The following is a 115,343-nucleotide window of genomic DNA, read 5'->3' on the forward strand; positions in this document are numbered from 1 at the left end:
GGCCAAGTGGAGGAAGGATGATGTCGCGAAAAGTGGTGTGAAGTTTCGGTAAAGTGGGATGCCTCAATCCAGGCATCCCTTTTGTTGAGCGTTGGTGTGGGGGGTCTGGGCTGTACTTTAATCTGGAGTTTAATTCTTTAGCGTGAGGAACAGCTTGTCATGGGGAAACGAGGTGAAGAAAGATGAAAAAGGTCGTGGCGGGATTGGGCGTTGCTTTCCTGATCTTCCTCTTGGGTGGTGTTACCCTCGCCCAGACCGTTTTCCGCGACATCTCCCCCCGGGCTTGGTACGCCGAGGCCGTGGCGCAGATGCAGCAGATGGGGGTCATAAGCGGCTACCCGGACGGTACGTTTCGTCCCGACAGGCCGGTGACGCGTGCGGAAGTGGCGGCCATGCTGGCCAATTTTCACGCCGCCTTGCAACAGGAACGGGTGCGCATGGAGAGCGAAGAGGAGCGGGTCATCAACGTCGTGGCCAACGCGCTCCCTTCCGTCGTGGCGGTGTTGAGCGGGGATCAGCTGGGAACAGGCTTTTTCGTGGACAACACGCACATCCTGACCGCATCCCATGTGGTGGGAAACCGGCGCGCCGTAACCGTTCAAACCCTCACCGGCCGCCAATACACCGGACGAGTTGTCAAGACATCGTCGTTGCTCGACTTGGCACTGGTAGAAGTTAAGCCCCTCGAGGACGTCAAGCCTGTGCGCCTGGCTTCATCGTATCGCCTGGGGCAAACGGTCATCGCGGTTGGCCATCCGAAAGGCCTGATGTATACCGTTACGCGGGGCATCATCAGCCATACGGCACGCCAAATCCCCGGGTTTTCGCAGCGCTACCTTCAATTTGACACACCGGTGAACCCGGGCAACTCCGGGGGGCCGCTTCTCAACCTGCAGGGACAGGTGGTCGGCCTCGTTGTGTTCAAGGGCAGCGAGGTGGGCATTGAAGGACTCGGCTTTGCCGTGCGGGTGGAGGAGATTCAACGGTTTTTGAATCGATAAACGATTCCGCGCCGGATTCCGTGCAACAACAGGAAAATGAAGGAAAAACGGCAGCCCCCGTGATGCACCACGGGGGCTACGCGTTTGGAAGGGATGGGGAACCGCGAAATCGGTTGGCTGGTTATTGCCCGTTGTGAAGCGACTGAAGAATGCGGTACAGGATGGTTGCCGCTTCGGCCCGCGTGGCCTTGTCGTTCGGGGCGAAACGGTTGCCGTCTCGTCCGCCGACCAGCCCGTGGGCGGTGGCTGCTTTCACCGCCGGAACGGCCCAGCGCGGGATGTGATCGCGGTCGGCGTAGGGGAGCGGGTGGTTTTCTGCCGGCGGAAGCTCCAGCGCCCGCACCAAAATGGCCACCAGTTCGGCGCGGGTGATGGGCTGATTGGGGCGCAACGTGCCGTCGTTGTATCCCCGGATCAGCCCGGCGTGCACGGCGGCTTGCAGCGCCTCGCGCGCCCAAGCGGGGATTTGTGTGGCGTCTTTAAACGCCGAGAGGTTTTCTTCTGCGGGTTCAAGGCCCAGGGCATTGACGGTGATGGCCGCAAATTCCGCCCGGGTGATGGGTTGGCTGGGAAGGAAACGGTTGTTCTCATACCCGTTGACGACGCCCAGGGTGCGCAGGGCGGTCACGGGCCAGTAGGCCCAATGGGAGTCGGGCACATCTTCGAAAGGCAAGAACGCCGATTCTGCCAGCGCGCGCATGGGGCCGCCCGCGCCAAAGCTGTCGAATTCGTCGGGGTTGAACGCCAGCTGTTCCAAGGTAACGACGCGGTCATCGGTGAGCGCGGGGTACTCCACCGGCCCGTTGTGGTTCCAGTACTGGCTCCAGACATCCATTCGCAGGGTCAGGTTCGGCAGCGCGTTACCGGGAAAGGCATTGCCGGGCAGGTTGAAGTCCACCTTCAGGTGATCCTGCACGAAGCGGTTGTCGGCGGAAATCCAGTACTCGGCAATGATGTCGGCTTTTACCCCTCGTGCCGCCAGCTCCTTTACATTTACCAGTTTGAGGACGTTTGCCGCTTGCGCCAGGTTGGCCTTTATTTCCGGGACGACCTGGGCCATGTCTTCACCCGTCATTTCCCCGATGCCGGCCATGAGCCGGTCGAGCCCGTCAAATTTGCTGAGGTTTTCAAGGTAGTAGACGAGCAGCTCATGCGCTTCCTCCAGGTCGAGCGTGATGCTGACGTGCGTGGTGGACACCTTGCTCCCGTTGGGAAGGGTGACGTCCACATTGGGCGTGGTGATCACGTTCTTGAAGGGGTAGCCGAATTGATCGATGTACTCCCGGACCACCGATTTCGCCAGTTCGTTGAATTCGTTCTGCATTTCCGGCGACAGTGGCGCTTCGGCTGCGGGCACGTGCAGGAACTTTTGGTCGAGGGAGGACTTGAGGTAGACCTCGTTGCCCTCGAGGTAAAACTCCAGGGCCGGTTTCGTCTGCGAGGGCCACAACTCCGTCCCCACGATTGAAGCCGGGTTTTTCAGGGAGATGACGCCGTGGGCGTGCTGTTCGTCCTTCTGTTGCACATCGAACACCACGCCGTCGCGCAGGGCCTTCAGCACCAGGCCAACGCGGGCGTCCTGTCCGTCCGTGGGCACGTCAGCGTCGAGGGCGAAGGTGGTGGTCGACGCGTAGGAGGTGACGTCGAGCTGGTTTTTCATTGCCTCGCCCACGATGGCGACGTTCGGCGCGCATCCGGACAGGACGAAGACCAGCAGCAGGATGAGCAGCCACGTTCTCTTCACAATACGGTTCCTCCTTTTGCGATTGGTGTCCCTTGCCACTTTCGCTGCCGATCGTGCGATTTCCTGCTGCGTTGGCGTAGATAGTTATGAAAAATGGAAGAATGGCGAACAGCCTCGCGGGCGCGGCATCGCCTTTTCTTTTGGCGCCGGTTTCGCTATTGTGGAGACGGGCTCTAGCTTTTAGGGGAGGGAGGCGTTCCCGCATGGCCGTACCCATCTTGGGTGTTCCGTTTTCTGCCCGCACGATGGACGAGACGGTGGCCGTCCTGGTCCGCGCCGTGGAAGACGGCCGCACCGTCCACGTCGTCACGGCCAATCCCGAAATTGTGATGCAGACGCTGCGGAACCCGGATTACGCGGCGGTGGTGCGCGGCGCCGATCTCGTCGTGCCCGACGGCGTAGGCATTCTGGTCGGGGCCCGGATCCTGGGCCACTCCATCCCCGAGCGCGTGGCCGGGTACGACCTGTTGCACCGCCTGATGGCGGAAGCGGACCGCCGCCGCTGGCGCGTCTTTTTGCTCGGGGCCACGCCGGAAAGCAACGAGGGGGCGCTGCGGGCCCTTCAGCGGCAATATCCCGGTGCCGTGTACGTTGGCCATTCCCACGGCTACTTTTCGCCGGAAGAGGAGGAGGCCGTTGTTCAGCGCATCGAGGAGGCGCGGCCGCACCTCTTGTTTGTCTCCCTCGGCGTCCCGCGCCAGGAGCTGTTCATCGCCCGCCACAAGCACCGCTTTACCGGCGTGTGCATGGGCACGGGCGGCAGCTTCGACGTGCTCGCAGGCAAGGTGAAGCGCGCGCCGCGCCTCTGGCAGCGGTTGGGACTGGAGTGGTTGTATCGTCTGGTCCAGGAGCCGTGGCGGTGGCGCCGCATGCTCGACCTGCCGCGTTTTCTGTGGGCGGTTTGCCGTGAAGGTATGCGTCGTCGCGACCGCGCGTAGCGAAGAGCCTCCCGTTTCGTGTGGGGACATCTCCTCCAGAGTAGGCCCCACCGGGAAGGCGTTTTTGTTGTCTTTTTTATACCCGTGAGTATAATTTACACTGGCTAGTGCAAACGTGCGAAGGAGCGCGGTTGGAGGGGAACGAGAGGGTATACGGCTATGGCGAAAGGGACGGTTGAACGCATCTATTCGGGGGCGCTTGCTGCCTTTTCCGAGCACGGTTATGCGGATGCATCGATGGAGCTCATTGCGGAAAGGGCGGGTGTGGTCAAACGTACATTGTACAACCACTTTGCGACCAAGGAGGAGTTGTTCAAGTTTGTTTTGCAGCGAGGGATAAACCGGCTGACGGCGCTGTTGAAAGAGGCCTTTGCAGAGGGAGAGATACACGAAGACAAGTGGACCCGCGTGATGCGGAGACACCTTGAATTCTTTGAAGAAAACCGAGAATTTTGCCGGTTATTGCTGCAGACGATTTGGGGGGCGAACGTCCCCCTTCAGGACGTGATGCGTGAGTATTTTGCCTGCTTGGACCGGGAAATCCGCAAAGACCAGGAAGAGGGGCGAATCGACAGGGAGCTGGACGTGATGACGGTTTCCGGTGCCCTCTTCGGTCTGGTTTCGGTTCCGGCCGTCCGTGCGGTCCTGAACGGGCAGGCGGTGACGGAACCCTCTCGCATGCGGACGATTACCAAGATCGCGTTGGAGGGGCTGGGGAAGTATGAAGCGGTGGCTGATTAGCGGAGCAGCGGCGCTCGCCGTGCTGCTTGCCTATTCGTCCTTTTACTTCGGCAATGCTTCCGATCACTCGGCGGAGACGTATTCGGGCATTGTGGAACAGACGGAATACGATCTGAGCTTCAAGATTGGCGGCCGGGTGGAAGCCTTGTACGTCGATGTCGGGGATCGCGTGAAGAAGGGCCAGCTGCTCGGCAAATTGGAGAATAAGGAATTGCAGGCAAAAGTGGAGCAGGCGAAAGCGGCGCTTGCGTTGGCGGAGGCGAATGTGGCGAAAGCGGTGCAGGCGGTGGACGTGACCCGGAAAAACGCAAATGCCGGGCTGCTGCAAGCACGGGCGGCACTGAACGAAGCGCAGGCGCGGTACAATGCCCTTGTAAGCGGGGCGCGTCTGGAGGAGCGGAAGCAGGCAGAAGCGAAAGTGGAAGCGGCGAAAACGGCCTACGAAAAGGCGAAAGAGATGTTCGAACGGACGCAGAAGCTGTACGAAGCCGGAGCCGTGCCGGAAACCAAGGTTGACGAAGCGGAGGTCGAATACAAGAAGGCAAAGGCGGAATACGAAGTGGCGGTGCAACAGCTGGCGTTGTTGGAGAAAGGCCCGCGCCCGGAAGAAATCGAAGCGGGTAAGTTCCAGGTGGAGCAAGCGCGCGCTGCCGTGGAGAAGGCGCTGGCGGGGCTGGGCCAGGTGGGGCTGCAGCAAGCGGATGTGAAACTGGCACAGGCCCAGCTCGCCCAGGCGAAGGCAGCGTTGGCGGAAGCCGAGGCGTACCTGTCCTACAGTGAATTGCGGGCGCCGATCGATGGCGTCGTAGTCAAGAAAAACGTCGAGCCGTCCGAGATGATCGGCGAGGGGATGACCGTACTGACGATTGCCGACCCCAATGACAAGTGGGTCCATTTCTATCTGCCGGAAGACAAATGGCAGAAGGTGAAGGTCGGCCAGGAAGTGACCGTCCGGATCCAGGGTGAGCAGGTGAAAGGGAAGATCGTGGCGGTGAATCCTGCGCCGCAGTTTGCAGTGAGAAAAGCGACGAACCACCTGCACGAGACGGACATTCGCTCGCTTCTGGTGAAGGTGAAACTGCCTTCCAACGTTTATGCCGGGGTGACAGCGGAATGGATTGGGGCCAAGTGATGGCGAAAGAGTGGGAAGCAATCTGGCACAACAAGCGCGTGCTGGCGATTTTGCTGCTGGTCCCGATCCTCTATTTGCTTCTATTTGGTTCTCTCTACCGCGAGAACAAAGTAAAGGAAATCGCCACCCTCGTGCTGGATGAAGACCAATCCGTGCTCAGCCAACAGATTATCCAGGCGTTTGACGCGTCGGAGACGTTTGCCGTCGTGGGAACCGCCGCTTCCGAGGAAGACCTGGTCCAATCCCTGCGTCGGGGGGAAGTGGCGGTCGGCGTAATTGTTCCCAGAAACCCGAGTCAGGTGCTGACCCTCATCGACGGGAGCAACATGATCGTTTCCAATGCCGCATTACGCGCGGCCAATGAAATCGTCCAGACATTTTCCCTGCAGCTTGCCGTTCAGAAATGGAAGGGGAACCCGGTTGCCATCAGCAGTGAGTTTCGCATCTTATTCAACCCCGGGTTCAGTTACAGCACCTTCCTTCTGTTGGGGTTACTGGGTGCCGTCGTCCAGCAAGTGGTCTTTCTCGGGATCGCGTTCTCCGTGACCCGGGAGGCCCTATCCGGACCGCCGTTGGCGGTTCTCTGCGGAAAGGCTGTGCCCTACTTTCTCCTCGGCCTTTTCGACGCGCTCGTGACGGTGCGCATGGCGAACGCCGTATACGGCATCCCCTTTTTGGGGCGCCCGTCCCATTACCTCCTGTTGTCCGTTGCCTTCATTCTTGCCCTTGTGGGGATCGGGATGTTCTTTTCCTTGATGGCAAAGGATGCGTTGCAGGCGGTTCAGCTGACGATGCTGATCGCTGTCCCTTCGTTTCTCTTGTCCGGGTTCACGTGGCCGTTTTCGGCGATGCCGGACTGGGTGGCGACCCTTGGCCATTTCCTCCCCCTTACGTATTTCCTGCACGGATTGCGGGAAGTGGCAATCAAGGGAAATGGCTGGGAGATGGTTGCCGGCGACGTGCATGTGCTGCTGAAAATGGCGCTGGTGACGTTTGTCCTGGCGTATGTGCTGGCCAGGGTGAAGGTGAAACGGCAGAGCCGGAACACACATTCATCGGAGACGGCATCCGTGGCAACCGAACCGGCCGGGAACTCGGCAGCGTCTTGAGTTGGTGAGAGGGTTTCGAGATGTGAGGGTACAGCCTTGTTTTGGGAGATGGTTTTGTCTTACGATAAGTCTTGTAACCATGAATGACTGGACGTCCAGTCAGGAAGGAGGTTCTGTCGTGTCGCCTTTCCCCATGCGCAGGGTACCCCGCATTTTCCCGTTTGCCGTCCCCATCGTTGCCATGCTTGTGACACTTTCGGGATGCAGCAGCAAACCCGCGTCGGTTCAGCTGGAAGAGCCGATTCGCACCGTCGAGGTTGCCGCGGTCACCAGGGGCGTACTCGATGAAGGGCTGACGCTCAGCGGCAAAGTGAAAGGTCAGGTTGAGGTGGCCGTTCTCCCGAAGGCAGCCGGTCGCGTGGAGAAGGTCGCGGTCCAAGTTGGAAAGCGGGTACGGCCGGGCGATCTTCTTATCCAGCTGGAAACGAAAGACGTAATGGCCCAAATTGCGCAGGCGGAAGCCGCGGTGAAGGCCGCTGAGGCCGGCAAAGAGAACGCCCAGGCGCAGGCGACGTTGCAGATCCTGAGCGCGGAGCAGAACGTCAAACAGGCGCAAGAAGCGGTGCGCCAAGCGGAAAAGGCGCTGGCAGCTGCGCAGAACTCCTATGACCTGGCCGCGAAAAACCTCCAACGGCAGAAGTCGCTGTTTGAGGCCGGGGTTGCGTCCCAAACCGCCGTGGAGCAAGCCGAGAACGGATTCAAGCAGGCGGAAGCTGGTCTGCAGCAAGCGAAAAGCGGGTACGAGACCGCGCGCAAGGCCCTTCAGGTGGCACAGGAGAACTTGAGAATCGCCAATGAACGGATCGCGCTGAAGGCGGCCGAGGCCCAGGTGGAACAGGCGAAAGCCGCGCTGGTCGCCGCTCGCCGCCAGCTGGAGAACATGAGCGTCACCGCTCCGGTGGCCGGCGTCGTGGCTTCGCTTCCGGTGAAAGTGGGAGAAATGGTCAATCCCCAATCGGTTGTGGCCACGATTGTCAACATGAATCCGGCCATCGTGGAGGTGGATCTGCCGGAGCATGCCTATGGCAGTGTGGCCGTCGGCGATCCTGTGAAGGTTACCATTCAAGAGAAAACATACCAAGGGAAGGTTACGTCCAAAGATCTGACCCCCAATTCGCAGACAAAGGCGTACCTCGTCAAAATTGAGGTCCCGAACCCCGAGGGCCGGATCGCCTCCGGCCTGAGCGCTACGGTCACGTTCCTGCCGAAAGGGGCAAAACCCACCATCCTCATCCCGGCAGAGGCGTATATGGCGAGCGAAAAGGTCGGGGAAGGGCGCGTGATGGTTTATAAGGACGGAGTGGTGCACGAGCGCCGAATTACCGTGGGACGTCAGACGTCGAAATATGTCGAAGTGACATCCGGTTTGCAGCCGGGTGAGAATGTCGTCGTCAAGGGACAGTACCTCGTCAAAGACGGTGACCGGGTGCGCCTGCCGGAGGATGGTCAGCAAGAAGGAGGCCGGAAGTCTTGAGCATCGTCGATTTTTCCGTCCGCCGCCCCGTTTTCATCACCATGATCGTTGTGGGGCTGTTGCTGATTGGGCTCATCTTCCTCCCGACGCTGCCCGTGGAACTGTTTCCGGAGATGAACTTGCCGGTCGCCGTTGTGGCCACTTCCTACCCGGGCGCGTCGCCGGAGGAGATCGAGAACCTCATCACCAAGCCGATTGAAGATGCGGTTAGCAAGGTGAACAACGTCCGAAAGGTCGAATCGCAGTCGCAGATCGGGGCATCGCTCGTCGTCGTCCAATTTGAATGGGGAACGAACATGGACACGGCGCAGATCGATCTGCAGCGGCAGGTTGACCGCATCACCGATCTGCTCCCCGAGGATGCCAACAAACCGCTGGTCCTCAGAATCAATCCCAACGATCAGCCGATCATGATTGTCGGGATCAGCGGCAATCGGTCGCTCGAGGAACTCCAGAGGCTCGCCGAAGACGACATCGAACCGGCGCTGCGCAAACTCGACGGCGTCGCCTCCATCGGCATTATTGGCGGTGAGAAGGAAGAGATCCAGGTTATCCTGCGACCGGAGCAGATGCAGGCGTACGGCCTTACGCCGGCATACCTTTCGCAGATGATTGCCCAGTCCAATGTTCTTTTCACCGCCGGCTCGGTGGAACTGGGCGACAAAAAGCTCGCCGTTCGTTTTGATGCCGAATTCACCACCATCGAGGACATCAAGCGGGTGCAAATCCCCCTGCCGTCGGGGGGGACCGTTGCCCTCGCGGATATTGCCGAAATCCGCCGCGGCTTTGCCGAAAAGTCGCAGGAGGCTACGCGAAACGGGCAGCCGCTCGTGATGCTCAGCGTCATGAAAACGTCCGGCGGGAATGCCGTCAAGGTATCGGAGGGTGTGCATCAGCAGATTGCACAGCTTCAACAGAAGCTCCCCGAGGGGGTCACGCTCTCCGTTATCTACGACGCCGCAACCTTCATCAACCGCTCCATCAACAATGTTGTCGAGCATGGCCTGCTCGGGGCACTGATCGCCATGGCCATCCTCTACCTGTTTCTCGGGAGTTTTCGCACGACGCTGATCGTCGGCACCATGCTTCCCGTTTCGGTCATCGGCACCTTCACCCTGATGGCCTTGTCCCACCAGTCGATCAACATGCTCAGCCTCGGCGGCCTTCTCATCGGCATGGGGTCGCTCGTCGACTTTGCCATTGTCGTCATCGAGAGCATCCATCGCCATCGCCTCGAGGGCAAAGACGGGGAAGCGGCCGCGACCGTCGGGGCCAAGGAAGTCACCGCCGCCGTTACCGCCTCGGCGCTTGCCCAGACGTCGGTTTTCGTACCCATGCTTCTGGCCGCCGGGCTTGCGAAGGAGCTGTTTGCCCCGATGGCCCTGGCCGTGATCTTTTCCCATGTTGCGGCCTGGTTTGGCGCGATCACCTTCGTTCCCATGCTGTCGGCCCGCTTTCTGAAGGGGCACCATGGGGAAGAAGCGGGTCGGGTGCGAGCGGTGCTCCGGAGGGTAAACCCCGCGCGCGCCTTTCAGCGGGCCATAGAGGGGCTGGAGCGCCTGTACCGCCGCCTTCTCGGGTGGGGCCTTCGCCACCGAATTGCCGTCATCTTCCTTTCCTTTTTGGTTTTCTTTGCCTCCCTGGGGCTCATCCCCCGCATTGGCACGGAATTTATCCCGCAGACCGATCAGGGAGTGGCCTCGGTCCAGCTCGAGCTGCCGGCGGCCACCGCGCTTGAGGAGACGGCCCGCGTCGTGCGCGAGCTGGAGGCGATCTTGCTCAGCTATCCGGAAGTCAAGGAAGTGGCGAGCATGATCGGCGCGTCCGGCCAGTCCCAAGTGACCGGAACGACCGCATCAAACACCGCCACCCTCTTCGTCAACATGAAGCCGCTTGCCGAGCGCACGCGGTCGACGCAACAGGTGATGAATGATTTCAACGAACGGGCATCCGGTATTCCCGGGATTGTTCTCTCCATCAACTCGCAGATGGCGATGTCCGGTTCGGGCGGGGTGCAGGTGAACATCTCCGGCCCGAACACCCAGGTGCTGGAGGAACTCAGCAGTGAGGTGCAGGAGCGCCTCGCAGGCATTCCCGGCGTTGCCAGTGTCGACAGCAGCATGAAGGCGTCGCGGCCCGAGGTGGCGGTTTATATCGACCGCTCTCGCGCCGCGCAGTATGGGCTGTCGCCTGCGGAAATCATGACCGCCATTCAGGTGGCCTTTGGCGGGAAAAAAGTTGCGGTCATGCGCGACGGCGAAGACGAATACGACGTCGTCCTGACGTTTCCGGAATCGTGGCAGGAGGAGATTGCCCGTCTGGACACGCTTGTCCTGAGGAGCGCGTCCGGCGCCGTCGTTTCGCTGGGCGATGTGGCCCGCATCGCCACCGAGGGGACCCCGAACGCCATCTCAAGAAGCGAGTTTGAACGCCAGGCGCGCCTCACCGTCTACTCCACCGGTGAGCGTTCCCTTGGCGCGCTCATGAGCGACATCCAACAGACGCTGGCCGGCGTGCCGTTTCCCGAGGGTTATACCTGGTCGCTCGGCGGGGAAGCCGAACAGATGAACGAATCGTTCACCTCGCTGGCGCAGGCGATGGTGCTGGCCATTCTTCTCATCTACATGATCATGGCCGCGCAGTTTGAGTCGTTTTTCCAGCCGTTTGTCATCATGTTCTGCCTGCCGCCGACCTTTGTCGGGGCCCTGGTCGGCCTCTTTACCCACGGCATGCCGCTCAGCGTGACGGCGTTCATTGGGCTCATCATGGTCATCGGGCTTGTCATGAACAACGCCATCGTCCTTGTCGACTACACGAACCAGCTCCGCCGACGCGGGATGAGCGTCAACGATGCCCTGATGACCGCCGGGCCGGTGCGCCTGCGCCCGATTTTGATGACCATGCTCTCGACCAATCTCGTTCTCGTCCCGTTCGCCTATTTTGGCGGGGAATCGTCGGAGACACTCGCTCCGCTGGCCATCGTCGTCATCTATGGCCTCCTCTTCTCGACGCTCGTTACCCTGCTGCTCATTCCTGCCGTCTACAGCCTGACCGATGAATGGTTGGGCCGGCTGCGCCGCTTGTTCTCGCGCCGCCTGCCGGTTTCGCAAGATGTGTCAAGTTGGGGGTAAAACCGATGCAAGCGCGTACCCCTTTGCTTCCCTGGCAACCGGAACACGGAAAGCGCGACGCCATTCTCACCAGTGCGTACAATACATTTGCCGAGTTCGGGTATGCGAATACGAAAATCGAGACGATTGCCGAACGCGCGGGCGTGGGAAAGGGCACCGTGTATCTCTACTTCAAGAACAAAAACGATCTTTTTCGCCAGATGATCCAGGAGCTCATCGATTGGCATCTGTCGATCCTGCGCGAACAGATTACCGGTCCGCACTCGGCGCTGGATCGGCTGCGCACCTTACTTCGGGTGCACCTCACAATGCTGGCGGGCCGAACGTATCCCTTCCATCTGCACGGGCGGGACATCGGCCATGTCGATGATGAGCTCCACTTGTGGCTTCGCGAACAGAAACAACGCTTTCTGGAGGACCTCAGACAGCTGATTGAGGAGGGGATAGCGGAAGGTGCGTTTCGCACCGTTTGCCCGCGGCTGGCGGCCCTCTGGCTGTTTGCCACGCTCAATGTAACGCTCATCGACGATGCTGCCCTCTCCACCGAACAGGTGGCCGGGCTGATTGAGCTCGTCGAACACGGGCTTCGGGCGAGCAACGAGGAACACCCGACCCCAATCGCCGGATAGAACGAGAGAAAACCGCGACCAAACGTGAACAGAGTGGAAACGGCATTGACGGGCTCCCTTTCCTGTGTGAAAATGGTGGGGGGAATCGCTTGAGCGAGATTGCCGATGACGGGAGAGGGGATTGCCCGGATGGCAACCTATATTTTTGCGTGGGGACTGGCGCTGGCCATCGCCCTGGTTGCCACCCCGCTGGTGAAGGAGCTGGCCTTGCGCATCGGCGCGGTGGACGTGCCGAACGAACGTAAGGTACATCGCGGGGTGATGCCGCGCCTGGGTGGCCTGGCGATTTACCTCAGCTTTGTGGTGGGGTTTTTTCTCTTCGTTCCAAAAACTGCCATCGCATGGGGCATCTTCCTCGGCGGCAGCATTATCGCGCTGGTGGGCGCGCTGGACGACCGATTCCAGCTGTCGCCGAAAGCGAAACTCCTCGGACAGCTCGTGGCCGCCCTTGTGGTGGTGGCGTTTGGCTTGCGCGTGACGTTCATCAACCTGCCCTTTGATGAAGGCTTTTCCATCGGATGGCTGCTCAGCATACCGGTGACGATGGTCTGGATCGTTGCCGTCACCAACGCCGTCAACCTCATCGACGGGCTGGACGGCCTGGCGGCGGGCGTGTCGGCCATCGCCACGGCCACGCTGCTTGTCGTGTCACTCCTTATGGGGAACACGTTTGTGGCCCTGCTGTGCGCCGTGCTCCTCGGCGCGACGATGGGCTTTCTCGTGTTCAACTTCCACCCAGCCAAGATCTTCATGGGCGACACGGGAGCCCTCTTTCTGGGGTTCCAGCTGGCCGTCCTCTCGATCATGGGCTTCAAGCAGGTGACCCTCTTTTCATATGTCATCCCCCTGCTGCTGTTGGGCGTGCCGCTTTCGGACACCTTCTTTGCCATCGTGCGCCGCAAGCTGAACAAGAAGCCCATCTCCGCAGCCGACAAGAGCCACCTTCACCACTGCCTGCTGCACCTGGGACTTTCGCACCGCGGCGCCGTGCTGACCATCTACGCCATCAGCGCCCTGTTCGGGTTGTGCGCGGTGCTCCTGTACCAGGCCCAGACGGTGCTGTGGGTGGCCACGATGCTGGTGGCGGTGCTGGTGATCGCCCTGCAGCTGGGGGCCGAGGTGGTGGGCCTGATCGGCTACAAGCACAAGCCGCTGCTCCGCTTCTTGCGCCGCGTGCGCACGCGGATGCAGGAGTTGGCGGCGGGGGACGTGCGCCATGCCCGGACGCGTCAAAAAGAGGCGCGATAAGAGGATTGGACGGAAGAACATGCGCTTGGCTTGTGCCAATCGCATGTTTTTTTGTTTCTCGACAAGATGTTCACCGATTCGCGAAAATTTTTTGTCATCGAAGGAGGAAATCCGAAGGGCATGACGAATAAAGTTATCCGTGTGCGCGGGAATCCACATCCCGCTCGATCCACACCGTTCCGGAAGGTTCCACTTTTGCCCGTCCTGAGGTGATGTCGGCAATACGTGTGGCCATGGTCGCGGAGGTGCCGAGCGGGCAGAGGAGGAGCGCTTGCACCGTGTCGGTGTACGCCACATCGGCCAGTGGGAGGTCTTCACTGCGCAGCCAGTGCTCGAGGCGTCCCCAGTCGCTGTAGCCCACGGTGACGCGCAGCCGTTCGCAAAGCGCCTTCTCCACAATGCCGGCGGCCTGGATGCCGGCGGCGGCACTTTCGGCATAGGCGCGGATGAGGCCGCTGGCTCCCAGCTTGATGCCGCCGAAGTAGCGCGTGACCACGACGACGGTGTTCTTGAGTCCGATGCGCTTGATCGTCTCCAGGATCGGGCGTCCGGCGGTGCCGCTCGGTTCGCCGTCGTCGGAGGAGCGCTGCCACTGGTCGTGCTCGCCGACGACGTAGGCCGAACAGTTGTGTGTGGCGTCCCAGTGCTTGGCCTTCACGGCGGTGATGAAGGCGACCGCTTCCTCTTCGGTTTCCGCGCGCGCCACCTGGGCGATGAAACGCGACTTCTGGATGACGATTTCCGCCTCGCCGTAGCCTTTTACGGTTCGGTACGATGCCGGTGGCATGAAGAGCACCTCCCGTGCATAGGATACCGAACTGTGGGCTGTGTTTCCAGAAGCAAAAAAGGGGCGGACGGGTTGCAACCTTCCGGGTTGCTTCTTCGTCTATAAAGGTGAAGATCCCGAGCAGGAGAAAGGGGAGTGATGGTGTTCAAGGGGAAACCTAGCAGAACGTGGACGCCGAGGACCAAGTTTGTGCTGAAGTTGGACGCTCTCTTATTAGGAATATTTTTCATCAAAAGTTGCTTGTCTTCTACGACCGCATTCATTATACTAGAAACTGCGTTGACCTGCTGGCAACGGTTCTAGAAAGACTACTGGAACAGCACAATCTTCTTTACATGGCGATTGGGTTTTGCTATAATGGAAACTGCGTTTCTAGGATTCTGCAGGAGAGAATTTAGAATTCACGGTGAGAGGAAAAGCCTGCGCCTCTCTCAGTGAAGGAGGTGAACCGGTACCGCGGGGAGAGGGCGTTGTACCAAAGATGAACCATCTTCAGGAAGAGATTGCGAGAAATCGGAGGAGGAGGGCTTACGGGATTATGGACATCAAAAACCCGCAAAACCTGAAGAAAGCTCTGGCGATTGTGTCCACCTCGACGCTCCTGGCTGCGTTCGGTACGCCGTCCGTTGTGCCGGTCGTTAAACCTGCGGTTGTGTATGCGGCCGGTGCGGAAGTCGACACGGTGACCAGCGTGCCGACCATTAAGGACACGGTGAGCAATGCTGAACTGGCCACCATTCGCATCAAATTTACTGCCGGCACGATTCTTAAGAAAGGCGATTTTGTGATCGTCGACCTGCCGGAAGATTTCACCTTTGCTTCGGATTTTGGTGATGCCCAAAGCGACGCAAAGAACAAAATCAGCTTGGGCAAAGGGCTTCAGGGCAAGGAAGCTAATTTCAGCATTGATCCCACAATTGACGGGGAAGCGGGAACGGATCGCGTAAAAATCACGGTTGTCAACAGCGATATTACACTTGATGACGATGGTTACCTCTACATTTACCTGGGCGATATCAATGTTGAAGGCGCCGAGGGCGGCCCGGCTGACGTTGAACTGACGACGAAGAGCTCGGGTTCTGCCTTCCCTGAGGGCAAGGTGACGGTTGCCCGGGTTGTGGGGAGCGGTGAGGTTCAGCTCAGCGTAGTTGATGACATGACAAGCAGCAATGAGTTCGAGACATTGGTTCGTATTAAAGAAACGACGGCTGGATCTTTGGAAAAAGACGACGAAACGCTGAAATTCACGCTCCCCGATGGATACAAGTGGAAGGGGATTAAGGCAAAATACGATGAAGATAATGACAAATATATCGCAGACAAGAAAGGCGACAAAGTAGTTGGTGATGGTTACAAGGTAGAGGTTCCTGCAATTGACGGGGATCCTGTGACGTTCATTGTGCATATTGATGACGACGAGTTGGAGCTGGAACTCTCGGGTGATGAGACAACGAAACCGTCCATCTGGGAGCTTCCGCTTGTATTTGAAGTGGATGATGACACGAAGGTGAAACCGGGCGATGTTATTGTCAAAGTCTCCGGTGAATCCGAAGCTAATGTGAGCGAATTGGTCGTCGGTAAGTATGGTGATTACAGCGCGACGGTGTCTGTTGATTCGGTGAAGACGCTCTTTGCCGGCCAAGATGACCAGGAACTTGGGGTTATCCGCATTGAGGAAAGCGTGGCGAAGAGCCTGATTAAAGGTCGTACCATTACCCTGACCCTTCCGGAAGGGGCTCGTTGGCAGGAAGAATTCGAAGCCGCAACCGATGATGATTCCAGCACGACCGCTTCGACTGCAGGCGAAAGCTGGACGAAAGAACAAAGCGGTGGGCTTACGCTGAAGTTTAGCGGTTATACGGGTACGGATAACCGCACTGCGAAATTCACTGTGGAGAGCGAATCCAATAGCAATGAAGGTTACGTGAAACTGAAAAACGTGAAGATTGCCGTTCGCCCGGGTTATGAAGGGCCCATCGAAATCGAGGTTGGCGGCACGGCCGGAGTGAGCGGCACGGTTAAGGTTGCCGACGTAGTGAAACCGCTGGATGTGAAGGTCGAAAACCTCCGCGATGTGATCATCGGTCTGACCAACCAGCAAGCGGGTGACCTCGTCATCACGGAAAAGGCGGCGGGCGCGCTGGACGACGATGATGACGACAAGCTGATCGTGGAGCTTCCGTCCGGTGTGAAGTTCGCCAAGCTGCCGAAAGTGGAAGTCACGTCGGGTGACCTGTCTCTGGGCACTGTCAAGCTGAACAGCTCGGAGACGGCCTTGGAAATCTCCATTGAAAGCAAGAGCACGAAACCGAGCACGATTCGCATCTCCGATGTGGCCCTGAAGGTTGACCGCACGGTGGCCGAGGGTAACGTGAACGCGGAGATCAAGGGTTCGGCCGTAATGACCACTCAGAAATATGAAGACTGGACGGGTGACGACTACGTGGCGAAAGTGGCCATCGCCAATGTCGTGACGCCGGCTCCGGATGCCCAGAAGGCCACGGTCGTCTTCACCGTGGACAACACGAAGTACACGGTCAACGGCGTGGAGAAGACGGCCGACGTGGCGCCGTACATCAAGGACGGCCGCACCTTCCTGCCGGTTCGCTACGTCGCGGAAGCCTTGGGCGTGTCCTCCGACAACATCCTGTGGGATGCGGGCACCAAGACGGTGACCCTGTTCAAGGGCGACCGCGTCGTCAAGCTGAAAATCGGCAGCAAGGTCCTGTACGTCAACGGCATGGCCATCAACATGGACGTGGCGCCGGAAATCAAGAACGGCCGCACCATGCTGCCGATCCGTTGGGTGGGCACGGCGCTCGGCGTGACCGTCGAGTGGGACGAGGAAGCCCGCACGGTGACGGTGAAGCAGTAACCGGTGCGTGCGGTGGGAGGGGGCAAATGCCCCCTCCTTTTTCTCTGCCCTTGTTTTAGCCTTTCCGGGAAGGAGGCGACAGCATGCGCAGGTTGGCGTTGGGGGTGCTGGCCGGCTTTGTCGCCCTCGGCGCATCGGCCGTGCCGGTGGAGGCGCAGTCGGGCGATGTGCGCGTGGTGATCGGCGGTGAGCCGGTAACCTTCGACCAGCCGCCGGTTCTGGTCAACGACTTCACATTGGTTCCCTTGCGGGGTGTGTTTGAAAAGCTGGGAGCCGACGTGTGGTGGGACCCGGCGGCCAAGAAGGTGACCGTGCGGAAGGACGACGTCGTGCTTCTGCTCCAGCCGGGGAAGAAGACGGCGCTGCGCAACTACGAGCCCATCGCGCTGGATGTGGAGCCGCGTGTGCTCAACGGAAGGGTGCTGGTTCCGCTGCGGGCGGTCAGCGAGGGGCTGGGCGCGCAGGTAACCTATGACCGGGCCACGCGAACGGTCTTCATCGATACGGAAGACCGTCCGGCGCAGGGGACACCGGGACAGCCGGCAGCCACTTCCGGGGCGCTGACGCTGGAGGAAGCGGTGCAGCGGGCCTATGCGGCCAGCTATGCCCTGAAAAACGCCGAGGCCGACGTGGAGCGGGCCCGCGAAGTGATGCGAAAAGTGGGGGAAGACGTGCGCTTTGTTCCCGCCGACGGTTCCAACCCTGTGGCGGCCAACACGTATACGGCGTGGGCCAAGGCGCAGACGGCCTATCTCATGGCCCAGCGCCAGGTGGACGTGTTGAAGGACGTCATCGCCTACCAGGTCAAGCAGGCCTACAACGAGGTGCAGGTGCGGGAGCGGGCGCTCGAGCTGGCCCGGTTGGAGCGACGGAACGCCGAGGTGCAGGCCCGGCTGGCCGAGCTTCGCTACGAGGCCGGGACGGTTTCGGCGCTGGAGCGTGACCAGGCACGGGCCGCGGCGTCCGAGGCGGTGAAGAAGGAGCAGCAGGCGGCCAAGGCCTACGACGACGCCTACCGCAAGCTCAACCACCTGCTGGGCCTTGACCGCAGTGCCCGCCCGGTGCTCGTGGAGACGCCGGTGTTCCGCGAGTTGGAGGGCGTTGACCTGGAAACGCACGTCACGCAGGTGGTGACGAGCAGCACGGCGGTGTGGCTGGCGGAGCAGCAGGTGGCGCTGGCGGAACTGGATCTCGACCTGTACGTCTTCAATTATGCGCCCGAACCGTATCGGGCCAAGGAGATCGATGTGGACAAGGCCCGCAATACGGCCGAGGACACGAAACGGCAGCTGGCCGACACCACGCGGGCGGTCTACAACCAGATCAAGCAGCTGGAAGACCAGTATCACCAGCTGGAGGCCAAGCTGGCGCAACTGGAAACGAACATGCGGGCGGTAGAGGCGCGGTACGAGGCCGGGATGGCCATCGAAGCCGAATTCTTGGCGGCCAAGGTGGCCCTGGAACAGGTGAAGCAGCAGATGTTTGCCTTAACCGCGCAGCTGGACACGTTGCACGCCGTGTTCGAGCGGCCGTGGGTGTTGGCCAAAGTGGGGTAAACTACGCGGGCGATGGGTTGCGCCCGCTTTTTTTTCGATGAAGGATCTGCAACATACACGTTCCGTTTTTCGTCTATTTAGCGGAAACCCTTCATTGGTGGTGCATGCTGCGCTTCCGGATGGCACATGTTAGCGGGAGCAGATCACGGTACAGGGGAGACGAAAGTATGATCCGCCGGATTGTGACGATTGTTCTGACAATTGCAGTGATTGTAGGTTGGATTCCCCCGATGGGCGGCGCTGTGGTCACCGTGCCTGTCTTCCTGGACGGAAATCCGCTCAGCGACATGGCGGTCTTGACACAAAACCGCACGCTGCTGCCGTTTCGGGCGTTGCTGGAACCGCTGGGCGCCACCGTGGAGTGGGATTCGGCCACGCGGACCGTCCACGCCACCAAAGCGGCCCTCTCGCTCTCCCTCACCATCGGCGAAACGGTTGCTACCGTGAATGGCAGTCCGGTTTCCCTCGACGTGCCGGCGCAGATCATCCATGACCGGACGATGGTGCCGGTGCGGTTTGTCGCCGAGACGCTGGGGGCAACGGTGGGTTGGGACGCCCTCTCGCGGACGGTGATCGTGAGCACGGCGGAAAAGACGCCGGTCACGGTGCGGCGCGTGACGGACGAGCTGGCGCTGGAGATCGAGCGCGACCAAGGTGCCATGACCCTGCGGCTGGCGGGGATCGCCTTTCCGCAGACGGCGCACCCCACCGCCGAGGAGGAGGCCTTCCGCCGCGAGCGGCGCGCCTTTCTGGAACAGTGGGTGGGGAAATCGGTGCTGGTGGAATGGGCAGGGGACGCGGGCAACGCGCAAGGCCCAGCGGACGGCTACGTGTTCCGGCCCGACGGGATCTTTCTGAACGCCGAGCTGGTGAGCCGCGGGTACGCCAGCCGGGCTGCCCACGCGGCCGATGTGGCGTGGGACGAGCTGCTCGTGCACCTGCAGCGCGACGCGGAGCGAGGCAAGCGCGGGTACTGGGGACTGGGCGAGAAGGGAGCAGGGAATGTCGGCGGGGGCGCGTTTGTGCCGGCAACCCCGACAAGCGGTGTGTTCGGGGGAAAAGCCTTTGACGCTACGCGCAAGGCCACGCTGCAGGTGCCCGGCGCTGCGCTGCAGCTCGTGTCGCGCAGCGGCAAGACCTACACGCACCTCGTGAAGGAACAGGCGTTGTGGCGGGTGGTGAAAGCCGGGCGCGTCTGGGGTACGCTGACGGTGGCCCAGTACGCCGTCCGAAACGGGGATTACGTCTACCTGCTGCGCTATGAGCCGGAGTGGACGGGGACGACGCCGCTGGCGGTCCACCTGACGCTGGCGGGGAGCGTGAAGCCCTTTACCGAGCGCCACACCGAATACAACGGGGCCATCGACACCTCCACGGCCGTGTGGAAGCCCCCGCAGCCGGTCAAGGGCACGCTGCCAAACTATACGGCGGCTGTGGAAAACCCCGACTACAGCCTGTGGGTGTCGCTGGCCAACGTGTACCGTCCCCTGGCCAACCAGACGATGGAGGAGCAGTACGAGAAGGTGCGCCCCATCCAGGTGCAGCAGGCGGGGACGGCGACAACGCTGGTCATCACATTCCCCCAGGAAAAGGGGTACCGCGGGGAGCAGTGGAGCGTGGTCTCCACCCGGTCCCTGGTGGACTGGAACCATCCTACGGCGCCATCGACGGTGCGCATTGCCGACCTGAACCGGGCACGCAAGTTTTCCTTTGACGGGGTGTACTACCGCACGCCGACGTCCTACGTGCCCTACACGCCCAACAATTTCTACCGGAATCCGGCCTTTCACGTGGGTCAGGCCTTCCTGAACGCCTCGGGCGGGCGGCTGTTCGAGACCTTCGGGCTGGTGTTGCTCGCTACGGCGGTGGAGACGCAGACGAAGGACGGGTTCTGGCCGGTCAGCACGCGCTCGGAGTGGCTGTACAACGACTATGGCATCGACGCCGGGTACTACGACACCCGCTGGTCCACCGACGCGGCGCGGTTCCTGTTGAGCGGCTACGAGCGGTACAAGGACCCCGCTATGCTGGAGGCGGCCAAGCGGTACGGCGAGTACTTCCTGCGGTTTGCTCAGGCCAACCATTTCCCCACGTCGGCGACGGGGCTGCTCGTGTGCGACTACGGCCATCCGACCCAGCCGCACCGCAAGACCCACGTGTCGCTCAACCACCATCTGGCGGAGATGAATTTCCTGTATGAGCTGTACCTCATTACGAAAGACAAGCGGTATCTCTCCTTCGCCGAGCGCATGCGGCAGGGGGTCAAGGACACGGCGCCCCAGTGGCGGCGGGCCGACGGCGATCTGCACTATGCCTACCTGCCCGACGGAAGGTACGGGATGCAGGACTATCCCACGCTGACGCTCAACGACCTGAAAGACAGCCAGCGGCTGATCGAACGGGTAACGGGTCGGCCCGATCCCGACGTTCAGCAGCTGATCGAGTGGAAGACGGAGTTTGCGCGAAAAAAGGGGTACATTCCGTAAGGGCATATCCGATGGGGGAGCGGGCCCGTGGAACAATCGGGTCCGCTCATGTTCCAAAAAAAGCGATCCCCGGCTCGGTATGCCCGGATGGAAAGAAGATGGAATGATGGTATAATGAATCCGTACAGCGTTGCCGCAACGTGGCGGCGCCTTGCCCGTCTCCTTATTTGTGAGGAGTTTCCGCGCGGTTGCACGCGCGCTTTTCCATGCTGAACCAGGAGCGACCGAAGATGCGCAAGTGGCTGTTCGCGGCGCTGGTGGCGCTTCTTCTCCTTGGTGGGTGGCTGGCGACCGGCTGGATCGAACAGAAGCGCCAGGCGTCGAGCGAGCCGGGGCTGCCCGAAACGCGGGAGTGGATCATCAAGTGGCGGGAACATGCGCCAAGTGCCCCCGGCGAATTTGTGGTTCTCCAGCGCGACGACCGTTACCGTCTGATGGTGGTGCGGCTGCACGAACATATTGATGTGGTGAAGTGGGTGGACGCTTGGAGCAAGCGGACGGATGTGGAATACGTGCAGCCCAACCGCAAGCTGCGCATCAAGGCGCTGCCCATTCCCAACGACAAGCTCTACACGGAGCAGACGTCTTACCTCCACCAGATCCGTGCTACCCAGGCGTGGCGCGTGGTGCGGGAAGCGCCACAGGTGACGGTGGCCATCGTCGACACGGGGGTCGACCTCGTCCATCCCGATCTGAAGCCCAACCTGGTGCCGGGTGTGAACCTGGTGGAACCCGACAAATTGCCCCAGGACGACAACGGTCACGGGACGGCGCTGGCTGGAATTGTCGCCGCGGTGGGCAACAACGACATCGGGGTGAGCGGCGTGCTGTGGCGGGTGCGCGTCATGCCCGTCAAGGTGCTCGACGCCCGGGGGGAAGGGGACGACTACACGGTCGGGATGGGGATTCGCGAGGCGGTGGATCGCGGCGCCGACGTGGTGCTGTTGTCGCTGGGTGATCCCATCTATTCGCAACACATGAAAGAATCCATTGCCTATGCCGAGCAGCGTGGCGTGGTCGTGGTGGCGGCCACCGGCAATCGTGGCACGCGCGTGGAATATCCGGCGGCTTTCCCCACGGTGTTGGCCGTGGGCGCCGTGGACAGTTCGGATCGGTGGCTGCATTACTCCAACTACGGTCCGGAAGTGGATGTGGTGGCGCCGGGCACCCGCGTCTACACGACGGCGCTGGGGGGCGGGTACGACTATGCCCGCGACGGCACGTCGATGGCCGCGCCGCAGGTGGCTGCCGTGGCCGCCATGCTCAAGGCGCTGCACCCGCAGTGGACGCCGCGACAGATCCGCAACCAGATTCGCCTGACGGCCGACGACGTGAGCCTGCCGGGATGGGACGAGAAAACCGGCTTCGGTCGCCTCAACGCCTATCGTGCCGTGACCGCCGTGCTCCCGGCTGATCCCTTCGAGCCGAACAACCGCCTCCCGGAAGCGCATCCGCTGCCGGTGTTTGGGGAACGGGTTGGATCGCTCCCTCCCGGAGACGCCGACTGGTGGCGGGTGGACATGCCGTACGCCGGCGAGCTGCTGCTCACCGTGGAGGGGCCCCAGGCCAGCGCGCCGGTGCGCGTGGAAGCCTACCCGAACGGGAAGGCGGCCGGGATGACGGCGCAAACGCTGCGTCTTACGCAGACGGTGGTGTTCAACCTGCCGAAGGGCTCCAGCTGGATCAAGCTGTCGGCCGTCGTGTCGCGGGGTGGGCCCATCGGGTACGCGCTCACGACGCAGTTTCGCATCTACAGCGACCCGTACGAGCCGAACGACTCCCTCCAGCAGGCGAAACCGCTCTCGTGGTTGGGCCAGACGGCAACGTTGACGGGAACCATCCACCGCGACGGCGATGAGGATTGGTTCCAAACCGAGATCACCCGACCGGGGCGCCTGGATGTGCGCGTGACGGTCGACACGCTTCGCTTCGATCCGGTGGTGGGGGTGGAGAACCCCGCCCAGGCGTACCGCCGCGAGATTGACGAGGGCAACGTGCAAAACGGCCAGGCCGAAGTGTTTTCCCTGGAGGTCAAGCCCGGCGTTTACTACCTGCGCGTTACCAATTATTACGGCGTCTCTGTCGATGGTGAATACACCCTACAGGTACACTACACCCCGGAGCTGCCGGACCCGGCCGAACCCAACGAGGTGTCGTGGGAGGCGCACCCCCTTACCTTCGGCGTTCCGGTGTCCGGGACCCTCGACAGTGTGGCCGATTTTGACTGGTACGCCTTTTCCGTGCCCGAGCGGGGCGTGGTGACGGTCCGCTTTGTCGAGGTGCCGCCGCTGGCGGGACTGCGCCTCACCTGGTATGACGGCGAGATGCGCCTGCTGTACGACGGTACCATCACCGACGCGAACGCTGCCGTTCACCGCGCGGTGGTGCCCGGCCGTTACCTGCTGCGCCTGCAGGCTGACGAGGGCTCGAAATACCAGGCGTACCGTTTTGTGGTGGTGCGCCAGGCGGTGGCGCAGACGGGGCCCTGACGGGTCGGGCTTGCAGATGCATCGGCAAAGGAAAACCGAACGGGAGGGGAGACGATGAACAAGCGAGAGTGGGGGCGTTTGGTGGGCATCGGGGTGCTGACCGCGTTGGCCGTTGCAGCCCATGGCGCGTGGGCCAACGGGGCGTCGGCACCGGGATCGGTGGACGACCCGCTGGTGACGAAGAGCTATGTGGACGCGAAGGTGGATGAACTTCGTCGGTCGCTGTCCGGGCAGCCGTCGCCCAGCCAGCCGCCGTCCGACTCGCGCTCGAGCGCCTTCGCCGTGGTGGAATTGCGTCCGGGCGATGCGCTGATTGGGCAGTCGGGAACCGAGATCATCATTCGTTCGCCGGGCCGGGTGTATCCGATAACCAGTGCGGCCGGCGGGCTGTCGGATCTTTCGGCGGGAGTCGACCGCCAGACGGGTCCCCTGCCGATGAACCATTTCTTGATCGTGCCGCGCAGCGATGGGCGGGGGATTTATGCCGACCCCAACAACCGGCCCAATGTGGTGGTCATGGTCCGTGGCGCATACGAAATTCGACAGGGATATGCAAAACGGGCTCTAAGTCAATAACTGTGGATGGGAGGTCAACCAAGCCAAGGGTATAAAAGCGAGGAGCATCTTTCGCACATAGATCTCACGGTTACGGAAGCCGTAGCTGATTCGTTTGAGCAGCTTGATCTTGGTGTGCACGCCCTCCGTGTAGCCGTTTGAAACACGCCAGGTGTGGTAGGCCAGAATCGCCTCGCGCCAGCGGCGGAGCGTGCGTCCCCACTGCAGGAGCGCGGCATCGCTTGCCGACTGGGTCTCAAAGATCACGCGGTCCAGGATGGCTGCGGCTTCGTCTCGATTGGAAGCACGGTAAACGTCTCGCAGCTGCTCCTTGACCCAGTGAAAGTGGGCCACGTTCTTGTGATGCTTCCGAATGGCGGCAAGCTGGGCAGCTTGGCGTTCGGTGAGGTCGTCCTCGTTCTTCAAAAGCGGCCAGCGCCTCAGGCGTACCCCGGTCACCTGCTGTTCCACAAGCCGTGCTTCGTCAACCCGCCGATTCGCGTCCTGGATGACGTGGAACGGATCCGCCACGATGACAGCGCCGGGCAAAGCGCGCTTCACGGCATGGCGCCAAGCATCCTTCAGGTCGATGCACACGGCCCGAATCCGCCGACGAACCGTCTCCGGCAGCTGGCGCAAAAAGCGCTCCAGTGTTTTCATGCGGTCATCCGGCAAGATGGCCAAAAGGCACCGTTTTGGCCACACGCATGTGACCGTAACCATCATGTCACGGCCACGATAGCTGTGTTCATCAATGCTAAGCACGAAGGCATCGACATCCCGGAGGGCTTCCTCGAGATTTACCTGCTGACCTACGTACCGAAGGAGCAGACGGCGCAAGGTGCTGGCACTTGTCCCGCTTTCCTGGGCGGCACGACGGAAACTGCCCGCTTTCAGGCGCTGGAGCAAAAGGGCTTCGGCCCGTTCGGTCCTGCGTGCCCAGGGGCGAATACCAGGAAAGCGTTCGGTGAACACTTTTCGACAGGCCGTGCACTGGAAGCGCCGGGGACGTACCCAGAGGTAAACCGGTTTCTCGTTGCACCAGGTGTGCAGCTTCCGTTTCCATTCACGTGCACGATCGTAGACGCGGCGTGTCAGCTGTCCACAATCCGGACACCGCGCTTCCTTACGCGGCCGACCTGCGTAGACGTGGATGCTGTCGGATTGATGGACGGTACGGTAAACAATCCACGATTGTAAGCCGAACATTTCTGCGGTAAGCTTGTTCATAGGCGGTCGCGAGCCTCCTTCGGGATGTGGTGTGCTTAACTATCCCTTGGCTTGTCGACCGCCTTTTCCTCTTAGAACCCACACTTTTTAGCGTAGAGCCTGCAAAACGTTGACAAGCCTGTCGAAATACGATACAATACCCGCGAATGACCGTGGGGACGACGGTAACCTTTTCCTCGTCGGAAAAGGTTTCTTTTTTGTAAGCAAAGGAGGTACGGCCATGGAATACCGCAAGGGACGCCGCCTGTTCACGTCCGAGTCGGTGACCGAGGGGCATCCGGACAAGATCTGCGATCAGATTTCGGACGCCGTGCTGGATGCCATCCTGGAAAAGGACCCCAACGCCCGCGTCGCCTGCGAAACGGCGGTGACGACCGGGCTTGTGCTGGTGACGGGGGAGATCACCACGAAGTGTTACGTGGACATCCCCAAACTGGTGCGCGACGTGATCCGCGACATCGGGTACACGCGGGCCAAGTTCGGCTTTGACGCCGACACCTGCGCCGTCATCACGGCCATCGACGAGCAGTCGCCGGACATCGCCGCGGGCGTGAACCGGGCGCTGGAAGCGCGGGAGGGACAGATGTCCGACGAGGAAATCGAGGCCATCGGGGCGGGCGACCAGGGGCTGATGTTCGGGTTTGCCTGCAACGAGACGCCGGAACTGATGCCGCTGTCCATCTCCCTGGCCCACAAGCTGGCGCGCCGGCTGGCGGAGGTGCGCAAGAAGGAGATCCTGCCGTACCTGCGCCCGGACGGCAAGACGCAGGTGACGATCGAGTACGACGGAGACAAGCCGGTCCGCGTCGACACCATCGTCATCTCCACCCAGCACCATCCCGACGTGTCGCAGGAGCAGATCAAGGCTGACCTGTTGGAGCATGTGGTAAAACCGGTGGTGCCGGTGCACCTCCTCGACGATGCCACCAAGTACTTCATCAACCCGTCGGGCCGTTTCGTGATCGGCGGACCGCAGGGGGATGCCGGGCTGACCGGCCGGAAGATCATCGTCGACACCTACGGCGGATATGCCCGCCATGGCGGCGGGGCCTTCTCGGGCAAGGACCCGACAAAGGTGGACCGCTCGGGGGCGTACGCCGCACGGTACGTGGCGAAGAACATCGTCGCCGCCGGGCTGGCCGACAAGTGCGAGGTGCAGGTGGCCTACGCCATCGGCGTGGCGCAGCCGGTGTCGATCAGCGTGGACACCTACGGCACGGGCAAGGTGAGCGAAGAGGTGCTGGTGAGCCTCATTCGCAAGCATTTTGACCTGCGGCCGGCGGGGATCATCAAGATGCTCGACCTGCGCCGTCCGATCTACCGCCAGGTGGCCGCGTACGGGCACTTCGGCCGCGACGACCTCGACCTGCCGTGGGAGCGGACCGACAAAGCGGAGATCTTGAAAGCCGAAGCTCAAGAATACGTGAAGATGTAAGGAACCGAGACAACCCCGCTGTAGAGCGGGGTTTTTTCGGGGGTGGCGTCGACGAATTATTTAAATATGAGTCCAAGTGCCATGAACCCGGAGCAGTTGGATGCCCTGGTGGAACAGGTCATCGTTGTAACCCAGCATTGCCGAGAGCAGGTGTTCGCCCTTCTGGAGTCGACACGGGCGGAGGCGGAGGCCGCGCGGCGGGAGCTGGAGGCCGTCAAGCGAGAAGCCCAAGCGATCATGCGCGCCTACGACAACACGCGGCGGCAGTTGCAGCGGGCGCGCCGCCACCTGGCCGACGTGAGCCGTCGCTTCGACGCCGCGTCGGAAGAGGCCATCCGCGCGGCGTATGAGGAGGCGAGCCGCCTGCAGGAGCAGCTCGGCGTCTACCAGGAGCGCGAGCGCCACGTGCGGAGGCGGCGGGAGGACCTGGAGCGCCGGTTGCGCAGTCTGGAGGGGATGGTGCGCCGGGCCGAGGAGCTCTTGACGCAGATCGGTGTCGTGCTCGACTTTCTCAGCGGCAACCTGGCGGAAGTGGTCACCAACCTCAAGCGGCGGTCGGCGCCGGAGTGGCTCGGGCTGGCCATTTTGCAAGCCCAGGAAGAGGAGCGCAAACGCGTGGCCCGGGAGATCCACGACGGTCCGGCCCAGATCCTGGCCAACGTTGTCTTGCGGGCGGACATGGCAGACCGGCGCATCGCGAAGCAGGAGTACGAGGCGGCGCGCCGTGAATTGCAGGAAGTGAAGAATCTCGTGCGGGAAAGCCTGATCGACGTGCGGCGCATCATCTTTGATCTGCGGCCGATGAGCCTGGACGACTTGGGACTGGTTCCCACGCTGCGCAGGTATCTGTCCACGCTCGAGGAACGGCACGGCTTGCCCGTTCGTTTGCGGATCGAGGGCATCGAGCGGCGGCTCGATTCGGCGATTGAGGTGGCCCTCTTTCGCCTGATCCAGGAAAGCTTGAACAACGTGGTGAAACATGCCGCGGCCACCCGCGTCGAGGTGGCGGTGCATTTTTTGCCCGGGGCGGTCTCCGTGGAAGTGGTCGACAACGGGCGCGGGTTCGATCCGGCGGCCATCGGGGAGGGCCACTACGGCATTTTCGGCATGCGTGAGCGGGTGCAGCTGCTCAAGGGGCAGTTTGCCCTCGATTCGCAGCCGGGGAAGGGCACGTCGGTGCGGTTTACCGTGCCCGTCGGGGCGGCCGCGTTCATGCGCGTGAAGGATAGGAAAAGGGGGAGGGGCGATGATTCGCCTGTTGATTGCCGATGATCACAAGCTGTTCCGGGACGGCCTGCGGCGCATTCTGGAAATGGAAGAGGACCTGGTTGTTGTCGGCGAGGCCAGCGACGGCGAGGAAGCGTGCCGGATGGCCGCGGCGCTGCGCCCGGAGGTGGTGCTGATGGACATCAGCATGCCGACGGTGAATGGTGTCGAGGCGACGGAATACATTGTTCGCACGGTTCCGGACTGCCGCGTGATCATCCTGTCCATCCACGATGACGAGGCCTATGTGTACCGGGCGCTGAGCGGTGGCGCCAAGGGCTATTTGCTCAAGGAAATGGACAGCGAAGAACTCATCGAGGCCGTGCGCACGGTGGCACGGGGCGAGGCGTACATCCACCCGCGGGTGACGAATAAGGTGTTGGATCAGCTCCGGCGCCTGCGCGAAGGGCAGACGCCGTTGCCCGACGGGGCCGCGGCGGCCTTTCTAGACGAGGAAATGGTTGCGCGCTTTCGCCAGCTGACCAGCCGCGAGCGGGAAGTGCTGCAGCTGATGGCCGAGGGCAAGAGCAACCGTCAGATCGGCGAGGCGCTGTTTATCAGCGAAAAAACGGTAAAGAATCACGTCAGCAACATTTTTCAGAAGCTTGGCGTAGACGACCGGACCCAGGCGGTGGTGTTGGCCATCAAGCACGGTTGGGTGCGCATTTGAGCCCTCGTCACCCCTCCTCGTATGGCAGCATAGCCTACAGCAGAGGAGGGATCCGCGTGCCCAACTGGATTGTATGGGGATTGGCACTGTACGGTCTTGCGGCCCTGTGGGTGTGGGCGATCGTACCGCTGGGCCATCCCGTTTCCCGGCGGGGACCGGTTTGCGTCGTCCTCCTCGTAGAGAATTCAGGGCATATCGTGGAAGGGCTTTTGCGATCCCTTTTTTGGTGGGCGTACTGCCATGGCCGGGATCTGTGGGTAACGGTGGTGGATTTCGGGTCAAGCGATGACACCCTCGGCATCGTGCGCGGCTATGCGCGATATGTTCCGCACGGGATTGACATACGTGTAGGCAGGGCCGCATCCTGGGACGCAGACGTGATCCGGCGGCAATTCGGAAGGACGGAACACGCCCACGTGGTCGTCATCGACGCGCGCATCCCACCCCCGATTCGCGACGGGTAGGGGTGTTTTTTTTCATCCATATCATGCCTGGGATATGCTACAATAATCTCGTCCTGCAGGGGATACGCGCCAATAACCAAGGTTTCGCGAGGGGAAGTTTTGTGGTTCGATGGCCTCGATGGATTGGGTGGATCCTGCTCCTGGCCTTCACGCTCCGCATGGCCGCCCTGACCACCTACGGGTTGGATCTCACCCTGCGCAGTGATGACGAGGGCTATGTCAACAGCGCCATCCGCCTTCTGGAGACGGGAACCTTGACGTATCGCGGTCCCACAGAACCCGAGCGGTTTGCGTGGGAGCCGACGGTGAAGATCATGCCCGGCCAACCGCTGTTGTTGGCGATCATTTTTTTGGTGTTTGGCACGGGGATTGGAGGATTGTACGCCGCCAAAATTGTCATGATTCTGATCGGCTTGGCCGGCATTTACGGCGTGTACGCGTTGGGGAAGTACAGCTTTGGAACAGCAGCGGGGCTGATTGGCGCCTTGCTGTTGGCCGTCTCGATTCAGCATATTTTGACCGACAATTTGCTGCTGACGGAAACGCCGTTCATGACGTGTCTGATTTACTTGGTGTACTATTCTGTGCGTTTGGCTTCTGAACGCAAGTGGTCCCATTTTGGTGCGGTCTTGTTCTTCTATATTGCCGCGTTGCTCTTGAAGGCCACGATTGCCCTGTACCCGGCCGTTTTGCTGGTTTATCTCCTGCTCAAACGGTATCCTCTTTCGCTCATGGCACGGCAAGCCGCAGTGGCGGGTGCAGTAGTGCTGCTGGTGTTAGGACCGTGGTGGGTGCGCAATTACGTCCATTACGAGCGGTTCATCCCGCTCACAGCAGGCGAAGGCAATCCGCTGTTGTTGGGCACGTACCAGGGGGTGGGGTACCCCAACGCGGAACCGCTGGAGGACCTGCTCAAACGCTTGCACGCGGAGCATGCCCACGCCGACGCGTTCACCTTGCTGGAAGCCCAGAAGGAGGCGGCGAAGGAGCGCATTCGGCAGTGGTGGCAGTCCGACCCGCAATCGTTCTTGTATAGCTATCTCGTGCACAAGCCGGTTCTGTTGTGGAAGGACACCTTTTATTGGATCGAAATTTTTGGTGTGCCAAAGGAGACGGTCCGACAGGTGCAACCCTATGTGGTATGGGCGGGGCTGTGCGGTTGGCTCCTGTTCCTCCTGCTGGGGAAGCGCAGCAAATTGGAGACGGCGTTTGTCGCCATGGTATTGCTGTATTTTACCGCTGTGTACAGCGTGTACTTTGTGTTTGGCCGCTACAATACCCCGGAAATGCCGTTTTTGTTCCTCGGCATCGGGGCGGGCTTAACGGCCATATGGACGCGCGTAAGTGAATTCAAGAGGGTTTGAACAACCATGCGTGGGCGAAGCTGGTGGATCAAGTGGTGGGGAATGGCGTCCGTCGTGATGGCGGGATGGTGCCTGCTGGCGATGCGGGTACCGCCTGCCGAATGGGCCTACTGGGGATTTTTTCTCCTGCTGGCCGCGGGCTATGCGCTGTTTCCCATCGCCTTCGGTTTGTCGGCCATTTCCTTCAACTTGAGCGTATTTGTCGCGCTGTTTGCGCAATACGGGTGGCTCGTGACGGTGTGGGTGGCGGTCACGGCCAGCCTGCTGGGGCAGCTGAAGCGGTGCTGCACGTGCCGGCGCTGGCTGCTGCAGCTGGGCATTACGGTGATGAGCCTGCTGGCCGGCGCGGGGGCGTACCACGCGTGTTGGGGTGTGGCGAAGCGCGTGCTGCCGGAGCCCCAGTGGCTGGCCCTGGTGGCGTTTGGCCTCACCGCGGCGGGGGTCCAGGCAGGCGTCCGGCGCGCCCTTCTCCACCCCCGCCGTCCGCGTGACGGATGGGCGTCCCGGGCGCGGCTGTGGGCGGCGATGGTGAGTCTGTCAACCATTCCCGTCGGGCTGCTCTTTGTGACGGTGCGCCCCCATCTCGGCCTTTTGGGGCTCGTTCTGGTTGCGGTGCCCACCGCTTCCGCCTGGCAAGTCCTGCGCTCGTACGCGCAGCTATTGTACTTGAACCACCAGCTCCAGCGCCTGGGCAAGGTGACCGGACAGTTTGCCGCCGAGCTGAATTACGACCGGACGGTGCGTGCCATCGGCGACGCCGTGCGGCAACTGGTGGAACAGGACGTGTGGGGGCTGTATGTGGTGGAGAAGCTGAGCGGTTGGCTGGAGCCGGTGATTGTGGAGAAGGCGAGCGGCCAGCCCCTGTCCCTTGAGGAGCTGGCCGTGTGGCAAAGCGCGTCGCAGCTGTTTCAGCGGCACCTGAACCGGCGCGCCCCGGTCGTCCTGGTTCGGGACGACCTTGGGGAGGCGATGCCGGACAAGGCGCTGGCCGCCCTATGCCTGGTGCCTCTGGTTCACGACGGGAGGGCGAGGGGGATGCTGGTTGTGGGCCGCGCAGGCATCACCACCTTTTCCCGTGTTGAGAAGATGTTGCTGGGGATCATCGCCAGCGAGGCGATCGTGGCGATCGAAAACGCCCTGAAATTTCGCCAAACCGAGTACCGCAGCCGGGTGGACGAGCTGACAGGCCTGACCAATGCCCGCACCTTTGAAGCCTTGCTGCACGAGGCCGTTGCGCGGGCGGCGGAACGGGGCGAGCGCCTCAGCGTGGTGCTGCTCGATTTGGACGGCTTCAAGTGGCTGAACGACACCTTTGGCCACCAGGCCGGCAATGAAATGTTAAAAAAAGTGGCGCAAATCCTGCGGGAGAACGTCCGTCGGGATGACGTGGTGGCCCGGTTGGGCGGTGAGGAGATGGCCGTGATGCTGCCGGGCGTAGGGCTGGACGAGGCGGCCGAGGTGGCGGAGCGCGTGCGGCGGGCCATTGAACAGCAGGCCGTGATCACGGTGCGCACGTTGGACAGGGGCCACCCCGTTTCCGTCCGTGTCACCGCCAGCCTGGGCGTGGCCACGTACCCCGATGTGGCGACATCCGCGCGGGAGCTCATGCGGTACGCGGACCGCGCGATGTACCTGGGCGCCAAGCGCCGGGGGCGCAACCGCGTCGCGGTGTACGGGCGGGTGTGAGCGATGGCCCATCCGTGCTGGCTCTATGCCGTCGACCCGGGGGACGGGCAGCTTGTGCTCCGGTGGACGCCGGTACCGGAGGCGGATGCCGCCTATTGGGCGCAGCGGGGCGCGGCGCGGCTGGTTTGGGCGCGCCGGCCGGTAACGGCGCGGGAAGCGTGGGAGGCGATGCAAGGCCGGGAAGCCGCCGCTTTCCCGGCGGATGGGGCGCGCGGGGTGACGGTTACGGGTCCGCTTCCGGTATCGGAAAAGGCGCCGGCCGGCCTGTGTCGCGCGGGTGGTTTCCGCGACGCGCGGGCCGCTCGGTTGGCGCGTCTGGCCGGATGCTTGGCCGTGCACCTCGCCGGGCGCAGCCTGCTGTGGGCGGAGCTGGTGGCGCTCGCCGACCGGCGGGCGGGGGCCGACCTGTGGCGCGAGGCGGCCGAGGCTGCCCGAGGAAACGGTGAGGGGACCGCTGCGGCAAGGGGGGCCCGGGGACGACCTGCGCCGGCGCGCAACGCTGCCCCGCGGCGAGGGCGGGGTGATGCGGTTGGGGCCGTCCAGTGGGCGGCGCGCCGTCCGCTGCTCGCCGCCGCGTGGCGCATGTCGCCCCGCGAGCGGCTGCTCCTGGGCGCGGTGCAGTGGCTGGTGTTGGAGGGACGGGCCGAGCTTGTTCCGGGCGTCGTCCACGGAGCCGTTCCGACCCGGGGATGGACGGGGAAGTTGGCCCGCCTGTTTCGTCTGGCCCCCGACGCGCGCCCGGCGGGACGGTGCCTGCGCTGCGGGGAGGAGGCGGCACTGCAGGAGACGACCGCCTGCGCTTCGTGCGGCGCCGCGCGCTGCACATACTGCGCCCGCTGCCTGGCCATGGGCAAAAGCCGCGCCTGCGCGCTGCTCGTTCGTGTGGCCGCGCCGGCGCTGGGCCCCGTGCGGGAGGCCGGCGTTCCGGCGGCGCGCCTGCTGTCGCCGGCCCAGGCGGAGGCGGCGCGGGCCGCCCGCGAGGCCGCGGAGGCGGCGCTTGCGGCGCTGCGCGTGCGCGCGCAGGAGGAGGGCGACGGAGCGAACCGGATGCGGTCCGGCGGCAGGAGGCGATCCGGGTTTGTCCCCGGGTCGCATCGGCCGCCCGCCTTCCGTGAACTCCTCCTGTGGGCCGTCTGCGGCGCGGGCAAGACGGAGATGGTCTACCCGGCGATAGCGGAGGTGCTGCGCGGCGGCGGGCGCGTGCTGGTGGCCACGCCGCGGCGGGATGTGGTGCTGGAGCTGGTTCCTCGCTTGACGCGTGACTTTACCGGCGCGCGGGTGGTCGGCCAGTATGGGGGAAGCCCCGAGACGTGGGCGAGCGGCGACATCGTTGTGGCCACGACGCATCAGTGCCTGCGCTGGCGACGCGCCTTTGCGCTGGCGGTCGTCGACGAAGTGGACGCCTTCCCGTTTCACCATGATCCCATGCTGCCGCGGGCCGTGGCCCAGGCCCTCGCGCCGGGCGGCTGCGTGCTGTACCTGAGCGCGACGCCACCGGGCGACCTCCTGGCCCGTGCGCGGCGCGGGGAGGTGTCCGTGGTGCGCGTGCCCGTGCGCCATCACGGGTATCCCCTGCCCGAACCCTGCTTGGTGCGCGCATCCCGGCTGCTCCGGCGGGTTCGCGCCGGGCGTCCCGTTCCCGAGGTCCTCGATCGCGTGGGCGCCACGCTGGCTGCCGGCCGGCGCCTCTTCTGCTTCGTGCCGCGGGTGGAGGACGTGGCCGTTGTGGTCGCATACCTACGCCGCTTTGCGGCGGAACGCGGGTGGCCCGTTGCGCTGCCGCACGGGATCGACGGCACCCACGCCGCCGACCCGCGGCGCGGGGCGGTGGTGTGCGCCTTTCGTGAGGGGACTGTACGCGTCGTGGTCACCACCACCATTCTCGAGCGGGGCGTCACCGTTCCTCAGGCCGATTGCCTCGTGCTGGCCGCCGACCACGCCGTCTTCGACGAGGCGGCCCTGGTGCAGATCGCCGGGCGGGTGGGCCGTGCCGCCGATGACCCGACGGGGCGGGTGTGGTTTGTGGCCGAGCGGCCCACGGCGGCCCAGCGCCGGGCGCGCGCCCACATCCGCGCGATGAACCGCCTGGCACGGCGGTATCGGTCGGGTCCATGAGTCGGAACGGCGCTCCGGTTGTCTGTGATGGTCAAACGGGCCCCTTTGCGATAGAATGGCGGTAAGGGTAAGGGTTGGAAGACCGGGCAGGGGTGAGGGGACGTGCACGGGCGCGTTTGGGATAAACCGGCTGCAGACGTAACGGAACCAGGCGTAGCCCCAGGCTGCTGTGCGCAAAGGGAGAGGCCGCGGTGAAGCTCTTATCCCGCCTGCTCGACTGGATTGCTCCTTCGCCCGGCGCCTGCCGAGGGTGCGGCCGGCCTGCCGCTCCGCCGCCAGTTCATGCCTTTCCGCATCGCGTTCCGGCCCCGGTTCGCGAATTTCTGCGCCGCGCGTGGTGCCGCCGCTGCGCGGAAGCCCTGACGTGGCTCGATGAGCCCCTGGATGCCCGCTGCGGCTGCCCGCCCGCGTCCCGTTGCGCCGTGTGCGCGGGCGAGCTGGACGCGCCGTTTTGCGCGGCGCGCAGCGCCGTGGCCTACAACCCCTTTCTGCGCGATGTGCTCATCCGCTACAAGTTTCGCGGCGACGAAGCCCTGGAAGAACCGCTGGCGGCGCTGCTCGCAGCGGCCGTGGCCGCCCTCCCGCCCCCGGGGCGGCGACCGGACTGCGTCGCGTACGTCCCGCTCTACCCCGACCGGGCGCGCGGGCGCGGGTTCAACCAGGCCCAGCGGCTGGCCCGCCGGTGGGCGGCGCGCGCCGGGGTGCCGGTGCGGGAGTTGTTGGTGCGGGTGGCCTGGGCCGCACCGCAAAGCCGCCAGGTCCGTCGCGCCCGCATGCGGGTGGCGTCAGACGCGTTTGCCCTGGCCGACCCCGCGGCGGATCTAGCCGGACGGCGCGTGCTCCTCGTGGACGACGTCTACACCACAGGGGTGACGGTGGCGCGCTGTGCGGCGGTGCTGCGGGATGCCGGGGCCGAGGTGTACGTGGCCACCGTGGCGCGCACGCTCAGCCCGGTACCGGAGGACGCGTCCACCGCGCGATGAGGGTGTTCCGCTGTGCTCTGAGGGGTTGACGACGGGGAAACGCGACAGGGAACGGGGAGGGGACGGTGCGTGAGCTGGGACAAGCTCAAGAACTGTCCGGAGTGCGGACGGGTGTTTGTGGCCTACGTGGCCACCGTCTGTCCCGACTGCCAGAAGAAGATCGACGAGGAGTACCAGCGCTGTGTTGACTTTTTGCGCCAGCGGAAAAACCGCAGGGCCACGTTGGCGCAGCTTTCCGCGGGTACGGGCGTGTCGGTGAAGCGCATCACCCAGTTCATTCGCGAGGGGCGCCTGTCGCTGGCCGAGCATCCCAACCTGGGCTACCCATGCGACCGCTGCGGGGCCATTATCCGGGAAGGGCGCCTGTGTCCCGATTGTGCAGCCGGCCTTGCCGAGCTGCGGCGGGAGCTGGAAGAGGGGATCAAGCGGGCAAGCGATTGTGAGTCTGCCCGTTCGACCGAAGGGTACCGTGGCGACTGGTTCAAGCGCGAATAGGCCGGCACGACCGGCTTTTTCTTTTTTCTTTTTCTTTGCGCAAGGGGGACGAGGCAAAAACGCGCCTGCGAAGGAGCATGGGTGAGGGAAAGGGCGTACGGGCCCGCCTGAGGGCGACAAAAGGCGGCAACGTGGTTTCCGAAATACATGAAAGAAGGAGCTTGGAACGGGGGTGACCGCCGTGAAGGTAAATGGCCCGTCTTCACCGTATGGCCCGTCGGCCTATATGTCACTCCGCTCAAGTGGCGTGCGCGCCGGCCAGCGGCATGCCGGGCGGGATACGGTGGAAATCTCTCCGGAAGCCAAGGCCATGCTGGCGCAAACGCCGGTTGCCGTAAAGAAGGAAGGGGCCGGCGCGGCGGATGCGCACGCCCCGGCGGCGTCCCGCGCGGCGCGCCTGGCCGAGCTGAAGGCGGCCATTGCCAGCGGAACGTACCGCGTGCCGGCGGAGGTGGTGGCCGAACGGCTCCTCCAACGGTTGTTCGACGAGCAGGCGTAAAACGAATGCTTGCGGCGCGGGGAGCGAGCAACATGGAAACGCAACTTCTTGACCTTTTGCGGCGCTATCTTGATGTGCACCGGGACCTCTTGCGCTGCGCGGAGGAAACGCGCGCGGCGCTTCTGCGCGGCGACGTGGCGCACCTGCAGGACGTGGTGCGGCGCGAGCGTGCGTGCGTGCGGCACCTCGCCGAGCTGGAGGAGACGCGTGCGGCGCTGGTCGCCGAGGCGTGCCGGCGCTGGGGACTGGCGGCAGACTCGGTCACGCTGTCGGAACTGGTACGGCGCCTGTCCGACCCGGGGGCGCGCGCCGAAGCCGAGGCACTCGGCCGGGAGCTATCCGCGCTCCTGGCCCGCCTCAAGCGGGAAAACGGCCACAACCAGGAGCTTTTGGCCGACGCGCTGGCGCACGTCGAGGCCTCATTGTCCCTTCTGGCCGACGCGCGGCGCGGCGAGGTGACCTATGCACCGGGAGGTTCCGGCATGGTGCCCCACCATTCGTTGTTTGACCAGAAGGTGTGATGAAGCGGAAGGGAAAGGACACAGTGTGACCGGGAGGGGAGCGAGAGGGCGATGCGATCGACGTTTCACGGACTGGAAGTCGGCAAGCGGGCTCTCTTTGCCCAACAGGCGGCGATGCACACGACGGGGCACAACATCGCCAACGCCCACACGGAGGGCTACACCCGCCAGCGGGCGCACCTGCAGACGTCACTGCCGATTCCTTACCCTGGGTGGCAGGTCGACCGCGCGCCGGGGCAGGTCGGCACGGGGGTGACGGTGGCTGCCCTGGAGCGGATGCGCGTTGACTTTCTCGACGTGCAGTACCGGGGGCAGGCTAAGTACGCCGGCTACTGGACGGCGAAGGCCGACGCATTGTCGAGGCTGGAGGTGCTGTTTAACGAGCCGTCGGAAAGCGGCCTGCAGGCGGTACTCGATAGCTTCTGGCAGGCGTGGCAGGACCTGGCCAAGGAACCGGAAAGCCTGGCCGCCCGCGCCGTGGTGCGCCAGCGCGGCGTGGCGGTGGCCGAGACGCTGGCCGCGTTGCACCGCGGTCTGGTGGAGTACCAGAACGAGCTGAACGAAGCGATACGTGCCAAGGTGACCGAAATCAATTCCATCGCCGCACAAATTCGCGACCTGAACCTGCAGATTGCCCAGGTAGTGCCCCACGGTTACCAGCCCAACGACCTCTATGACCAGCGCGACGTGCTCCTGGATCGTCTGGCCAAACTTGTCGACATTCGCACCGAGCCGGCGGCGAACGGGATGATCAAGGTGTATATTGGCGACCCGGCGATGAACCAGGTGCTGGTGGACGGAATCACGGCGAACACGCTAGCCGCCGTGGCCGATGACCAGGGGCTGTACGCGGTGCGCCTCGGCGGCAACGACCTTGTGCTGACGTCGGGCGAGCTTCTCGGCCATCTCGAAGCGCGCGGCCAGGTGGTGGACGGCAAGCCGGTCGGCATCATCCCGTCGTTCCTCGAGCGGCTGAACAACCTCGCCGTCGTGTTGGCCAAGGAGATCAACGACCTGCACCGCGCAGGGATGAACCTCGACGACATCCAGAACCGGCAGGCAGACCCCAATGCCGCCCTCGACCGCCTGCCCTTCTTCATCGACCGCGCGTGGTACGAGGCCAACCCGAACGCCCTGAACGACCCGAACCTCGACCCCACCACCATTCCCGACCCCACCGACGCCGCCAATGTGATGGTCAACCCGCTCATCCTGGCGTCGCTCAACAAGATCGCCGCCGCCACGCCGGACCCGAACACGGGCATCTCCTCCGAGGGGGACGGTTCCACCGCCCGTGCCATCGCGGCGATCAAGTTCAAGACGATCACCGAGGGCCTGCCCGAGACGTCGACGCTCGACGATTTCTACCGCTACACCATCGCCCAGCTGGGTGTCGATTCCCAGGAAGCCCAGCGCATGAAGGCCAACAGCGAGCTTCTTGCCGGGGAGATCGACAACCGGCGCCAGTCCGTCTCCGGCGTCTCCCTCGACGAGGAGCTGGCCAACCTGGTAAAATTCCAGCACGCCTACAACGCCGCGGCGCGCCTGATCACGGCCCTCGACGAGATGCTCAACCGCGTCATCAACGGCATGGGCCGCGTCGGCCTGTAAAGGGGGTAGGAAACCATGACCGTGCGCATCACCCAGTCGATGCTGACCCGCACGTTCTTGCAGAACCTCTCCCGCAACCTCGCTTCGCTGGACAAGCTGCAGAACCAGCTGTCCACCGGCCGCAAGATTGCCAAACCCTCCGACGACCCCGTCGTCGCCGTCCGCGGCATGACCTACCGTTCGGCGCTGGTGGAGATCGAGCAGTTCAAGCGCAACGTCGACGAGGGGCTGACGTGGCTGGAGATGACGGACAACGCCCTCGACGAGGCGACCAACCTCCTGCAGCGGGCGCGGGAGCTCCTCGTGCGCGGCCTCAACGGGGGGGCGATGACCGCCGAAGACCGGGCGGCCATGGCCAAGGAGATCGCCCAGATCAAGGAGCAGCTCGGCCACGTGGCCAACACCGCCGTGGCCGGGCGGTACATCTTCGCCGGCACGGACACGAAGAATCCGCCCTACGACGCGCAGACGGGAACGTGGATCAACCAGAACGGCCAGGACATTCTCGTGGAGATCGGCAAGGGCATCTATCTGCCGATCAACGTGCTGGGGAAGGACGTGTTTGCCGTGCCCGACGCGGCAAATGGTATTTTTGGCATCCTCGACGCCATTGCCCGCGGCCTGGATGGCGATGCAACGGTGGACCTCAACGCGCAGCTCGGCAAGCTGGATGACCAGCTGGACAACCTCCTCGCCGTGCGGGCCACCGTGGGGGCGCGGATGAACCGCTTCGAGCTGATTCGGTATCGCCTCGAAGCCGACGAGGTGAACGTGATGCGCCTCCTGTCGAAGGAGGAAGACGCCGACATGGCCGAGGTGATCACCTACCTGAAGATGGCGGAGAACGTCTACCGCGCCGCCCTGGCCGCCGGGGCGCGGATCATCCAGCCCTCGCTCGTGGACTTCCTGCGGTGAGGAGGGGCCGCCGTGCAGCTTGCGCGCCTGGAAATCCGCCAGACCTTCGCCCGCCTGGGCCTGGAGATCACCCACCCGGTGCAGGAAATCGCGCAGCCGAAGCCCGATCTCGGCCTTACGCAGCGCCCGGCGCGCCTTTCCATCGAGCGCGTGCCGGGCCGTCTCGTCATCGACCAGTCGCAGGCGTGGGCCGCATCGGGACTGAAAGACCCCCTCACGCTGACGCGCGACTGTGCCGCTGAGGGGCGTGCGGCCGCCCTGGAGGGCATCGCCCGCATCGCGGAAGAGGGCGATCGGATGCAAGCCATCGAAACGGGCGAGAATGTCATCGCGGCTATCGCCACCGAGAAGGCGCTGTCGCCGCCGGCCGACTTCACCATCACCCTTATGCCGCCGCCTTTCAGCGTGAAGATGCGCTATGTGCCCACGCGGCTGGTGCTGCACTGGGAGCTCGGCGGTGCGTTTTTTGATCCCAAGATGTACAGGCCCGTGCACCGGTACATCCCGGGCGAGGTGAACCCCTACCTGCTGCAAAAGCAGCGGCTGGAAATCACGGTGGTGATGCCGCGGGTGGACCGCCGAGCCTGAGCCGCCGCGGCATCCCATCTTGTGGTTTCCTGATAGATGAATTCTTAAACAAATGTGGAGGTTACGTGCATGACGCTGCCTGCGGACAAGATCATCACTTTTCCCGAAGGATTGCCGGGCCTGGAAGGTGTCCGGCGTTTTTGTCTGGTTTCCCTCGGCGCGGATGCGCCCTTTGACGTGCTGCAGGCCGTCGACAACCCTGATATCCGCCTTGTTACCCTGGATCCGTTCCGGTGGTACCCGGGGTATGCGGTCGACTTGCCCGATGCCGAGGTGGAAGCCCTCGACCTGCGCGCGCCGGAGGAGGCCATTGTCCGCGCCGTGGTGGTGGTGCGGGAGCCCCTCGAGTGCTCGACGGTCAACTTGATGGCGCCGATCGTCATCAACGGGCGCACGCGCGTGGGCCGGCAGGTGGTGCTCCACGACGGCCCCTATTCGCTGCGCCACCCCCTCACAGAACCTCTTGCGGTTTCGGGGAACCGGCAGGTGACGTTGGGCCAGCCGGCAGAAGGGAGCGGCCGCTGATGCTGGTGCTGACGCGGAAAGTGGGCGAGTCGATCGTCATCGGGCAGGACATTGAGGTGACCGTCCTCGAGGTGCGGGGTGAGCAGGTGAAGCTGGGCATTCGCGCGCCGCGCAGTATAGCCGTGCACCGCAAGGAGGTGTACCTGGCCATCCAGGACGAGAACCGTGAAGCGGCCCAGTCGGTGGGCGAACTGGCGCAACTGGCGGCGTGGTGGCAGCGGCGAAGCGAGGCGCAAGGCGGAGAAAACGAGGGGCAAGAAGGAGAATAGCGGCAGAACTCGCCCATGATCTGCGATTTTTCGCCGTTATGGGTTCGCCGGAATCTCAAACCGCCCAAGAATTCGGTCGATCTCACCAGTAGAAGCGGTGCCGCATGCGGCCGATGCGGCGCACTGCTGCCTAGTCGCCACAGGGACGTGGCGAGAAACCATTTTCACGGAGGAGGAAGGAGTCATGCGCATCAACCACAACATCAGCGCGCTGAACACCTATCGGCAGCTGGCACTGAACAACACGTCGGTGGCCAAGTCCCTCGAGAAGCTGTCCTCGGGTCTGCGCATCAACCGCGCCGGTGACGACGCGGCCGGTCTGGCCATCTCCGAAAAAATGCGGAGCCAGATTCGGGGTCTCGAGATGGCGTCGAAGAACGCACAGGATGCCATTTCGTTGATCCAAACGGCCGAGGGTGCCCTGAATGAAGTGCACGCCATTTTGCAGCGCATGCGCGAGCTGGCGGTGCAGTCCGCGAACGACACGAACGTTGATGCGGACCGTACGGCGCTGCAAGATGAGATTACCCAACTGATCGCGGAAATCAATCGGATTGCCAACACGACCGAGTTTAACACCCAAAAATTGCTGGATGGCACCTTCTCCAGCAAAGTGTTCCATATTGGGGCCAACAAAGATCAAAATATCCAGCTGACGATTGAGGCGATGGACGCTGCTTCGTTGGGTGTTGATGGCGTTGACATCTCCGACCAAGCCGGTGCCAACAATGCGATTGAAACCATTGACACCGCCATTGAAAAAGTTTCGACCGAGCGTTCCAAACTCGGCGCTTACCAAAACCGCCTCGAGCATACCATCAACAACCTGGGCACGGCGGCCGAGAACCTGACGGCGGCGGAATCGCGCATCTGCGACGTCGACATGGCCAAGGAAATGATGGAATTCACGAAGAACAACATCCTCGTGCAGGCGGCCACGGCCATGCTGGCCCAGGCCAACCAAACGCCGCAGGCCGTGCTGCAGCTGCTGCGCTAAACCTCAATCGGAGTTCCGGGTCGGTCGTTCAGACCGGCCCTTTTTTATAAAGGTTAAAAACGAGCTACCTGGGATCGCGAGGCATGTCATGGGGACCATCCCATCTCTCAAATGGTTTCGGAATTCTGCCGATAGGAAAAGTGAAGCCATCAATTGTGGAGGGAGGTGCCCCGTGCATGTCGGCCGTGCAGGGGATTGGAATGGGGCGAGTGGGGGAGACGTCCTCGTTCGTGCCGGTTTCGGAGCATGGGCAACGGAGGATGCGGGAGGATTCCGCCTTGCCGGTTCGGCCTGTTAACTCCCAACCCGCTAAACTGCTCGAAATGTCCTTCGATCAACTCGTTGAGCAGGTGGAACAGGCTAACCGCTTCTTCCTCAACAACCATACCCACTTGGAGTTTTCCATCCACAAAGAAACGAAGGCCATCATCGTCCGCATCATCAACAGCGAGACCCAGGAAGTGATTAAGGAAATTCCGCCGGAAAAAATTCTCGACCTGGTAGCCAAGCTGTGGGAGATGGCGGGGCTCCTGATCGACGAGAGACGTTAACCGAGGAGGTGATTCCGCATGGTGATGCGCATTACCGGTTTCGCCTCGGGCCTCGACATCGACCAGATCGTCTCCGATCTCATGAAAGCGGAGCGCATTCCCCTTACGCGCCTGGTGCAAAAAAAGCAGCTCGTGCAGTGGCAGCGCGAGGCGTACCTGTCCATCAACAGCCAGCTGCTCAAGTTGCGCAACGCCGCCTTCGACCTGAGGCTCTCCAGTGCGCTCAACCTCAAGCAGATCGACATTACGGGCGACGCAAACGCCGTCAGCGCTAAAGCCACGGGCGGGGCCCTTGACGGGGTGATCACCGTCGAGGTGAAACAGGTGGCCACGGCGGCGCGGACGATCAGCGACACGCTGGACGCCCGGATGACCGATCCCAATGCTACGCTCGCCTCCCTCGGCCTTTGGACGGGAACGTATTCCCTCACCATCAACGGCGTGACGATCACCGGCGACGCCAGCACCGATTCCCTCAACACGCTGCTCCACAAGATCAACACGAGCAGCGCCGGCGTGACGGCCTACTACGACGCGGCCAACAACAGGATTTCCTTTACCGCGAAAGAGGCGGGGTGGGTCAACGGTCCGAACCGTGATGGCGACAAGATCACCTTTGACGATGGCGGCAGTGGCTTTCTGGGGACGGTGCTTGGCTTAAGCAGCGGCGTAAACGAGACCGCTGCCCAGAAGGCGATCGTCACGATCAACGGCCTTGAGTCAGAGCAGAACACGAACACCCTCACCGTGAACGGCATCACGATCACCCTGAAGGCGGTGGGCACGGCCACCCTCACCGTCCGCACCGACGTCGACGCCGTGGTGGCGAAGATCAAGGCCTTTGTCGACACGTACAACGAGACGCTGTCGCTGATCCAGACCAAGCTCACCGAGAAGCGCTACCGCGACTACCTTCCGCTCACCGAGGAACAGAAGAAGGAGATGACCGAGGAGCAGATCAAGCTGTGGGAGGAGAAGGCCAAGAGCGGCCTCCTGCGCGGCGACAGCGTGCTGCAGGCGCTGGAGCAGAGCCTGCGGTCCATCGCCACTGCTGTGTACAGCACGGGCAGCAGCGCGGTGAACTCCCTGGCGTCGATCGGCATCCGTTCCCTCAGCTATCTGGACAACGGGAAGCTGTATATTGACGAGGCAAAGCTGCGGCAGGCAATCGAAACGGATATCGAGGCGGTGAAGAAGCTCTTCCAGCAGGATGGCACGACGGTAGCGGAAAAGGGCATCGCCGTTCACCTGTACGACCGCGTGGCCCAGGCGATGAGAGAGGTGACGCGCAAGGCCGGCAGCGACCCGAACGTGCTCGACAGCAGCGTGCTTGGCTGGCAGCTGCGCGACCTCAATGCACGCATCTCGGCGTGGGAGCAGAAGCTCATCGACATCGAGAACAAGTACTACCGGCAGTTCACGGCCATGGAGCAGGCCATCAGCCGCTACAACATGCAGGCGATGTTCCTGGCGCAGCGGTTCGGCGGAGGTGTGTAAGGATGAACCCGACCATGCAGCAGTATCGCCAACAGGTGGTGCAGACAGCGACGCCGGCGCAGCTCCTGCTCATGCTGTATGACGGGGCCATCCGCTTCACCAAGCAGGCGATTGCCGCCACTAAGGAAAAGCGCATCCAGGAGGCCCACGAGGCCAACCTGCGGGTGCAGGACATCGTGCGCGAGTGGATGGTCACCCTCGACCCCTCGTATCCGATCGCCCAAAACCTCATGGCCCTCTACGACTATTTCCTCCACCTGCTCATCCAAGCCAACGTGAAGAAGGATCCCGCGCCGCTGGAGGAGCTGCTGGGTTACCTCGAGGAGCTGCGCGACGCCTGGGCCCAGGCGGCCAAGCAGGTGGCCGGGCAGATGGCCCTGGCCGAGGGCGGCGCGAAGCGATGAGCGGAGACGTTCGCGCCGCCGCCCTGCGCCAGTGCGAGGCGGTGCTGGCGCAGACGCGGGCCTTCCTCAACGCCGTGGGCAACGGGAGCGCGGGGCAGTCGCAGGACCCGCTTGGCTCCAGCGACCCGGCGGCCGGGCAACCCGGCCCGGCGATCGGCGTCGACGACGCGGTGGAGCGGGCCGAGGCCCTTGTCGCCGCGCGGGAGGCGCTGGTTTCCATCCTGAAGGCCCACCCGCACCTGGAAGGCGACCCCGACGTCCGGCGGGCCGTGCGGGCCATCTTGACCCACGACGAGGCGGTGCGCGCGGCCATGCGCGACCTCCACACGCGGCTGGGTGCACAGGTTGGCCAGCTCCGCGCGGCCAAGCGCCAGCAGGCGGCGTACCAGGGCGCCGTTTCCGCGGCGGTGTTTGTGGACCGATCAATTTAATTTTTTGCTGCCCAAGCCAAAATGCCGGGCCATGCTTGTTTGCGATGCGAAGAAAGGGAACCCCGGGCGGTAGCCGGGGGATGTTTTTTGTCCCTGCTTTTCACCGCTTGGCGGACTTCCATGTGGATGAGGACAAGGGGGATAAAAAAGCACCCCCGTTTCAACCGGGAGTGCTTCGGTCTGTTCACCGTCAGAATGGCTTTTGTGTTTCCTCTTGTTTTTTAGCTTCCGCAAGGATCGTGTCGTACGCGTTGCGCTGATGCTGGCGCAACCCTTCCAAGCGCCGATCCTCCTCAAAATACCGCCATACCGATGGGTTACGTCGAATGGCCTCCTTCATCCAGCTGAGGGCAGAGGTCCACTCCTGTTGACCGGCGTACAAGGCCGCCAGGTCGCATGCCGCTTGGTAGTTGTCGGGGTGGAGTTCCAAATCTTTGAGAAAGCATTCTGCGGCTTTGAGGACATCACCCTTTTCCCAATATGCATACCCCAGCGCGATGTAGACGTTGTAGGTTGTAGACGGTAGGGTCAACGGCGATCGCCTGTTCAAGCAGGGCAATCTTTTGATTGGTGTCGTTTACTTGGTAGGCGGCCAACAATTTTTGCATTGCTTCCTGCTGACGGTAAAGTTGATCGGCAAGCGATTTCTTGACTTGTTGCACGTGTCGGTTGACTTCTTTTTCGATCATGCCGGGCAATTCTCGGGCGGTGATCCAACCATACAGGGCAAAGGCGATTCCGCCCAAGGCGCTGGCAGCGGCCACGACCGTAAGCAAATAGTTGAGGTGGCTGACGTCAAGATGGCCGCGGCTTCCCGATGTGATCACCAGGAACCCAACGAGAACACCAAGAAGTACAGCAATCCCCCAGGGCGCAATTGATCGCATGGTTTCACCCCCATTCCCTTCCATTATACAGGAATTCCTATGGTTGAGGGTCGTGGATTTCTGTATTCATTCGCAACGTGTGTTGCAACCGGCGTTTGCGAAGGGAATGAGTCGTTATAGAAAGCCTCGACGAAATGTATATTTTTTCAGAAGGAAAATCGCTTTCAATTATCGAATAGCGCAAATAATCCGTCATAAATTAAGGCAATGTGGCTCCTTGACAACAAAACCGTAACGTGGGCTTGTGGGTAACGTGGACAAATTGGTTGTGGACAATGTGGACAAGTCTGTGCATAACTGATGGCTTGCGGGTTGCGCCTGTGGAGAGTGGTGGGGATGCATTGGGGATAAGCGGTGTTGCACAGATTTCCGTTGCGTTTCTATGCAGTTCTTCGTATAATCATGCTGATTGATCTTGCGGAAACCGAAGGAGGAGAGGACGCATGCGCCTTCGTTACGGAACGCTGATTGTCTGGCTATTGGCTCTTGTCCTCATCGCGGTCGGTTGCGGCATGCAGCAAACGGCACAAACGGGAGCGGACGGGGAGGCGGCTGACGGGAAAAAAACCCTCATTGTCGGCACGAACGCGGCGTTTGCGCCCTTTGAGTATGTCGATGCGAACAATCAGCTGACCGGCTTTGACATCGACCTGATGAAGGCCATCGCCGAGGAAGCGGGCTTCGCGGTGCAGTTCAAGGACATCTCGTGGGAAGGGCTGTTCCTGACGCTCCAAAACGGGGAGACCGACGTACTGATTTCGGGGATCACCATCACCGACGAGCGCAAGGAAACGATGGATTTTTCCGAACCGTATTTTGAAGCGGAGCAGCTCATCGCCGTGCGGGAAGACGCCAATATCACGCAATTTGCCGACCTGAAGGACCAGAACATGACCGTAGGCGTGCAAACCGGATCGACGGCCGATATCATCGTGAGCGAGCTGCTGGGCAAAACCTCGTCGAACATCAAGCGGTACGAGGCGGTGCCCAACGCGATGCAGGCGCTGCAGATCGGCGATGTCGACGCGGTGGTGGCCGACAACGCCGTGGTGCAGAACTACCTCAAAAACAATCCCGGTGTCAAGCTGAAAACAGTGGCCGACGAGGCATTCCCGAAGGAGTACTATGGCATTGCTGTGAAGAAGGGGAACAAGGAGCTGCTCGACAAGATCAACCAGGCCCTGAAAACGCTCAAGGAAAACGGCACGTACGACCAGTTGTACGAAAAGTATTTCGGCAAAGCAGGCTGAAGCGACCGGACGTACGAAAGCACCGACGGCCCGCGCGTCCAGGGCGGTGCCGTCGTGCTTTCCGTTTTCAAGGACGGGTGTGCGTACGGTTCGGGTGCCGTCCATCTGCCAATCACGACGCGATTTGGGTCGTTGCCCCGAGGAGGATTGAGAGATGCTGGATTGGAGCATCATCGTGGACTACGCCCCGCTATATGCGGAGGGCTTTTTTCGCGCCGTCTCCATCACTGCGGTGTCGATCCTGATCGGCACCGTGTTCGGCATGTTTCTCGGCATGGGGCGCCTGTCAAAGCGCACGTGGTTGCGCGCTCCGATTGTCACCTACATCAACTTTTTCCGCGGCACGCCGCTCCTGGTGCAGATCTTCATCATCCATTTCGCCCTCATCCCCACGTTGTTTGGCCAGTCCCTCGGCGTGTGGGTGTCGGGCATCACCGCCCTCAGCCTGAACAGCGCCGCGTACATCGCCGAGATCTTTCGCGCCGGCATTCAGTCCATCGACCGCGGCCAGATGGAGGCGGCCCGGTCGTTGGGCATGCGTTACAGCCAGGCGATGCGCTACGTCATCCTGCCGCAGGCCTTCAGGCGCATGCTGCCGCCCCTCGGCAACGAGGCCATCATGCTGCTCAAGGATTCCTCGCTGCTCATGGTCATCTCCTTCCCGGAGCTGATGTATGCGTCGAAGACGGTGATGGGCGCCACCTCGCGGGCATGGGAGCCGTACCTGACGGCGGCGGTGTTGTACCTCGTGGTTACGTTGCTCCTGGCGCGGCTGGTGTCGAAGCTGGAGGCGCGCGATTCGACCCGATAAGCGTAAGCGGTTGTGAACAGCGCGGGAGATCGCCCCGCGTTTTTTTGTATCGTAGGAATGGGAAGAAGGGAAGGCGTGGCCGGGAAAGGAAACAACCGTTGTGGAAAACGGGTTTGTGGATTGTGTGGACAACCCTGTGCATAACGGATCGCATCGGGAATCGTCATGTGGAAAGCGGTGGGGATAACGGGAAGAGGGTTTCGAAAAGGGGAGACATTTGTCGAAAATTCCTGTTGATTTTGTATACTCGGGCCTGTATACTCATACGTGATTTCCGTTTGTCCGTTTAACGTGGTAATGTATCGTTGCGTTTGATCATGCGGCGCCGGACCAAACGATACGGGGAACGCGACACAAACCGGAAAGACAGGGAGGAACGGAAGATGAACAGGCTGCGCACGTGGATAACGGGCCTCGCGCTGGCGGCGCTGGTGGTGGCGGCTGGATGCGGGACGAAGGCGACCGATGTGGGCCAGGCGGGGCAAGCGGGTGACGGCGGCAAGGAGACCATCGTGGTGGGTACCGACGCCGCCTATGCACCCTTTGAGTACGTGGACGCCGACAACAACATCGTCGGTTTCGACATCGACCTCATGAAGGCGATTGCCGAGGTGGCCGGGTTCGACGTGCAGTTCGTCAACACGGCGTGGGAGGGCATTTTCATCACCTTGCAGAACGGCGAGCGCGATGCGCTGATTTCGGCTATCACGATCACCGACGAGCGCAAGGAGACAATGGATTTCTCCGAGCCGTATTTCGAGGCCACGCAGCTGATCGCCGTTCCGCAGAACGCCGACGTGACGAAGTTTGCCGACCTGAAGGCGAAGAACCTTCGCGTGGGGGTACAGACTGGAACGACGGGCGACGTGGCCGTCAGCGCGTTGCTCGGCAAGACGTCCCCGAACATCAAGCGCTACGAAACGACGCCGCACGCCCTGCAGGCGCTGGCGATCGGAGAAGTGGACGCCGTGGTGGCGGACAACGCGGTGGTGCTCCATTACATCCAGCACAACCCCAATGCCAACTTTAAGGCCATCGCGGACCCGTCGTTCCCGAAGGAGTCCTACGGCATTGCCGTGAAGAAGGGGAACCGGGAGCTGCTCGACAAGATCAACCGGGGGCTGAAGGCCATCAAGGAAAACGGCCGGTACGACGAGATTTACAACGCGTATTTCGGGAAACAATAAAAAAACCGGGGCGCCCCCCGCTTGGCGGCAGGGATACGGTGTGCGCATTGCCGTGCGGCGTGCGCATTGCGAAAAATTTTTGGCGATTTTCGTTGACTTTTCCTCCGCCGCGTGGTACACTACGACTGTGGGGTCGCCCTCACGTAAATTTTTAGAAGGAAAGGATTGTGTTTCATGCAAGGTCGAGTCAAATGGTTTAACGCGGAGAAGGGTTACGGGTTCATTGAGCGCGAAGATGGCGGCGATGTGTTTGTGCACTACACCGCCATCCAGGAAGACGGATTCCGGACGTTGGAAGAAGGGCAACTCGTACAATTTGACATTGTGGAGGGCCCCCGCGGACCGCAAGCGGCCAACGTCGTCAAGTTGCATGGGTAAGCGGTCACGTCCGTCAACCTGGAGCATCGAGACGCGAGCGTCGACACGAAACCCTCGGGTGTGATCCCGGGGGTTTTCATGTTTTTGTACGCATTCGCGCGCCGTGTCGAAGGGATGGGATGTGGTGTCGAATAGACACGATTTTGTTAAGGATTCCGAAAGCGAAAGGCAGGACTTTGGACTTCCGACCCAGAATAGATGTGGTACAAGGGGAAAGGAGGCATCGGCAATGCGGTTCAACATCCGCGGTGAGAACCTCGAGGTCACGCCTGCCCTTCGGGAGTACGCCGAGCGGAAGGTCAGCCGGCTCCAGCGGTATTTTGATGAGGTGCCCGATGTGGACGTCCAGGTCACGATGCGGGTGGTGAGGGAGGCGCACACGGTTGAGGTGACCATCTCCCTGCCGCGTCTCTTGCTGCGTGCCGAGGAAACCAGCGCCGATATGTACTCGTCCATCGATTTGGTCGTCGACAAGCTGGAGCGGCAGATCCGCAAGTACAAAACGAAAATTTACCGAAAGCTTCGACAGGATGGAAGCCTGCGGGACCTCATCCGCGGCGCGGAGCCCGAAAACGGACAGGCGGACGAAGAGGAGGAGCCGGGGATCCCCATTGTCCGCGTGAAGCGGTTCAACCTCAAGCCGATGGACCCCGAGGAAGCCGTGCTGCAGATGAACCTCCTGGGCCACAACTTCTTCGTGTTTGCCAACGCGGAGAACCATCACGTGAATGTCGTGTACCGGCGTAAGGACGGCACGTACGGGTTGATTGATCCAGAGGCGTAAGGAAAGCGCTTTGATCTCCGGTGCAAGCGTGATCCGCTCCCCAGGCTACACGCCGGCTACCCGCTTTGGCGGGGCGGCGGAAGCCGGATCGGGAGCGATTTCTTTTTTCTATTTATCGGATGCGATGATATAATACCTGTTTAGAGGCGATAAGGGGTGATGCAACCCATGTTGGGGCTGTTAAAGAAGTGGATTGGCGACGCCAACGAGCGGGAAGTCAAACGCTTGTGGCGTGACGTGGAAAAGATCAACGACTGGGAGCCGAAGGTGGCGCGTCTGTCCGACGCCCAGTTGCGCGCCAAGACCGACGAGTTCAAAAACCGCCTGGCACAGGGCGAGACGCTGGATGACATCCTGCACGAAGCGTTTGCCGTTGTGCGCGAGGCGGCCAAGCGCGTCCTCGGCATGCGCCATTTCGACGTGCAGCTGATGGGCGGCATCGTGCTGCACCAGGGGCGCATCGCCGAAATGAAGACCGGGGAAGGGAAAACCCTCGTCGCCACGCTGCCGGCCTACCTGAACGCCCTGTTGGGCAAAGGGGTGCACGTGGTGACGGTGAACGAATACCTGGCCCAGCGCGACGCGACGCAGATGGGTAAGGTACACGAATTTCTCGGCCTCACCGTGGGCCTCAACCTCCAGGGGATGAGCCCGGAGGAGAAGAAGCGGGCCTACGCGGCCGACATCACCTACGGCACGAACAACGAGTTCGGCTTCGACTACCTGCGCGACAACATGGTGCTCTACAAGGAGCAGATCGTGCAGCGGCCCCTTTTTTATGCCATCATCGACGAGGTGGACAGCATCCTCATCGACGAGGCCCGCACACCGCTCATCATCTCCGGCCAGGCGGCCAAGTCGACGGAGCTCTATTACGTGGTCGACCGCTTTGTCCGGCAACTGAAGCCCGGCGAGGACTACACGGTGGACGAGAAGGACCGCCGCGTAATGCTCACCGAAAAGGGCATCGCCCGGGCCGAGGAATACTTTAACATTGATAACCTATATAATACTGAGCACATGCTCCTCAACCACCACATCCAGCAGGCCCTGAAGGCCCACGCGCTGATGAAGCGCGACGTGGACTACGTGGTGGAAAACGGCCAGGTGATCATCGTCGACGAGTTCACCGGCCGTCTGATGCACGGCCGGCGCTATAGCGACGGGCTGCACCAGGCCATCGAGGCCAAAGAGGGCCTTGAGGTGCAGAACGAGACGATGACGCTGGCCACGATCACCCTGCAGAACTATTTCCGTATGTACCAGAAGCTGGCCGGAATGACCGGTACGGCCAAGACGGAAGAGGAAGAGTTTAAGAAGATCTACGGCATGGACGTCGTGGTCATCCCGACGAACAAGCCGATGATTCGCAAAGATCTGCCCGACGTGGTGTTCAAGACTCAGGAGGCCAAGTACCGCGCGGTGGTAGAAGAAATCGTTCGCCGCCACAAAAAGGGTCAGCCCGTTCTCGTCGGCACCACGTCGATCGAAAACTCTGAGCGGCTGTCGGAAATGCTGAAAAAACGCGGCATCCCCCACGAGGTGCTGAATGCCAAGCACCACGCCCGCGAGGCGGAGATCATCGCCCGCGCCGGGCAGCGGGGGGCCGTGACCATCGCGACGAACATGGCTGGCCGGGGGACGGACATCGTCCTCGGTGAAGGGGTGGCCGAGCTGGGCGGCCTGCATGTTATTGGCACTGAACGGCACGAGAGCCGGCGCATCGACAACCAGCTGCGCGGCCGGGCCGGGCGCCAGGGCGATCCGGGGTCGTCGCAATTCTTCCTCTCCCTCGAGGACGACCTGATGCGCCGCTTCGGCTCGGAGAACATCATGGCCATGATGGAGCGGCTGGGGCTTGACGATGACCAGCCGATCGAGAGCCGCATGGTGACGAAGGCCATCGAGGCGGCCCAAAAGCGCGTCGAAGGGATGAACTTCGACCTGCGTCGCCTCGTGCTCCAGTACGACGACGTCATCAACCAGCAGCGCGAGGTGATTTACAAGCAGCGCCGCGAGGTCCTCGAGCGGGACAACATCCGCGACATCGTCATCGGGATGATCGAGAGCGTGGCCGAGCGGCTGGTCGACGAGCATTGCCCGGATGACCAGGTGCCGGAAGAGTGGCGGCTGGACGAGCTCGTCGAGCAGGCCAAGAACCTCTTTTTGCCCGATGTGCCCCTTGAAGTTGAGGAGATCTGGGGCAAGGAACGGGAAGAGATCCTCGACGTGCTGAAGGCGAAGATCGCCGAGCAGTACGCCAAGCGCGAGGAAGAGATTGGTCCGGAGGTCATGCGCGAGTTCGAGAAGGTGGTTGTCCTGCGTGCCGTGGACTCGAAGTGGATGGACCACATCGACGCCATGGACCAGCTGCGCCAGGGCATCCACCTGCGCGCCTACGGCCAGACCGATCCGCTGCGCGAGTATCAGTTTGAGGGGTACAACATGTTCCAGGAGATGATCGCCCGCATCGAGGAAGAGGTGGCCACGTACATCATGCGCGCCCAGGTGGCGGGCAACCTGCAGCGCCAGGAAGTGGTGAAGCCGGTGATGACGATCGGCGGGTCGTCGAGCAGCGACGAGCCGGTGCGCCGGCCGGTGCGTGTGGAGAAGATCGGGCGCAACGACCCCTGCCCGTGCGGCAGCGGGAAGAAATATAAGAAGTGTTGCGGGGCCCAGGAAGCGTGACCCGCTTCCTGCGGTCACGCGCTACGGGTGCACGCGGCTTGGCGTGTTGCCGGATGCGTGTCCCGGATGCCCTTCAACCCGAACACTGGACGAGAGGTGATGACCGTGACGATCCTTTCCCTTGCCGAACTGAAAGCCGAGCTTTCCATCACAGCCAAGCGATTGGCGGAAATCAGGGGGTCTCTTTGACCTCCCTGGGAAGAAAGCGCGGATTGCTGCCCTTGAGGAGGAGATGGCCGCTCCCGACTTCTGGGACGACAACGCCGCAGCCCAGAAGGTGATCGGCGAGCTGAATGCCCTCCGAAAGCAGGTGGAGACCCTCGAGGGGCTCCAGGCGGCCTACGACGACCTCGAGGTAATGGTCGAGTTGGCCCAGGAGGAGGATGACGAGTCGCTCCTGCCCGAAATCGCCGAACATCTGGCCAAGCTGAAGGAGCAGCTGGCCCAGTTTGAGCTGGAGCTGCTCTTGAACGGCCCCTACGACAAGAACAACGCCATTGTGGAGATCCACCCGGGCGCTGGGGGGACGGAGTCGCAGGACTGGGCGTCGATGCTCCTGCGCATGTACACCCGCTGGGCGGAGGACAAGGGGTACGTGGTGGAAACCCTCGACTACCAGCCCGGCGAGGAAGCTGGCATCAAGAGCGTGACGCTGCTCATCAAGGGGCACAACGCCTATGGGTACCTGAAGGCGGAGAAGGGCGTCCACCGGTTGGTGCGCATCTCCCCCTTCGACGCGGCGGGCCGCCGCCACACGTCGTTTGTCTCTGTCGACGTGATCCCGGAGATGGACGACGACGTGGAAATCGAGATCCGGCCCGAAGACCTGCGCATCGATACGTATCGCTCGAGCGGTGCCGGCGGCCAGCACGTCAACAAGACGGAGTCGGCCGTGCGCATCACCCACCTGCCGACGGGCATCGTGGTGACGTGCCAGTCGGAACGCTCGCAAATCCAGAACCGCGAGCGGGCGATGAAGATCCTCAAGGCGCGGCTGCTCGAGCTTAAACGCCAGGAGCAGGAGAAACAGCTGGCCGAACTGCGCGGGGAGCAGAAGGAGATCGCGTGGGGCAACCAGATCCGCTCGTACGTCTTTCACCCCTATTCGCTGGTGAAGGATCACCGCACCGGCGTGGAGGTGGGGAACGTGCAGGCGGTGATGGACGGGGAGATCGACGTGTTCATCGACGCCTACCTGCGCCAGCAGGTACAAAAGCGCGAATCCGGCGGCCAGCAGGCGTAGTGCCGCCGCGTCCGGCCGCGGCTGGAGGAGAAGCGCACGCAGATCGGAGGAAACCAAGCGTAAGGATGAGCCACGTGATGGGGGAACACCTTCGACCCAACCGGCGCCGTGCGCGGGGGACAGAAATACGCGTCTGGGCGGCCGAATACGGCCTGTTGACCGCGGGGGCCTTCTTTGTGGCCCTGGCGTTCAACCTCTTTTTGAACCCCAACGGCATCGCAACCGGGGGCGTGAGCGGCATCAGCACGGTTGTGGAGGCCGTGTTCGGCGTGCGCCCGGCCATCACGCAGTGGGCGCTTAACATCCCCCTGTTTCTTGCCGGCGTACTCGTCCTGGGGGGACAGTTCGGTTTCAAGACGTTGTACGGCACCCTGGTGCTGCCGCTCTTTGTGCTCCTCACCGACCCCCTGCCGCCGCTGACCCGCGATCCGCTGCTAGCGGCGGTGTTCGGCGGCGTGGGGGTCGGGATCGGGCTGGGGCTGGTGTTCAAGGCCCGCGCATCAACGGGCGGCACCGACGTGGCGGCGCAGATCCTGCACAAGTTCACCCGATGGTCGCTGGGGCTGTGCATCTTGCTCATCGACGGCTTCGTGGTGCTCACGGCCGCCGTGGTCTTTGGCCCTGAAGGTGCGCTCCACGCCCTGGTGGGCCTGTTTGTGACGGGGAAAACGATCGACCTCGTGCAGATGGGGATGGGGTACGCCAAGATGGGCCTGATCATTTCCCGGCATGAAGAGGCGATTCGCCAGGCCATCCTGCACGAGCTGGACCGCGGCGTGACGCGCATCCCGGCCGTGGGCGGCTATTCGGGACGGGAACGCCACCTCCTCCTGTGCGTGGTCCATTGGCGCGAGGTGCCCAAGCTGAAGGAGCTGGTGGCGCAGGTGGATCCGGAAGCCTTCGTTATCGTGACGGAGGCGCATGAAGTGCTCGGCGAAGGGTTTCAGGCCCTCGACGGATTCAAACGATAAGGGGAGGCGGATATGATCCGGCACATCCCGACGGGTTTCGGTGAGGCGCTGTTGGACGTGGCGCGGCGGCGGCCGTCGCTGGTGGTTATTGCCACGGAAGGCGCAGAGCCGCTTGTCGAGTCCTTTTCCCGGGTGTTTCCCGACCGTATTTTCCGCGTGTCGTCCGGCGGTGCCAATGCCCTGAGCATGGCCGCTGCGCTGGCGCTGTGCGAGAAAACGCCGGTGGTGTTCACGGCGCAGCCGCTGCGGTTTTGGTGGCCGCCCGAATGGAAAGCCGTGGCCACGCCGATCAAGGTGGTTCGTGTGGTGGACCCGGAGGAGGATGAGGAGCATGCCGCCGGCGCGGAAGAACTGGCGCTTGTGCGCGCCTGGCCGAGTGGTGCGGTGGTGATTCCTGGGGATGAAGCCGAAGCGCAGGCGGCGTTGGAGGCGGTGTTGACGCGGCCGGAATTCGTCTACCTCCGCCTCGATGTCGGCGAGCTATCCCCGCGCGTGCCGGCGCTGGCCGGTGCGCCGTTCCGGTGGGGACAAGGCGCACTGCTGCGGACGGACGGCAAGGTGCTGCTTTGCGCCACCGGCGTGGCCGTGCGGGCGGCGCTGGCGGCGGCGGAACGGCTGGCCCCGGTGGGGGTGCCGGTTTCCGTGCTCCACCTGCCCACCGTGAAGCCCCTCGACGAGGCGCTGCTCGTCGAGGCGGCCCGGCCGGTCAAGGGCGTCGTCACGGTAGAGCCGGCCGGCGCCCGCGGCGGCCTGGGCAGCGCCGTCGCCGAATGCCTCGCCGCGCGCCTGCCCAAGCGGGTGTACCGCGTCGGGGTGGCGGATGTGCGCGCCGAAACGGGCACGCGGAAGGAGGCTGTTGTGGAGCGCCTCGTGCAACTCGCCCGCCAAATCGGGACATACTAGACACGGTGAAGGGGGACATCCCGATGGAAGGAGGGCGAGTGCATGCGAAAGGGGAGGCGCTTTGGGCGCCGCGCGCTGGTTGGCTTTGCCCTTGTCGCCCTGCTGGTGGGGTGCCGGGCGGGCCAGGAACCGCAGCCCCCTCAGGAAGCCCAGCCCCAGCAGCCCGCGGCCGGCGGGTATGACGCCGCGCGCGCGCAGGCGATCTTTCAGCAATCCTGCTCTTCGTGCCACGGGGCCAACCTTGAGGGGAGCGTCGGGCCGAACCTGCAGAAGGTGGGGGCCAAGTACAGCGAAGAGGAGATCCTCGCCATCATCGAGAAGGGGCGCGGCCAGATGCCGGGCGGCCTGGTGAAGGGCGATGAAGCAAAGAACCTGGCCGCCTGGCTGGCCGACCACAAGTGACCGGAAGAATTGGGGAAGCGGGATGCATACGCGGAAGCCGACCGGGTTACCGGTTGGCTTTTCTTTTTCGGCGGACGCCCGATTCTTTATGAAAGCGCTTTAGCGATTTCGCTTCTGTGGTTCACGTGTTTTGCGAAACAGGAAATTTGGGGATTGAATGAGTATACTTATGGTCGTATAATAATGCACATGAAACCGGTCCGGTACACGGGGGTATGCGGAGGAGGGGACAGGCGATGCACGTGGCCATTTTGGGCGCCACCGGATACGGAGGAGCGGAACTGGTTCGCTTGTTGCGCCACCACCCTGAGGTGACGATCACGGCATTGTACGGCCATTCCCAGGGCGGCAAGAGGCTTGCGGAGGCCTTTCCCCATCTGGCCGATTGGGATGTCGCGGTGGAGTTGTTTGATCCCGCCGACGCGGCGGCGCGGGCCGATGTGGTGTTCACGGCCACACCGGCGGGCGTTAGCCACACGGTGATTCCTGCGCTCTTGGAACGGGGCGTGCGCTGCATCGACCTGTCCGGCGATTTCCGGCTGAAGCGCCGCGACACGTACCGCCAGTGGTACGGCAAGGAGACGGCCGACGAGGCGCTCCTCGCGCGGGCGGTGTACGGGCTTGCGGAATGGTTCGCCGACGCGGTGCGGAATGCCCGGTTGGTGGCCAACCCGGGCTGTTACCCGACGGCCACGCTGCTGGGGCTCTTGCCTCTGGTGAAGGAGGGCCTCGTCGAGGACGACGACATCATCGTCGACGCCAAGTCCGGCGTGTCGGGGGCGGGGCGATCGCCGGGCCTGTCCACCCACTTCAGCGAGGTGAACGAAAACCTCACCGCCTACAAGATCGGGGTGCACCAGCACATCCCCGAGATCGAGCAGACCGTTGCTTCGGTGACGGGCCAGGCGGTGCGCCTCACCTTTATCCCGCACCTCGTGCCGATGACGCGCGGGATTTTGGTCACGATCTACGCCCGCGCCAAGGCGGGCGTGACGGAGCGCCACCTGCGCGAGGCCCTGCTGGCGGCTTACGCCGACAAGCCCTTTGTGCGGGTGCGCCCCGCTGGCGTGGTGCCGCGCACCAAAGACGTGTATGGGTCAAACTATTGCGACGTGAACGCCTTTTTCGACGCACGAACGGGACGTGCCATCGTTGTGGCGGTCATCGACAACCTGGTCAAGGGCGCGGCGGGCCAGGCCGTGCAGAACCTGAACCTGATGATGGGCTGGCCGGAAACTCTCGGTCTCGAGCGGGGCCCGGTGTTCCCGTAAGTTCCCGCGATTTCCCTGGCGGAAGGACAGGTGGACGACCATGAAGCACAGTGTGGTTTTCGCTCATGGCCAGCAGGAAGCGGAATTGGCCGACAAGTGGGGCATTCGCGTCGTGCCCGGCGGCAGCGTCACCACACCGGTGGGCTTTGTCGCCGGTGGGTTCCACTGCGGCATCAAGCGCAAGCGGCCGGACCTCGGCGCCATCCGCTCGGCGGTCCCGGCGACAGCGGCAGGCGTGTTCACCCAAAACCGGTTCCAGGGCGCGCCGCTCGTCGTGACACGGGAAAGCCTGGCCGAGGAAGGCAAGCTGCAGGCGGTGGTGGTCAACAGCGGCATTGCCAACGCCTGCACGGGGAAAAAGGGACTGGAGGACGCCTATGCCATGCGCCGGCTGGCCGCCGAGGTGCTCGACGTGCCGGAGCCCTACGTGGCTGTGGCGTCAACCGGGTGGATCGGACGGCCGCTGCCGATGGATGTGGTGGAGGCGGGCCTTCGCCGGCTGCCCCAACACCTTGGCCCGCACAACGCCGAAGGGTTTTGCCAGGCCATCCTCACCACCGACACGTTCACCAAGTCCGTCTGCGTGGAGATGACCATCGACGGCAAGCGCGTGCATCTCGCCGGGGCGGCGAAGGGCTCGGGGATGGTGAGGCCGAACATGGCCACGATCCTCGGTTTTCTCACCACCGACGCCGCCGTGGAGCCGGAGGCGCTCCAGCGGGCCCTGAAGCGCGTCACCGACGAGACGTACAACATGATCACCATCGACGGGGACACCAGCACGAACGACATGGTGCTTATCCTGGCCAACGGGTTGGCCGGCAACCGGCCGCTTCACGAGGGGCATCCGGAGTGGAAGCGGTTCGAGCAGGCGCTCCTTTATGTGTCGCGGCGCCTCAGCCAGATGATCGCCCGCGACGGGGAAGGGGCGACGAAGCTGATCCAGGTACACGTGCGCGGGGCGGCGACGAAGGAGGTGGCCCGCGCCGTGGCCAAATCGGTGATCGGCTCCAACCTCGTCAAGTCGGCCATGTTCGGAGAGGACGCCAACTGGGGCCGCATCATCGCCGCCGTCGGCTATTGCGAGGCGCCCATTAACCCGGAGACGGTGGACATTTGGGTCGGCGACGTGCAGCTGGTCAAAAACAGCCTCCCCGTTCCGTACGACGAGGCGGCGCTGCAGGCGCACCTGGAGCGGGAGGCGGTACACATCACCATCGGCCTGAACCAGGGTCGTGCGGAAGCAACGGCCTATGGATGCGATCTCACCTACGAGTACATCCGCATCAACGCCAGCTACGGTCGGGCGTAAGGAAAGAAGGATTATCCTGAAGCCGGCCGGAGGCGAAGCGGGCGCGCAGGCGGATGCGAGAACGGGTGAGGCCCACGCCGACAGGAGGCGGAGGGCCGGGCGGAGGGAGAGGAACCGATGGGCCAAGGGACGCTGGTGGTCAAATGCGGCGGGAGCGCGATGAACGCGCTGCCGGACGGCTTCTTCGCCGATCTGGTCGCCCTGCGGCACAACGGGATAACGCCGGTGGTGGTTCACGGCGGGGGGCCGGCCATCTCCACGCTGCTCAAACGACTCGGGATTGAGCCCGCTTTTGTGAACGGGATGCGCGTGACCGACGAGGCGACCCTCGAGGTTGTGGAAATGGTCCTTGCCGGCGCGATCAACAAGCAGCTGGTGCGGCGCATCTGGCGCGCCGGCGGCCGGGCGCTGGGGCTTTCGGGGAGCGACGGGGCGCTCTTGGAGGCCCAGCCGATGACGGGGCCGCTGGGACGTGTGGCGACGGTCAAGCGGGTGAACGTGGCGCTCCTCCACCAGGTAGCGGCGATGGGATACATCCCCGTCATCGCCCCGGTGGGGATGGACGAAACAGGCCAGGCGTACAACATCAACGCCGACACGGCGGCGGGCGCGGTGGCGCAGGCGTTGGCCGCCGTGCGTGTGGTGCTCGTCACCGACGTGCCGGGCATCTGGGTGGAAGAAGGCGGCGTGCGGCGGGTACTCGACGTCGTCGACAGCGCCGCAGCGGAGGCGCTCATCGCCCGGGGCGTGATCACCGGGGGGATGATCCCCAAGGTGCGTGCGGCCCTGGATGCCCTTGCCGCGGCAACGGAAGTGCTGATCGTCGACGGCCGCGAGCCAAACGTGTTGAAGCGGGCCGCCGCCGGCGAACCGGTGGGCACGCGTCTGGTGCGCCACACCGCGACCACGTCGGCCGGGAAAGGGGGCGACGAGGGCCGTGACGCTGTTTGACACCTATGCCCGCTGGCCGGTGCGGGCCGTGCGCGGGGAGAAGCACTGGCTGTGGGACGAGAGCGGGCGGCGCTACCTCGACTTCACTTCGGGCATCGGTGTGACCAACCTCGGCCACGTACCGGAGGCGGTGAAACAGGCCGTGGCGGCGCAGCTGGAAGCCCTGTGGCACTGCTCGAACTTCTTTCACATCCCCCTTCAGGAACGCCTGGCGGAGAAGCTGTGCACGCTGAGCGGTCTTGACCGCGCCTTCTTCTGCAACAGCGGGGCCGAGGCCAACGAGGCGGCGATCAAGCTGGCCCGGCGCTACTTCCAGGTGGTGAAAGGGGAAAAGCGATATGAGGTGGTCACCTTTCACCGGTCCTTCCACGGCCGCACCCTGGCCACGCTGACGGCGACGGGGCAGGAGAAGGTGAAGACGGGCTTTGCCCCGCTGCCGGAAGGCTTCCGGTCGGTACCCTACGGGGACCTGGCGGCGCTGGAGGCCGCCGTGACGGACAACACGGCGGCGGTCATGCTGGAACTCGTGCTAGGGGAGGGCGGCGTGGTGCCGGCGGAACCGGCCTTTGTGCGCGGTGTGGCCGAATTGTGCCGTCGACGGGACCTCCTCTTCATTGTCGACGAGGTGCAGACCGGCCTGGGACGCACGGGCACGCTCTTTGCGTTCCAGCAGTATGGCGTGGTGCCGGATGTCGTGACGCTGGCCAAGGGGTTGGGCAGCGGCCTTCCCGTCGGAGCGATGCTGGCCAAGGCGTTTCTGTCCGATGCCTTTGGACCGGGAAGCCACGGCACCACCTTTGGCGGCAATCCCGTGGCCATGGCCGCGGCGTTAGCCACACTGGAGGAGCTGGAGCGCGGCGGGTGGCTCGAGCGGGTGCGCGCAATGGGGGCCCTCTTGAAGGAGCGGCTGGCGGAACTGGCCACGCGAATGCCGGCGGTGGTCGAGGTGCGCGGTCTGGGCCTTATGCTCGGCGTGCAGGTGACGGTGCCGGTGGCCGACGTCCTGGCGGCGCTGCGCAGGCGCGGCGTGCTGATGCTGCCCGCGGGCACGGACGTGATCCGCCTCCTGCCGCCGTTTACGATCGGGCCGGCGGAAGTGGAGGTGGCGGTGCGGGCGCTGGCCGAGGCGCTGGACGAGGTGGCGGCGCAGGGGGGAGACGCGAAGGCGGAGTGATCAACAGGAGGAGCGCATGACAAACGTGGGAGAGGGGAGCGATGGCGGTGAACGGGTACTTGGTTCTCAGCACGGGGGACGTGATGGAAGGAACGTGGATCGGCGCGGCAGTTGAGGCAGAGGGGGAGCTCGTCTTCAACACGGGGATGACCGGCTACCAGGAGGTGCTGACCGATCCCTCCTACGCCGGGCAGATCGTGACCTTTACCTATCCCCTCATTGGAAACTACGGTCTCAACGTGCAGGACGACGAGAGCGCCCGTCCGGCCCTCGCCGGGGTGCTCGTGCAGACGCCGTGTGACGCGCCGAGCCACTTCCGCGCGACGGAGACGCTGTGCGCGCGCCTCGAGCGGTTCGGGATCCCGGGCCTGGCCGACGTTGACACGCGGGCGCTCACCCGGCTGATTCGCCGCCATCGCGTCGTCTATGGCCTCATCACCCGCGATCCGGATCGGGCCAAGGACTGGCAGCCGGGCCCGGTGCGGGGCACGGTGGGGCGGGTGTCGCGGAGGGTGCCGACGACGTGGCCGGGTGACGGCCCGCACGTCGTCGTCATCGACTTCGGGGTGAAGGCGTCGGTCATCGAGGCGCTGCGGGCGCGGGGCTGCCGGGTGACGGCGGTGCCCTATGACACGCCACCGGAGAAGGTTCTCGCCCTGGGGCCCGACGGCCTCCTCTTTTCCAACGGCCCCGGCGACCCGAAGGAGCTCCTGCCGCTCCTCCCCGCATGGCGGCCGGTCGTGGAACGTATTCCCAGCCTGGGCATCTGCCTCGGTCACCTGCTCATCGCCCTTATGTTTGGCGCCGATACGGAGCGCCTTCCCTACGGCCATCGCGGGAACAACCACCCGGTGCGGGAACTGGCCACCGGGCGGGTATGGATCACCGCCCAGAACCACGGCTATGTGGTGCGGGAGGACAGCGTGCCGCGGGAGTTCGTCATCTCCCACCGCAACGTGAACGACGGGTCGGTGGAAGGCCTGTTGCACCGCCACCGGCCGATCCTTACCGTGCAGTTCCACCCGGAAGCCCATCCGGGCCCGGATGACTCCAGCATCCTCTTTGATCGGTTCGTGCAGCTGTGCAAGAGCGTGGGGGCGACGCGCTATGCCTAAGGATCCGACCATCAACAAAGTGCTCGTCATCGGTTCGGGGCCCATCGTCATCGGCCAGGCGGCGGAATTCGACTATGCCGGAACGCAGGCCTGCCTCGCGCTGAAGGAGGAGGGCGTCGAGGTCGTCCTCGTGAACAACAACCCGGCGACGATCATGACCGACGACGAGATGGCCGACCGCATCTACCTCGAGCCGCTCACCGTCGAGCGCGTGGCGGCGATCATCGCGCGGGAGCGGCCCGACGGCCTCCTGCCCACCCTCGGCGGGCAGACCGGCCTCAACCTGGCGGTGAAGCTGGCCGAAGCCGGCGTGTTGGAACGCTACGGGGTGCGCCTGCTGGGTACACCGCTGGAGACGATCCAACGGGGCGAGGACCGTGAGAAGTTCAAGGCCCTGATGGAGGAGCTGGGCGAGCCGGTTCCGGAGAGCACCGTGGCCGAGACGGTGGAGGAGGCCCTGGCCTTTGCCGCGGTGATCGGCTACCCGGTCATCGTCCGGCCGGCGTACACCCTGGGCGGCTCCGGCGGGGGGATCGCCGCCGACGAGGACGAGCTGAAACAGGTGGCCAAACGCGGCCTCGAGGCCAGCCCCATCGGCCAGATCCTCGTTGAAAAGAGCGTCAAGGGCTGGAAGGAAATCGAGTACGAGGTGATGCGCGACGCCGCCGACACGTGCATCATCGTTTGCAACATGGAGAACGTCGACCCCGTCGGCGTGCACACCGGCGACAGTGTCGTCGTTGCTCCGTCACAGACCCTGACGGACCGGCAGTACCAGATGCTGCGCAGCGTGGCGCTGAAGGTGATCCGCGCCCTTGGCGTCGTCGGCGGGTGCAACATCCAGTTCGCCCTTGACCCCCATTCCGATCGCTACTACCTGATCGAGGTCAACCCGCGCGTCAGCCGCTCCAGCGCCCTGGCCTCGAAGGCGACCGGGTACCCGATCGCCCGCATCGCGGCGAAGCTGGCCCTCGGTTACCGCCTCGACGAGGTGCGCAACCCGGTGACCGGCCACACCTATGCCAGCTTTGAGCCGGCCGTCGATTACGTCGTCGTCAAGTGGCCGCGCTGGCCCTTTGACAAGTTTCCCCACGCAGACCGCACCCTCGGTACGCAGATGAAGGCCACCGGCGAGGTGATGGCCATCGACCGCACGATGGAGGGAGCCTTCCTCAAGGCGGTACGCTCGCTGGAAATCGGCGTCGACCACCTGGCGCTGCCCGAGGCGGCGGCCCTCTCCGACGCCGAGCTCGAAGCGGAGATCCGACGCGGCACCGACCGGCGGCTGTTCCTCATCGCCGAGGCCCTGCGGCGCGGCGTCGACGTGGAGACGCTGCATGCGTGGTCGGCGATCGACCGCTTCTTCCTCCGCGCCCTCGAACGCATCGTGGCCATGGAGCGGCAACTGGCCGCATGCGACTGGGCGTCGGTGCCGGCGGAGACACTGAAGGAGGCCAAGCGGCTGGGCTTTTCCGACGCCTATCTGGCGCGGGCCTTCGGCGTGACGCTGGCCGACGTGCGGGCGCGCTGGAAAGCGTGGGGCTGGGCGCCGTCCTACAAGCTGGTCGACACCTGCGCCGCCGAGTTCGACGCCGAGACGCCGTACTATTACGCCACGTGGTGCGGCGTCGACGAGGTGGAGCCGCTCAAAAAGGAGCGGAAGGTGCTCGTCATCGGCTCCGGGCCGATCCGCATCGGCCAGGGCATCGAATTCGACTACTGCGCCGTCCACGCGGCCAAGGCCCTGAAGAAGATGGGCGTCGGCGCCGTGGTGATCAACAACAACCCCGAGACGGTGTCGACCGACTTCGAGACAGCCGATCAGCTGTACTTCGACCCGCTCACCGTGGAAGACGTGCTGAACGTGGCCGAAAAGGAAGGCGTCGACGGCGTCCTTGTCCAGTTTGGCGGGCAGACGGCGATCAACCTGGCGGCGAAGCTGGAAGCCCACGGGCTCAAGGTGTACGGCACGCCGGTGGAAGCCATCCGCCGCACGGAGGACCGCGAGGCCTTTTATGCCCTGCTGCGCGAGCTCGACATCCCGCACATTCCCGGTACCGGCGTGATGAGCGAGGAGGAGGCCGTCGCCGCGGCCCGACGCATCGGCTATCCCGTCCTCATCCGTCCGTCCTACGTCATCGGCGGGCGCGGCATGGCCGTCCTCGCCGACGAGGGGGAACTAATGCGATACCTGGCGGAAACCCGTCTCGCCGCCCTTGACCGTTCGCTCTTCCCTCTGCTCATCGACCGTTACGTGACGGGTGCCGAGGTGGAGGTGGACGCCGTTAGCGACGGGGAAACCGTGATCATCCCCGGCATCTTCCGCCACGTGGAGCGCGCCGGAGTGCACTCCGGCGACAGCTATGCCGTCTTTCCCGCGCCGGACCTCTCGGCATCGGTGACGGCCCGCCTGGTCGACTACACCGTGCGCATTGCCCGTGCCATCGGCGCCGTGGGGCTCCTCAACATCCAGTTCGTCGTGTGCGGCGACGACGTGTACGTACTGGAGGTGAACCCGCGCGCCTCGCGGACAGTGCCCATCGTCAGCAAGGTGACAGGCGTGCCGATGGTGGCCCTGGCCACGCAGGTCCAGCTTGGACGGACGCTGCCCGAGCTGAGCTATCCGCAGACGGGGTTGCTGGAATCACCGGGCTTCTATGCCGTGAAGGCGCCGGTTTTCTCCACGGTAAAGCTGGCCGGCGTGGACCCGGCAGTGGGGCCGGAGATGCAGTCGACCGGGGAAGGGATCGGCCTGGGGACAACGGTGGAAGAAGCCCTGTGGAACGCCCTGGCGTGGAAGGAGGGCGGCGTCAGGCGGCTTGGCGCCGGCGACGCCGTGCTGGTGGCGCTGGCCGACCGCGACAAGGCGGCTTTCCTCCCGTTGGCCGCGAAGCTGGCCGCGCGGGGTGTGAAGCTGGTGGCGACCCCCGGCACGGCGCGCTTCCTCCACCAAGACGGCTGGCCGGTGGCCCGCGCCGTCGACGCGCGGGAGGGGGCGGCGCTCCTGCGCGACGGAGCCGTGACATGCGCGCTGATCACGCCGACGCGCGGGCGGCGGCCGGAGACCGACGGTTTTCGCTTGCGCACGCAGGCGCTGCTTGCGGGTGTTCCCCTGTTCACCTGCGTGGACACCTTTGCCGCATACCTCGAGGCCATGGACACGGCCGTATCGCCACCGCGCGCCCTCGCGGCATACCGTGGCGCCCGCGCGGTGGTGCAAGGGGCGACGAACAAGGAGGGGATGCGACCATGAACCTTCCGGCAGCACATCCGAGCGAGCCCGCCAAGTCGATCGCCGAGGGGCTGAAAGGACGCGACTTCCTGGCCTTGGCCGACATTACGGCGGCCGAGCTGGCCTATCTCCTCGACCTGGCCGTCCGGCTCAAGGTCCTGCAGAAGGAAGGAGGCCAGTATGCGCCTCTCGCCGGCAAGACCCTGGCCATGATCTTCGAAAAGCCCTCGACGCGGACGCGGGTCTCCTTTGAGGTCGGGATGACCCAGCTCGGCGGCCAGGCCCTGTTCCTCAGCCGGAATGACCTGCAGCTGGGGCGGGGCGAGACGATCGCCGACACGGCACGGGTGCTGTCACGCTATGTCGACGCGATCATGATCCGCGCTTACTCCCACCAGCAGGTGGTGGAGCTGGCCCGCGCGGCGACGGTGCCGGTGATCAACGGGCTGACCGACTTTGCGCATCCCTGCCAGGCGCTGGCCGACCTGCTCACACTGCGGGAGGCGTTCGGCCGCCTGGAGGGGCTCAAGCTGGCCTACGTCGGCGACGGCAACAATGTCGCCCACTCGCTCATCGTCGGCGCGGCCAAGATGGGCCTCCACGTGGCCGTGGCCACGCCGGAGGGGTACGCGCCCCATCCGGCGGTGATGGAGACGGCCCGCGAATGCGCGCAGGTGTCGGGCGGCTCGGTGACATGGACCACGGATCCGGTCGAGGCCGTTTCCGGAGCCCATGCCGTCTACACCGACGTGTGGGCCAGCATGGGCCAAGAGGAGGAGGCCGAGGCGCGCAAGGCGGTTTTCGCGCCGTACCAGGTGAACGCCGGTCTGATGGCCAAGGCCGATCCGCAAGCGGTATTCCTGCACTGCCTGCCGGCCCACCGCGGCGAAGAGGTGACCGACGAGGTGATCGACGGCCCGCAGTCGGTCGTCTTCGACCAGGCCGAAAACCGGCTTCACGTCCAGAAGGCGATCCTCGTGGCGCTGCTCGGGGCATAAGGAAGGACGGCGCCGCAGGTTTCGCGCGTGGCGCCACCGGAGAGGTACCGCCGACGAGACGCGGCGGTCACGGACACGTTCGGCGTTACCGGTTTGAAGCGGCGAATTTTTTGGGCGAAGCGTGAATAAATATGCTATCATAAGCAAAAACATGCGCATGCAACCAACGGGGCGTGTCAGCACAAGGGAGAGGGGTGCAGGAGATGGGAAATCCGAAAGTGGTGCTCGCCTATTCTGGAGGACTTGACACCTCCGTGGCGATTAAGTGGCTGAAGGAAACCTACGGCTACGATGTGGTGGCGGTGGCCCTCGATTTGGGCGAAGGAAAGGACCTCGACTTCGTGCGGGAAAAGGCGCTCAAGATCGGCGCCGTGGCCTCGTACGTAGTCGACGCGCGGGAGGTTTTTGCCGAGGAGTACATCCTGCCCGCGTTAAAGGCCAACGCCCTGTATGAGGGCAAGTACCCGCTGGCGACGGCCCTCGGCCGCCCGTTGATTGCCAAGACCCTTGTCGAAATTGCCGAAAAGGAAGGGGCGGTGGCCGTGGCCCACGGGTGCACGGGCAAGGGCAACGACCAGGTGCGCTTTGACGTCTCGGTGGCGGCCCTCAATCCGGCGCTGAAGGTGGTGGCCCCGGTGCGCGAGTGGGCGATGAGCCGGGAAGAGGAGATTGCCTACGCCGAGAAGCATGGCATCCCCGTGCCGGTGGGCAAGGAAAACCCCTTCAGCATCGACCAGAACCTGTGGGGCCGCAGCTGCGAGGCCGGTGTGCTGGAGGACCCGTGGACGGAGCCGCCGGAAGCGGCCTATGAATGGACGAAACCTCTCGCCGAGACGCCGGATGAACCGGAATACGTGGAGATCGCGTTTGAGCAGGGCAAGCCGGTGGCCGTGAACGGCGAGTCCAAGCCGCTGCACGTGCTGATTGCCGAGCTGAACGCCCTCGCCGGGAAGCACGGCGTGGGACGGATCGACCACATCGAGAACCGCCTCGTCGGCATCAAGTCACGCGAGGTGTACGAAGCGCCGGCGGCGACGGTGCTGATCAAGGCCCACCAGGAGCTGGAGGCGCTCACGCTGCCGCGCGAGGTGGCCCAATTCAAACCGCTCATCGAGCACCGGTTCACCCAGGTGGTGTATGAGGGGCTGTGGTACTCGCCGCTGCGCGAGGCGCTCCAGGCGTTTATCGAGGAGACGCAGAAGACGGTCACCGGTACGGTGCGTGTCAAGCTGCACAAGGGACACGCCGTCGTCGTCGGTCGCCGTTCGCCGCATTCCCTCTACTCCCTTGAGCTGGCCACCTACGATACCGGCGACCGGTTCGACCACAAGGCGGCCGTCGGGTTTATCCACCTGTGGGGCCTGCCGACGCGCACCTTTGCCCAGGTGAACGGGGTGAAGACGGGCACGCCGGTGACGGAGGCGGCACCGGTCTCCGGTGCGTCGCGTGAGGAAGGTGTCCGCGCATGAAGCTGTGGGGCGGACGGTTCACGAAAGAGACAGATGCGCAGGTGGAGGCGTATACCGCCTCCATCTTCTTCGATCGGGAGCTGTACCGCGAGGACATCCTCGGCAGCCTGGCCCACGTGACGATGCTCGGCCGCTGCGGCATCCTCCCGCCGGAGGACGTGGAAGCGATCAAGGCGGGGCTGAAGAAGGTGCGCGAGAAACTGGAGCGGGGCGAGGCCACCTTTTCCGTGGCGCACGAGGACGTGCACCTGAACATCGAGAAGCTGCTCATCGACGAGATCGGCCCCGTCGGCGGCAAGCTGCACACCGGCCGCAGCCGCAACGATCAGGTGGCCCTGGACATGCGGCTGTATTTGCGCGCACGGGTGGTGGAGCTGGTGCGCGGTCTGGCCAACCTGCAGGAGGCGCTGTTGGAGAAGGCCAAGGCCCACCCGGATGTGGTGATGCCCGGCTACACCCACCTGCAGCGGGCCCAGCCCATCCTGTTCGCCCATCACCTGCTGGCCTATGCGGCCATGTTCCAGCGCGACATCGAGCGGCTTATCGATGGGTGGAAGCGGATCAATGTGCTGCCCCTTGGCGCCGGCGCCCTGGCCGGAACCACGTTCCCCATCGACCGGCGCTACGTGGCCGAGCTCCTGCGCTTTGACGATGTGGCTCCCAACAGCCTCGACGCCGTCAGCGACCGTGACTTCGTCGTCGAGTTTCTGGCCGCCGCGGCACTGGTGATGACCCACCTGTCGCGCCTATGCGAGGAACTGGTGTTGTGGACAAGCGCCGAGTTTTCCTTCGTCGAGCTGGACGATGCCTACTGCACCGGCTCGTCGATTATGCCGCAGAAGAAGAACCCCGATGTGGCCGAGCTCGTCCGCGGCAAGACGGGGCGCGTCTACGGGCACCTCATTGGCCTGCTCACGGTGCTCAAGGGACTGCCCCTGGCGTACAACAAGGATTTGCAGGAAGACAAGGAAGGGATGTTCGACACGGTCCGGACGCTCCAGGGAGCCCTCGCCCTGATGGCCCCGATGATCGCCACGATGAAGGTGAATGCGGCGCGGATGGCCGAGGCGGTGCGTCAGGACTTCTCCAACGCCACCGACCTGGCCGACTACCTCGTGCGGAAAGGCATGCCCTTCCGCCAGGCCCATGAGGTGGTGGGCCGGACGGTGCTGTATTGCCTCCGGCAGGGCAAGTACCTGCTGGATCTCACCCTCGATGAGTTTCGCCAGTTCTGCGACCGCATCGATGCCGACGTGTACGAAGCCCTGGCTGTCGAGCGTGTCGTGGCCGCGCGCAACTCGCTGGGCGGCACGGCACCGGAGCAGGTGCGGTGGCAGCTCGGCCTGTTTGAGGAGAAGCTGGCCGCCACGCGCGCGTGGGTGGAGGAGAAGGAGAAGCAGATTGCGGTGGAGCTGTAGCCGGCGGGCCCGGGCGTGCCGGAGGGCATGCCCGGGCCGTCCCTTTGCATTTGCGTGAAACCTTTGTCCTCGCGAATGTCGACGCGCGGGTCGAATGGAGCACGGGTACGGCACGGATCCCCTACCTGAAAACCCTTCCTTCGGATCTGCACAGCGCGTTTCTCGCCCGCTACCGGAAACGGCTGCGGACGCGCTTTCCGGAAACGCCGGTCTTCTACGGGTTCAAACGGGTGCTCCTGGCGGCAACACATCCGTGACCCGCAGGGTGCGGAACCGGAAAGAGGGAGAGCGGGGGCATTAAAATCGATAAAATGGAAGCAGAATGGCCTTCGCGGGGCGAAGGGGGAGACGAAGATGTGCGGACGCTTCCTGCTGCAGACGGATCCGAAGACACTCCGGGAGCGGTTCGATGCGGCGGTGCCAGAGGAACTGGCGCCGCGGTACAACATCGCGCCGGGGCAGCCGGTTCTGGTAATCGTCCATGATGGGAAGCGGCGACGGGCCGGGTTTGTGCGGTGGGGACTCGTTCCGCCGTGGGCCGAGGCGCCGACGGCCCGTCACCAGCTGATTAACGCCCGCGCAGAGACAGCGGCGGAAAAGCCGGCGTTTCGCCGCGCGTTTTTGACGCGCCGGTGCCTGATCGTGGCCGACGGCTACTACGAGTGGTCGGCAGAAGGCGGGCGCAAGCAGCCGTACTGCGTGCGGCGCCGCGACGGACAGCCCTTTGCCTTTGCCGGGCTGTGGGAGAAGTGGCAGGGGGCCGACGGGACGACCTATACCGGCTGCGCCATCTTGACCACGCGGGCCAACGCCCTCACCGCGCCGGTCCATCCGCGCATGCCGGTGATTCTCCCGCCGGAAGGGGAAGCGCTGTGGCTGGATCGCACGGTGGCCGATGTGGAACGGCTGCAGGACTTGCTCCGTCCCTATCCGTCGGAGGAACTCGTGTGCTACCCCGTGAGCACGCGCGTCAACAACGCGCGCTACGACGCACCAGACTGCGCTGCGCCGCTTCCTGCGCCCGACGGGACGGCGCGTCCGGTGGCGGCGGACGCCGGAGAACCCGCGAACGATCCCTTGCCATAGAAGCAGCAGGCGGCGGGCGACTTGCGAAACCGGCGTGGCTTCGGCACACTGAAGGTAGAGCGTCCAGGGAGGTGGGTGCCGATGCCCAAGCGGGCCCTTGTCGTGGTGGATATGGTGAAGGACTTCGTCCTCGATGAGGGCAAGCTGACATGCGGGAAACCGGCCCAGGCCATCATCCCGTTCATCGTCGACAAGGTGCGCCAGTTCCAGGCCGCCGGTGACCTCGTCGTGTTCGCCATGGACAACCATCGAGAAGACGACCCGGAATTCACGACAAACGGCGGGCCGTTTCCGCCCCATTGCATTGCCGGGACGGAAGGCGCGGAGCTGGTAGACGAGCTGGAGGCGCTGGTGCACCCCGACGACCTGCAGACGATCAAGCTGCCGAAACAACGCTACAGTGCCTTCTACAACACGGGACTGGAGTACATCCTGAAGCAGGCGGGGGTTGAGGAGCTGCACGTCGTCGGTGTCTGCACCCACATCTGCGTCCAGCAGACGGTGGCCGACGCCTGGTACCGGCAGATCCCGACGGTGGTGTACCGCGACGGCGTGGCCAGCTTTGACGACACCACCCACGAGCAGGGCTTGCGGTACATGCGTGACATCCTGGCGGCCCGAATTCTGTAATCCGTTCAGGAATGATGTGGGGGAGCAGGGATTCCTTTTTTGTCCTTTCTATGTAATAATTTTACACTAAATACTTAATAAAACTAAATTGTAAAGGATTTTTTCACACAAATTTCATCAACTTGGGGTCAACTGTTCAGAATTGAGATGGTATAATCAATTTCGGTGTCAATCGCGCGCCGGCGAGCCTTTTCGTCTTTTTTCGAAGTCGCCGACGTTCGGCCGTGAAGAAGAGGAAGCGACGCGCAACGTGTCGAGAAAACGAAATCGGTCGTCGGCGAACTCTGCGCGAAGGTGGGATCGGCCTTGATCGAGATGATCGACGTGTGGAAGACCTATCCTAACGGCACCCACGCCCTTCGCGGGATCACGGTCCGGATCAAGAAAGGGGAATTCGTCTACGTTGTCGGGCCCAGCGGCGCCGGCAAGTCGACGTTCATCAAGCTGATGTACCGAGAAGAGCGGCCGACCAAAGGCCAAATTTTTGTCAACGGCATCAACCTGGAAGCGCTGCGGGAGCGCCGCATCCCGTACCTGCGGCGGAACATCGGGGTTGTGTTCCAGGATTTCAAGCTGCTTCCCAAGTTGACGGTGCACGAAAACGTGGCCTTTGCCATGGAAGTGGTGGAGGCTCCCAGCAAGCAGATTCGGCAGCGGGTTAAGGAAGTGCTGGAGTTGGTGAAACTTTCGCACAAGGCCGACGTGTACCCGGATGAGCTTTCGGGCGGCGAGCAGCAGCGCGTGGCCATTGCCCGCGCCCTCGTCAACCGTCCCAGCGTGCTCCTTGCCGATGAGCCGACAGGGAATCTGGACCCCGAAACGTCGTGGGGCATTATGCACCTGTTGGAGGAAATCAACAATCGTGGCACGACGGTGGTGATGGCCACGCACAACCGCGAAATCGTGAACACGATGCGCAAACGGGTGATTGCCATCGAAAACGGAGAAATCGTGCGCGATGAACAGCGGGGGGAATACGGCTATGAAACTTAGAACCTTCCGCCGTCATCTGCGCGAAGGGGTCAAGAACATCGGCCGCAACGGCTGGATGACCTTCGCCTCGGTCAGCGCGGTGGCCGTCACCCTGTTTCTGCTCGGCGTTTTTCTCATCCTGGCAATGAACGTCAACCATTTCATGGCGCACGTGGAAAGCCAGGTGGAAATCAAGGTCTACCTCACGCCCGACGCCAAGCCGGAGCAGGTGAAGGCGGTGGAAATGGCGTTGCGTAACCAGTCGGGCATCAAGTCGGTCGTGTATGTCTCCAAGGATCAGGGGATGGAGGAACTGAAAAAGCGCCTAGGGGACAAAGCGGAGCTGCTGGAAGGGTTGGAAAAACAGAACCCCTTGCAGGACCGCTTCGACGTGAAAACCTATGATCCGCACCAGACACCGCAGGTGGCCGAGAAGATTCGCCAGATTCCCCACGTGGATGAGGTACAATACGGCAAGGGATGGGTGGAAAAATTCTTTGATTTCACACGCATGGTGCGCAATGTCGGGCTGGTGTTCATTGTCGGCCTGGCGTTTACGGCCATGTTCCTCATCTCGAACACGATCAAAATTACCATTTTTGCGCGCCGGCGCGAGATCGAGATTATGAAACTGGTGGGCGCCACCAACTGGTTCATTCGCTGGCCCTTCTTCATCGAGGGCATGCTTCTGGGGTTCCTGGGCGCCCTGCTGCCCATCGCCGTGCTGTGGGTGGGGTATCACGCGCTTCTCGACATGGTGCGGCAAGACTTGTCGCTCTTCTTCCTCGATTTGTTACCCGTCACACCACTGATGGCACAGGTTTCCCTGTTGCTCGTGGTCATCGGCATGCTGATTGGGATGTGGGGCAGCCTGATTTCGATGCGTCGCTTCCTGAAGGTATAGGAGACGGAAAACGCCACACCCGAAACGCACGCGGAGAAACACACACCAACGTGTCGGGAGGGGGAACACGGGATGCGCAAAGCATGGGGGTCCGCCGTGCTTGCGGCGGCGGTGATGGCGGCGACGCTGTTCCCGCAGCTGGGCGGGGCCGAAAGTCAGGTCAGCAAGCTCAAACGCGAGATCGCCCGCATTCGCGAGGAGCAGAAGGCGGCGGCGCAGCGGGCACAGCAGGCGGATCGACAGCTTCAGCACATCCACGCGCAACAACAGCAACTTCGTCGCGACATCATGTACCTCGACCTGAAGGTGGAAGAAGTCCAGTCGCGCATTGCGAAGCTGGAACGGGAGATTGCCGGAAAGGAAGCCGAATTAAACCGGACCGCGCGGCAACTGGAAGAGGCGGAACGGCGCGTTGCCGAACGGGACAAGCTTCTCCGCACCCGGTTGCGCCTGATGTATCAAAACAGCGATGTTTCGTACTTGGAAGTGCTGTTTAGCGCGGAGAGTTTTGCCGACTTTCTCGATCGCCTGCGCTCGCTGACGCTGATTGCCGAGCAGGATGCCAAGCTGCTGGAAGAGCAGAAGCGCGACCGCGATGCCATCGCCGCGCTAAAGACGAAGTTGGAAGGCGACCTGAAAAAGCTCAGCGCGCTCGTTGCCGAAGTGGAGCGGGAAAAGGCCCAACTGGTGGCCGTCCGGCAGGAAAAGCAAAAGACGGTGCACATGCTGCAGAAAAAGGAAGAGGAAATCGCGGAAATCAAGGAAGAGGAGGAGCAACTGGCGCTTCAGCGCGCCGCCGAGTACTTGGCCAAGAAACGGGAGCTGGAGCGGCTGCTTGAACAGCAGCAACCCAAGCGCAGCCGGTCCTCGGGTGGATCGGGCGCTTCGGGCGGATCGGGCCATAGCCCCGTCTACACAGGCGGCGGAGCGTTGGCCTGGCCGGTGCCGTCGGCCCACAGCATTTCGTCGGGGTTTGGCTATCGCGTGCATCCGATTACGGGGAACCGGAGCCTGCACAACGGTATCGACATCCCGGCATCGGAAGGGACGCCGATTGTGGCCGCGGCAGACGGCGAGGTGATCGTCGCGGAGTACATGCGCGGCTACGGCAACACCGTGATCATCGACCACGGCGGTGGCCTGTGGACGCTGTACGGCCACATCAAGGAAGGCGGCATTCTCGTCAGCGTGGGACAGCATGTGCGGCGCGGGCAGAAGATCGCGTTGGTCGGTTCGACCGGGCGTTCCACGGGTCCGCACTTGCATTTTACGGTGTACAAGAACCAGCAGGCGGTCAATCCGATGAACTACTTGCGATAAGCGCAGCGTAAACCGGATCCGCAGCGCGCCAAACCGCATGTGGTAAGGCGAGGGTAACGGGCATAGAGATGGGAAGCGAGGGGGCGGAAACGGGAAGGGGGTGAGCGGCGTGAGGTGGAATGGCCGAACGGTGGTGGCACTGGTGCTGGGTACCGCCGTGTTGTCGAGCACCCTGACGCTGGTGGCCGTTGACGGCGTGCAGGCGGTGACGCGCCTGTTTTCCTCCCCGAACGATGAGGCGAACCTCTTGACGCTGTCGGGTGTGGGACAAGCGTCGTCAAGCGGGGACGGGCTGCCATCCTCCTTTGGCAAGGTCGTGCAAACCTATCGCCTCATCCAGCGCCACTACCTCGAGCCGGTGGCGGACGAAAAGCTGGTGAACGGCGCCATCGAGGGGATGCTGGAGGCCCTGGACGATCCGTACACGTCCTATCTGGATGAGGAGGCGGCCCAACATTTGGAGGATGCCGTCGAGGGTTCCTTTGAGGGTATCGGGGCGGAAGTGAAAATGGAAAACGGGCGGGTGACCGTCGTCGCACCGATTAAGGGCTCGCCGGCGGAAAAGGCTGGGCTTCGCCCGAACGACCAGATCATCCGCGTGAACGGCGAGAGCCTCGAGGGGCTGTCGCTCATGGAAGCTGTCCTGAAGATCCGCGGCCCCAAGGGGACGCCCGCACACCTGGAGATCATCCGGCCGGGGGTTTCGCAACCTCTCAAGCTGGTGATCATCCGCGACGAGATTCCCATCGAGACGGTTCATGCCGGGATTCTTAAGAAGCGGGGCATCCCGTTCGGCCGCATCGAGATCACCCAATTCTCCACCGGAACCAGCAAGCGGTTTGCGGAAGAGCTGAAGCGGTTGGAAGAGGCGGGCATCAAGGGGCTGGTGATCGATCTGCGTGGCAATCCGGGCGGCCTCTTGGAAGCCGTGCTGGATATGGCCAAGCAGATCGTTCCGAACCACGGCGTGATCCTGCACATCGAACAGCGCGGTGGACAGCGCGAGACGTACCGGTCTACCTTGGACGGCCGCAAACCCTATCCCGTTGTTGTCCTGGTGGACGAGGGCAGCGCCAGTGCGGCGGAGATTTTCGCCGCGGCGCTCAAGGAGTCGGGCGGGTACACGGTGGTCGGAAAACCTAGCTTTGGCAAGGGCACCGTCCAGCAAACGGTGGACCTTGTCGACAAGAGCACGGTCAAGCTCACCGTAGCCAAGTGGCTGACGCCCAAGGGCCATTGGATCAACAAGAAGGGGGTACAGCCCGACATCGTCGTCGACCAGCCGGCCTACTTCAAGGCCGTACCGCTGCCGAGGGATCGTGCGTTGCGCTATGACATGAACAACATCGAGGTCCACAACCTGCAGGTGATGCTCCAGGGGATTGGCTATCCGCCTGGGCGCACCGACGGGTACTTTGATGCGCAGACAGAACGCGCCGTGAAGGCTTTCCAGCGTGTGCATGGGCTGCCGGTTACCGGCGTGGTTGACGCCGAGACGGCGACGCGCATCGAGGATGAGCTGCGCAAGCGCATTGAGAACCCCGAAAACGACGTACAGCTGCAAACGGCGCTGCAGGTACTGGTGAAACAGGTCGACTCATAACGCCTTTCCGCCGCGCCCGCGGTCGCTGTCGACCGTCGGGCCCTTCCCGGCTGTCCGCTTTGGCCCACCGCGAGAGCAGGAACGGATGGGCGCGTTGTCGAAAAGGGACACCACGGCAGGGACCGTGGTGTTTTTTTCGCGGCAAGGGGGGCGAATCATGAACGGGGCACTGCAGCCTTGGCTGGCGATGGGGAAGGAATGGTTGCGCGTCGCTGTTCATCCGGCGACCTTTGTCTTCGTGGCGTTGCTCGCGGCATTTTACGCCCGGCAGGTGGCGTTGGAACGGCGGCTCTTTTTTGTCCGTCTTCGCAGCGTGTGGCGGGAGACGCTCCATTCCGTCCTGATGGGTGCCGGGGGCGGGCTGGCGGCTTCCGCGCTTCTCGTAGGGCTGGGCGTGGTTGTTCATCCGCACACCCTGGCGGTCCTGTGGGGCGTGGCGCTGGTGCTGGCGATCGCGCGCTTTCGCTATCTGTGCCTGGCGTACGCGGGGGGGATCGTTGGCACTGCCGCGTCGGTGGCGCAGCTGGCTCCGTCCGCTTTCGCCATCCCCCCGCTGGCACCCCTGGGGCGCTTTCTCCTGCAGGTGGACGTTCCTTCCCTCGCTGCGCTGGTGGCGATCTTGCATCTGGTGGAAAGCGTCCTGGTCTTCCTGCACGGCGGGAACCGGGCCACCCCGCTGTTTCTGCGGAGCCCGCGGGGCAAGCTCGTTGGCGGCTACGCGTTGCAGCGGCTGTGGCTGCTGCCGCTCATCGTGGTCGTGCCGGCCGCGGGCGGCGGGGGAGGCGGACCGGGATGGTGGCCGTTGTTTGGCAGCGGTGCGACAAGCTGGACCGTGGCGGGCTTGCCGGCACTGATCGGCTACAGCGACGTGGCGCTTACCCGCACGGCGCAGGAAAAGGCGCGGCATGCTGCGGGATGGCTGCTCGCGTACAGCCTCATCCTGTTGGCGCTCGCCGGTTGGGCACGCGTGTGGCTACCGGCCGCGCTTCTGGCGTCCACCTTTGCGGCGGTCGGTCACGAAGCCCTCATCCGTTTCGGACGGTGGCAGGAGCGGGGACGGCCCGCCCTTTTCCAGCACGGCGCGGAAGGCCTGTGCGTGCTGGCAGTGCTCCCGGGGAGCCCGGCTGAAGCGATGGGAATTGTGCCCGGCGACCGCCTCCGGCGCGTCAACGGGGTGGAGGTGCGCACGCGGCTGGATTTGCACGCGGCACTGAGCCGCAACCGGGCCCATTGCCGGCTGGAGGTGCTTGACCAAAACGGCGAGGTGCGCCTGGTGCAGCGCACGGTGTACGCCACCGATCACCATCAGCTGGGCATTGTGCTCGCTCCCGACGAGGATGCCCCGTACTACGTCGAGGTGGAGGATACCGGGCTTTTCGGCTTGCGCGGCCGCACGGGGATGCAGGCGTCGCGCCGTTCCCCGGTTGGATCGCGGGCGGAAGTGGCCGACGGCGCCCGGGAACCTTCCGAGACGGCGTCGTCGTGAACGGTGTCGCGCGTTTCGCAGGTTGGGGAACCTCCCTCCGGGGGGTAAAATGGGTGTGGAACCATACGGGAGGAGGCGATGGGGGATGTGGAAGAACCTGCTGGCCCGCTTGGGTGTGGGCGGAGCGTCCGTCGACTTGCAGCTCGATCGGGACGCGTTCCGCGTCGGGGAAGAGGTGACGGGCAAGATCGTCATTTCCGGCGGGACGGTGGCGCAGAAGGTCAACGACTTGACCGTCAGCCTGGTGATGGAGGTGCGCGTGCACAACCGCCTTGCCACGCGAACGGTTCACCGCATCCCGGTGTTGCACCAGGTGACGGTGCCGCCGCAGCCGCATCGGGAAGAAGTGCCCTTTTCCTTTGTGCTGCCGGCCAATTTGGCCATCAGCTCTTCTTCGGTGCGCTACGGGTTTCGCACCCAATTGGACGTCGATTTTGCGGTGGATCCGAAGGATTTCGACCCCATTACCGTGCTGCCCGATAAGCCAACGGAGCGTTTGTTCCGCGCCATCGAACAGCTGGGCTTCCGGCGCAAGGCCGAGTGGGGCAAGCTGACGGCCTATGGCCAGGAATTTGAATATTTCTCGGCCAATCCCCAGCTCCCGATCAAGGAATGGGAGTTTCTCCTGCGCAAGACTGCCGACACGTTCTACCTGCTGTCGGAAGTGGAGTGGGTGCGGGGCGGCTGGCTGGCGCGGGAAGCGGAGCGGAAACTGGAGATCGCCGTTCCGGTCCGCCTCCTCGAGGAGGGGCAGGAGCAGGCGCTGGTGGCTCATCTAAAGGAAACGCTGGAGCGGGTGCTGGCCGATCCGCACCATGCACCGCAGATCCCCCTGCACTCGTGGCACCTTGGCCAATCGCCGGGGCATCCGGGCCACTGGCACGGGCGGCACGCCCATGGTCACGTGCCCGGCACCGGAATCGGCCCGTTTGCCGCGGGGATGGTGGGCGGCTTTTTGCTCGCCGAACTGCTCGACGAATTGGGTGATGCCGTCGAAGCGGCCGGGGATATGCTCGACGGCGACATGTTTGACGGTGACGATGGCGATTGGCTGTGATTTCGAGTTAGATTTAGTAAAAATAGCAGCGACCGGGCGGTGGTGAAGTATCCCGCCCGGTTTTATATTAGGTTTTCTCTTGGATTTGTATTTGATTTTTGGTGCGGGTGAAATATAATTTAAGTATACATAAGTTTGCGATATATTTCGTATCAAATAAAGTTTAGCCATTCTAGAAAGGAGAGCTCATGATGGTGAAGAAAATAGCCTTGTTTAACCACAAAGGAGGAGTTAGTAAGACGACTACTGCATTTAATCTAGGGTGGATGATGGCTTCTCTTGGCAAAAGGGTTATTTTAGTAGATGCTGATCCGCAATGTAATTTAACTGGTTTGGTGTTAGGCTATAAAGGTCCGTATGAACTGGAAAAATTTTATGAAATCGACTCCAAAAACAATATAAGGGACGGTTTAGCGCCAGCATTTGAATCAAGGCCTGGTCAAGAAATTGAACCTATTGAATGTATTCCTATTTCAGGTATAGATGGATTATTTTTGTTACCAGGTCACATTGCGCTAGCTGAATATGAAGTTACATTAGGAATTGCTCAAGAATTATCGGGATCGATTCAAACTTTGCAAAATTTACCGGGATCTATTTCCTATTTATTAAACGTTACAGCTAAAAAGTACAACGCAGATTATGTAATAATAGACATGAATCCTAGTTTAAGTTCAATAAACCAAAATTTGCTTATGACATCTGATTATTTTATTGTACCTGCTAATACTGACTTTTTCTCAGTAATGGCTATTAATTCTCTAGTGAAAGTTATTCCTATTTGGCATGAATGGGCTAAAAGAGCACATTCGCACTTTAAAAATGCAAGTTATGCATTCCCAGACATCACTCCCAAGTTCTTGGGTACAATAATCCAAAAGTACCGACCAAGAAAAAATGCTCCAGCAAAAGCTTTTCAAAAATGGATTGATGAGATAGGGGAAACTGTATCTAACAAGTTAGTAAAAGTTTTGTCTCAATGCGATATGTTACTACCAGGTGATTATTACTCTTTGGATTACACCTTGTCTACTATACCTGATTTTAACAGTTTGATTGCAATCTCTCAAGAGAAACAAACGCCAGTATTCGCATTAACAGATGAACAAGTAGCTCAAACCGGAAAGGTACTTGAAAATACCAAGGAAAACATCAAGAAATTTAAAGAAATATTCCTTGATATGGCTAATAAAGTTATTGAGTTAACAACAATGGAAGTAAAAATGTAAATTTTGTTGGAATTAGCGTGTAGACGATGTACCTAATAAGGTACTCGGTCTACACGTTTTTTAACGAACTTCTATAAAAAATAATACCTGAACATTATGGTATAATACTTTAGATGCAATCAAATTCTTGTCCGTGCGGAAAGGAGGAAGCGCAGTGGAGCGGCCGTTCCAGCTCGTGTCCGAGTTCAAGCCCATGGGCGACCAGCCGGAGGCGATCCGCCAGCTTGTGGAGGGAATCCGGCGCGGCGAGAAGCACCAGGTCCTTCTCGGGGCCACGGGAACGGGGAAGACCTTCACCATGGCCAACGTGATCGCCCAGGTGCAGAAGCCGACGCTGGTGATCGCCCACAATAAAACCCTCGCCGCCCAGCTGTGCAGCGAGTTCAAGGAGTTCTTTCCGCACAATGCTGTGGAATATTTTGTTAGCTACTACGACTACTACCAGCCGGAGGCCTACGTCCCGCAGACGGACACGTACATCGAGAAGGACGCGTCCATCAACGACGAGATCGACAAGCTTCGCCACTCGGCCACCAGCGCCCTCTTCGAGCGGCGCGACGTGATCATCGTGGCCAGCGTGTCGTGCATCTACGGGTTGGGCGACCCGCGGGAGTACCGTGACCTCGTCGTCAGCCTGCGCGTAGGCATGGAGAAGAGCCGCGACGAGGTGCTGCGCCGGCTGGTGGACATCCAATACCAGCGCAACGACCTCAACTTCACCCGCGGCACCTTCCGCGTGCGCGGCGACGTGGTGGAGATCTTCCCCGCCTCGCGGACGGAGCAGGCCGTGCGGGTGGAGTTTTTCGGCGACGAGATCGACCGCATCACCGAGATCGACGTTCTCACCGGCGAGGTGCTCGCCGAACGGGAGCACGTGGCCATCTTCCCGGCGTCGCACTACGTGACGAGCCAGGCCACGCTCCAGCGGGCCCTTGTCAGCATCGAGCAGGAGCTGGAGGAGCGGCTGGCCGAGCTGCGCGCCCAGGGGAAGCTCTTGGAGGCCCAGCGTCTCGAGCAGCGCACGCGCTACGATCTGGAGATGCTGCGCGAGATGGGCTACTGCTCGGGCATCGAGAACTACTCCCGCCACCTGACGGGCCGCGCGCCGGGCGAGCCGCCGTACACCCTGCTCGACTACTTCCCGGATGATTACCTGATCATCATCGACGAGTCCCACGTCACCATTCCCCAGCTGCGGGCGATGTACAACGGCGACCGCTCGCGGAAGGAGACGCTGATCGAGTACGGGTTCCGGCTGCCCTCGGCGGCCGACAACCGCCCGCTCAAATTTGAGGAGTTCGAGCAGAAGGTCAACCAGATCATCTACGTGTCGGCCACGCCGGGGCCCTACGAGCTGGAGAAGGCACCGTATGTGGTGGAACAGGTGATCCGCCCGACGGGCCTGGTCGACCCGACCATCGACGTGCGGCCGACGAAGGGGCAGATCGACGACCTGATCGGGGAGATTCGCCAGCGGGTGGCGAAGAACGAGCGGGTGCTCATCACCACCCTGACGAAGAAGATGGCCGAGGACCTGACCGACTACCTGCGCGAGGTGGGCATTAAGGTCAAGTACATGCATTCGGAGATCAAGACCATCGAGCGGATGCAGCTTATCCGCGACCTGCGCCTCGGCGTCTTCGACGTGCTGGTGGGCATCAACCTCCTGCGCGAGGGGCTGGACATCCCCGAGGTGTCCCTTGTCATCATCCTTGATGCCGACAAGGAGGGTTTCCTGCGCTCGGAAACGGCTCTTATCCAGACCATCGGCCGCGCGGCGCGCAATGCCAACGGCCACGTCATCCTGTACGCCGACCGCATGACGGAGGCGATGCGGCGGGCCATTGCCGAGACGGAGCGGCGCCGCAAGAAGCAGATTGCCTACAACAAGGCCCATGGCATCACGCCGCAGACGGTGCGGAAGGCCGTGCGCGACATCATCCAGGCTACGCACGCGGCGGAGGCGACAGCCGACTACCTGCCGGAGAAAGAATATGCGCGCATGACGAAGCGGGAGAAACAGGCGCTGATCCAGCGCCTGGAAAAGGAGATGAAGGAGGCGGCGCGCCGGCTCGAGTTCGAGCGGGCCGCCGAGCTCCGCGACCTGCTGCTGGAACTGAAGGCGGACTTGGCCACGGAATCGAGGCGAGAGAAGCGATGACCCAGGAGTACATCGTTGTCAAGGGTGCCCGCGTGCACAATCTGAAAAACATCGATGTCACCATTCCCCGCAACAAGCTGGTCGTCATCACCGGGCTGTCGGGGTCGGGCAAGTCGTCGCTGGCCTTCGACACCATCTACGCCGAGGGACAGCGCCGCTACGTGGAATCGCTGTCGGCGTACGCCCGCCAGTTCCTCGGCCTGATGGAGAAGCCCGACGTCGACGCCATCGAGGGGTTGTCGCCGGCCATTTCCATTGACCAGAAGACGACGAGCCGCAACCCCCGCTCCACCGTGGGCACGGTGACGGAGATCTACGACTACCTGCGCCTCCTGTACGCCCGCATCGGCAAGGCCCACTGTCCGGTCCATGGCGTCGAGATCACCGCCCAGACCGTCGAGCAGATGGTGGACCGCCTGCTGGCCTACCCGGAGCGGACGCGGATGCAGATCCTCGCGCCCCTCGTGCGCGGGCGCAAAGGGGAGCACGCCAAGCTCCTGGAAGCGGTGCGCAAGCAGGGGTTTGTGCGTGTGCGCGTCGACGGTGAGGTGCGCGACCTGGGTGAGCCGATCCACCTGGAGAAAAACAAGAAGCACACCATTGAGGTGGTTGTCGACCGCATCGTGATCAAGGAGGGCATCCGGTCGCGTCTGGCCGACTCCCTCGAGACGGCCCTCAAGCTGGCCGAGGGGCAGGTGGTCGTCGACGTCGTCGGGCAGGAGGAACTGTTCTTCAGTGAGAACCTGGCCTGTCCAGAATGCGGGTTCAGCCTGGGCGAGCTGGAGCCGCGCCTCTTTTCCTTCAACAGCCCCTATGGGGCCTGCCCGGCCTGTGACGGCCTGGGGGTAAAGCAGGAGGTGGACGTCGACCTGGTCATCCCTGACCCGTCGAAGACGCTGGCCGAGGGGGCCATTGACCCGTGGGCTGGGTCGTCGTCGACGTACTACCCGCAACTCTTGGCCGCGGCGTGCGCTCACTTTGGCATCCCGATGGATGTGCCGGTGCGCGACCTTCCGCCTGAGCAGCTGAACCTTCTTCTGCACGGAGCGCCGGGCGAGCTGATCCGCTTCCGCTACGAGAACGAGTTCGGGCAGGTGAAGGAGGCGGCCATCCCCTTTGAGGGGGTAATCCCGAACATCGCCCGCCGCTACCGGGACACGACGTCGGAGCACGTGCGCGAGATGCTGGAGGCGTACATGGCCCAGAAACCGTGCCCGGCGTGCGGCGGCGCGCGCCTGAAGCCGGAGAGCCTGGCCGTTACCGTCGGCGGGAAAACCATCGCCGAGGTGACGAACCTGTCCGTCGCCGAGGCGCGGGACTTCTTCCGCAACCTCACGCTGACGGAGAAGGAGAGGAGGATCGCCCGCCTCATCCTGAAGGAGATCGACGCCCGCCTGAGCTTCCTCGTCGACGTCGGCCTCGACTACCTGACGCTCAGCCGCGCTGCCGGCACCCTGTCTGGCGGGGAGGCGCAGCGCATCCGCCTGGCCACGCAGATCGGCTCGCGCCTCACCGGGGTGACCTACGTGCTGGACGAGCCGAGCATCGGGCTGCACCAGCGGGACAATGCCAAACTGATCCGCACCCTGGAGAAGATGCGCGACCTGGGCAACACGCTGATCGTCGTCGAGCACGACGAGGACACCATGCTGGCTGCCGACTACCTGATCGACATCGGGCCGGGGGCGGGGGCCCACGGCGGGCAGGTGGTGGCGGCGGGCACGCCGGAAGAGGTGATGCGCCACCCCACCTCCCTCACCGGCCAGTACCTCAGCGGGCGCAAGTTCATCCCCGTGCCCGAGGCGCGGCGGGCGGGCAACGGAAAGGCCGTGGTTGTGCGCGGGGCCAAGGCGCACAACCTTAAGAACATCGACGTGCGCATCCCCCTTGGCCTGTTCGTGTGCGTGACCGGTGTCTCCGGGTCGGGCAAGAGCACCCTGATCAATGACATCCTGTACAAGGCCCTGGCCCGCGAGCTGCACCGGGCCAAGGAGAAACCGGAGGCCCACGATCGGATCGAGGGACTGGAACATCTTGACAAGGTGATCAACATCGACCAGTCGCCGATCGGCCGCACGCCGCGCTCCAACCCGGCCACCTACACCGGCGTGTTTGACGACATTCGCGAGGTGTTTGCCCAGACGCCCGAGGCGCGGGTGCGCGGGTACACGAAGGGGCGCTTCAGCTTCAACGTCAAGGGCGGCCGCTGCGAGGCGTGCAAGGGCGACGGGATCATCAAGATCGAGATGCACTTCTTGCCCGACGTCTACGTACCCTGTGATGTGTGCAAGGGCAAGCGCTACAACCGCGAGACGCTGGAGATCACCTACAAGGGTAAGACCATCGCCGACGTGCTGGAGATGACAGTGGAGGAGGCACTGGAGTTCTTCCGCAACATCCCGCGCATCCAGCGCAAGCTCCAAACCCTCTACGACGTCGGCCTGGGGTACATGAAGCTGGGCCAGCCGGCGACAACGCTGTCCGGCGGCGAGGCGCAGCGGGTGAAGCTGGCTGCCGAGCTGTACCGGCGCAGCAACGGGCGGACGCTGTACATCCTCGACGAGCCGACGACGGGGCTGCACGTGGATGACGTGGCCCGCTTGCTGAAGGTGCTTCATCGCCTGGTGGACAACGGCGACACCGTGGTGGTGATCGAGCACAACCTCGACGTGATCAAGACGGCCGACTGGATCATCGACCTCGGTCCGGAGGGCGGCGACCGCGGCGGGCAGGTCGTCGCCGAGGGGACGCCGGAGGCCATCAGTGCAGTGGCGGAATCGTACACCGGGCAGTTTCTCAAGCCGATCCTGGAGCGCGACCGGCGTCGAATGCAGGCGCGGGAGGCAGCCGAAGAGACGGCGGCCACGCGCTAGGGACGAGGGGGAGGGGAGACCATGGAAACGGTGCGCGTGCAGGATCTGGTCAGCACCTTTCAGCTGAAGGTGGTGAGTGGCGCGCGGGGCGTCAAGCGGTCCATCGAGACGATGGACATCTGCCGTCCGGGACTGGAGATGGCCGGGTACTTCACCTACTACCCGGCCGACCGGGTGCAACTTCTGGGCCGGACGGAATTGACCTTCGCCGAACGACTGGATTCCGCGACGCGCCTGGAACGGTTTCGCCGCCTGTGCACGGAGAAAACGCCGTGCATCTGCATCACCCGGGGGCAGGAAGTGCCGCCGGAGCTGATCCAGGCCTCGGAGGAGACCGGCGTCCCCGTGCTGCTGTCGACCCTGCCGACAACTAAGCTGGCCAGCAAGCTGTCCCATTACCTGGAAAACCGCCTCGCCCCGCGGACGACGATCCACGGCGTGCTGGTCGACGTGTACGGCATCGGCATCCTCCTCGTGGGTGCCAGCGGCATCGGCAAGAGCGAAACGGCCCTGGAACTGGTGAAGCGCGGCCACCGGCTTGTCGCCGACGACGCCGTGGAGATCCGCCAGACGCAGGAGAACGAGTTGATTGGCAGCGCACCGGAGCTGATCCGTCACCTGCTGGAGATCCGCGGGCTGGGCATCATCAACATCATGACCCTGTTCGGTGCCGGCGCGGTCCGGAACTACAAGCGCATCTCCCTCGTCGTTGAGCTGGAGGCGTGGGATCCCACCAAACAGTACGAGCGGCTCGGCCTCGACGAGAAGACGATGAAGATCATGGACACCGAGCTGCCCCTCATCACCATCCCTGTGAAGCCGGGCCGGAACCTGGCCGTCATCATCGAGGTGGCGGCGATGAACTACCGGCTGAAGCGGATGGGGTACAACGCCGCGGTGCACTTCTCCAAACGACTGACCGACACGATCGAGGAAGCGTCCCTCGAGGACCTGCTGTAGGGCCAGCGGGGGTACTGCCTGGCCAGGCGAAGGCAAGGAGGCGAGACGCGTTGGACCGTACACCGGTCATCGATCCGATTGCGTTTTCCATTGGCCCCTTCGACGTCCACTGGTACGGCCTCATTCTCGGGACGGCGGTGCTGGTCGGCTTGGCTGTGGCCGTGCGCGAGGGGAAGCGGTTCGGCCTGGATCCCGATCTGTTTCTCGATCTGCTGCTGTATGGCGTGCCGCTGGCCATCCTGGGGGCGCGGGCGTATTACGTGCTGTTCCGTTGGGACTACTACAGCCAGCATCCGGGTGAGATCATCGCCGTGTGGAAGGGGGGCCTGGCCATCCACGGGGCGCTCATCGCCGCCGTGCTGACGGCCTATGGATTCGCGCGGCGGCGCGGAATCCCTTTCTGGAAGCTGGCCGACCTTGTCGCCCCCAGCCTGATTCTCGGCCAGGCCATCGGACGGTGGGGCAATTTCGTGAACCAGGAGGCCCACGGCGGGCCGGTTAGCCGCGCCTTTCTGGAACGGTTGCACCTGCCGGACTGGATCATTGAACAGATGTACATCCCGAAGTGGCAGTCCTATGTGCACCCCACCTTCTTGTACGAGTCGGTGTGGAACCTGCTGGGTTTTGGCGTGCTCCTTGTTCTGCGACGGCGTAATCCGCGCCGCGGTGAGGTGTTCCTGACCTATCTGATCTGGTATTCGATCGGGCGCTTCTTTATCGAGGGCTTGCGTACGGACAGCCTGATGCTGACGGATACGCTGCGCGCGGCGCAGGTGATGAGCCTCCTGCTCATTGCGGGCTCCGTTGTGCTCTTGGTGGTGCGCCGGTGGACAGGCCGGGCCGCCAAGCGGTACGAAGACGCGTGAAGGATGCGCATGGCGACAAGGGGGGAGGCCCTGTGGTGACCGCACAGACATGGCGCCGCGGGCTGTTGGCCGGCGCGCGGACGTCCTGGACGCTGGGCAAGGTGATTTTTCCCGTCACCGTCGTTGTTACCGTGTTGCGCTACACGCCGGTGATCGACGGGCTGACGGCGCTGTTTGCCCCCCTGATGAAGCTCGTCGGCCTTCCCGGCGAGGCGGCCGTGGTGCTGGCCCTGGGCAACCTGTTAAACCTGTATGCGGCCATCGGGGCGATGCTGTCGATGTCCCTGACGGTGAAGGAAGTCTTTCTCCTTGCCGTCATGCTCAGCTTTTCCCACAACCTCCTCGTCGAGACGGCGGTGACAAGGCGCATCGGCGTCCGTGTGGGGGCCGCGGCGGGGATGCGCCTGGGGCTGGCCTTCGGATCGGCGGCGCTCCTCAACCTGCTGTGGCGGGGCGGTGAGGAGCCGGCGCGATACGGCCTGGTTCCCCCGGCGGTTCCCGACCTCGCCGGCGACTGGGATGCCATCGCCTGGCACGGGATCGAGACGGCCTTCTGGGGCGTGGTGCAGATGGCCCTCATCGTGCTGCCGCTGATGGTGGGGATCGAGCTGTTGAAGGACCTGCGCGTTGTGGATCGCTTGTCCCGCCTCCTGGCTCCCCTGACCCGCCTGCTGGGCCTGTCGGAGCGCACGTCGTTGACGCTCCTGGCCGGCCTCCTGTTCGGGCTTGCCTTTGGCGCCGGCGTGATCATCGAGAGCGCGCGGGAAGCCGGCTTTTCAAAGCGCGACCTGTACCTCTTGACCCTCTTTTTGTCGGCCTGCCACGCCGTGGTGGAGGACACGCTCATCTTCGTGCCCTTGGGCATCAACGTGTTGGGGTTGCTGGCGTTGCGCCTCGCGGTGGCCTTGATCCTGACCATGCTGTTAGCCCGCGTGTGGCGCGCCCTGGAGGCCCGACGGGCGCAACGCCCGACAACCTACCGCGCGTAAAGGAGGACGGCTGTGCGGAGGACGGAACGCTACCCGGTGTCGGGCGCCAATTCGCTGTGGCAGCTGTACCGCACCGTGCCCTTCTGGAAGGTGGTCAAAAACTTCCTCGTCATCCAGGCGGCTCGCTACTGTCCTTTTGTGTCGGTCAAGAACTGGCTCTACCGCACCTTTCTCGGCATGCGCGTGGGGGACAAGACGGCCTTTGCCTTGATGGCCATGGTTGACGTGCTCTTTCCCGAGCGCATCCGGGTGGGGAAGAACTGCATCATCGGGTACAACACGACGATCCTGGCCCATGAGTACCTGGTCGACGAGTACCGCCTCGGCGACGTGGTCATCGGCGACAATGTGATGATCGGCGCCAACTGCACCATCTTGCCCGGTGTGACCATCGGGGACGGTGCGGTGGTGGCCGCCGGGACGGTGGTGCACCGCGACGTGCCTCCCGGGGCGTTCGTGGGCGGGAACCCGATGCGCGTCATTCGTGACCGCTACCGGCCTGCCGATCGGCAATGAGGAAAAGGGGACGGGACCGATGGCATCCGTGGACGCAACCAGTCTGCTGCTGCTCGCGTTGGCCGTGTTGGGCATTGTCAGCCACAACGCACCGGTGTCGATCGCCGTGTTGCTGCTGCTGCTGTTTCGCCTGGCCCACTTGGACAGACTGCTGCCCTTTTTCGAACAGCACGGCCTGAACTTGGGTATCCTCGTCCTCACGATGGGCATCATGGCCCCGTTGGCCAGCGGCAAAATTTCTCCCGGCGCGCTGGTGCGCGCGTTCACCACGCCGGCGTCGCTCTTGGCCGTCGCCGTCGGCGTGTTCGTCTCATACCTGGCCGGCAAAGGTGTCCCGCTCATGGCGCAGAACCCGGTTGTCGTCACGGGGATCCTCGTGGGGACCATTTTGGGGGTGGCCTTGTTCCGCGGCGTGCCCACCGGACCGCTCATCGCCGCTGGCATCCTGGCCGTTCTGCTGGGATTGGGCCGGAAGCTGGGATGAGGACTGCGGGCGCGCATACCACCGAAAGGGGAGAGAAGGACATGGACGACCGGCGCCCAATGGCTTCTCCGGGTCCGAAGCCAACGCCGGTTGCCCCGGGGGAGCGCCTTTTTGCCCTCGATGTGTTGCGGGGGCTGGCCCTGTTCGGCATTTTGGCCGTCAACATGGCCCACTTCAGCTCGCCGGTGATCTTCTGGGACCTGGCCGGAGTGGATCCGTGGGACAGCCCGTGGGACAACGCGGTTCAGGGGCTGATCCAGGTGCTGGCGGAGGGGAAGTTCTACCCCCTCTTTTCGCTTCTGTTCGGGATGGGCATGGTGCTCTTCACCGAACGGGCCGCGGGGCGCGGCGGGTCACCGGGCCGGCTGTACGCCCGCCGGCTGGCCGTGCTCCTGCTCATCGGTGGGCTGCACGCGCTGTTCATTTGGTCGGGGGACATCCTACTGACGTATGCCCTGGTCGGCTTCCTCCTTCTTCCGTTCCGCCGCCGGACGGCCAAGACGGCGTTGGTGTGGGGCCTCGGCTGCATAGTTCTGGCGCTGGGCGTTTACGTGCTGCTCGTCGGGCCCATGCTGGGGACGGAAAACCCGGACCTTGTCACGTGGGCCAAGGAGCAGGCTGACCGATCCCTCGCCGCGTTCGGGTCGGGTTCGTATGCCCAGCAGCTGGAGATGCGCCGGATCGATCTCTCGTTGCAGTATGGCAATGCCATCATCTATTTCCCCTTTCTTCTGGGCATCTTTCTTCTCGGCGCCGCGGCGGCGAAGGCGAAGCTCCTCGAACGGATGCCGGCCACCCGGTCGGTTCTGCGGCGTACGGGAACCGCGGGGCTGGTTGCGGGGCTGCCGCTTGCGGCGCTGGCCGCGTACGCGGATGCCCGCCTCACACCGGGGATGACGACGGTGTACGACCTACTGGCGTTCCTCGGCTATGCCCTCGGGGGATTGGGGTTGGCCCTCTTCTACGCTTCCGCCACCGTGCTCCTTGCCGAACGCCCGGCATGGCGTCGTCGCCTTGCGCCCCTCGCGGCGGCCGGGCGGATGGCCCTGACTAATTACCTGCTGCAATCGATCGTCTGCACCACGTTGTTCTACAGTTACGGCTTGGGTCTGTACGGCCGCGTCGCCCCGACATGGGGGCTTCTCCTGACGCTGGCCGTCTTCGGCGGGCAGCTTGCCTTCAGCGCATGGTGGCTGCGCCGGTTCCGTTTCGGCCCGGCGGAGTGGGTGTGGCGGTCGCTCACCTATGGCCGCCGGCAGCCGCTGCGGGTAGGGCGGGGAGCGTAAGGGAACGGTCACGGCGCCCCCGCGCCGCGGGGATCATCGTCGAAATATTCATTTTTTATGGTGGTGAAGAGGGGGAGGTCGGCTGGGGAAGCATTGGGCTGACGGTGCGGGGGATCGCCCACGTCTGGGAGAGCACCGATGATCCGTTGACGAAGACGCACCGGGCGTGGTAAGCTGTTCAACAAACCCGGATGCTTTAGTTTGGTAGCATGGCAGCACACGAAAGTAAAGGACGGCGGACGACGGGCTGCCGACGGACAAGAAGGGAGCGGAGGCGATGAGTCGACCGCGCGTCTTCGAGAAACCGCTAGGCATGCGCGACTGGTTGCCCGACGAGTTGGCCAAGCGCCGGCGGATCGAAGCGCGGGTGCTGCGCCGCATGGCGGCGTGGGGCTACCGCGAGATCGAGACGCCAACGCTGGAATACGACGACACGGTGGGCAAAGCGAGTGCAACGGCCGACGACCAGCGCTTCACGCTGTTTGACCGCCAGGGGCTGTCCCTTGTGCTGCGGCCGGACATGACCGCGCCCATCGCGCGGGTGGTCGGTTCGCTTCTTGCCGATGTGCCGCTTCCGCTCCGGTTGTGCTACCGGGCCAGCGTCTTTCGGCGGCAACGCAAGGAGGCGGGACGCAGCGCGGAGTTCCCGCAGATCGGTGTCGAGCTCGTGGGTGACGGGTCGGCCGACGCCGATGCGGAGGTGATTGCCCTCGCCGTCGATTGCCTGCGGGCTGCGGAGGTGGCCCGCTTTTCCCTGGCCGTGGGGCACATGGGCTTTCTGACGGAGCTGCTCCAGGTGACGGTGCCCGAGGCGGTGCTGCGCGACGAACTGAAACGGCTTCTGGCCCGGCGCGATTTTGTCGGGTTCCGCCAGGCCGTGGGCCGGTCGACGCTGCCGGATGCGGCGAAGGAGCGGTTGCTGGCCCTCCTCTCGCTCCGCGGCGGCGTGGAGACGCTGGAGGAGGCGGCGCGGGTGGCGGCGGGCGTTGGGTGCGGGGCGGCCCTGGACACGCTGCGGCGGCTGTGGGACGTGCTGGAGGCGTATGGGGTCGCCGCGCACGTGGTGTTCGATCTGACGCTGATCGGCCATTTGGGCTACTACACCGGCGTGCTCTTTGAAGGTTACGCCGCCGACCACGGTTTTCCAATTCTCCATGGTGGGCGTTACGACCACCTGATGGCCCTCTTCGCCCGACCGGCCCCGGCGACGGGGTTTGCCCTCGTCCTCGACAGGGTATGGGAAGTCTCGGCGCTTGCCCCGGAACCAGGACCGCCGACGGTGATGGTGGTGTACGACGATGCCCACCGCACCGAGGCCTTGCAAACGGCCCGCCGGCTGCGCGATGAGGGCAATGTCGTGGTGACGTGCTGGGTGCCCGACGCCGACGCGGCAGACCGCGCCGCCGAACGGGCCGGCGGCCGGGTGCTATGCTTTGTGGACAAAGGGCCGGCGGCGTGCGGGCCAAAGACGGGGAGGGAAGCGCGATGACCGAGGGACTTCGCGTGGCGCTGCCGAAGGGGCGCATTTTTGACGAGGCGGTGGCCCTGCTCCGCAGATGCGGCGTGCCCCTGCCGGCGGAACTGGAGGCGTCGCGCCGCCTGGTCCTGGCGGTGCCCGATGCCGCCCTCACCTTCATTCTGGCCAAGCCCTCCGACGTACCTACCTACGTTGAGTACGGGGTGGCCGACGTGGGGCTGGTCGGCAAGGACGTGCTGATGGAAGAGGAGGCGCGCGATGTCTACGAGCTGCTCGACCTGGGTATCAGCCGCTGCCGCATTGCCGTGGCGGCAAAGCCCGATTGGCGGCCCTGTCCCGCCCCGCGTGTGGCGACAAAGTACCCGCGCATCGCGTCGGCGTACTTCCGCGAGCGCGGGCAGCAGGTGGAGATTATCAAGCTGAACGGGTCGGTGGAGCTGGCGCCGCTTGTGGGCCTCGCCGACCGCATCGTCGATATCGTCTCAACGGGGCAGACGCTGCGCGAAAACGGCCTGGTGGAGCTGGAGACGATCGCCGAGGTGACGACGCGGCTCATCGCCAACCTCGTCAGCTACCGCATGAAAAGCCGCGCCGTCGACGAGCTGTGCGCGCGCCTGGAGGCAGTGATCAGACGGCAACGGACGGAGGTGGCCCCATGAGGGGAGCGGGTTTTGCGTTGCGCATCCGTCCCGCCGCATCCTACGACCTGCGGCGGGACGTGGACGTGCACGAAGCGGAGCGGGCGGCGGTGCGCGCCATCCTCGAAGCCGTGCAGGCGGAAGGAGACGCCGCCGTGCGCCGGTTCACGGCGCAGTTTGACGGGTGGGACGGCGCGGAGCTGCGCGTGCCGCCGGAACAGCTGGCGCGGGCGTGGCGCGAGGCCGACCCCGCCTTCCGCGCGGCGCTGGAGGCGGCGGCGGCCAACATTCGCGCCTTCCATGAGCGCCAGCGTCGCGCCTCCTGGTTCGAGCCGACGGCGACGGGCACGGTGCTGGGCCAGCTTATTCGCCCCCTTGACCGTGTCGGCGTCTACGTGCCCGGGGGACGGGCGGCCTACCCGTCGACGGTGCTGATGAACGTCATTCCCGCCCAGGTGGCCGGTGTGGGCGAAATCGCCGTCGTCACGCCGCCGGGCCCGGACGGAGGTGTCCACCCGGGCATTCTGGTCGCCTGCCACCTGCTGGGCGTCGACGAGGTGTACCGTGTCGGCGGGGCGCAGGCGGTGGCGGCCCTGGCCTACGGCACGGAGACGATCCGGCCGGTGGACAAGATTGTCGGCCCGGGCAACGTATACGTGGCCCTGGCCAAGCGTGAGGTGTTCGGGCGTGTGGGCATCGACGCCGTGGCCGGACCGAGCGAGATCGTCGTCCTGGCCGACTCCACTGCCGACGCGCGCCAGGTGGCGGCCGATCTTCTGTCCCAGGCCGAGCACGATCCCCTTGCTGCGGCGGTGCTCGTAACGACGGACTGCGCGCTGGCCGCGGCCGTGCAGGCGGAGGTGGAGCGGCAGCTTGCCGACCTCCCGCGCGCGGCCATCGCCCGCGAGGCCCTGGAGCGGAACGGGGCCATCCTCCTTGCCGCCTCTCTTGATGAGGCGGTGGAGACCGTCAACCGTCTGGCCCCCGAGCACCTCGAGCTCCTGGTGGCCGATCCGTGGGCCCTCCTCGGGCGCATCCGCCATGCCGGCGCCGTCTTCCTCGGCTCGCACAGCCCGGAACCGGTGGGCGACTACTTCGCCGGGCCCAACCACGTCCTTCCGACCAACGGCACGGCGCGTTTCTCCTCGGGCCTGTCGGTGCACGATTTCGTGAAGGTGACCAATGTGATTGCCTACAGCCGGGCCGACCTCGTGGCCCACGCCGAACCCGTCGTCACCCTGGCCCGGGCCGAGGGCCTCGAGGCCCACGCGCGGGCGGTGCTTGTCCGGCTGGAGGCATCCGCCGGTCGGGAGACGGGCGTGGCCGTGACCGCTCCGCGGGCCGAACCCGGAGATTTCCGGCAGAAAGGGGATCGGGACGCATGAACGAGCAGGGCGTGCTGGAACCTGCCGTCCGCGCGGCGACGGTGAAGCGGACGACGACGGAGACGGACATCACCCTGTCCTTGGTCCTCGACGGCGCGGGTCGGACGGACCTCGACACCGGCGTACCCTTTCTCGAGCACATGCTCGAGCTGTTCGCCCGCCACGGCCACTTCGACCTCACCGTCCGGGCCAAGGGCGACCTGCACATCGACGATCACCACACCGTGGAGGACATCGGCATCTGCCTCGGCCGCGCCCTGCGCCAGGCGCTGGGGGACAAGGCCGGCATCCGGCGCTACGGCCATGCCTTTGTGCCGATGGACGAGGCCTTGGCCCAGGTGGTCATCGACCTGTCGGGTCGTCCGCACCTGGAGTGGCGCGCCGAATGGCCGGCGGCGCGGGTCGGCACCTTCGACACCGAGCTGGTGCACGAGTTCTTCTGGAAAACGGCCCTCGAGGCGGGGATGACGCTCCACGTTCTCGTCCACTATGGGCGGAACACCCACCACATGATCGAGGCGGTCTTCAAGGCTTTCGGACGGGCCCTCGACGAGGCCACCCAGCGTGACCCGCGGGTGCAGGGCGTGCCGTCGACGAAGGGCACGTTGTAGGCGCGCCGTTGGCCACGCGGTGTCGGCCGACGCTGCCCCCCTGGCGCGGGGGACGGAAAAGGGGAGGAACGCGCATGATCGCCATTGTCGACTACGGTATGGGCAACCTTTACAGCGTCCGCTGCGCCCTCGAGCGCCTGGGTTTTTCCGGTTTCGTGACGGAGGATCCGGCCGACCTGGCCCGCGCGCGCGGCATCATCTTGCCGGGTGTCGGTGCCTTCGGCGACGCCATGGCCAACTTGCGCCGGCGCGGCCTCGACCGCGCCCTCGTCGACGCGGCGCGTGCCGGCATCCCGCTGCTTGGCATCTGCTTGGGCATGCAGCTGTTGTTTGACGAGAGCGAGGAACACGGCCGCCACGCAGGGCTGGGGCTCTTGCCGGGCCGCGTGATGCGCTTTCGCGGCACGTTCAAGATCCCGCACATGGGATGGAACCGGCTGCGCTATCTCCGGGAATCGCCGCTTCTGGCCGGCGTTCCCGAGGGCTACGTCTACTTTGTCCATTCCTACTATGTGCAGCCGGATGCGCACGACGTGCTCCTCGCCGTGTGCGACTACCACGGCGAAGTGCCGGCCATTGTCGGGCGCGACCGGCTGTTCGGCATGCAGTTCCACCCGGAAAAGAGCGGGAAAACCGGCCTGGCGCTGCTGGCCAATTTCGCGCGCCTGTGCGGGGCGGCGGTGATGGCAGGTGAAAGGCGATGAGGTTTACCCTGTACCCGGCCATCGACATCCGTGGCGGGCAATGCGTCCGCCTCGTGCAGGGGGACTACGGGCGGGAGACGGTCTACGGCGATCCGGTGGCCATGGCCAAGCGGTGGGTGGCGGAAGGGGCCACCTGGTTGCACGTTGTCGATCTCGACGGGGCACGAGAGGGACGTCCCGTCAACGCCGACGTGGTGACGGCCATTGTGCGCGCCGTGGATGTGCCGGTGCAGGTGGGCGGGGGCATCCGCACGGCAGAAGCGGCCCGGGCCTACTGGGACCGGGGAGTGCGGCGCGTCATCCTCGGCACGGCGGCGCTGGAGGACCGGGAGCTGGTGATGCGGCTGCTCTCCGAGCGCGCCGACGGCGTGGCCGTCGGACTCGACGCGCGGGACGGCATCGTCGCCGTGCGCGGGTGGCAGGAAGCCTCTGGCGTGCGCGCCCTCGACCTGGGCCGGCAGCTGGCGGCCCTCGGCGCCCAGACGCTGATCTTTACCGATATCGCCCGCGACGGCACGTTGGCGGGGCCGAACGTGTCTGCCTGCGTCGAGCTGGCCCGGGCCACCGGCTGTGCGGTAATTGCCTCGGGCGGCGTGCGCCACGCCTCCGACCTCGAGGCCCTGGCCGCGCGGGCGGAGGACGGCGTGCGCGGGGCCATTGTTGGCAAGGCCCTCTACACCGGCGCCCTCGACCTGCGCGCCGCCCTCGCGCGCCTGGGCGGAAGAACCGGGGCTGCGGGGGAGGCATCCGGCGGGGCGCAGGCCAACGGGGAGGAGGACGCGCCGTGCTGACCAAGCGCATCATTCCCTGCCTGGACGTAAAGGATGGGCGCGTCGTCAAGGGCGTGCAGTTTGTCAACCTGCGCGATGCCGGGGACCCGGTGGAGCTGGCCGCCCTCTACGATGAGGCGGGCGCCGACGAGCTGGTCTTTCTCGATATCTCCGCCTCCCACGAGGGGCGCGAGACAATGGTGGACGTGGTGCGCCAGACGGCGTCCCGCATCGCCATCCCCTTCACCGTCGGCGGCGGCATCCGCACGGTGGAGGACATGAAGCGCCTCCTGCGCGCCGGGGCGGACAAGGTGTCCATCAACACGTCGGCTGTGCACAATCCGCGCCTGGTTGCGGAAGGGGCGCGCTTGTTCGGCAGCCAGTGCATCGTCGTGGCCATCGATGCCCGCTGGAATCCGGACACGGGGCGCTGGGAAGTTTACACCCATGGGGGACGGACGGCGACGGGACTTGACGCCGTGGAATGGGCCCGGCGGGCCGAGGCGCTGGGGGCGGGGGAGATCCTCCTGACCAGCATGGACGCCGACGGACGCCGGGACGGCTACGACCTCGCCTTGACCCGGACGGTGGCCGAGACGGTGGGCATCCCCGTCATCGCCTCGGGCGGGGCCGGAACGGCGGAACATATTTATGCCGTGCTGACGGAAGGAAAAGCCGACGCCGCGCTGGCGGCGTCCATCTTTCACTACCGCGACACGTCAATCGGCCAGGTGAAAGCCTATTTGCGCGAGCGGGGGGTGTCGGTGCGTGTCTGAACCGCGACTGTCCATACCGTGGGACGCGCTCCGCTTTGACGAACGGGGACTGATCCCGGTGATCGTGCAGGACGTGTCCAGCGGCGATGTCTTGATGTTCGCCTTTGCCAACCGCGAGGCGCTGATCCAGACGGTGCAGACGGGGGAGGCCCACTTCTACAGCCGCTCGCGGCAGGCGCTGTGGCGCAAGGGGGCCACGTCGGGGAATGTGCAGCGCGTCGTGCGCATCCGTTACGACTGCGACGGCGACTGCCTCCTGTACGAGGTGGAGATGCAGGGCCCGGCCTGCCACGAGGGCACGCCGTCGTGTTTTCACCGCACGCTGTGGGCCGCGGAGGCGGCCGCGTCGCCGGGACGGGCGTCTCTGGCCGTGCTGACCCTCCTGGAGCGGGTGATTGCCCGGCGCGACCGTGAGCGGCCGGAGGGGTCCTACACGACCTACCTCTTCGACAAGGGCCTGGACAAGATCCTCAAGAAGGTGGGCGAAGAGGCGAGCGAGGTCATCATTGCCGCCAAGAACGCATCGCCCGACGAGCTCCGCTACGAGGCAGCCGACCTGCTCTATCACCTGCTCGTCCTGTTGCGCGCCGCTCGGGTGCCCCTTGAGGCGGTGCTGGAGGAGCTGGCCGCGCGGCACAAGCCCTCGTAGGGGTATGGTATACTGATAGCAAATCCAAGCGATGGCCCGGAGGTTGCCATGCCCCGACACGTGTCCCAATCCTTGCGCACCGTGCGCCCATCGCGGCAAACCGTTGTCCCCCTGCCCGTTGGTGACGCGCAGTTCTTGTGCCGGCGCGCCCGCGCCCAGCAGCGGCGAAAGGCTTACGCCAAGGCCGTCCGCTTGCTTGAGCGGGCGCTGCAGCTCCAACCGGATGACGCGGAAGCCTGGTACCAGCTCGCCGAGGTGTTGGCCGAGGCGGGGCGGTTTGCCGAATCCAATGAAGCCCTCTGGCGGCTCCAGGAGCTGTGCCCCCAGTGGGCGGATGTGTGGTATTTTCTCGCTTCCAACTACGCCTACCTCGGGGCCTATGAAGAGGCCGAGGCGTGTGCCCTGCGCTATCTGGAGCGGGAGCCGCAGGGCGAATATGCGGCGCTGGCCCACGACCTGCTCGAAATGGTATACGAGGAGCTTCACCCGGCCGATGGCCCCGGCGTGCCGCCGCAGCACGGATCGATCCTCCAGCGTCATGAGCATGCCCGCGCGCTGCTCGAAGCGGGGCGGTTCCATGGGGCCCAGGCGATCCTGGAAGACCTCGTGAAGGCCCATCCCGAGTTTTTGCCGGCCCGCAACAACCTCGCCCTGGCGTACTACTATACGGGACGCCTTGAGCAGGCCGTGGCCACCGCGGAGGCGGTGCTCGCGCACGACCCGCACAACATCTACGCGCTCTGCAATCTCGCCGTGTTTTGCGTCAACCTGGGGGACTGGCCGCGGCTGGTGCGCCTCACGCAGCAGCTGGTGAAGCTGGTCCCCCTCCAGCCGGAGGCCATGTACAAGCTGGCCACCACGCTGGGCCTGTTGGGCGAGCATGCGCATGCACGCTTCCTGTTCCGCAAGTTGCTCTACTGGGCGCGGATGGAGGAGGCCCCGCTCCTTCATTTCGCCGCGGTGGCGGAGTACAACACGGGCCACCCCGAAGCGGCGCGGCGCCTGTGGGAAAAGGCAGTTCGCCTCAGTGGCGATCCGGTTGCTGCTTACTACTTGCAGGTGATGGAAGAGGTAGACGCGGGGATGCGGGCGGCGCCTGACGTGCTCCCGTACCAGCATCAAATTCCGCTCGAGGCCTATGAACAGGTGGTCCTGCTTGCGCCCCAGGACCTTCCGGAGGGACTGCGCAACGATCCGCTGGTGCGTGCCTCCTACCTGTGGGCGCTGCGCTTTGGCGACGAGGCGACCAAGCGGCGCGTGATCGAGGCGCTGGCCCAGCTGGGGGACAGCGAAGGGGAAGCGGCCCTGCGCCAGTTTCTTCGCGACCCTGATGAGGCCGATGACCTGAAGGTGGCGGCCTTTCTCGCCTTGCTGTCCCGAGGGGGGGACGGCCGCCTTGCGACGCCGGGGGACGGAGCGCCGGAGGCCGAGGGGGTCGTCTTCACGCCGTTCTCCCTCGTTGCGGACTGGCCGCCGGCGTGGCAAGAGGTGCTGAGGCTCCTCATGGTGCACTGTGGCGCGGATCGCCACAACCCGGTGTACCGCGAGGCGGTGGCCGTGTGGTGTACCTACGTGTTCGCGGAGCGCCCGGAGCCGCGCCGCATTCGCAAACCCGCCGCATGGGCGGCGGCGGTGGAGTATGTGGCGGCACAGCGGGCGGGACAGCCGGTCAAGCAGAAGGAACTGGCCGCCCGCTACGGGGTCGCGTCATCGGCGGTGTCCCGCATCGCCCGCCTGTTGCGCGTTGCCCTTGCGAAGCCGTAGCCCGTTCGGTATGATCGGATTGGAAGCGGTGGTAGGGCACGGCGTTGTTTTTTCGCTGCAAAATCGAAAAATATCGATCCAGGAGGCGACGGCTATGACAGAAGAACGGCTGTACGATGTCATTATCGTCGGAGCCGGGCCGGCGGGAATGACCGCTGCCGTGTATGCGGCGCGGGCCAACCTGTCCACGCTGATGATCGAGCGCGGCGCGCCCGGCGGTCAGATGATGAACACGCAAGAAGTGGAGAACTACCCGGGATTTGCGCACATCCTGGGTCCCGAACTGTCCAACCTCATGTTCGAACATGCCAAAAAGTTCGGCGCCGAGTACGCCTACGGCGATGTCAAGCGCATCGTAGACGAAGGTCGCGTCAAGGTGGTCGACTGCGGCGACAAGCAGTATCGCGCCAAGGCGGTGATTGTGGCCACGGGGGCCACGCCGCGGAAGCTCGGGGTTCCGGGTGAGCAGGAATTCTCGGGGCGCGGCGTGTCCTATTGCGCCGTGTGCGACGGGGCGTTTTTCAAAGGAAAGGAACTGGTGGTGGTCGGCGGTGGCGACTCGGCCGTGGAAGAGGGGGTCTTCTTGACCAATTTCGCGTCCAAGGTGACGATTGTTCACCGCCGCGACACGTTGCGTGCCCAGCCCATTTTGCAGAAGCGGGCCTTCGACAACCCGAAGGTGGACTTCGTCTGGAACCATGTGGTGGAAGAGATCCACGGGGACAGCAAGGTGACCGGCGTGCGACTCAAGCACGTCGAGACCGGCGAGACGCGCGAGTTTCCTTGTGACGGCGTGTTCATTTACATCGGGATGGAGCCCCTGTCCGCCTGCGTCCGAGACCTCGGGATCACGAACGAGGCCGGCTATATCGTGACCGACGAGCGGATGCGCACGAAGGTCCCTGGCATCTTTGCCGCCGGTGACGTGCGGGAAAAGGAGCTCCGGCAAATCGTCACCGCCACCAGCGACGGCAGCATCGCTGCCATGGAGGCCTATGCCTACATCCAAAGCCTAGAGGACTGACGCAGCGCCGGAACGCACGTGTGATAAATGTAACAGTTTGTTCATGATTTGTAACAGACCTGAAACATATTCGTCGTATACTAAAGGTGCGAAGCAACCCCCTTTGTTTTTGGTGTGCGCGGGTGATCGGGCCCGCGCTTTTTGTTTGGGTTCGGGCGGGGCTGCCGCCCCATTCCTTGTGAGTCCCGTTGGATTGGTGATATGCTTAGGGTTGAGAGGTGACAGCGGATGCAGCGGGTGACGAACTGCGTGCTGCGGGACGGGGACCGCGTGCTCCTGTTGCGCAAACCGCGCCGCGGCTGGTGGGTGGCGCCGGGCGGGAAGATGGAACCCACCGAGAGCGTGACCGAGGCGGTGATCCGGGAGTACCGCGAGGAGACGGGCCTGACCTTGGTCGACCCGGCGCTGCGCGGCGTGTTTACCGTGCTGATCGAAGACGGCGGGCGTGTCGTCGACGAATGGATGCTGTTCACGTTTTACGCCGAGCGTTATGAGGGAAAACCGGTAATGGAGTCGCCGGAGGGCAGCCTGGCGTGGCACGAGGTTTCGCGCATCCCGGAGCTCCCAACCGCGCCGGGTGACCAGCTGTTCTTGACCCACATCGCGCAAGGCGGCGGAATGATCACCGGGAAGTTCCGGTACACGCCGGACTACGCCTTGCTCGAGTACGTCATCGACCGCCGCGAATAAACGGGAGAACCGTTTGCGGGCGGCAAAGGGGGAGGGAGGCATGGCGGACCGGCAGGGCAAGCAGCGGGTCAACTTGGTGATCATTACGGGGATGTCGGGCGCGGGGAAGACCGTGGCCATGCAGAGCCTGGAGGACCTCGGTTTTTTTTGTGTCGACAACCTTCCCCCGGTGCTGATCCCCAAGTTTGCCGACGTGATCCAGCAGTCGGGCGGCAAGATCGAAAAGGTGGCTCTGGTGATCGACCTGCGGGGCCGGGAGTTCTTCCAATCGCTGTTTGACGCCTTCGAGCAGTTGGCCCACATGCCGGGCGTGCGCACGTACATCCTCTTTCTCGACGCCAGTGACCAGGTGCTCATCCAGCGGTACAAGGAGACGCGGCGGCGCCACCCGATGGCCGGTGCCGGCTCGGTGCTCGATGGCATTCGCCGGGAGCGCCGGCTCCTTGAGGAGCTGAAGGGGCGGGCTAATGAGGTGATCGACACGACGAACCTCCGCCCGGCGCAGCTAAAGGAGCGGCTGGCGCAGCGCTTCGGGCAGCTCGCGCTCAATCGGCTAGCCGTTCACGTCGTGTCCTTCGGGTTCAAGTACGGCCTGCCCCTGGACGCCGACCTGGTGTTTGACGTGCGCTTCTTACCCAATCCGCACTACATTCCGGCCTTGCGGACCCAGACGGGGTGTGATCCGGCCGTGTACGAATACGTATTCCAGTGGAAGGAGACACAGGAGTTTGTCGACAAGCTGCTTGCCCTGTTGCGGTTTCTTCTTCCCTATTACGAGCGGGAGGGGAAGAACCACGTCGTCATCGGCATCGGCTGCACGGGTGGCAAGCACCGGTCGGTGGCCATCGCCGAGTACCTGGCGCGCGCGTTGCGCGACGCCTATGGGGTGACGGTGACGCACCGCGATTTGCAGAAGGACGAGCCGACACGCTGGGGAGAGGCGAGGACATGACGTCGGTCGTGCGGGGCGAAGGGCGCGGCAAACCGCGCGTCGTCGTCATCGGCGGCGGGACGGGGCTCTCCGTACTCCTGCGCGGGCTGAAGGAGCGCCCGGTGCATATTTCCGCCATCGTGACGGTGGCTGATGACGGCGGCAGCTCCGGGGTGCTGCGGGACGAGCTGAAGATGCCGCCGCCGGGAGACGTGCGCAACGTGTTGTTGGCCCTGGCCGATACGGAACCGCTCCTGGAGCGCCTGTTGCAGTATCGCTTCACCAACGGCACGGGATTGGCCGGGCACACGGTGGGCAATTTGTTGATCGCGGCAATGAAGGAAATCGAGGGCGATTTCGTCCGCGCGGTGAAGAAGCTGAGCCGCGTCCTCGCCGTGCGCGGCGACGTGTTGCCGGCGGCCAACCAGGCCATCGTCCTCAAGGCCGAGATGGAGGACGGCACCGTTGTCACCGGGGAGTCGAAAATTCCGCAGGCCGGTAAGCGCATTCGTCGTGTGTGGCTTGACCCGCCCGACGTTGCCCCGCTGCCCGAGGCGGTCGCCGCCCTGGAGCAGGCCGACGCCATCGTCCTCGGGCCGGGGAGCCTCTACACCAGCCTGCTCCCCAACCTGCTCGTGCCGGGCATCGTCGACGCCATCCGGCGGTCGGCGGCGGTGAAACTGTACATCTGCAACGTCATGACCCAACCGGGGGAAACGGACGGGTACAGCGCGGCCGACCACGTGCAGGCCCTCGTCGACCACGTCGGCGACCGGCTGTTTGATTACGTGATCGTGCACAGCGGACGGATTCCTCTCGAGGTCCGGCGGCGCTACGCCCAGGAGGGGAAAGAGCCGGTGCGTTGCGACCGCCGGCGGCTCGAGGCGATGGGATACCGGGTGATCGTCGACCAGCTTGCGGTCTGGCACACCTATCTGCGGCACAACGCCGCCCGGCTGTCCGACCACATTCTGCGCATCGTGGCGCAGCACCGCCAGAGGCAAGACGGGTAACGGTGGAAGGAGGGGGGCCGATGTCCTTTGCGCAGGAGACGAAGCGGGAGTTGACCCAGCTCGAAACGCCGCCGTGCTGCAAAAAAGCGGAACTGGCCGCCATGGTGCGCATGAATGGGACGGTGCAGTTCGGCCAGGGGCGCTTTATCCTCGACGTGTCGACGGAAAACGCAGCCATCGCCCGGCGGATTTTCACGCTGCTCAAGCAGGTCTTCGGCGTGCCGACGGAGCTCCTCGTGCGGCGCAAGATGCGCCTGAAGAAAAACAACGTGTACGTGGTGCGCATCTCCCAACACGCGCGGGAGGTGCTCCGCGAGCTGGGCATCATGACGGACGAGGTCACCTTTGTGCGGGGCATCTCGAAGGGGCTGCTGAAGCGAAAGTGCTGCAAGCGGGCCTACCTGCGCGGAGCCTTTTTGGCCGGTGGTTCGGTCAATCATCCCGAGGCCTCGTCATACCATCTCGAAATTTTCAATGCCTATCCGGAACATTGCCAGGAATTAGCTAAACTGGCCAATCAGTTCCGGCTGAACGCCAAGTGCATCGAGCGCAAGAAGGGGCATATCTTGTACCTGAAGGAAGGCGAGAAAATCGCCGAATTTCTCAACATCATCGGTGCGCACCAAGCTCTTCTTTACTTCGAGGACGTGCGCATCTTCAAGGACATGCGCAACTCGGTCAATCGCGTGCAGAACTGCGAGCTGGCCAACCTGAACAAAACAGTGAATGCGGCGATGCGGCAGATTGAGAATATCCGCTACATCGAAAGGACCATTGGCCTCGATCAGCTCCCTCCCAAGCTGCGCGAAGTGGCAGAGCTGCGCCTGCAGCACCCCGATGTCAACCTCAAGGAACTCGGCGAACTGCTGCCGGGAAAGGTGTCGAAGTCGGGCATTAACCATCGCCTGCGCAAAATCAATGAAATTGCCGAGAAATTGCGCCAGCACGAACAATCGGCAACCCTGTGACGCGCCGATCCTTTGCTATAATGGACGTGTGCGACAGATCCGGCTGTGGTGCCAACCGGGGAATGCGGGAAGGGGGAATGGTCTGTGGTGCGGGAAACGGTGGTGGTCAAGCTGAAAACCGGGCTCCAAGCCCGTCCGGCGGCGCTGTTTGTGCAAGAGGCAAACCGGTACGCGGCGGACGTGTTTGTGGAAGTCAACGACAAGCGTGTCAACGCCAAGAGCATCATGGGCATCATGAGCTTGGCCATCCGACCGGGGACGGAAATCACGCTGATCGCCGAGGGGAGCGATGCCGAACAGGCGGTCAGCAGCCTGAAGGCGCTGGTGTCGAAAGAGGAGTGAGGGTTGCGCCGGCCTCCTTATGCCAACGGGGAATGGTGTGCGCGTTCTTGCCAACAACCGGGCCCAAGCCGCCCGGTTTTTTGCATCAAGAAGCGGCTGCACCGCGAGGGCGGGCAGCCGCTCGGCAGGGGTTCCGCGCTACCGGGTTTTCGGCGCTTGCAGGATGACATCGTCGATGATGCCGTACGCCTTGGCTTCCTCGGCGCTCATGAAGAAATCGCGGTCGGTGTCCTTCTCAATTCGCTCCAGGGGCTGACCGGTGCGTTCAGCGAGGATTTTGTTCAACTTGTCGCGCATGCGCAGGATGCGCTTGGCCTGGATGGCGATGTCGCTGGCCTGCCCCTGCGCGCCGCCCAGCGGCTGGTGGATCATCACCTCGCTATTGGGCAGGGCGAAGCGCTTGCCTTTTGCCCCGGCCGCCAGGAGAAAGGCACCCATGGATGCGGCCAGACCGACGCAGATCGTGGACACGTCGGGCTTGATGTACTGCATCGTGTCGTAGATGGCCATGCCCGCCGTGATTGACCCACCCGGGCTGTTGATGTACAGGTAGATGTCCTTTTCCGGATCCTCAGCCGCCAGAAACAGGAGCTGGGCAACAACGATGTTGGCCACGTTGTCGTCAATCGGCGTACCGAGGAAGATGATGCGGTCTTTGAGCAGCCGCGAGTAGATGTCGTACGCGCGTTCGCCGCGGCTGGTTTGCTCGATGACCATGGGGACGAGAGGCATGGTGCGGTCCTCCTTTTCCGGTTGGATTGCACTCCCATCTTATCACGGGCGGTGGGGTTGCGCAAACAAAAAGGCCGGGACGCCGTGCCGTTTCCCCGGGGTATTGGTTGTGGGGCCGTGCAGACCTTGCGCTGGGGCGGGACAACCCTTTCAGTTTCCGGCGTGTCGAAAGGTAAAACGCCGCGGAACCGCGCAGCGGCCGTTGTGTCGAATGGTGTAGAGATAATTGTATAAATTTTCATAATTAATCGTGGTATGATGCCGGTAGGCGGCAGATGCCCGCCAGCCCGACACCAACCGGCCAAAGGAGGGATGGGCCGCGAAACGGCATGTGGTGCGTGAACCGGGGGAGGCGCGGAGGAGCAGGGAAGGTCGGACGAAAACGGGCAAGTGCATTCGCGTGCGGAAGGAGGAGAGCACATGAGGGGAAATGTGTTGGGCTACGGGGGACTGGTCTTGATGCTCGGGGCGTCCCTGTGGCTGGGGCCCGCGGTGTGGGGGGCGGAGGCCAAAAAGGCCGTCGAGGCGCAGCCACCGGCGGCAACGGTCGCCCTTGCCGACCGCGACGGGAACAAGCTGTTTGACAACCTCGAACAACGGCTGCAGGCGGCGCGTGACGACGAGCGGGTGCCCGTTATCGTCCTGTTCGACGGAGGGGGCACGGCGAGCCGGGTGGAAGAGCTGAAACAGCGTATCGGATCGTTCACCGTCAAGCACGCCTACCAGACGCTGTCCGGCTTCGCGGCGGAACTGACGAAGGAGCAGATCGCCCGAGCGGCCAAGCTGCCCTTCGTCAAGCAGATCGAGTACGACGCACCGGTCTACGCGACAATGCAGACCGCATCCAACTGGTATGGCACGGCAAAGGCGCGTCAGGATTTCGGCGTGGACGGTGACCGCGACAGCAATCCGTCGAACTATTCCAAAAACGATGTTGTCGTGGCCGTCATCGACACCGGAATCGACGCCAATCACGTTGACCTCGACGGCGGCAAGGTGATCGGATGGAAGGACTTCGTCAACAACCGCGCCACGCCCTACGATGACAACGGTCACGGGACGCATGTGGCGGGGATCATTGCCGGTGAGGGACAAGCCGACGCGCGCTACAAAGGGGTGGCCCCCGGCGCGGCGCTGGTCGGATTGAAGGTGCTGAACGCCAGCGGCAGCGGCTCGATGAGCACGGTTACGGCCGCCATCGACTGGTGCATCCAGAACAAAGATGTCTACGGCATCCGCGTTCTCAACTTGAGCCTCGGCACGAGCCAGAGCTCAGACGGGACCGACTCGACGTCCCAAGCCGTCAACCGCGCCCACGACGCCGGGCTGGTGGTGGCTGTGGCGGCGGGGAACAGCGGTCCGGGCCGCTACACCATCGGCTCGCCCGGGGCGGCGGAGAAGGCCCTCACCGTCGGGGCGATGGGGGATCCGGGAGAGCAAGGATATTTCCTGGCCGACTTTTCCAGCCGCGGCTACACGGCGGACGGCCGCATCAAGCCGGACATCGCTGCGCCCGGCTACAACATCACGGCGCCGAGAGCGAACACAACCTCGGGCTATGTCACGTATAGCGGGACAAGCATGGCCACGCCGTTTGTCGCCGGGACGGCCGCCCTCATGCTCGACGCCAACCCATCGCTGACGCCGGACCAGGTGAAGAGCCACCTGTTCGCCACCGCCCTCGATTGGGGTCCAGCGGGCAAGGATATCGACTACGGGTACGGCAACCTGAACGGGTACGAAGCCGTGAAGCGGGCCGGGGGCTTTAGCGGAACGGGCCCGGCGCAGCCCGCCCACCTGTATGCCGCGGGATCCCTTGGCGGTTCGGGTGCCTATGACCAGTTTGCGGTGGACGTCACCGACACGTCCAAGCCACTGGCTGTCACGCTGATTTTGCCCAACTGGTCGTCGTCCACCAACCCGGATTTCGACCTCTACCTCTACAATCCCAGCGGAACGCTCGTGGCCAAATCGGAAGGAACACGGCGCCAAGAGACGATCCGCTTCCAGCCTACCGTCGCCGGAACGTATACGATTCGCGTCTCATCGTATCTCGGAAGCGGGAGCTATTTCTTCGATGTCAGCGTTGGCGGCGGCAACCTGCGGCAGACGGTCAACCAGTAATCCTGCATGCAGAAAAAAGCGGGGTGGTGTCGCACACCCCGCTACAATTGTGTAAACCCTTGTACCTCCCGGTGCGGGAAAACCGGACGTTCTGCTCCTTTCCATAAGGATAAGAAAACTCCCTTGGTCGCTCTGTTGCCAAGGGAGTTTGCCGCCAATGTGAACCGCCCGAGGAAACGGGCGGTTTTGCGCGTATGTATGGTGCGCTCGGAGGGACTCGAACCCCCGCAAGACGCGGCTCCGGAGGCCGCCGCTCTATCCAACTGAGCTACGAGCGCACGTTAGTGGACTCGCGACAATTTGCATTATAAACGATGCGGAACCAAAATGCAAGAGGGCGCAATCGCTCAGCTAAAATCTAACCGAAGGGAGACTGGATCACTCACATCGAAATCTTACCGAGGGGGATGTGACGTGACCATGTCTCTTCAAAGCCGTCGCGAATACCTTACACAAATCCGGAAATGGTATGCCAAAGCCTCGTCCCGAAAAGAAAAGTCGCGCATTCTCGATGAAGTCACGCGCGTGCTGGGGTATCACCGCAAGTACGCTATCCAGGTTCTCAACGGCCCGGAGTGGAAACCCAAACAGATCCGGCGCAAACGGCCCAAGCGGTATCAAGAAGCGCTCCCTGTCATCCGAACCGTTTGGGAAGCCCTTGACTACCCTTGTGCCGAACGCCTCCATCCGGTCCTCCTGCCGACTGCCGAGCATTTAGAACGCCATGGAAAACTTCGCTTAACCTCGCTCATCCGCCAGCAACTCGCCCAAATCAGCCGATCTACGCTCGCTCGGCGCCTGAAGGAATTCGATTCGCCCAAACCCAGACGCTTTATGCGCCCCAAACCCACCAATCGCTTGAAAAGGGACATCCCTGCAGGCCGGCTCCCTTGGAACGAATCCCGCCCCGGCGCCCTGGAAATCGATCTCGTCGAACACAATGGCGGCGACTCGTCCGGCCAGTTCGCCTGCACCTTGTCGGTTACCGACATGGTCACCGGCTACAGCCGCCGCCAGGCCATCCTCGGCAAAAGCCAAAAAGCCGTCTTCGCTGCCTTGGAATCCATCCTCTCTCAGTGGCCTACAGCTGTCCATACCCTCCACAGCGATAACGGTTCCGAGTTCTTGAACCATCATCTCCTCCGTTTCTGCAGGCAAAAGGGGATTGCGTTTATGCGCAGCCGTCCCTACCGCAAAAACGACAACCCCCATGTCGAACAGAAAAACCGCCAGTTCGTTCGCGAGATCGTGGGCTATGCCCGCTACGACACCCCAGAGGCTGTGGAGTGGCTCAACGCCGTCTATGCCCTCCTCGACCCCTACGCCAATCTCTTTTTGCCCACCCGCAAGGTCGTCGAAAAATCCTACGAAGGCAAGCGCATTCGCAAACGCTTCGACCAAGCCCGCACGCCTTTCCAACGCCTGATCGAAAGCGGCGCCTTAAAACCGGAGATGGAACACGTGCTCAAGGCTCAGTTTGAAACGCTCAACCCGCTCGATCTTCATGATGAGCTCGAAAAAATCGTGGCTCGGGGTCCTTGGGCTCCCTCCCCCGAGCCACCTAACCAAGAACCTCTTGAGGTCGGGTAGACCTCAACTCCATTTTCCTACCTGAGGGAGCCTCTTGCCAAGAGTATTCGGTTAGGTTTTTACGTGAGGGATCGGTTTCACTTCGGTTAGGTTTTTATGTGAGTTGACACGGAGGGAACAGCCGCCGGTGCGTGTCAACTTTCAGTAGGTGCCCCGACACAAAAATTAGGTCAATTTAAACCATTCTTGGAATCGTCCGCACAAGCTCACGAAGCACATACTTTACCCAAGGCGCACCGGATCCAGGCCCGTTAAGGGCCGGAATCCTTGCGCGCAGCCATCCCTCTATGTCTGCTCTCCAACTCTTTTCCCTTTCCTCCGCCGCTCCTTTGCCAAACACATGGCTCAATCTTTCCGGTTGGGCTGTCCACTTGGTTTTCACCACTTCAGCCAGTTCCCCATTTGCCCGCGACGCCAAAAGCCGCGCCAACCGGCCGGCCCCCTCGACGCTCCAACGCGCTCCATGACGCTTCATCCGCCGTGCAATGTGATGAAACACTTGTCCCTCAATCGCCCCTAATCGCACGGGCTCTCCCAACTCCCGAATGCCTTCCCAGTTCGTCCGCAAATAGCGCCACAACTGAACCACACGCTGCCGCTGTGCCCCGCGGCTGCGATGTTCGGCTGCTTTCAGAGCCTGCTCAACCCCTTCCCAATCGGATGTTGACAGCGCAGCACAAACCTCCCGATACGCCTTCTCGTCATGTCGAAGACTCTCTACCAAGTTCCGGCGAAGGTGAAATGGATCGAGCCGGTATTGCGCTCCCGGAAAATACGCACACCCTTCCTTTACAAACGCGGCCCCATCGCCTCCCACATACCATTGCTCCACTGCATCGAAGTCCCAATGCTGACCAAATTTCGCCACACACTCTTCCCAAAAAGTCAACCCTTCTGCTACACCGGCATGCACACAACGTTCTTGCAAACGACGCCGCTGGGCCGAAACGTCCCCTTTTCCCTCGTAGGCCACCGCCACCTTGACGGGAATCGTTGCCCGCTTCCCTTCCGAACGCCGGGCTGGTACCCAAACCTCATCCGCTTCCACATACACTGCCGAGCTCTTTCGTTGCCCTTTGGGGCTTACGCCCCGTTCAAACACATCCCGCCGCCGCTGTTCGATCTGTTGCCCCAATTCCCTACCGGCCTTTTGTACCTCCTGCCAGATGCTCATGGCCCGGATGTCCACATTCCCAAGCGTCACGTGCTTGAGCACTTCCGCTGCCCGGTGATACGGCATCTCCACCGCCAGGGCTACGGCCAACTGTCTTGCCCACGGCGAAAGCCGCTGGCGTGGTGCCAAGCCCAGCGCCTCATCCAGAAGGTACCGGCCCTGACCGCTTTCCCGGTCCACGTAGTACCGACGTATAATACGCACCTCACCAAAGGGCGTCAGGACCGTGCGCTCCTTGCGATGCACGATCTTTAAATGCTTCCGATCCCGGCTTTTCATAAACTGTTGATCCAACTCCGCACAGGCCGCCTGCAAAAGCCGGAGGGTTGCCTGCTGCACCAGCCGGTAGATGCCCTTCTCCAATGCCTCAAAATCCGGGCTTTGCTTCAGGAGGTCAGCCATTTCCTGTACAAGAAGGAGGATTTCTTGCACGGTTTCGCGAATCCATTCCATGAGACCTCACCGCCTCCTCGACTTCGTGTCGGGGCAAGTTGCCTGGCCAGACAACTTGCGGTGAGGTCTCTTTTCGTTTTTTCCTCACCGTGTTCCTACTGAAACTTTACACGCTCCAGCCGCCGTCAATTTTTCGTAAAATGTAGGGGGAAGGGTGAGGGCGGTGGACGGGGGCGCACGATGGCGAAGCGTTACCGGACGGGGGGATGCCGTGTGCAGTTGAGCTATGGTTTGGCGCAAGTCCAAAAGCTGAAGTTGACGCTTACGCCCCAGCTGCGCCAGTCGCTGACGGTGTTGCAGCTGTCGACCGTGGACCTGGTCGCCTTTCTCCGGCAGCAAGCAGATGAAAACCCGCTCCTCATCGTGGATGCCGATGATGTGGCGTATCTGGGGGACGGGGAGCAGCATGCCGAGGCCCGTGTACAGCCGGAGTGGGAAGAGGAGATCGACTGGATGGCGTACGCGGACGATTCGGGCGACCGGGAAACGGCGGCGGCCTGGTCCGAGGCGTATGATCCCCTGTCAACGGCCACCCGTGACGAGGAGACGCTGTTTGTGGTGCTGGCCGAGCAGTTGCGCTACGTCTCGGTTCCCGAGCCGGTGCGCCGTGCCGCCTTGTTTCTTGCCGGCAACTTGACCGAAGCCGGTTACCTGGACCTCTCCCTGGCGGAAGCGGCTGCGGCGGCGGGTACCGATGTGGATACGATGCAGTGGGCCCTTGAGGTACTGCAGAGCCTCGATCCGCCCGGCGTGGGGGCGCGCGATCTGCGCGAGTGTCTGTTGTTGCAGCTGGCGCGCCGGCAGCCGCGTGACGCCTTGGCCGAAGCCATTGTTCGCGACCATCTGGAGGACTTGGCGGCGCATCGTCTGGGGCGCATCGCCGCCGCCCTCGGCGTGCACGAGTCGGAGGTGCAGCGCGCCGCCGATCGCATTCGTGCCCTCAACCCCAAACCGGGCTTGGCCTACGCATCCGACAACGTCCGCTACATTGTGCCCGACGTGTTTGTCGAGCGCGTCTCCGGCGAGTACGTGGTCGTCCTGAACGACCACATCCTCCCCCGCATCACGATCAATGCCGCGTACCGCCGGCTGCTGGCCGACTCGGCTGACCGCGACGCCCGCCGCTACGTGGAGGAGCGGCTGAACGCCGCGCTGTGGCTGGTGCGAAGCCTGGAACAGCGCCGCTTGACGATTTACCGCGTCACCCAGGCCATTGTGCAACGACAACGCGATTTCCTGGATCGCGGCGTGGCTTATTTGAAACCGCTTACACTCCGGGACGTGGCCGAGATGACCGGCTTGCACGAGTCCACGGTCAGCCGTGCGACGGCGAACAAGTACGTGCAGACGCCGCGCGGCCTGTTTGCCTTTAAGTATTTTTTCGGCGGCGGGGTGGAAACGGCCAGCGGCGCCACGTCGGCCGAAAGCGTGAAAGCACGCATCCGGGCGCTTATCGACGGGGAAGACAAGAAGAAGCCCCTGTCGGACCAGAAGCTGGCCGATCTCCTGGCGCAGGAGGGCATTGCCATCGCCCGACGCACGGTGGCCAAGTACCGGGAAGAGCTGGGCATCCCACCGTCGTCCAGACGGCGGCGTTATGACTGACGTCCTCGAACGCGAGACCGAACGGGCTTGACGGTGATCGGAAAAGAAACCTATCATAAAGATGAAGCGAGAAGGGCCAAAAGGCGCCTTTTCTTTTCGCCGCAGTGGGACAAAATATACCTACGAGGGACGAAATATGTCCCAAATGCAGGTGAATTGCGATGACGGCCGACATTCCTCTGCTTGCCAAGCTGGCCCCCGATCTCGTCGCCGTCTTGGCGCTTCGCTACCGCATCCTGCGGCAAATCCAGCTGACGCAGCCGGTTGGGCGCCGCTCCCTTGCCGCTTCTCTCGGCATGACGGAGCGGACGTTGCGCGCCGAGGTGGAATTCCTCCGCGATCAGGGCCTCCTCACCTCCTCGCCCGCCGGCATGTCGCTTACGGGGGAAGGAGAAGCCCTGGTGGAGCGGCTTGAGAAGGCGGTGCGCGAGTGGCTTGGCCTGACGGAGCTGGAGCGACGACTGACCGAGCGGCTTTCGATCGAGCGGATTGTCGTCGTCCCGGGGGACGCGGATCGCTCCCCCGTGGTCAAGCGGGAAATGGGCAAGGTGGCCGCCGATTGGCTGCGCCGCCACGTGCGGGAGGGCGACATCATCGCCGTGGCCGGCGGGACGACGGTGGCGGCCGTCGCCGAGATGCTGGCGCCCGCCTCCGTGTTCCGCAGCGTGCGCTTTGTCCCGGCGCGCGGGGGGCTGGGCGAGCAGGTGGAGCTCCAGGCCAACACCATTGCCTCACGCATGGCGCAAAAAACGGGCGGACAGTACCGGCTCTTGCATGTGCCGGACACGCTGAGCGAAGAGGCGTACCAGTCGCTGTCCGCCGAGCCGCACATCAAGGCGGTGCTGGAGGAGGTGCGCAAGGCGCGCATCGTGGTGCACGGCATCGGCGATGCCTTCACCATGGCCCGCCGGCGGGGGGCCGATGCGCAGACCCTCGAACGCCTCCGCCAGGCGGGAGCGGTGGCCGAAGCCTTCGGATATTATTTTGACCGCGACGGGCGCGTCGTGTTCACCATGCGCACCCTGGGCCTGCGCATTGAAGATGTGGCCCGGGCCGAGCAGGTGATTGGCATTGCCGGTGGTGCGAGCAAAGGCCCGGCCATTGCCGCGCTGGCCCAAAACGGCGTCCCCCATGTCCTCATCACCGACGAGGGCGCGGCACGTGCCATTCTGGAAGCATGAGCGCGGAAAACCCTCATCGAAAGAGAAAAACGGGAAATCCTGTGTATGGAAACGGTATGGCAGGAGGAGGATCAACATGGTCCGCATTGGCATCAACGGGTTTGGTCGCATCGGTCGTAACGTCTTTCGCGCGGCGCTCGTCCGCGACGACGTGGAGGTGGTAGCCGTCAATGACCTGACCGACGCCAAGACGCTGGCCCACCTCTTGAAGTATGACTCCGTCCACGGCACCTTGGACGCCGAGGTGGAGGCCCGCGATGGGGCGCTCATCGTCAACGGCAAGCAGGTGCATGTCAGCGCCGAGCGCGACCCGGCCAACCTGCGCTGGGGTGAGTGGGGCGTCGACATCGTCGTCGAGTCGACGGGGCGCTTCACCAACCGGGCTGACGCGGCCAAGCACCTCGCGGGCGGGGCGAAGAAGGTGATCATTTCCGCGCCGGCCAAGAACGAGGACATCACCATCGTTCTCGGTGTGAACGAGCACCAGTACGACCCGGAAAAGCACCACGTCATCTCGGGCGCCTCGTGCACGACCAACTGCCTGGCCCCGGTGGCCAAGGTGCTGCACGAGACCTTTGGCATCCGCCGCGGCCTCATGACCACGGTGCACGCCTACACCAACGACCAGCAGATCCTCGATCTGGCGCACCGGGACCTGCGCCGGGCGCGGGCGGCGGCCCAGTCGATCATCCCGACGACGACCGGCGCGGCCAAGGCGGTGGCCCTCGTGCTGCCGGAGCTTGCGGGCAAACTGAACGGCATGGCCTTCCGCGTGCCCACGCCCAACGTCTCCGTCGTCGATCTGGTGGCCGAGCTGGAACGCCCGGTGACGGTGGAGGAAGTGAACGCGGCGCTCAAGCGGGCCGCCGAAGGGGAGCTGAAGGGCATTCTGGCCTACACCGAAGAGCCCCTCGTCTCCCGCGACTTCAACGGCAACCCGCATTCGTCCATCGTCGACGCCCTCAGCACGATGGTCATCGAGGACAGCCTGGTCAAGGTGGTGGCCTGGTACGACAACGAGTGGGGCTACTCCAACCGCGTCGTCGACCTGGCCGCCTACATCGCGCGGCGGGGCTTGTAAGGGCTGGCGACAAAACCGTACAATGAGGGCGAGCGTGTGGAGAGAGGAGAATGGCGCGAACCTTCTCCTCTTTCCTTTCTTTCGGGAGGAGGGTGTGCATGCGCAAGCTCACCGTTCGCGACGTGGATGTGAAAGGCAAACGCGTCTTCGTGCGCGTCGATTTCAACGTGCCCCTGGAAAATGGCCAGGTGGCGGACGACACGCGCATTCGCGCGGCGCTGCCGACGATCCGCTACCTGATCGAGCAGGGGGCAAGGGTGATCCTGGCCAGCCACCTCGGGCGGCCCAAGGGCCAGGTGAAGGAGGAGCTGCGCCTCGATCCGGTGGCCCGGCGGCTTTCGGAATTGCTCGGCAAGCCGGTGAAGAAGGTGAACGAGGTGGTGGGGCCGGAGGTGGAGGCGGCCGCGGCGGCCCTGGCGCCCGGCGAGGTGCTCCTTTTGGAAAACGTGCGCTTCCATCCCGGCGAGGAGAAGAACGACCCCGCGCTGGCGGCGGCCTTGGCCCGGCTGGCTGACGTGTACGTAAACGACGCCTTCGGGGCGGCCCATCGCGCCCATGCCTCCACGGAGGGCGTCGCCCATCACCTGCCCGCCGTGGCCGGCTTTCTGATGGAGAAGGAAGTGAACACCCTCTCCGAGGTGCTGGCCAACCCGGCGCGGCCCTTTGTGGCCATCATCGGCGGGGCCAAGGTGAAAGACAAGATCGGCGTCATCGAGAACCTGCTCACCAGGGTGGACACGCTGATCCTCGGCGGCGGGCTGGCCAACACCTTCCTGCGCGCCAAGGGGCATGCCACCGGCGCGTCCCTCGTGGAGGAGGACAAGCTCGAGTTGGCCCGCGCGCTGCTCGCGCGCGCCGAGGAGAAGGGCGTGCGCCTCCTCCTGCCCGTCGACGTGGTGGTGGCCGATCGCTTTGCCCCCGACGCCGCGACCCGCGTGGTGTCCGTCGACGCCATCCCCGACGGGTGGATGGCCCTGGACATCGGGCCGGAGACGGTGGCGCGCTACCGCGAGGCCATCCGCGGCGCCCGTCTCGTTGTGTGGAACGGGCCGATGGGCGTCTTTGAGATGCCCCGCTTTGCCGAGGGGACCTTTGCCGTGGCCCGCGCCCTGGCCGACTCGAGCGCCCACACGGTGGTCGGCGGCGGCGACTCGGTGGCGGCGGTGGAGAAGGCCGGCCTGGCCGACCGCATCGGCCACATCTCCACCGGCGGCGGGGCGTCCCTCGAATTTCTGGAAGGCAAGACGCTGCCCGGCGTGGCCGCGCTGCGGGACAAGGAGTGAGGCCGGCGTGCGCGTGAGGCTGATTGCGGCCAACTGGAAGATGCACAAGACGGTGGATGAGGCCCTCGCCTTCTGGCGCGCCGTGCGCGGCCGCGTGCCGGCCGGCGTGGAGGCGGTGGTGTGCGCGCCCTTCACCGCCCTTCATCCCCTGGCCGTGGAGCGCCGGGAGGGGGACGGTCTGGACCTCGGCGCCCAGAACCTGTTCTGGGAGGAGGCGGGGGCCTACACCGGGGAGGTGAGCCCGGTGATGCTGGCCGATCTCGGCGTCCACTACGTCATCGTCGGCCATTCTGAGCGACGGCAGCTCTTCGGCGAGACCGACGAGGCGGTGAACAAGAAGGTGCGCGCCGCCCTGCGCCACAATCTGGTGCCCATCCTGTGCGTCGGGGAGACGCTGGAGGAGCGCGAGGCGGAACGGACGGAAGAGGTGGTGCGCCGGCAGACGGCCGCCGCCCTGGACGGTATCGCGGCCGATGACGCGGCGCGGGTGGTCATCGCCTACGAGCCTGTGTGGGCCATCGGCACGGGGCGCACGGCCACCGGCGAAGACGCCGCCCGCGTGGCGCGGACGATCCGCGGGGTGCTGGCCGACCGGTACGGGGCTGGGGTGGCCGAGCAGGCGCGCGTCCTCTACGGCGGCAGCGTGAAGCCGGCCAACCTCAGCCAATTCCTCGCCTTCCCGGAAATTGACGGGGCGCTGGTGGGCGGGGCCAGCCTCGAGGCCGACAGCTACCTCCAGCTTCTCGACGCGGCGAATCCGGCGAGAGGCGAGGCGCAAGGGAGGGATGGCGCATGACCCAGGCGCGGCCCAAGCCGCTCATCCTCATCATCCTCGACGGCTTTGCCCTGCGCGACGAGGTGCACGGCAACGCCGTGGCCCAGGCGAAGAAGCCCAACTTCGACCGCTACTGGGCCACCTATCCGCATACCACCCTTCAGGCCAGCGGCGAGGCGGTGGGCCTTCCCGCCGGGCAGATGGGCAACTCCGAGGTCGGCCACCTGAACATCGGTGCCGGCCGCATTGTCTACCAGGACCTGACGCGCATCAGCAAGGACATCCGCGAAGGGGCCTTCTTCCGCAACGAAACCTTCCTGAACGCC

102 protein-coding genes and 1 tRNA gene (1 of these 103 running past the window's edge) are annotated in these 115,343 nt (G+C 63.6%); 95 read left to right on the forward strand and 8 right to left on the reverse strand.

Annotated features, from left to right (window positions below; genetic code table 11):
- Positions 1-182 precede the first annotated feature (182 nt).
- A complete protein-coding gene (locus ACYQ0Z_RS05200; protein WP_459865181.1) occupies positions 183-1,001 on the forward strand; it encodes a trypsin-like peptidase domain-containing protein in 819 nt (272 codons plus the stop codon).
- A 121-nt stretch (positions 1,002-1,122) separates the two neighbouring features.
- On the opposite strand, the gene ACYQ0Z_RS05205 is transcribed toward ACYQ0Z_RS05200, so the two are convergent.
- Complete coding sequence (locus tag ACYQ0Z_RS05205) at positions 1,123-2,745, reverse strand: S-layer homology domain-containing protein (RefSeq protein WP_459865183.1); 1,623 nt, start codon at positions 2,743-2,745, stop codon at positions 1,123-1,125.
- A 203-nt stretch (positions 2,746-2,948) separates the two neighbouring features.
- Here ACYQ0Z_RS05205 and ACYQ0Z_RS05210 point away from each other — a divergent pair, with 203 nt between their 5' ends.
- The 8 genes from ACYQ0Z_RS05210 (at position 2,949) to ACYQ0Z_RS05245 (ending at position 13,147) form a co-directional block, all read left to right on the forward strand.
- Positions 2,949-3,683, forward strand: coding sequence for a WecB/TagA/CpsF family glycosyltransferase (locus tag ACYQ0Z_RS05210; protein WP_459865185.1), 735 nt, complete (start codon positions 2,949-2,951; stop codon positions 3,681-3,683).
- A gap of 159 nt (positions 3,684-3,842) precedes the next feature.
- Complete coding sequence (locus ACYQ0Z_RS05215; protein WP_459865187.1) at positions 3,843-4,424, forward strand: TetR/AcrR family transcriptional regulator; 582 nt, start codon at positions 3,843-3,845, stop codon at positions 4,422-4,424.
- Positions 4,405-5,556, forward strand: coding sequence for an HlyD family secretion protein (locus tag ACYQ0Z_RS05220; protein WP_459865189.1), 1,152 nt, complete (start codon positions 4,405-4,407; stop codon positions 5,554-5,556). Before ACYQ0Z_RS05215 ends, ACYQ0Z_RS05220 begins: the two co-directional genes overlap by 20 nt.
- Positions 5,556-6,665, forward strand: coding sequence for an ABC transporter permease (locus ACYQ0Z_RS05225; RefSeq protein ID WP_459865191.1), 1,110 nt, complete (start codon positions 5,556-5,558; stop codon positions 6,663-6,665). The genes ACYQ0Z_RS05220 and ACYQ0Z_RS05225 overlap by 1 nt, the downstream gene beginning before the upstream one ends.
- A 118-nt stretch (positions 6,666-6,783) precedes the next feature.
- On the forward strand, positions 6,784-8,139 hold the full coding sequence (locus ACYQ0Z_RS05230) for an efflux RND transporter periplasmic adaptor subunit (protein ID WP_459865193.1): 1,356 nt from the start codon (positions 6,784-6,786) through the stop codon (positions 8,137-8,139).
- Positions 8,136-11,270 (forward strand): efflux RND transporter permease subunit, encoded by a 3,135-nt coding sequence (locus ACYQ0Z_RS05235; RefSeq protein WP_459865195.1) that lies wholly within the window; start codon positions 8,136-8,138, stop codon positions 11,268-11,270. Before ACYQ0Z_RS05230 ends, ACYQ0Z_RS05235 begins: the two co-directional genes overlap by 4 nt.
- Positions 11,271-11,275: 5 nt before the next feature.
- Positions 11,276-11,899 (forward strand): TetR/AcrR family transcriptional regulator, encoded by a 624-nt coding sequence (locus tag ACYQ0Z_RS05240; RefSeq protein WP_459865197.1) that lies wholly within the window; start codon positions 11,276-11,278, stop codon positions 11,897-11,899.
- A gap of 129 nt (positions 11,900-12,028) precedes the next feature.
- Positions 12,029-13,147: an MraY family glycosyltransferase gene (locus ACYQ0Z_RS05245; protein WP_459865199.1), complete on the forward strand. Its 1,119-nt coding sequence runs from the start codon at positions 12,029-12,031 to the stop codon at positions 13,145-13,147.
- Positions 13,148-13,280: 133 nt separating this feature from the next.
- Here the strand turns inward: ACYQ0Z_RS05245 and ACYQ0Z_RS05250 are convergent, their stop codons facing one another.
- Positions 13,281-13,934 (reverse strand): YigZ family protein, encoded by a 654-nt coding sequence (locus tag ACYQ0Z_RS05250; RefSeq protein WP_459865201.1) that lies wholly within the window; start codon positions 13,932-13,934, stop codon positions 13,281-13,283.
- 538 nt (positions 13,935-14,472) lie between these two features.
- Between ACYQ0Z_RS05250 and ACYQ0Z_RS05255 the strand changes: the two genes are divergently transcribed.
- The 5 genes from ACYQ0Z_RS05255 (at position 14,473) to ACYQ0Z_RS05275 (ending at position 23,916) form a co-directional block, all read left to right on the forward strand.
- The gene (locus ACYQ0Z_RS05255; protein ID WP_459865203.1) at positions 14,473-16,809 is read left to right on the forward strand and encodes a copper amine oxidase N-terminal domain-containing protein; all 2,337 of its coding nucleotides are present in this window, start codon (positions 14,473-14,475) and stop codon (positions 16,807-16,809) included.
- Positions 16,810-16,892: 83 nt separating this feature from the next.
- On the forward strand, positions 16,893-18,365 hold the full coding sequence (locus ACYQ0Z_RS05260) for a stalk domain-containing protein (protein ID WP_459865205.1): 1,473 nt from the start codon (positions 16,893-16,895) through the stop codon (positions 18,363-18,365).
- 167 nt (positions 18,366-18,532) lie between these two features.
- A complete protein-coding gene (locus ACYQ0Z_RS05265; RefSeq protein ID WP_459865207.1) occupies positions 18,533-20,851 on the forward strand; it encodes a stalk domain-containing protein in 2,319 nt (772 codons plus the stop codon).
- Between the two features lie 230 nt (positions 20,852-21,081).
- Positions 21,082-23,340, forward strand: coding sequence for a S8 family serine peptidase (locus tag ACYQ0Z_RS05270; RefSeq protein ID WP_459865211.1), 2,259 nt, complete (start codon positions 21,082-21,084; stop codon positions 23,338-23,340).
- A 54-nt stretch (positions 23,341-23,394) separates the two neighbouring features.
- Positions 23,395-23,916 carry a hypothetical protein gene (locus ACYQ0Z_RS05275; RefSeq protein ID WP_459865213.1) on the forward strand — a complete coding sequence of 174 codons (522 nt, stop codon included), beginning with the start codon at positions 23,395-23,397 and terminating at the stop codon, positions 23,914-23,916.
- Here the strand turns inward: ACYQ0Z_RS05275 and ACYQ0Z_RS05280 are convergent.
- Positions 23,905-25,125: an ISL3 family transposase gene (locus tag ACYQ0Z_RS05280; RefSeq protein WP_459864201.1), complete on the reverse strand. Its 1,221-nt coding sequence runs from the start codon at positions 25,123-25,125 to the stop codon at positions 23,905-23,907. The genes ACYQ0Z_RS05275 and ACYQ0Z_RS05280 overlap by 12 nt on opposite strands.
- A gap of 220 nt (positions 25,126-25,345) precedes the next feature.
- On the opposite strand from ACYQ0Z_RS05280, the gene metK reads away from it, so the two are divergent.
- The 21 genes from metK to ACYQ0Z_RS05385 all read left to right on the forward strand — a co-directional run bounded on the left by metK (position 25,346) and on the right by ACYQ0Z_RS05385 (position 44,411).
- Positions 25,346-26,560 (forward strand): methionine adenosyltransferase, encoded by a 1,215-nt coding sequence (metK, locus tag ACYQ0Z_RS05285; RefSeq protein WP_459865216.1) that lies wholly within the window; start codon positions 25,346-25,348, stop codon positions 26,558-26,560.
- Between the two features lie 81 nt (positions 26,561-26,641).
- Positions 26,642-27,832 (forward strand): sensor histidine kinase, encoded by a 1,191-nt coding sequence (locus ACYQ0Z_RS05290; RefSeq protein ID WP_459865218.1) that lies wholly within the window; start codon positions 26,642-26,644, stop codon positions 27,830-27,832.
- The gene (locus ACYQ0Z_RS05295; RefSeq protein ID WP_459865221.1) at positions 27,807-28,496 is read left to right on the forward strand and encodes a response regulator; all 690 of its coding nucleotides are present in this window, start codon (positions 27,807-27,809) and stop codon (positions 28,494-28,496) included. The genes ACYQ0Z_RS05290 and ACYQ0Z_RS05295 overlap by 26 nt, the downstream gene beginning before the upstream one ends.
- 56 nt (positions 28,497-28,552) lie before the next feature.
- Entirely contained in the window at positions 28,553-28,960 is a 408-nt protein-coding gene (locus tag ACYQ0Z_RS05300; protein ID WP_459865224.1) for a glycosyltransferase family 2 protein, read from the forward strand.
- Between the two features lie 101 nt (positions 28,961-29,061).
- A complete protein-coding gene (locus ACYQ0Z_RS05305; RefSeq protein WP_459865226.1) occupies positions 29,062-30,324 on the forward strand; it encodes a glycosyltransferase family 39 protein in 1,263 nt (420 codons plus the stop codon).
- Between the two features lie 6 nt (positions 30,325-30,330).
- A complete protein-coding gene (locus ACYQ0Z_RS05310) occupies positions 30,331-32,010 on the forward strand; it encodes a GGDEF domain-containing protein (protein ID WP_459865228.1) in 1,680 nt (559 codons plus the stop codon).
- A gap of 3 nt (positions 32,011-32,013) precedes the next feature.
- The gene (locus ACYQ0Z_RS05315) at positions 32,014-34,125 is read left to right on the forward strand and encodes a helicase-related protein (RefSeq protein ID WP_459865230.1); all 2,112 of its coding nucleotides are present in this window, start codon (positions 32,014-32,016) and stop codon (positions 34,123-34,125) included.
- A gap of 191 nt (positions 34,126-34,316) precedes the next feature.
- Positions 34,317-35,108, forward strand: a complete 792-nt coding sequence (locus ACYQ0Z_RS05320; RefSeq protein ID WP_459865232.1) for a ComF family protein — start codon at positions 34,317-34,319, stop codon at positions 35,106-35,108.
- A 69-nt stretch (positions 35,109-35,177) separates the two neighbouring features.
- Positions 35,178-35,603 (forward strand): TIGR03826 family flagellar region protein, encoded by a 426-nt coding sequence (locus ACYQ0Z_RS05325; RefSeq protein WP_459865234.1) that lies wholly within the window; start codon positions 35,178-35,180, stop codon positions 35,601-35,603.
- Between the two features lie 172 nt (positions 35,604-35,775).
- A complete protein-coding gene (gene flgM, locus ACYQ0Z_RS05330) occupies positions 35,776-36,102 on the forward strand; it encodes a flagellar biosynthesis anti-sigma factor FlgM (RefSeq protein WP_459865236.1) in 327 nt (108 codons plus the stop codon).
- Between the two features lie 32 nt (positions 36,103-36,134).
- Positions 36,135-36,623: a flagellar protein FlgN gene (locus ACYQ0Z_RS05335; protein ID WP_459865238.1), complete on the forward strand. Its 489-nt coding sequence runs from the start codon at positions 36,135-36,137 to the stop codon at positions 36,621-36,623.
- A gap of 51 nt (positions 36,624-36,674) precedes the next feature.
- A complete protein-coding gene (flgK, locus tag ACYQ0Z_RS05340; protein ID WP_459865240.1) occupies positions 36,675-38,234 on the forward strand; it encodes a flagellar hook-associated protein FlgK in 1,560 nt (519 codons plus the stop codon).
- A gap of 15 nt (positions 38,235-38,249) precedes the next feature.
- Positions 38,250-39,149, forward strand: a complete 900-nt coding sequence (gene flgL / locus ACYQ0Z_RS05345) for a flagellar hook-associated protein FlgL (RefSeq protein ID WP_459865242.1) — start codon at positions 38,250-38,252, stop codon at positions 39,147-39,149.
- Positions 39,150-39,161: 12 nt separating this feature from the next.
- On the forward strand, positions 39,162-39,737 hold the full coding sequence (locus ACYQ0Z_RS05350; protein WP_459865244.1) for a DUF6470 family protein: 576 nt from the start codon (positions 39,162-39,164) through the stop codon (positions 39,735-39,737).
- A 69-nt stretch (positions 39,738-39,806) separates the two neighbouring features.
- Positions 39,807-40,262 carry a flagellar assembly protein FliW gene (gene fliW, locus ACYQ0Z_RS05355; protein ID WP_459865246.1) on the forward strand — a complete coding sequence of 152 codons (456 nt, stop codon included), beginning with the start codon at positions 39,807-39,809 and terminating at the stop codon, positions 40,260-40,262.
- A complete protein-coding gene (csrA, locus tag ACYQ0Z_RS05360; RefSeq protein ID WP_459865248.1) occupies positions 40,262-40,531 on the forward strand; it encodes a carbon storage regulator CsrA in 270 nt (89 codons plus the stop codon). Before fliW ends, csrA begins: the two co-directional genes overlap by 1 nt.
- A 184-nt stretch (positions 40,532-40,715) precedes the next feature.
- Entirely contained in the window at positions 40,716-41,528 is an 813-nt protein-coding gene (locus tag ACYQ0Z_RS05365) for a flagellin N-terminal helical domain-containing protein (protein ID WP_459865250.1), read from the forward strand.
- Positions 41,529-41,704: 176 nt separating this feature from the next.
- Positions 41,705-42,079 (forward strand): flagellar protein FlaG, encoded by a 375-nt coding sequence (locus ACYQ0Z_RS05370; RefSeq protein WP_459865252.1) that lies wholly within the window; start codon positions 41,705-41,707, stop codon positions 42,077-42,079.
- An 18-nt stretch (positions 42,080-42,097) separates the two neighbouring features.
- On the forward strand, positions 42,098-43,576 hold the full coding sequence (gene fliD / locus ACYQ0Z_RS05375) for a flagellar filament capping protein FliD (protein ID WP_459865254.1): 1,479 nt from the start codon (positions 42,098-42,100) through the stop codon (positions 43,574-43,576).
- A gap of 2 nt (positions 43,577-43,578) precedes the next feature.
- A complete protein-coding gene (gene fliS / locus ACYQ0Z_RS05380) occupies positions 43,579-43,980 on the forward strand; it encodes a flagellar export chaperone FliS (RefSeq protein ID WP_459865256.1) in 402 nt (133 codons plus the stop codon).
- A complete protein-coding gene (locus tag ACYQ0Z_RS05385) occupies positions 43,977-44,411 on the forward strand; it encodes a flagellar protein FliT (RefSeq protein ID WP_459865258.1) in 435 nt (144 codons plus the stop codon). Before fliS ends, ACYQ0Z_RS05385 begins: the two co-directional genes overlap by 4 nt.
- 190 nt (positions 44,412-44,601) lie before the next feature.
- On the opposite strand, the gene ACYQ0Z_RS05390 is transcribed toward ACYQ0Z_RS05385, so the two are convergent.
- Both ACYQ0Z_RS05390 and ACYQ0Z_RS05395 read right to left on the reverse strand, forming a co-directional pair.
- On the reverse strand, positions 44,602-44,970 hold the full coding sequence (locus tag ACYQ0Z_RS05390) for a tetratricopeptide repeat protein (RefSeq protein ID WP_459865260.1): 369 nt from the start codon (positions 44,968-44,970) through the stop codon (positions 44,602-44,604).
- A complete protein-coding gene (locus ACYQ0Z_RS05395; protein ID WP_459865622.1) occupies positions 44,876-45,298 on the reverse strand; it encodes a hypothetical protein in 423 nt (140 codons plus the stop codon). Before ACYQ0Z_RS05395 ends, ACYQ0Z_RS05390 begins: the two co-directional genes overlap by 95 nt.
- Positions 45,299-45,741: 443 nt before the next feature.
- Here ACYQ0Z_RS05395 and ACYQ0Z_RS05400 point away from each other — a divergent pair, with 443 nt between their 5' ends.
- The 52 genes from ACYQ0Z_RS05400 to ACYQ0Z_RS05655 all read left to right on the forward strand — a co-directional run bounded on the left by ACYQ0Z_RS05400 (position 45,742) and on the right by ACYQ0Z_RS05655 (position 103,019).
- Positions 45,742-46,548: a basic amino acid ABC transporter substrate-binding protein gene (locus ACYQ0Z_RS05400; RefSeq protein WP_459865262.1), complete on the forward strand. Its 807-nt coding sequence runs from the start codon at positions 45,742-45,744 to the stop codon at positions 46,546-46,548.
- Between the two features lie 154 nt (positions 46,549-46,702).
- Complete coding sequence (locus tag ACYQ0Z_RS05405; protein WP_459865264.1) at positions 46,703-47,359, forward strand: amino acid ABC transporter permease; 657 nt, start codon at positions 46,703-46,705, stop codon at positions 47,357-47,359.
- 383 nt (positions 47,360-47,742) lie between these two features.
- Positions 47,743-48,546: a basic amino acid ABC transporter substrate-binding protein gene (locus tag ACYQ0Z_RS05410; RefSeq protein ID WP_459865266.1), complete on the forward strand. Its 804-nt coding sequence runs from the start codon at positions 47,743-47,745 to the stop codon at positions 48,544-48,546.
- Between the two features lie 174 nt (positions 48,547-48,720).
- Positions 48,721-48,924 (forward strand): cold shock domain-containing protein, encoded by a 204-nt coding sequence (locus ACYQ0Z_RS05415; RefSeq protein ID WP_459865267.1) that lies wholly within the window; start codon positions 48,721-48,723, stop codon positions 48,922-48,924.
- Positions 48,925-49,153: 229 nt separating this feature from the next.
- Entirely contained in the window at positions 49,154-49,708 is a 555-nt protein-coding gene (gene hpf, locus ACYQ0Z_RS05420) for a ribosome hibernation-promoting factor, HPF/YfiA family (RefSeq protein WP_459865269.1), read from the forward strand.
- A gap of 168 nt (positions 49,709-49,876) precedes the next feature.
- On the forward strand, positions 49,877-52,396 hold the full coding sequence (gene secA2 / locus ACYQ0Z_RS05425) for an accessory Sec system translocase SecA2 (RefSeq protein WP_459865604.1): 2,520 nt from the start codon (positions 49,877-49,879) through the stop codon (positions 52,394-52,396).
- A 99-nt stretch (positions 52,397-52,495) separates the two neighbouring features.
- Positions 52,496-53,639 (forward strand): peptide chain release factor 2 gene (gene prfB, locus ACYQ0Z_RS05430; RefSeq protein WP_459865271.1). Its coding sequence is split into 2 segments (ribosomal slippage): positions 52,496-52,582 and positions 52,584-53,639, totalling 1,143 coding nucleotides; the frame shifts between segments, so codons are not numbered across the junction.
- A 77-nt stretch (positions 53,640-53,716) separates the two neighbouring features.
- Complete coding sequence (locus tag ACYQ0Z_RS05435; RefSeq protein WP_459865273.1) at positions 53,717-54,610, forward strand: YitT family protein; 894 nt, start codon at positions 53,717-53,719, stop codon at positions 54,608-54,610.
- A gap of 12 nt (positions 54,611-54,622) precedes the next feature.
- On the forward strand, positions 54,623-55,513 hold the full coding sequence (locus ACYQ0Z_RS05440; protein WP_459865275.1) for a transketolase C-terminal domain-containing protein: 891 nt from the start codon (positions 54,623-54,625) through the stop codon (positions 55,511-55,513).
- A 42-nt stretch (positions 55,514-55,555) separates the two neighbouring features.
- Positions 55,556-55,915 (forward strand): c-type cytochrome, encoded by a 360-nt coding sequence (locus ACYQ0Z_RS05445; RefSeq protein WP_459865277.1) that lies wholly within the window; start codon positions 55,556-55,558, stop codon positions 55,913-55,915.
- A gap of 236 nt (positions 55,916-56,151) precedes the next feature.
- Positions 56,152-57,186 carry an N-acetyl-gamma-glutamyl-phosphate reductase gene (gene argC / locus ACYQ0Z_RS05450; protein ID WP_459865279.1) on the forward strand — a complete coding sequence of 345 codons (1,035 nt, stop codon included), beginning with the start codon at positions 56,152-56,154 and terminating at the stop codon, positions 57,184-57,186.
- A 40-nt stretch (positions 57,187-57,226) separates the two neighbouring features.
- The gene (argJ, locus tag ACYQ0Z_RS05455; RefSeq protein ID WP_459865281.1) at positions 57,227-58,498 is read left to right on the forward strand and encodes a bifunctional glutamate N-acetyltransferase/amino-acid acetyltransferase ArgJ; all 1,272 of its coding nucleotides are present in this window, start codon (positions 57,227-57,229) and stop codon (positions 58,496-58,498) included.
- Positions 58,499-58,615: 117 nt separating this feature from the next.
- Positions 58,616-59,449, forward strand: coding sequence for an acetylglutamate kinase (gene argB, locus ACYQ0Z_RS05460; protein WP_459865283.1), 834 nt, complete (start codon positions 58,616-58,618; stop codon positions 59,447-59,449).
- Entirely contained in the window at positions 59,436-60,623 is a 1,188-nt protein-coding gene (argD, locus tag ACYQ0Z_RS05465) for an acetylornithine transaminase (RefSeq protein WP_459865285.1), read from the forward strand. The genes argB and argD overlap by 14 nt, the downstream gene beginning before the upstream one ends.
- 41 nt (positions 60,624-60,664) lie before the next feature.
- Positions 60,665-61,738 carry a carbamoyl phosphate synthase small subunit gene (locus ACYQ0Z_RS05470; RefSeq protein WP_459865287.1) on the forward strand — a complete coding sequence of 358 codons (1,074 nt, stop codon included), beginning with the start codon at positions 60,665-60,667 and terminating at the stop codon, positions 61,736-61,738.
- On the forward strand, positions 61,731-64,991 hold the full coding sequence (gene carB, locus ACYQ0Z_RS05475) for a carbamoyl-phosphate synthase (glutamine-hydrolyzing) large subunit (protein WP_459865289.1): 3,261 nt from the start codon (positions 61,731-61,733) through the stop codon (positions 64,989-64,991). The genes ACYQ0Z_RS05470 and carB overlap by 8 nt, the downstream gene beginning before the upstream one ends.
- Positions 64,988-65,968, forward strand: a complete 981-nt coding sequence (argF, locus tag ACYQ0Z_RS05480; protein WP_459865291.1) for an ornithine carbamoyltransferase — start codon at positions 64,988-64,990, stop codon at positions 65,966-65,968. Before carB ends, argF begins: the two co-directional genes overlap by 4 nt.
- A 203-nt stretch (positions 65,969-66,171) precedes the next feature.
- Complete coding sequence (locus tag ACYQ0Z_RS05485) at positions 66,172-67,437, forward strand: argininosuccinate synthase (RefSeq protein ID WP_459865293.1); 1,266 nt, start codon at positions 66,172-66,174, stop codon at positions 67,435-67,437.
- Positions 67,434-68,855 (forward strand): argininosuccinate lyase, encoded by a 1,422-nt coding sequence (gene argH / locus ACYQ0Z_RS05490; protein ID WP_459865295.1) that lies wholly within the window; start codon positions 67,434-67,436, stop codon positions 68,853-68,855. The genes ACYQ0Z_RS05485 and argH overlap by 4 nt, the downstream gene beginning before the upstream one ends.
- Positions 68,856-68,899: 44 nt before the next feature.
- A complete protein-coding gene (locus ACYQ0Z_RS05495) occupies positions 68,900-69,112 on the forward strand; it encodes a hypothetical protein (RefSeq protein ID WP_459865297.1) in 213 nt (70 codons plus the stop codon).
- A gap of 97 nt (positions 69,113-69,209) precedes the next feature.
- Positions 69,210-69,941, forward strand: a complete 732-nt coding sequence (locus ACYQ0Z_RS05500; protein ID WP_459865299.1) for an SOS response-associated peptidase — start codon at positions 69,210-69,212, stop codon at positions 69,939-69,941.
- Positions 69,942-70,022: 81 nt separating this feature from the next.
- Positions 70,023-70,571 (forward strand): cysteine hydrolase family protein, encoded by a 549-nt coding sequence (locus tag ACYQ0Z_RS05505; protein ID WP_459865301.1) that lies wholly within the window; start codon positions 70,023-70,025, stop codon positions 70,569-70,571.
- 306 nt (positions 70,572-70,877) lie between these two features.
- The gene (gene ftsE / locus ACYQ0Z_RS05510) at positions 70,878-71,564 is read left to right on the forward strand and encodes a cell division ATP-binding protein FtsE (RefSeq protein ID WP_459865303.1); all 687 of its coding nucleotides are present in this window, start codon (positions 70,878-70,880) and stop codon (positions 71,562-71,564) included.
- On the forward strand, positions 71,554-72,447 hold the full coding sequence (ftsX, locus tag ACYQ0Z_RS05515) for a permease-like cell division protein FtsX (RefSeq protein ID WP_459865305.1): 894 nt from the start codon (positions 71,554-71,556) through the stop codon (positions 72,445-72,447). The genes ftsE and ftsX overlap by 11 nt, the downstream gene beginning before the upstream one ends.
- A gap of 72 nt (positions 72,448-72,519) precedes the next feature.
- Complete coding sequence (locus ACYQ0Z_RS05520) at positions 72,520-73,767, forward strand: murein hydrolase activator EnvC family protein (RefSeq protein WP_459865307.1); 1,248 nt, start codon at positions 72,520-72,522, stop codon at positions 73,765-73,767.
- Positions 73,768-73,876: 109 nt separating this feature from the next.
- The gene (locus ACYQ0Z_RS05525) at positions 73,877-75,370 is read left to right on the forward strand and encodes a S41 family peptidase (protein WP_459865309.1); all 1,494 of its coding nucleotides are present in this window, start codon (positions 73,877-73,879) and stop codon (positions 75,368-75,370) included.
- 157 nt (positions 75,371-75,527) lie between these two features.
- Complete coding sequence (locus tag ACYQ0Z_RS05530; RefSeq protein ID WP_459865311.1) at positions 75,528-76,856, forward strand: PDZ domain-containing protein; 1,329 nt, start codon at positions 75,528-75,530, stop codon at positions 76,854-76,856.
- An 85-nt stretch (positions 76,857-76,941) separates the two neighbouring features.
- Positions 76,942-77,913, forward strand: a complete 972-nt coding sequence (locus ACYQ0Z_RS05535) for a sporulation protein (protein ID WP_459865313.1) — start codon at positions 76,942-76,944, stop codon at positions 77,911-77,913.
- Between the two features lie 191 nt (positions 77,914-78,104).
- Positions 78,105-79,142 carry a ParA family protein gene (locus ACYQ0Z_RS05540; RefSeq protein WP_459865315.1) on the forward strand — a complete coding sequence of 346 codons (1,038 nt, stop codon included), beginning with the start codon at positions 78,105-78,107 and terminating at the stop codon, positions 79,140-79,142.
- Between the two features lie 154 nt (positions 79,143-79,296).
- Positions 79,297-81,303, forward strand: a complete 2,007-nt coding sequence (gene uvrB, locus ACYQ0Z_RS05545) for an excinuclease ABC subunit UvrB (protein ID WP_459865317.1) — start codon at positions 79,297-79,299, stop codon at positions 81,301-81,303.
- Positions 81,300-84,176: an excinuclease ABC subunit UvrA gene (uvrA, locus tag ACYQ0Z_RS05550; RefSeq protein WP_459865319.1), complete on the forward strand. Its 2,877-nt coding sequence runs from the start codon at positions 81,300-81,302 to the stop codon at positions 84,174-84,176. Before uvrB ends, uvrA begins: the two co-directional genes overlap by 4 nt.
- 21 nt (positions 84,177-84,197) lie before the next feature.
- The gene (gene hprK, locus ACYQ0Z_RS05555) at positions 84,198-85,136 is read left to right on the forward strand and encodes an HPr(Ser) kinase/phosphatase (protein ID WP_459865321.1); all 939 of its coding nucleotides are present in this window, start codon (positions 84,198-84,200) and stop codon (positions 85,134-85,136) included.
- A 50-nt stretch (positions 85,137-85,186) separates the two neighbouring features.
- Complete coding sequence (lgt, locus tag ACYQ0Z_RS05560) at positions 85,187-86,002, forward strand: prolipoprotein diacylglyceryl transferase (RefSeq protein WP_459865323.1); 816 nt, start codon at positions 85,187-85,189, stop codon at positions 86,000-86,002.
- A 32-nt stretch (positions 86,003-86,034) separates the two neighbouring features.
- Positions 86,035-86,991, forward strand: a complete 957-nt coding sequence (locus ACYQ0Z_RS05565) for a nucleoside recognition domain-containing protein (protein WP_459865325.1) — start codon at positions 86,035-86,037, stop codon at positions 86,989-86,991.
- A gap of 12 nt (positions 86,992-87,003) precedes the next feature.
- Complete coding sequence (locus tag ACYQ0Z_RS05570) at positions 87,004-87,507, forward strand: acyltransferase (protein ID WP_459865327.1); 504 nt, start codon at positions 87,004-87,006, stop codon at positions 87,505-87,507.
- A 28-nt stretch (positions 87,508-87,535) separates the two neighbouring features.
- Complete coding sequence (locus ACYQ0Z_RS05575) at positions 87,536-87,991, forward strand: DUF441 domain-containing protein (RefSeq protein ID WP_459865606.1); 456 nt, start codon at positions 87,536-87,538, stop codon at positions 87,989-87,991.
- Positions 87,992-88,032: 41 nt separating this feature from the next.
- Positions 88,033-89,277 carry a DUF418 domain-containing protein gene (locus tag ACYQ0Z_RS05580; protein WP_459865329.1) on the forward strand — a complete coding sequence of 415 codons (1,245 nt, stop codon included), beginning with the start codon at positions 88,033-88,035 and terminating at the stop codon, positions 89,275-89,277.
- A gap of 277 nt (positions 89,278-89,554) precedes the next feature.
- Positions 89,555-90,766 carry an ATP phosphoribosyltransferase regulatory subunit gene (locus ACYQ0Z_RS05585; RefSeq protein WP_459865331.1) on the forward strand — a complete coding sequence of 404 codons (1,212 nt, stop codon included), beginning with the start codon at positions 89,555-89,557 and terminating at the stop codon, positions 90,764-90,766.
- Positions 90,763-91,413 (forward strand): ATP phosphoribosyltransferase, encoded by a 651-nt coding sequence (gene hisG / locus ACYQ0Z_RS05590; protein ID WP_459865333.1) that lies wholly within the window; start codon positions 90,763-90,765, stop codon positions 91,411-91,413. The genes ACYQ0Z_RS05585 and hisG overlap by 4 nt, the downstream gene beginning before the upstream one ends.
- Positions 91,414-91,430: 17 nt before the next feature.
- Positions 91,431-92,777, forward strand: coding sequence for a histidinol dehydrogenase (gene hisD, locus ACYQ0Z_RS05595; protein ID WP_459865608.1), 1,347 nt, complete (start codon positions 91,431-91,433; stop codon positions 92,775-92,777).
- A complete protein-coding gene (gene hisB, locus ACYQ0Z_RS05600; RefSeq protein ID WP_459865335.1) occupies positions 92,774-93,388 on the forward strand; it encodes an imidazoleglycerol-phosphate dehydratase HisB in 615 nt (204 codons plus the stop codon). Before hisD ends, hisB begins: the two co-directional genes overlap by 4 nt.
- Before the next feature lie 74 nt (positions 93,389-93,462).
- On the forward strand, positions 93,463-94,092 hold the full coding sequence (hisH, locus tag ACYQ0Z_RS05605; protein ID WP_459865337.1) for an imidazole glycerol phosphate synthase subunit HisH: 630 nt from the start codon (positions 93,463-93,465) through the stop codon (positions 94,090-94,092).
- Complete coding sequence (hisA, locus tag ACYQ0Z_RS05610) at positions 94,089-94,883, forward strand: 1-(5-phosphoribosyl)-5-[(5-phosphoribosylamino)methylideneamino]imidazole-4-carboxamide isomerase (protein WP_459865339.1); 795 nt, start codon at positions 94,089-94,091, stop codon at positions 94,881-94,883. Before hisH ends, hisA begins: the two co-directional genes overlap by 4 nt.
- Positions 94,877-95,638 (forward strand): imidazole glycerol phosphate synthase subunit HisF, encoded by a 762-nt coding sequence (gene hisF, locus ACYQ0Z_RS05615; protein ID WP_459865341.1) that lies wholly within the window; start codon positions 94,877-94,879, stop codon positions 95,636-95,638. The genes hisA and hisF overlap by 7 nt, the downstream gene beginning before the upstream one ends.
- Entirely contained in the window at positions 95,631-96,287 is a 657-nt protein-coding gene (gene hisIE, locus ACYQ0Z_RS05620) for a bifunctional phosphoribosyl-AMP cyclohydrolase/phosphoribosyl-ATP diphosphatase HisIE (protein ID WP_459865343.1), read from the forward strand. Before hisF ends, hisIE begins: the two co-directional genes overlap by 8 nt.
- Before the next feature lie 48 nt (positions 96,288-96,335).
- Positions 96,336-98,051, forward strand: coding sequence for a tetratricopeptide repeat protein (locus tag ACYQ0Z_RS05625; RefSeq protein WP_459865345.1), 1,716 nt, complete (start codon positions 96,336-96,338; stop codon positions 98,049-98,051).
- A 94-nt stretch (positions 98,052-98,145) separates the two neighbouring features.
- Positions 98,146-99,075 carry a thioredoxin-disulfide reductase gene (gene trxB / locus ACYQ0Z_RS05630; RefSeq protein WP_459865347.1) on the forward strand — a complete coding sequence of 310 codons (930 nt, stop codon included), beginning with the start codon at positions 98,146-98,148 and terminating at the stop codon, positions 99,073-99,075.
- A gap of 228 nt (positions 99,076-99,303) precedes the next feature.
- The gene (locus tag ACYQ0Z_RS05635; RefSeq protein WP_459865349.1) at positions 99,304-99,765 is read left to right on the forward strand and encodes an NUDIX hydrolase; all 462 of its coding nucleotides are present in this window, start codon (positions 99,304-99,306) and stop codon (positions 99,763-99,765) included.
- A 40-nt stretch (positions 99,766-99,805) separates the two neighbouring features.
- Positions 99,806-100,717, forward strand: a complete 912-nt coding sequence (rapZ, locus tag ACYQ0Z_RS05640) for an RNase adapter RapZ (RefSeq protein ID WP_459865351.1) — start codon at positions 99,806-99,808, stop codon at positions 100,715-100,717.
- Positions 100,714-101,709, forward strand: a complete 996-nt coding sequence (locus tag ACYQ0Z_RS05645) for a gluconeogenesis factor YvcK family protein (protein WP_459865353.1) — start codon at positions 100,714-100,716, stop codon at positions 101,707-101,709. Before rapZ ends, ACYQ0Z_RS05645 begins: the two co-directional genes overlap by 4 nt.
- Before the next feature lie 20 nt (positions 101,710-101,729).
- Complete coding sequence (gene whiA, locus ACYQ0Z_RS05650; protein ID WP_459865355.1) at positions 101,730-102,677, forward strand: DNA-binding protein WhiA; 948 nt, start codon at positions 101,730-101,732, stop codon at positions 102,675-102,677.
- A gap of 84 nt (positions 102,678-102,761) precedes the next feature.
- Positions 102,762-103,019 carry an HPr family phosphocarrier protein gene (locus tag ACYQ0Z_RS05655; RefSeq protein ID WP_459865357.1) on the forward strand — a complete coding sequence of 86 codons (258 nt, stop codon included), beginning with the start codon at positions 102,762-102,764 and terminating at the stop codon, positions 103,017-103,019.
- 138 nt (positions 103,020-103,157) lie between these two features.
- Here ACYQ0Z_RS05655 and clpP read toward each other — a convergent pair whose 3' ends face one another.
- Positions 103,158-103,778 carry an ATP-dependent Clp endopeptidase proteolytic subunit ClpP gene (gene clpP / locus ACYQ0Z_RS05660; protein ID WP_459865610.1) on the reverse strand — a complete coding sequence of 207 codons (621 nt, stop codon included), beginning with the start codon at positions 103,776-103,778 and terminating at the stop codon, positions 103,158-103,160.
- A gap of 393 nt (positions 103,779-104,171) precedes the next feature.
- Between clpP and ACYQ0Z_RS05665 the strand changes: the two genes are divergently transcribed.
- Positions 104,172-105,875 (forward strand): S8 family serine peptidase, encoded by a 1,704-nt coding sequence (locus ACYQ0Z_RS05665; protein ID WP_459865359.1) that lies wholly within the window; start codon positions 104,172-104,174, stop codon positions 105,873-105,875.
- Positions 105,876-106,074: 199 nt separating this feature from the next.
- Here the strand turns inward: ACYQ0Z_RS05665 and ACYQ0Z_RS05670 are convergent.
- Positions 106,075-106,153: transfer RNA gene (locus ACYQ0Z_RS05670), tRNA-Arg, on the reverse strand.
- A gap of 142 nt (positions 106,154-106,295) precedes the next feature.
- Between ACYQ0Z_RS05670 and ACYQ0Z_RS05675 the strand changes: the two genes are divergently transcribed.
- Entirely contained in the window at positions 106,296-107,465 is a 1,170-nt protein-coding gene (locus ACYQ0Z_RS05675) for a DDE-type integrase/transposase/recombinase (protein WP_459863705.1), read from the forward strand.
- 175 nt (positions 107,466-107,640) lie between these two features.
- Here the strand turns inward: ACYQ0Z_RS05675 and ACYQ0Z_RS05680 are convergent, their stop codons facing one another.
- On the reverse strand, positions 107,641-109,092 hold the full coding sequence (locus tag ACYQ0Z_RS05680; protein WP_459865361.1) for an ISLre2 family transposase: 1,452 nt from the start codon (positions 109,090-109,092) through the stop codon (positions 107,641-107,643).
- A gap of 180 nt (positions 109,093-109,272) precedes the next feature.
- On the opposite strand from ACYQ0Z_RS05680, the gene rpoN reads away from it, so the two are divergent.
- From rpoN to gpmI, 6 genes are all read left to right on the forward strand, one after another.
- On the forward strand, positions 109,273-110,697 hold the full coding sequence (gene rpoN, locus ACYQ0Z_RS05685; RefSeq protein ID WP_459865363.1) for an RNA polymerase factor sigma-54: 1,425 nt from the start codon (positions 109,273-109,275) through the stop codon (positions 110,695-110,697).
- 161 nt (positions 110,698-110,858) lie between these two features.
- On the forward strand, positions 110,859-111,878 hold the full coding sequence (locus ACYQ0Z_RS05690; RefSeq protein WP_459865365.1) for a sugar-binding transcriptional regulator: 1,020 nt from the start codon (positions 110,859-110,861) through the stop codon (positions 111,876-111,878).
- Between the two features lie 76 nt (positions 111,879-111,954).
- Positions 111,955-112,959 carry a type I glyceraldehyde-3-phosphate dehydrogenase gene (gene gap / locus ACYQ0Z_RS05695; RefSeq protein ID WP_459865367.1) on the forward strand — a complete coding sequence of 335 codons (1,005 nt, stop codon included), beginning with the start codon at positions 111,955-111,957 and terminating at the stop codon, positions 112,957-112,959.
- A 98-nt stretch (positions 112,960-113,057) separates the two neighbouring features.
- Positions 113,058-114,242 carry a phosphoglycerate kinase gene (locus ACYQ0Z_RS05700; protein WP_459865369.1) on the forward strand — a complete coding sequence of 395 codons (1,185 nt, stop codon included), beginning with the start codon at positions 113,058-113,060 and terminating at the stop codon, positions 114,240-114,242.
- A gap of 7 nt (positions 114,243-114,249) precedes the next feature.
- Complete coding sequence (gene tpiA / locus ACYQ0Z_RS05705) at positions 114,250-115,038, forward strand: triose-phosphate isomerase (RefSeq protein ID WP_459865371.1); 789 nt, start codon at positions 114,250-114,252, stop codon at positions 115,036-115,038.
- Positions 115,035-115,343 carry the start of a 2,3-bisphosphoglycerate-independent phosphoglycerate mutase gene (gpmI, locus tag ACYQ0Z_RS05710; protein WP_459865373.1) on the forward strand. Its footprint extends 1,242 nt past the window's final position, so the window shows 309 of its 1,551 coding nt (coding positions 1-309); it begins with the start codon at positions 115,035-115,037; its stop codon lies off the right edge, out of view. The genes tpiA and gpmI overlap by 4 nt, the downstream gene beginning before the upstream one ends.

The sequence above is a fragment of the Calditerricola yamamurae genome, assembly GCF_054654135.1.

Bases quoted from the DNA above. Each gene is read 5' to 3' on its own strand.
- ACYQ0Z_RS05200 (WP_459865181.1), top strand. From the start codon at position 183: ATGAAAAAGGTCGTGGCGGGATTGGGCGTTGCTTTCCTGATCTTCCTC.
- ACYQ0Z_RS05210 (WP_459865185.1), top strand. From the start codon at position 2,949: ATGGCCGTACCCATCTTGGGTGTTCCGTTTTCTGCCCGCACGATGGAC.
- ACYQ0Z_RS05215 (WP_459865187.1), top strand. From the start codon at position 3,843: ATGGCGAAAGGGACGGTTGAACGCATCTATTCGGGGGCGCTTGCTGCC.
- ACYQ0Z_RS05220 (WP_459865189.1), top strand. From the start codon at position 4,405: ATGAAGCGGTGGCTGATTAGCGGAGCAGCGGCGCTCGCCGTGCTGCTT.
- ACYQ0Z_RS05225 (WP_459865191.1), top strand. From the start codon at position 5,556: ATGGCGAAAGAGTGGGAAGCAATCTGGCACAACAAGCGCGTGCTGGCG.
- ACYQ0Z_RS05240 (WP_459865197.1), top strand. From the start codon at position 11,276: ATGCAAGCGCGTACCCCTTTGCTTCCCTGGCAACCGGAACACGGAAAG.
- ACYQ0Z_RS05245 (WP_459865199.1), top strand. From the start codon at position 12,029: ATGGCAACCTATATTTTTGCGTGGGGACTGGCGCTGGCCATCGCCCTG.
- ACYQ0Z_RS05250 (WP_459865201.1), bottom strand. From the start codon at position 13,934: ATGCCACCGGCATCGTACCGAACCGTAAAAGGCTACGGCGAGGCGGAA.
- ACYQ0Z_RS05255 (WP_459865203.1), top strand. From the start codon at position 14,473: ATGGACATCAAAAACCCGCAAAACCTGAAGAAAGCTCTGGCGATTGTG.
- ACYQ0Z_RS05260 (WP_459865205.1), top strand. From the start codon at position 16,893: ATGCGCAGGTTGGCGTTGGGGGTGCTGGCCGGCTTTGTCGCCCTCGGC.
- ACYQ0Z_RS05265 (WP_459865207.1), top strand. From the start codon at position 18,533: ATGATCCGCCGGATTGTGACGATTGTTCTGACAATTGCAGTGATTGTA.
- ACYQ0Z_RS05270 (WP_459865211.1), top strand. From the start codon at position 21,082: ATGCGCAAGTGGCTGTTCGCGGCGCTGGTGGCGCTTCTTCTCCTTGGT.
- ACYQ0Z_RS05275 (WP_459865213.1), top strand. From the start codon at position 23,395: ATGAACAAGCGAGAGTGGGGGCGTTTGGTGGGCATCGGGGTGCTGACC.
- ACYQ0Z_RS05280 (WP_459864201.1), bottom strand. From the start codon at position 25,125: ATGAACAAGCTTACCGCAGAAATGTTCGGCTTACAATCGTGGATTGTT.
- metK (WP_459865216.1), top strand. From the start codon at position 25,346: ATGGAATACCGCAAGGGACGCCGCCTGTTCACGTCCGAGTCGGTGACC.
- ACYQ0Z_RS05290 (WP_459865218.1), top strand. From the start codon at position 26,642: ATGAACCCGGAGCAGTTGGATGCCCTGGTGGAACAGGTCATCGTTGTA.
- ACYQ0Z_RS05295 (WP_459865221.1), top strand. From the start codon at position 27,807: ATGATTCGCCTGTTGATTGCCGATGATCACAAGCTGTTCCGGGACGGC.
- ACYQ0Z_RS05310 (WP_459865228.1), top strand. From the start codon at position 30,331: ATGCGTGGGCGAAGCTGGTGGATCAAGTGGTGGGGAATGGCGTCCGTC.
- ACYQ0Z_RS05315 (WP_459865230.1), top strand. From the start codon at position 32,014: ATGGCCCATCCGTGCTGGCTCTATGCCGTCGACCCGGGGGACGGGCAG.
- ACYQ0Z_RS05335 (WP_459865238.1), top strand. From the start codon at position 36,135: ATGGAAACGCAACTTCTTGACCTTTTGCGGCGCTATCTTGATGTGCAC.
- flgK (WP_459865240.1), top strand. From the start codon at position 36,675: ATGCGATCGACGTTTCACGGACTGGAAGTCGGCAAGCGGGCTCTCTTT.
- flgL (WP_459865242.1), top strand. From the start codon at position 38,250: ATGACCGTGCGCATCACCCAGTCGATGCTGACCCGCACGTTCTTGCAG.
- fliW (WP_459865246.1), top strand. From the start codon at position 39,807: ATGACGCTGCCTGCGGACAAGATCATCACTTTTCCCGAAGGATTGCCG.
- csrA (WP_459865248.1), top strand. From the start codon at position 40,262: ATGCTGGTGCTGACGCGGAAAGTGGGCGAGTCGATCGTCATCGGGCAG.
- ACYQ0Z_RS05365 (WP_459865250.1), top strand. From the start codon at position 40,716: ATGCGCATCAACCACAACATCAGCGCGCTGAACACCTATCGGCAGCTG.
- ACYQ0Z_RS05370 (WP_459865252.1), top strand. From the start codon at position 41,705: ATGTCGGCCGTGCAGGGGATTGGAATGGGGCGAGTGGGGGAGACGTCC.
- fliD (WP_459865254.1), top strand. From the start codon at position 42,098: ATGGTGATGCGCATTACCGGTTTCGCCTCGGGCCTCGACATCGACCAG.
- fliS (WP_459865256.1), top strand. From the start codon at position 43,579: ATGAACCCGACCATGCAGCAGTATCGCCAACAGGTGGTGCAGACAGCG.
- ACYQ0Z_RS05385 (WP_459865258.1), top strand. From the start codon at position 43,977: ATGAGCGGAGACGTTCGCGCCGCCGCCCTGCGCCAGTGCGAGGCGGTG.
- ACYQ0Z_RS05395 (WP_459865622.1), bottom strand. From the start codon at position 45,298: ATGCGATCAATTGCGCCCTGGGGGATTGCTGTACTTCTTGGTGTTCTC.
- ACYQ0Z_RS05400 (WP_459865262.1), top strand. From the start codon at position 45,742: ATGCGCCTTCGTTACGGAACGCTGATTGTCTGGCTATTGGCTCTTGTC.
- ACYQ0Z_RS05405 (WP_459865264.1), top strand. From the start codon at position 46,703: ATGCTGGATTGGAGCATCATCGTGGACTACGCCCCGCTATATGCGGAG.
- ACYQ0Z_RS05410 (WP_459865266.1), top strand. From the start codon at position 47,743: ATGAACAGGCTGCGCACGTGGATAACGGGCCTCGCGCTGGCGGCGCTG.
- ACYQ0Z_RS05415 (WP_459865267.1), top strand. From the start codon at position 48,721: ATGCAAGGTCGAGTCAAATGGTTTAACGCGGAGAAGGGTTACGGGTTC.
- hpf (WP_459865269.1), top strand. From the start codon at position 49,154: ATGCGGTTCAACATCCGCGGTGAGAACCTCGAGGTCACGCCTGCCCTT.
- secA2 (WP_459865604.1), top strand. From the start codon at position 49,877: ATGTTGGGGCTGTTAAAGAAGTGGATTGGCGACGCCAACGAGCGGGAA.
- ACYQ0Z_RS05435 (WP_459865273.1), top strand. From the start codon at position 53,717: ATGGGGGAACACCTTCGACCCAACCGGCGCCGTGCGCGGGGGACAGAA.
- ACYQ0Z_RS05440 (WP_459865275.1), top strand. From the start codon at position 54,623: ATGATCCGGCACATCCCGACGGGTTTCGGTGAGGCGCTGTTGGACGTG.
- ACYQ0Z_RS05445 (WP_459865277.1), top strand. From the start codon at position 55,556: ATGCGAAAGGGGAGGCGCTTTGGGCGCCGCGCGCTGGTTGGCTTTGCC.
- argC (WP_459865279.1), top strand. From the start codon at position 56,152: ATGCACGTGGCCATTTTGGGCGCCACCGGATACGGAGGAGCGGAACTG.
- argJ (WP_459865281.1), top strand. From the start codon at position 57,227: ATGAAGCACAGTGTGGTTTTCGCTCATGGCCAGCAGGAAGCGGAATTG.
- argB (WP_459865283.1), top strand. From the start codon at position 58,616: ATGGGCCAAGGGACGCTGGTGGTCAAATGCGGCGGGAGCGCGATGAAC.
- ACYQ0Z_RS05470 (WP_459865287.1), top strand. From the start codon at position 60,665: ATGGCGGTGAACGGGTACTTGGTTCTCAGCACGGGGGACGTGATGGAA.
- carB (WP_459865289.1), top strand. From the start codon at position 61,731: ATGCCTAAGGATCCGACCATCAACAAAGTGCTCGTCATCGGTTCGGGG.
- argF (WP_459865291.1), top strand. From the start codon at position 64,988: ATGAACCTTCCGGCAGCACATCCGAGCGAGCCCGCCAAGTCGATCGCC.
- ACYQ0Z_RS05485 (WP_459865293.1), top strand. From the start codon at position 66,172: ATGGGAAATCCGAAAGTGGTGCTCGCCTATTCTGGAGGACTTGACACC.
- argH (WP_459865295.1), top strand. From the start codon at position 67,434: ATGAAGCTGTGGGGCGGACGGTTCACGAAAGAGACAGATGCGCAGGTG.
- ACYQ0Z_RS05500 (WP_459865299.1), top strand. From the start codon at position 69,210: ATGTGCGGACGCTTCCTGCTGCAGACGGATCCGAAGACACTCCGGGAG.
- ACYQ0Z_RS05505 (WP_459865301.1), top strand. From the start codon at position 70,023: ATGCCCAAGCGGGCCCTTGTCGTGGTGGATATGGTGAAGGACTTCGTC.
- ftsX (WP_459865305.1), top strand. From the start codon at position 71,554: ATGAAACTTAGAACCTTCCGCCGTCATCTGCGCGAAGGGGTCAAGAAC.
- ACYQ0Z_RS05520 (WP_459865307.1), top strand. From the start codon at position 72,520: ATGCGCAAAGCATGGGGGTCCGCCGTGCTTGCGGCGGCGGTGATGGCG.
- ACYQ0Z_RS05530 (WP_459865311.1), top strand. From the start codon at position 75,528: ATGAACGGGGCACTGCAGCCTTGGCTGGCGATGGGGAAGGAATGGTTG.
- ACYQ0Z_RS05535 (WP_459865313.1), top strand. From the start codon at position 76,942: ATGTGGAAGAACCTGCTGGCCCGCTTGGGTGTGGGCGGAGCGTCCGTC.
- ACYQ0Z_RS05540 (WP_459865315.1), top strand. From the start codon at position 78,105: ATGGTGAAGAAAATAGCCTTGTTTAACCACAAAGGAGGAGTTAGTAAG.
- uvrA (WP_459865319.1), top strand. From the start codon at position 81,300: ATGACCCAGGAGTACATCGTTGTCAAGGGTGCCCGCGTGCACAATCTG.
- hprK (WP_459865321.1), top strand. From the start codon at position 84,198: ATGGAAACGGTGCGCGTGCAGGATCTGGTCAGCACCTTTCAGCTGAAG.
- ACYQ0Z_RS05580 (WP_459865329.1), top strand. From the start codon at position 88,033: ATGGACGACCGGCGCCCAATGGCTTCTCCGGGTCCGAAGCCAACGCCG.
- ACYQ0Z_RS05585 (WP_459865331.1), top strand. From the start codon at position 89,555: ATGAGTCGACCGCGCGTCTTCGAGAAACCGCTAGGCATGCGCGACTGG.
- hisG (WP_459865333.1), top strand. From the start codon at position 90,763: ATGACCGAGGGACTTCGCGTGGCGCTGCCGAAGGGGCGCATTTTTGAC.
- hisB (WP_459865335.1), top strand. From the start codon at position 92,774: ATGAACGAGCAGGGCGTGCTGGAACCTGCCGTCCGCGCGGCGACGGTG.
- hisH (WP_459865337.1), top strand. From the start codon at position 93,463: ATGATCGCCATTGTCGACTACGGTATGGGCAACCTTTACAGCGTCCGC.
- hisA (WP_459865339.1), top strand. From the start codon at position 94,089: ATGAGGTTTACCCTGTACCCGGCCATCGACATCCGTGGCGGGCAATGC.
- ACYQ0Z_RS05625 (WP_459865345.1), top strand. From the start codon at position 96,336: ATGCCCCGACACGTGTCCCAATCCTTGCGCACCGTGCGCCCATCGCGG.
- trxB (WP_459865347.1), top strand. From the start codon at position 98,146: ATGACAGAAGAACGGCTGTACGATGTCATTATCGTCGGAGCCGGGCCG.
- ACYQ0Z_RS05635 (WP_459865349.1), top strand. From the start codon at position 99,304: ATGCAGCGGGTGACGAACTGCGTGCTGCGGGACGGGGACCGCGTGCTC.
- rapZ (WP_459865351.1), top strand. From the start codon at position 99,806: ATGGCGGACCGGCAGGGCAAGCAGCGGGTCAACTTGGTGATCATTACG.
- ACYQ0Z_RS05645 (WP_459865353.1), top strand. From the start codon at position 100,714: ATGACGTCGGTCGTGCGGGGCGAAGGGCGCGGCAAACCGCGCGTCGTC.
- whiA (WP_459865355.1), top strand. From the start codon at position 101,730: ATGTCCTTTGCGCAGGAGACGAAGCGGGAGTTGACCCAGCTCGAAACG.
- ACYQ0Z_RS05665 (WP_459865359.1), top strand. From the start codon at position 104,172: ATGAGGGGAAATGTGTTGGGCTACGGGGGACTGGTCTTGATGCTCGGG.
- ACYQ0Z_RS05675 (WP_459863705.1), top strand. From the start codon at position 106,296: ATGTCTCTTCAAAGCCGTCGCGAATACCTTACACAAATCCGGAAATGG.
- ACYQ0Z_RS05680 (WP_459865361.1), bottom strand. From the start codon at position 109,092: ATGGAATGGATTCGCGAAACCGTGCAAGAAATCCTCCTTCTTGTACAG.
- rpoN (WP_459865363.1), top strand. From the start codon at position 109,273: ATGGCGAAGCGTTACCGGACGGGGGGATGCCGTGTGCAGTTGAGCTAT.
- ACYQ0Z_RS05690 (WP_459865365.1), top strand. From the start codon at position 110,859: ATGACGGCCGACATTCCTCTGCTTGCCAAGCTGGCCCCCGATCTCGTC.
- gap (WP_459865367.1), top strand. From the start codon at position 111,955: ATGGTCCGCATTGGCATCAACGGGTTTGGTCGCATCGGTCGTAACGTC.
- ACYQ0Z_RS05700 (WP_459865369.1), top strand. From the start codon at position 113,058: ATGCGCAAGCTCACCGTTCGCGACGTGGATGTGAAAGGCAAACGCGTC.